Genomic DNA, 110,992 nt, shown 5'->3' on the forward strand with positions numbered 1-110,992 from the left:
CGTCACGCCACGGGCAGTGCTTGGCACGAAAGGCTGATGCGCCGCGTGGCGGACGAACAGATGCTGCTGGCGTCGTCGACCACGGAAGGCCAGAACGGCGGAAACATACGCTTCAGCTCGGCGGCGGTGGAGCGCGAAGGCGCAGAGATCTCGCTGCTCCGCGACGCAACGGTGATTTCCTACGGCGCCGAGGCGGACGGCATCGTCACCATCGCCCGCCGCGACGACGCCGCCGCCGGATCCGATCAGGTGATGCTGGCCATCACCCGGGACAATTATACGCTGGAGCCCACCGTCGCATGGGAGACGCTCGGCATGCGCGGAACCTGCAGCGCCGGCTTCAAGCTGGACTTCAAGGGCACCGCGGAGCAGATCTTCCCTGTGCCATACGATAAGATCCATGCGCAGACGATGACGCCCGTCGCTCACCTGTGCTGGTCGTCGGTCTGGGCAGGAATTGCAGCCGCTGCGGTGGACCGCGCACAGCTATTTATCCGCAAGGCCGCACGCGGGTCAGGCGGCAACATGCCCCCCGCAGCGTCACATTTTACGTCCGCCAAGATGACGCTGACCAAGCTGCGCGCCATCATCACGGCGAATGTCGACTCCTTTGCGGCCCGCGAACAGGACGAGCGCGCGCTGTCGTCGATCGACTTTCAGTCCTCGATCAACCTCCTCAAGGTGGAGGCGTCCGAGCTCGCTGTCACGGCCGTGCTGCACGCGATGCGCGCCTGCGGCTTGTCCGGCTACCGCAACGACACCGACGTCAGCGTTGGCCGTCACCTCCGCGACGTGCTCTCCGCTCCAATCATGATCAACAACGACCGCATCCTCGCCAGTATGGGTACCGCCACGCTGATGAGCGCCGTGCCGGCATCCCTGCGCGACTGATTTTATTCTCGAACGAATGGGTCTTGACATGAACGTGGCCATGTTTGCCGCCGCACCGGCAGAAGCCGCCGATCCCTTAGACCATCTCGCCGATGCATTGTTCTACCGGTTGGGCTCTCCGGGAGTGTATGGCCGCACGGCGCTCTACGAAGACGTCGTCGAGCGGCTTGCGGCGCTGATCACGCGGTATCGCGAACCGGACGCCGAGGTGATGCGCTTCCCTCCCGTCATGAACCGCGGCCAGCTTGAGCGGTCGGGCTATTTGAAGAGTTTCCCGAACCTCCTGGGCTGCGTCTGCGGTCTGCATGGCACGGAGAGCGAGATCGACCGAGCGGTCGACCGCTTCGATGCCGGGGGAGACTGGACCGCGTCGCTGTCGCCGGCCGACCTCGTGCTGTCGCCGGCGGCCTGCTATCCCGTCTATCCGATCGCGGCGAACCGCGGTCCGGTGCCGGCGGAAGGCTGGTGCTTCGACGTAGCCGCCGATTGCTTCCGTCGCGAGCCCTCGCGCCATCTCGACCGGCTGCAGTCCTTCAGGATGCGCGAATACGTCTGCATCGGCAGCCCCGATCACGTCTCGAACTTCCGCGAGCGCTGGATGATGCTTGCAAAGGAGATCGCCACCGATCTCGGGTTGACCTTCAGGATCGACTACGCAAGCGATCCGTTCTTCGGCCGGGTCGGGCGGATGAAGGCGGTTAGCCAGCAACAGCTGGCGCTGAAGTTCGAGCTGCTGGTGCCTCTGCGCTCCGATGAGCAACCGACCGCCTGCATGAGCTTCAATTACCACCGCGATCATTTCGGCACCACCTGGGGCATCGCCGATGCCTCCGGGGAGCCGGCGCATACCGCGTGCGTGGCCTTCGGCATGGATCGCCTCGCCGTCGCCATGTTCCACACCCACGGCAGCAACGTCGCCAGATGGCCGAACGCGGTGCGGGACCTGCTCGGCTTCCCGCGGACGGACCGCTAGACGAGTTCAGCGTTCGAGGAACTGCAATGCACCAGCGAACTCCCGAGGTAGCCCGCGCCCGAAGAGCCGAAGGGCCAACCTTGATGAAAAGAGAGACCCTCGCCGTCCACGGCGGCTTCGAAGACGATCCGACCACCAAGGCCGTCGCCGTGCCGATCTACCAGACGGCCTCGTACGCCTTCGACAGCGCCGACCATGGCGCCGCGCTCTTCAACCTCGAAGTGGATGGCTTCCGCTACACAAGGATCGGCAACCCGACCAACGCGGTGCTGGAGAAGCGCGTTGCCGCCATGGAAGGAGGCGTCGACGCGCTTAGCGTGGCGTGCGGTCAGGCCGCGGTGAACTATGCGGTGATCAACATCGCTGGGATGGGCACCAACATCGTGTCGGTCCCGCAACTCTACGGCACCACTTACACGCTATTCGCACACATCCTGCCGCAGCAGGGCATCACGGTCCGGTTCTCGGAAGACGACCGTCCAGCGAGTGTGGAAAAATTGATCGACGACGACACGAGGGCGGTGTTCTGCGAAAGCGTCGGAAATCCGGCCGGAAATATCTGCGACATCGAAGCAATGGCAGACGTCGCCCATAGGCACGGCGTGCCGCTGATCGTCGACAACACGGTGGCTACCCCGATCCTGCTAAGACCGATCGAATACGGCGCTGATGTCGTGGTGGAGTCGCTGACAAAGTTCATGGGTGGGCACGGCACCACGCTTGGTGGAATCATCGTCGACGGCGGCAAATTCCCGTGGACAGAGCATGGCCGGCGCTTTGCTATGATGAATGAGCCGGAGAAATCGTATCACGGGCTGGTCTTCACCGAACGCTACGGGGCCGCCGCCTACATCGCGCGCTGCCGCGCCGTCTCCATGAGAAACACTGGCTCCATTCTGGCGCCGATGAACGCCTTCCTGCTGCTCCAGGGCATCGAGACCGTCGCGGTGCGGATCGAGCGGCACGTCGAGAATGCCGAGGAGGTCGCGCGGTTTTTGCGCAACGACCGCCGCGTCGGATGGGTGAACTATGCGGGCTTCCAAGACAGCCCCTATTATGCGCTGACACAAAAATATCTGGGCGGCCGGGCTTGCTCGCTGCTGACCTTCGGCGTGGCCGGAGGGTTCGAGGCCGGCAAGCGGTTCTATGACGCGCTGAAGCTGGTCAAGCGGCTGGTCAACATTGGCGATGCGAAATCGCTCGCCTGCCACCCCGCATCGACCACGCACCGGCAAATGTCGCCCGAAGAGCAGGAGAAGGCCGGCGTGCGGCCCGAGATGATCAGGCTGAGCGTAGGAATCGAACACGTCGACGACATCATCGCCGACCTCGATCAGGCGCTACATGCCGCAGATTGATTTCAAGTCAACCATGAAGGCATTCCGATGCCTGTGCTAATCGACATAGACTCTCACGAACACCATCTCTTCTCGAGAGCGCCGAACGGAGGCACCGCCGCGATGGCGTCGCCGGGAAGCCGCGTGGAGTGCCTTGATATCGGGCTGATCAACAACATGCCCGACGCCGCCCTGATGTCCACTGAGCGCCAGCTGTTTGATCTGGTCGGCGCGGCGGCCGAAAGGCTCGTCGTCAGACTGCACTTCTACACGATGGCGACGACGCCCCGTTCGGAATGGGGGCACGACTACGTGCGTCGATACTACCGCAGCACCGACGATCTGCTGAACGGAGGCCTGGACGGCGTGATCGTGACCGGCACCGAGCCGAGAGCCGCCAACCTGACGGAAGAGCCATACTGGAACTCTTTCGTCCAGCTCGTCGACTGGGCCAGGGAGAATACCCTGTCGTCGGTGTATTCCTGTCTGGCCGTCCATGGCGCCGTCCTGCACATGGACGGCGTGGAGCGCCACAAGCTGCCTGCCAAATGCATCGGTGTATTTGCTCAAACGAAGACGACAAGGCATCCCCTGATGCACAACGTTCCCGCGACCTTCAGAATACCGCATGCCCGTTGGAACGAGGTAACGGAGCGAGAGCTCGCGAGCTGCGGATACTCCGTTCTCACCACGTCGCCGCAGTCTGGCGTCGACTGTTTCGTCAAACAGCAGAAGAAGAGCCTTTTCGTCCATTTCCAGGGCCACCCGGAATACGAGACCCAGACCCTGCTGGGCGAATACAGAAGGGACATGGGCCGGTTCCTGCGCGGAGAGAACGAAGTCTGTCCGACCATACCGAGAGGCTATTTTGGCATGGAGGCGGAAGAGCTCCTGACCGCGTACCGGCGAAAAGCCCTGTCCGACAGATGTCCGGAGTTCTTCGCCGATTTCCCGGCCGATCGCCTGGCGAGAGATCTGAGAAACGCCTGGCATCGGCCGGCGAGGCACATCTACCGCAACTGGCTTCTGTACATGGCATCGCAGCGAGCCGCACGCTCGAGGCCGCCGCCTCTTAGCGGAAGGAATCGAACGAGGCCGGATTCGCACCGCGGCGGAGACCGTGCATTCGGCCACCATGGGTAACGGGAAGAGACGAGTTCGGACGCAATCCAATGCCACGACATAGGATGGCCGATCTTGATACCATCGCCCATCTTCTGATGCGCGGCTTTGTGTGCCGCTCGCGCGGCTATCGATAGATGGGCTCCGGCATTTCTGCGCGCGAGTAATCGAGGAAGAACACAGTGGAACAACAACATTCTGGAACTATCGCTGCCAGGGCCACGAGAGCGGAGCAGTTTCGGATTCCTCCGGGGCCAACCGAGCGATACAATTCAGCGGAAGATCTCTTTTGCTGGATAAATGAAAATTTTGATCTCTATGGAGACATCTACAGGGCTTCAGTTGTAGGAACCGAGGTGTACGTAGTCAGTACCCCGGAATATTGCGAGCGGATTCTCCGTTTGAATTGGCAAAATTATGCGAGAAAGGGTCAAGTCGTTAAGCGCATTGCACTGCTGCTCGGTAACGGACTTATCGCAAGCAACGGCGAGTTCTGGGCAAACCAGCGGCGCATGATGCAGCCGACCTTCTCCAAAAGCTCGATTAGCGGCATGGTCGGGATGATTGCCAGTATCAACAACGAGCTGCTGGATAAATGGAGGCAAGCCGCCAAACGCCACGAAGCGGTTAACGTCACGCATGACGTGAGTTCAATGGTCCTGAAGATCACGTTGGTTGCGATTTTTGGCGATGACTACAACATGGTTGCGCCCCATTTCAGTGTGCTCGTCGAAGAAGCTGCGCGCGACCTGGACTTTGCGCGATCATTTAGCCCCTTGAGAAAAATCATCCTCGAAGTCATTGCACAAAGACGACGAGACAATAGAGCGGCGGCGACAGATATTCTCGGCAAGCTAATGCAGGCGCGCGATCGGGAAAGCGGGCAGCCGATGCCGGACGCACAGCTATCCAAAGAGGTGATGACGCTAGTGGTCGCCGGCCACGAGACTACTGCCGGCCTGCTAAACTGGCTCTGGTATCTGCTGTCTCAACACCCCGAGGCGCGAATCAAGCTTTCCGCCGAACTGGATCGCTTGCCTTGGCAGACTGTTCCCACCATGGATTCCTTTCCGAACTACGCTTACACCCGGAAAGTTATCGATGAGGCCCTTCGCCTTTATCCTCCGCTTTGGCTTATGACACGCAAAGCAATCAACGATGATTATCTGGGCGACTTTTTTGTGCCTGCAGGAACGGAAATCTATATCTCGCCTTACCTCATTCAGCGCAGCCCGCAGCTCTGGGAGGATCCAGACAACTTTGATCCGGATCGCATGAGTTCGAGTGGCAGCCACAATCGGCACGAATTGGCGATGTGCCCGTTTGGCGCCGGCCCGCGCAACTGCATAGGTGAGCAATTCGCCCGGCTTGAGCTTCAGGTCCATCTCATGATGTTCGCCAAGGAGCTGGTGCTGCGTTACGACAATCAGAAACTGCCGGAAATCTCCACCGGCATGAATTTGCTCAGCAAGCACGATATTGTCATGCACCCGGAGATCAGAGGACAATACACATTGTTCTAAGATGTGCCGGCTTCGCCGGAACGGAAAGATGAAAGCTGCCGGTAAGGGACAAAGCCCTCAGACGCCGATGCCGAACAGCGATATCTCCGTATAGGCTAGATCTCCCAACCGTGGCCGATCCGATCCGAAGAAATATCTATTAGCTTTTCCTGCGAAGTATTTGCCAATCAGTCCCTGAACTGGGCCGTTCGCATCGAGCACCACCAAACAACGTCCCGAATGCCGGGCAAGAAATATACCTATCGGCCGCGCAAAGCGGACAAAGTCGTCCACATTGCGGCAATAGACAAGTTGCTGCGCACATGGAACGTTCTTGACCCGTCGGCCTCGAAATACAAATGGATATGCGCCTTGACGCGTAATGCACCACAGACTCGTGCATCCGCAATCTGCGTGCTCAAGCAATAGATCGCGATCGTGTGGATCCACTGGAATATCGAGTTTGGTATGCACATCGACGACGCTGACAGGCATATCCGGAGCGCGGCTGAACAAGGGGATCGAAACGAAGATTCCATTGCAATATCTGACGTACCTCAAAGCTTCGATTATGCGAAATGTATCCTCGGCTGGCGTAAGGTTAAGTACCGTGGCGTCCTTGCAATTGGAGGCTTTTCTAATTAGCAGTGGCGCGCACGACCTGAATGCCGGATCAACATACAAGCCGGATCCACCGCAACGGATTTTGGCTTTGCCATCTTCCCAAATTCTCGAAAATATCAAGAGCAGAATACCAACAAGCTCTCCTTCACTGTCGATGACGTATCCATATCGTGGCAGTTCTCCTGCGGGCAGCGGTCGATTGCTCAAACAGGAGAAAATGTTTTCCCAGAAACTGCGAGGACGGAAGTCGGGCGTGCCTGGCCCATACCCGCGCGTCAGCAGATCGATGGCCGCCGGGATGTCGGCGTCAGTTATGAGTCGGACTTTGATGCTGGGCACAAACAACACCGAACGGATCAGCTGTGATGTCAGCTATCGGGGCGTTCGTCTGACATTGCGACGGAACGGGCCGAATTGGGATGAAGATCTTTGCCGTCAGCACTCCGGCGAGTGAGAAAATGCTCATGACCATCTGATTTCAATTGTCGGATTCAAGAGCACGGGCGCACTCGAATTCCAAAACGCCAGGACCCCACAAGCACTTCCAACGAATCTTGCCAGCACTCTTTCGCCAGTAGATGCGGAAATGGACGCTGGCCGGAGGAAACAGGAAAGATCGACAAATTCCGCCTTCTTGATCTGGCACAACTAACTTTCTTTCGGAAGAACTAGCCATTGGTCATCCCTCGACCAAGCGAGTCGGCTGCGAACCACAACCAGGCAGAGCAGAAGAGTAAAACCTCGAATTGGCATCGAAATGTCAGGAAACTGGCATCGTGTCTTGATCTGACAAACCAACTACTCAGTTTGCAAGCGAGCCATGTCCTGAACGGACTTGGGCTAATTCTGCTCCTCCGATCTCCGTTGCCACAGTTTACCTGATCACCGCTTGTGTCCTAGCTGCACTTCGGAGGTACCTCGCTCGGAAGCGCGGACCTTCCGACATCCACCTTTGCGCCTCCGACGACGCAGGACAGTCGGTTAGATTGCAGCCATCGAATGCGCGCCGCATCTAGACGCCGGTTCGGGTCGCACGCAAATACTTCAAGGGTCCGCAGCGCCCCGGCTCGCCGATCTGTCGGATACCGAGCTGGCGATCTATGGACCGTAACTCAGTCGCCGATATGGAGGAGCGTCATGATTCCGAACAGCAAGCCCGTCAGCCATTCGCGGACATGGACGTTCTTCAAGGGCCAGTGGCACGAGGGCAATGTGCCGATCATGGGGCCACGCACCCATGGGCTCTGGCTCGGCTCGACCGTGTTCGACGGTGGACGCGCCTTCGAAGGCGTTACGCCCGACCTCGATCGTCATTGCGCGCGCGTCAATGAATCCGCGGTCAAGTTCGGGCTCAACCCGATCGTCGATCTCGACACCTGGCTGGGTCTGGCGCACGAAGGCATCGCCCGCTTCCCGGCCAATGCCGAGCTCTACATCCGCCCGATGTATTGGCCGCAGAATGGTGTCGGTGGCGGCGTGCTGTTCGATCCGGAAACGACGGACTGGTGTCTTTGCATCTATGAGGCGCCGATCCCGAAGCCTGCCGGCATCGCGATCACGCTGTCGCCGTTCCGCAGACCGAGCGCCGAATGCGCGCCGGTTGGCGCCAAGGCTTCCTGTCTCTACCCGAACTGTTCGCGGGCGCTGATCGAGGCGGCCTCGCGCGGCTTCCAGAACTGCCTGATGCTGGACATGCTCGGCAACGTCGCGGAGTTCGGCAATGCCAACGTGTTCATGGCGAAAGATGGCGCAGTCTATACGCCGGCGCCGAACGGCACCTTCCTGAACGGCATTACCCGGCAGCGGGTGATGGAACTTTTGCGCGGCGAAGGCGTCACGGTGATAGAGGCCACGCTGCAATATGCCGATTTCCTCGCGGCAGACGAGATCTTTTCGACCGGCAATTTCGCCAAGGTTATGCCGGTGATCCGGATCGACGACCGTCAGCTCGCGCCCGGCCCCTTCTACGCCCGTGCGCGCAAGCTGTATTGGGATTTCGCGCATGCGGTAAAACTAGCGGCGTGAGACGGGTTGATGCGCGATCTTGTCGATCAGGCTGTGGTGGTTTCTAACTAAGATGGTGTGGCATGGCTTTCCGGGTTGCCGATCTAATCGTTGATATTCTGATCGCGCATGGCGTCGACCGGGCATTTGGCGTACCCGGCGAAAGCTTTCTTGCGCTCCTTGACGCTCTGTACGAACGAGACGAGATCGATCTCGTGACTTGCCGCCACGAGGGAAGCGCCAGTCTTGCCGCAGTCGCCGACGCCAAGCTCACCGGTCGCGCCGGTGTCGTGATGGCAAGCCGCGGGCCGGGCGCATCCAACGCAGCAATTGGCCTCCATGTCGCTTCACAGGAGGCCATACCTCTCGTACTGCTGATTGGTCAGGTCGAAACGCCGAACCTGAATCGTGACGCGGTGCAGGAGATCGACACCGCGCGCGCGTTCAATGGCCTCACCAAATGGTCCACTAGAATCGATTCAGCGGCTCAGGCGCCCGAGATGATGGCGCGGGCATTTTCCATAGCGCTTGGCGGCACACCCGGACCAGTTGTGATCGAGCTTCCTGCAGACGTCCTCGAGATGGAGGCCGGTCTGCTCTCCGCCAGGGTTCACGGCGTCGCACGGGCCGAGCCCAGTCGAGCCGCCGTGGAACAGGCGGCCACCTTGCTTGACGACGCGGAACGACCGATTCTGCTGGTCGGAGGAGAGTGTCGCACCGCGGAATTTCGCGAGGATCTGGTCGCGCTGAGCGAGCACTGGAATGTGCCGGTCGCCGTCACTACCAAGATGCAGGATCAATATCCGAACGATCACCGGCTCTGGGTTGGGCACCTTGGCTTCTTCATGTCGCCGGCTCATGTCGGGCTTTTTGAGCGAGCGGATCTGATCGTTGCCATCGGAACTCGGCTCGGCGACTTGTCGTCCCTGGGATTTCGGTTTCCACGACAATCTCCGACGTCTCAGCCTCTGGTCCACGTCTACCCCGATCCGAATGCGATCGGGACTCACTTTCATACGGATCTCCCGATCGTGGCGTCGGCGCACCCCTTCGTAAGATCCTGCCTCGAATTACCTGTCGTCACGCGCGAGCGCGGTGAGTGGATCCAAGCCGTGGCGAAAGTCCGGGAAGCGGTGCATGGATGGCCTGAGCGGCGCATCCCCAGCGCTGATGTCCTGGGCCATGCGGTTGCGGCCGTCGCCAAGCTTTCCAGACCAGATGCTATTGTGACGACCGATTCCGGCAACTTCGCCGCCTGGGTACACCGGATTTTCCGTTTCAAGCCGTCAGCCCGGCTGCTCGGCTCCGCCTGCGGCGCGATGGGCAGTGGGATCCCTTCTGCATTGAGTGCGGGCCTTCGATATCCGAATCGCCAGGTGATCGCGTTCTGCGGCGACGGCGGTTTCCTGATGACCGGGAATGAATTGGCAACTGCGGTTGCTCGCCGGGCCAACATCAAGATCGTCATTTCCAACAACCAGTCGTACGGCACCATCCGTACGCATCAGGAGAGAGCATTTCCGAAGCGTCCTTGGGGTACGGACCTCTCCAACCCCGACTTTGCGGCCCTTGCCCGCGCATTTGGCGCGCAGGGCTATACGATCACGAACGCAGCGGAAGTGGCCGAGGTCGTCTCGGAAGCAATGTCGGCGAACGGCCCCGTTGTGATCGAAGTTCGATCCGATGTACGTCAAACAATCGACCGGTCCCTCGCTGCAGTGTCGGCTGACGTACACAGTGTTCCGGTGGCCTGAAATTCAAGGCGAAGCTACGAAGACAACGGCGCTGCCTAGCTCGCATTTCATCTTGAGTTTCGACGCAGCCCGAGGTGCCTCGTTAGAGGTAACCCACGTTGAGCGATACCCGTTGAGCGGAGCACCCAACCAATTTTCGGCAAATTGGCCTCCTCATTCTTTTTAGGATAATCTGATCGCATCAGTCCCGGACGATTTAGCAATCTGCAACTAGCATCACCGGGACGCTGCTAAGCCGTGCATGCTTGTTCAATCCACGGAGATCATCGATGCCGTTTGCCCTTGTTGAAACCGGCCATTGCAATGTAGAGCTCAAGCCGTCGCCGATCGAGCCATCCTGGATCCTTGACGGCAATCCGGAAGCCCGCTCGCACGTGCTGTCGACCAGCGCATGCGGCACTACCACGACCCTGATCTGGTCCTGCACCGAGGGCAAGTTCAACTGGTACTACGATGTCGACGAGACCATCATGATCCTCGAAGGGTCGATCGTGCTCGAGAGCAAGGGCATGCCGCCGAGGCGTTATGGCGTGGGTGACGTGATACTGTTTCGCGAAGGCGCGCACGTCAAATGGCATGTCGAAGGACATGTCAGGAAGATCGCCTTCTTCCGCCAGACCCTTCCGTTCGGAATCGGCTACGCCGTTCGTGCCATGAACAAGCTCAAGCGGATGTTCTTCGTGCCCGGCCGGCGTCTCTCAGCGCCACAACAAGACCCTGCCCCACTCTATGGTTTAACAGGCAAGTCTCCTAGCGAATCCGCTCCGGCCCACTCTTCGTGGCGGCGCAAAGCACCCGCCCTTGTTCCCGCGCTCTTCCTTGACGACGTGAACCTGGCGGCGCTTGATGGCTTGATGTTTCTTGTACAAACAACGTGAACTGATGTTGCTATGAATTGCCGTCCGATTTGGGAGCCATGCCCGAATGTCCGCTTCCAGCACCAAGATCGCGCTCCTCATCGATGGCGCCAATCTTTATTCGACCAGCAAGATGCTTGGCTTCGATGTGGATTACAAGCGACTGCTCACTGAATTCCAAAGTCGCGGCACGCTGGTTCGCGCATTTTACTACACTGCGGTCATCGAGGATCAGGAGTATTCGTCGATCCGGCCCCTGATCGATTGGCTCGACTACAACGGCTATACCGTGGCCACAAGACCGATGAGGGAGTTCACCGACGCCAGCGGCCATCGCAGGGCGAAGGGCAGCATGGACATCAAACTCGCTGTTGATGCCATGGAGCTTGCCGAGCATATCGATCAGATGGTTCTGTTCTCAGGTGACGGCGACTTCCGCCCATTGGTGGAGGCGATCCAACGTCGAGGCGTTCGCGTCACCGTCGTCTCGACCATTGCCACCCATCCTCCGATGATTGCCGATGAGCTTCGGCGGCAGGCCGACGCTTTCATCGACCTCGTGGATTTGAAGCCCAAGCTTGGCCGCGACCCGTCCGAGCGGCCGGCTGCGCGCGAGGCGCGCCATCACACATTATCCTTGCACCGCCACGACAGCTGACGACGACCTTCAATGATCAAGCAACGCTCCACGCGCGATGCGTGGTCTTGCTCTTTCTTTATTGCAGCCGCGCAGACTAGCGTGATGACTTTCTTCGAATCGTCATCCCGCTCTATCTCTTTGATTTGAGCATGATCTCCGCGCAAACGCGTTCCGCGTTTGTCGCGAGGGAAAACCGGTACCCACTTTTTCCGGATCATGCTCTAGTCCTGGAGTGAAAAGACCGCAGGCATTTTCGCTCTGCGGCTCACCGGGCTCAAATGTATCCGTATGAAAAACGCTCGATCCGCCACCCCGGCTCTTCGAACACACTGACCCGAATATCTTCGAGTGTGGAGTCGCAAATGCTGTTCCCAGGCGAGGAACACATCGGATGTTGCGCAAGGGAGACAGGGTTGATACGACCGCCTGCTCTGCAGCTTCGTCGCTGATACTCGCGATCCTACGCTGCTTTGAAGCTTCGGCTTGGCGGGCCAATGGCGCTTACCGTCACGGCAATTCCCGCCCTCACCCCTCCCGATACCAGCTCCCAAGCTGCCAGAGATCGGCGTCCCAGCCCGAGATATGCGCGGTCAGCTTGCCGCCGAGCGCCGCGACCCGGGTGCGGGAGACGATGGGCTGGATGTAATTGTCCGTTACGACGAGATCGTTGAGCTTGACGAACAGTGCTGCGCGCTTCACCGCGTCGAGCTCCTGTTCGACCTGCTTGTAGGTCTCGTCATATTCCTTGCTTTGCCAGCGCGAGACATTTCGCCCCTGCCACTTGTTTTCCTTGTTCGCCACCTGCCACGACACGTATTGGTTCATGAAGAACTGCGGATCGGCCTGCGGCATGGTGGTGTTGTACATCTGCGCATCGCAATAGAAATGCGTGTAGGTGTCGGGATTGGCGGTATCGGAGGAGAAGAATACCGATCCCACCACCGACTTCAGCTCGACGTCGATGCCTGCCTTCTGGCACGCCTGCTTGACGATGGCCTGGGTCTTCTGCCTCGGCGCATTGATCGAGGTCTGGAATACGAATTTCAGCGGCTTGCCGTCCTTGGCCCTGATGCCGTCGCTGCCCTTTTTCCAGCCGGCGGCCTCGAGGATCTGGTTGGCCTTCTCGATGTTGAATTCGAACTTCGTGTTTTTCGACCGGAAGCGTTCCGGGTTGTTGAGGAAGTTAGCGGTGGCCCGCGCCGTGCGGCCATAGATGAATTTCTCGATCGAGGCGCGATCGATCAGGAGATTGATGGCCTGGCGCACGGCCGGATCGCTGAACAGCGGATGTTTGGTCTTGATGCTGGCGCGCTCGCCATCGACCTCGACCGCGGGATCGGTCGAGTTGAGTTGCATGAATTCGACGTTGCCTGACGTCGTGATGCTCAACTTGCCCTTTCCGACGGCTTCCAGCTTCGTCAGGATCTCCTCTTCGACCTGCATGTTCCATGCATAATCATATTCGCCGGTTTGCAGCACCGCGCGCGCCGCCGACACCGCGTCGCCGCCGCCCTTGACCTCCACCTCGTCGAAATGCGGCCGGTTGGCGACATGGTAGTTGGGATTGATTTTGGCGCGGAGCATGTCGCCCGGTTTGAAATCCACGAACTGATAGGGACCGGTGCCGACCGGTTTCAGATTGTGCGGCGCCTCGCGCGATTTGGCGCCGACGTAATCCTTGAACAGGTGTTTTGGGATGATCATGCCGTAATTGCCGACAAAGGCATCGGCCCAGAACGGCGTCGGCTTGGCAAAGGTGAGGCGGACGGTGAAGTCGTCGATCTTCTCGACCGTGATGTCCTTGTAGCTGCCGATCGAAACCGCCGCGGTCTCCGGTGTTTTGGCATACTCCCAGTTGAAGACGACGTCGTCGGCCGTGAACGGCATGCCGTCATGCCATTTGACGCCACGTTTCAGCTTCCAGATCACCGAGCGGCCGTCCTCGGCCAATCCGTCATTCTCCTTGCTCGGAATTTCGGCCGCGAGGATCGGAACCAGGTTGCCGTCGCCATCCCATCCCGCCAACGGCTCGTAAAAGATCCGGGAGCCTTCCTGATCCTTGGTGCCGACGGCAAAATGCGGATTGAGCAGGGTCACGGCCTGCCAATACATCAGTTTCAGCACGCCGCCGCCGCCGGCCTTGGTCGGCTTGTAGGGAAGCGCGGTCTGGGCCATCGCGACCCCGCACTGGCTCAGCATCATCCCGGCCATCGGCGCCGAAAGGCCAATGGCGATCATTTGCTGGACAAAGGCCCGCCGCGACAACTGGCCGGTCTTGACGTCTGCGATCAGGTCTCGAATTTCCTGTTCTTTCATGAGACCAACTCCTCAACTGGTGCTGAATGCCTCGTCACGCGCGATACTGGAAATGGATCAGGTCAGCGCGAAGCTGTCAAAGCAGGATCTGCGCCATCACGCCAAGCCGATCCGAGGCAAGATGACGCGGCGTCAGTCGGCAATGGGAATGACGGCGGCCGTGCCACTTAATTGACACATCGCGCCTCAATGGCATCGCCTGCGACTTAAGCGTGACGCTGCTCGTCGCCGACCACGCGAAGGTCGATCCTGCCGATCAGGTCCGAACGAAGCGCCTCAGCGTCGCTCATGGCGGCCATGGTCTGTCGCAAAGTGCTGGCGTTCGAGCCGAGCGACACGATGCCGCCCAGCACCGCCGCAATCGAGCCGATGGCGGCGACCTGATTGGATCCGAGCAGACCGAGGACGGTGACCAGCATCAATCCGGCCCCGGCGGCGATCACCGATTTCGAGACCAGCGTGATCTTGCGGCACCGTTCGGCGGTCTCGGCCAGCTCCTCGAGCCGCGCTTCGATCCGCGTAATCTCCTCGATCGGGTCGTCCTCGTCCATCGGTCCAAAAAGCCCCATTCCGCAAGGTTCGTTTCAGGTTTCGCCGGCAGCCAGGCCTTTTACTGCAATGACACGCCGATGCCCATCGATCTCACCGCTCCCGACGATCATCCATTTGCGGCCGTCCGGTCCAAGCCCGATTGAGCCATTGGGTAGCCATGTCGAGCCCGGGCTTTCCTTGCAGCCGCGCCTGGGCTTCGTGGTAGGGCCCGGCGTAGCGGAGGCGGACCGGTAGATAGGGATATACGCGGCCGATCCACCTCAGCGCTCGATCTGCGGCTCTCCGGTCGCGTTGGTCAAGATCGAGGCCGAAGCCTGTGCGCACCCGCTCGGGCAACATCTGCGCGGTCAGGGCCAGATACCATCGCGGCGGCCGCAGCCACGGCCGCGCGCCAGAGAAGATCTGTTGGGCCACGTCGCGCGCCGCGGGGCTGACGGACAGGGTGTCGGATTGCGCCATCGCGGCGGTGTAATCCGCGAAGGATGACCAGTCCGCCGGCAAATCCTCGGGCTTCAGCCCGAACAATGACCCGAACAGCCGGCTTTCGGTCCAGTACCGCTCGCGCTCTTCCGCCGAGAGCGGTGGCAGAACAAGGTCGTGCGCCATGGCGGCGGTCTCGACCAGGGTGGCGTGAACCCAGCGCAGCGCGGCGACATCGTTGGCGCTGTAGAGTGAGCCTTTGGCAAAGCAGCCGATGGCCTCGGGCAAATTGCCGGAGATGCCGGCGTGCCGCCGGTGCAGGCGCCGGGCGGCGGCGGTTGCACTGTCGAGTGAACCGAACACCATCGTGAACATCACTTCGAAGGTACGGTGAAAGCGGCCGATCGGATCGGCAAAGGTGCGCGAGTGCTCGGCGATGGCGGCCGCAACCCAGGGATGCGCCAGTTGAAGCAGCAAGGCGCGTCCGGCGCCGAGAAAGACGACGGCTTCCCGGTCGATCCGCCACGTCACCGACGCAGGACCAAAAATGCCCTCGTTCGGGCCGGCGGCGCCGGCCCTGACGACTTCGAGCGCAGACTCAAGATCACTTTCCGAGACCAATTGGCAAACCTTCGAACGATCGACTTGCTTTTCGCGAGGCAGATTCTACCGCAACTCAGCGGGCGCGGGCAGACGTATCTTGCGCATCGGTAAAGCCAAACCAGGCGAGCGGCAATGCGAGCGCGCAGAGAACTGCCATCGCAACGAACGCCCCTCCCCCATAATTCGCGTAGAAAAAACCCGAGAACAGCGTCAGCGCAGCCGTCACCGCGCCTGAACCGAACGCGTAGGCGGCTTGGGCGGTCGCGGCCATGCGGGTCGGAATAAGAACCGCCATCATCCGCATGCAGGCGAGATGCAGCAGGGCAAATGTCAGTCCGTGCAGCGGCTGTACCACCGCGAGCGCCACGACTGAGGTCGTTGTCCCCGCGACCGACCAGCGGATGATTCCGGCCGCGGCCGCCAGCACCGCCGCGCCACGCGCGCCGAACCGGTTGAGCAATGCCGGGCCGACCAGGAAGAACACGATGACTTCCGCGGCGACGGCTTCCGACCACAGGATGCTGATCACGGAGGTGTCTATGCCGGCATTGCTCCACCGGATCACGGCAAAGGCATCATGCATGGCGTGGCTGCCGTAGATCAGAGTCGAGACGAGGATCAGGATTCGAAACCGCGCAATCCTGAGCAGCCCGCGGATTTCGCGCGCAAGCTTCGATGCGCTGATATGCGGCGCAGTTGGAGTAGAAGCCCTGGGGACCAGCACAGTAGCGCCAGTGGCCGCGATCAGCAGGGCCGCGTTCAGCCAGATAACACGCGTGAGGTCGCTGGAAGTAATGAGCTGTCCGATGATCAGCGTGCCGCAGACGAAAGCCGCGGACGCGGCACCGCGGATCCAGCCGTATTCGAACGGCCTTCCCGCCATCTGAGGCCTGGCGGCGTTGACCGACAGCGCGTCGGCGATCGACGTCGTCGGAGCCAAAGCCGCTGCTTGCACCAACGCAACAAGCAACAATAACCAGAAGCCATCCGCGCGTAGCAGTGCCACGGCCGCTGCAGCCGCCAGGACCGTGCAGAATGCGAGCACGAGGCGCAACGATTGCAGGAAGTCGGCGAACATCCCCACGAGTGGTCCTGCGACAAGGCGCACCAATAACGCCGCCGCCAGTATCAGTCCGATCTGCTCGGGCGTGAGCGATCTGGTTTCGAAATACTTTGGCCAGAATGGCGACGCCACGCCGAACGCCGCGTACAGCGTGGCGTAAAGCGCGATGTAGGCGAGCGGTCCGCTGACGCGCATGTTCCAAAGTTCCACTCGGTAAAATTACGGGCGATAAGAACACTGCTCTGCCGCAGTTCGCCCGCGAAATTTCCACATCCAAATTCTAACCGACCGCCTTCACACACCATGGATGGAAAATTGATGCGATATGTTTTCGCCGCCGTGATTGCTGTGTTTGTGATCGCGGTGGATCTTGAAAGTTCCGGCAATGGATCAATATGGACCGAACCATCTTTCGTCGTTGCCGAAGCGCAATCGGAACCCGCTGCGGGAACAAATTCTCAGCCGGGAACAGCGACCGCATCGGCGGAGTCTTCGCAACAACTGGACGCGACGAACGTCGTTTCTGCGCCAGACGAGAAGACAACGGCAGCCGATGCCGATGCTCATGCAGCCGCCTCGATCAACGAGGAGCCCTCATCAGCGGATGTGATCTGCGAAGCGGTCAAGACGGCCGCCGAGGACAACGATATTCCGATCGGATTCTTCGTGCGTTTGCTCTGGCAGGAAAGCAGGTTTAAAGCGACGGAAGTCAGTTCCGCAGGCGCGCGAGGCATCGCGCAGTTCATGCCGCAGACGGCAGTCGAGATGGGCTTGAAAAACCCGTTCGATCCGCTGCAGGCGATCCCGGCGTCGGCAAAATTCCTTCGCAAGCTGCATAATCAGTTCGGCAATCTCGGGCTTGCGGCGGCTGCGTATAACGCAGGCGGCGGCCGGATCGAGAAGTGGCTATCGCGACGTGGTGGCTTGCCGAAGGAAACGCGCGCTTACGTCAAGATCATCACGGGTCACAAGGCCGAGGCCTGGATCGACGAGGAAAACACCGTCCACATGCCGACCGATCTGCCGCACAAGGCGCCATGCGAGGGCGTCGGCGGCTTGTCGCGGCAAGACCAGGTCGCCACTGTCAATGTCGACCTGACGCCTGCGGCCAGCGCGATGGTGCGCAAGGCGGAAGCCGGTGAGGTCGAGGAGAAGAACGCGACCGTCAGGAAGCTGCGCGTTGCGGCGAGTTCGGTAGCCCGACGCGTCCGTGCGGCGGCGAGCAAGGCCAAGGCACGCGTTGTGCTGCTGGCAGCGCGGAAATCAGGGAAGAAATCCGCCGTGCGCCTCGCATCGGAATCTTCCGGCCGAAAGTCATCGAGGGCGGCGCGAGAGTTGTAACGCTGTCCTCAGACGAAAAAAGCCCGCGAGGATCGCGGGCTTTTATCTCGTGAGTCTGCTTTACCAGCCGCTGCCGAAGCTGAAGGTTACGCCGGGGCCGCCGTAGTGGCGGTGACCATAGTAGCGGGGACCGTAATAGCCGTACGCGCGCGGCGAGTAGTAGTTATAGCTCCTGTAATAGGGCCGGTAGTGATGATGGCGCCAGTGGTGGTGATGACGCCAGTGGCGGTGCTGGGCGCTGAAATCGGTGGAAGTCTGGGCGGCATTCGTCGCGCTCTTTGCCTTCACCGCATTGTCGGCGGCGTTGGCTGCGGAACCTCCCATCAGCGCAGCAGCACCAACGGCGAATACGATAGCTAGCTTCTTCATCATCGAACTCCAGTAAACGTGTCTGGGGCTAACCAGCCGGCGCGCCTGACGTTCCGGTGTGCGACATAACGCTCCTTGAACAAATATTCACGAAGATGAACGCGAAGTTCCTGCGACAAGCGTAGCGTTGTCCGACGATGAGTCGCGGCGTAATGATTCGTTGTGATCGAAAAGCAGCGACAGTGCCGATGTGGCGCGATCTACCATCGCACCGAAGCGATAGCGCCCTCGCGCGAGATCGACAGTTTTGAATGCACGGCGTGCGGCGCCACGCTCGAAACATGGGACTGCGCGTGGGTGCCGATCTATCGGCTGATCAGCAGCCCGACAGTCAAGTCAACCGACAACGACGGCGCGCACGAATCGGACGCCGCCTGCAAGGCTATTCCACCGCAGCAAACGTAACGGCGATCGTATCCGGGGAAACGCCGCTCACCTGCAGCACCACCGGGCTCGCGTCGAGATCGAGCCGCACGCTCTTGCGCACGCCCGGGCAATCGCCGCGGCCGGTGCTTCCGACGGAGCGGGCGGAGTGGGCGTAGCGGCCGTTCTGGATCACATCGATCCAGGCATCCTCCGACAAGGTGATCTGGTAAATGCCGGGCTTTGATAGCGCTGGCAGGCGAACCATGCCGCCGTGCCATGGCTCGGTTCGTGGCTTGCGCTCCGGCGGCACGGCGAAGGAAGCCTGCGCTCCCGGCTGCAGGCGGATCAGGAGCGCGCCTGATGGCAGCGCCGCCAGGGTCTCGCCCGCGGCAATCGCGGGGTTGTCCGCCGCCGCAAACGCTGCGCGTTCGCTTGCCAAGGACCATGCGAATTTTTCGCAGCCGTCATCAGCCGCGACCGGTTCGAGCAAGGCAATCAGCGCGACGGCGACGAGGAAGGAGCGAAGCATCGAAAGTCTCCTACTTCGGCAGAGCCGGCGCCGCAAAGCCGTGCTTTGCCAGCATGCGCTGGCCATCCGCCGACAGGATGAACAGCGCGAATTTGTACGCCGGTGCCGAGGCGCCGTTCAGCACGGTCAGGCCGTAATCGGCGCCGACCGCGAGCGCATCGGGCAGTTGCACGATCTGCTGCGCCGGATTCTCGCGCTGCGCGGCGAGCGCGTTGGTGCAATAGGTCAGAAAGATATCGGCGGCGTTTTGCGCGATGAGCTCGCCATAGATCGAGCGGCCGTGCGGCGCGGGCGGGCTCGTGGGACCGCCGGTGAGCTGCAGCACTTTGTTCTCCAGCGTCGCTAATGCGCCGGGTTCTGATCCTCTCGGCTTTACCAAAAACCTCCCAGGCGCAATCGCCCGACGGATCGGCCTTTGGCGTCGAGGTGCCGAGCTTCACTTGCGGGTCGAGCATGCGGTCCATGAGCGTGGCCGGCGCGACGTCGAGACCGGGCCGCACCAGCGCGCACAGCCGGCTGCGCGCGAACAGCACCACCGCCCCGCTGCGGTTCTCCTGCGCGAGCGCCTGCGGGTGCTCCATGTTGGCGGAGGCAAACACCTCCGCCTTGGCACCCGCCGCGATCTCGTCCTTCAGCAAACCGGAGGCGCCGAATTTTGCCTGCACCTTGCCGAGGTTTGCGGCTTCAAACGCCTTTGCCACCTCGCTCAATGCGGCGCGCAAGCTGCCGGCGGCGTGAGCAACACCGTTTCCTCTGCCATCGCCGGCGCCATCGTGACCAGGAGAACCGCGAACGCCGCCGAAAACCGGCCTGCATCACGCGCCGGAATCGCTGGCGTTGGGATAGAACAACTGCTCGCCGTTGATCTTGTAATCGGCGATCGCCTTCTGGCCCTCGGATGATACCAGCCAGTCGATCAACTGCTGGCCGAGATCTTTCTTGACGCTCGAATGCTTCTCCGGACTAACCAGCATGACGCCGTACTGGTTGAACAGCCGCTTGTCGCCTTCGACGGCAACGACGAGATCGCCGCGATTCTTGAACGACAGCCAGGTGCCGCGATCGGCGAGCACATAGGCGTTCGAGGCGGACGCGGTGTTGAGCGCCGCGCCCATGCCCTGCCCGATCTCCTTGTACCAGGGACCCTTGTCTCTCGCGATATCGACCCCGGCAACTTTCCAGAGGTTCACTTCCGCCTGATGGGTGCCAGACTTGTCGCCGCGGGAAATAAAATCGGAACGCTTGGCCTTGATCGCGGAAAGCGCCGCGACGATGTCCTTCGAGCCCTTGATGCCGGCCGGATCGCTCTTCGGGCCGACCAGGATGAAGTCGTTGTACATCACGGGATAACGCTTGACGCCAAAGCCTTCGGAAACGAATTTTTCTTCCGCAGCTTTGGCGTGGACAAACACGACGTCGGCATCGCCCCGGCGTGCGGTATCGAGCGCCTGTCCGGTGCCTTGCGCCACCACCTTCACGTCGATGCCGGTCTTGGCCTTGAACATCGGCAGGATGTGGCCGAACAGGCCGGAATCCTGCGTCGAGGTGGTCGAGGCGACCACGATCGATTTGTCCTGCGCGACGGCGTGACCTGCGAAAACCAGACTGGCAATCGCTGCAATCAGCAAACGGGTGAGCGCGTTCATTCGTTTCTCCTTAAATCAATAGTTCACCGGCGAGGAACGCCCTCGCCTCGAGAGTTCGCGGCGCGTCGAAGAACGACGCGGCCGCGCCGGTCTCTACGATGCGGCCGCGGTGGAGCATCACGACCTCGCCGGCGAGCCTGCGCGCCTCGCCGAAATCGTGGGTCGCCATCACGACCTTGATGTTGCGTTCGCTGACCGCGCGGATGATGTCTTCCACCGCCTTCGTCGCGACCGGATCGAGGCTCGCGGTTGGCTCGTCCAGGAACAGCACTGCGGGATCGCGCGCCAGCGCGCGAGCCAGCGCCAGCCGCTGCTGCTCGCCGCCGGAGAGCCGACGCGCGGCGCGGCCGGCGAGCCCGTGCAAGCCGACCAGTTCGAGCAGTTCATCGGTGCGGCGCGTATGCTCCGCCCGTGGGATGCCGGCAGCGCGCAGCGCAAACCGGATGTTGGCGGCAGCGCTGCGCCGAAGCATAGCCGGGCGTTGAAACACGATCGCGCGCTTGAGCGGCGGGACGTTTTGCAGCCCGCCCCAGGTGATGCGCCCGCGGGACGGCGCGAGCAGTCCCATCGCCACGCGCAGCAGCGTCGATTTGCCCGAGCCGTTCGGGCCGATCAGCACCGTCGGCGCACCCGGCTTCAGCGCGAGCGCGATATCGTCGAGGATCGTGACGCCGCCGGCCGCAACCGTGACGCCATCGAATTCAATCGGCAGTTCGCTTGACGGCGCGCGCATGGTCACCCCGCCAGTCGCTCTCCGGCGCGGCGTACGCTCCAGGCCAGCGCGTTGACGGCGATCACGATCGAAATCAGCACCAGCCCGAGGCCGACCGCGAGCGGCAGGTCGCCCTTGGACGTCTCCAGCGCAATCGCCGTCGTCATCGTGCGGGTAAAGCCTTCGATGTTGCCGCCGACGATGATGATGGCGCCGACTTCCGCCGCGGCGCGACCGAAGCCGGCGAGCAGCGCGGTGACGAGGCTGAAGCGCGCATCCCAGATCAGCGCCGCGACGCGACCGATCGGGCCGAGATTCATCGCGGTCAGTTCGTCGCGGTATTCGATCCAGAGATCCTCGATGGTCTGGCGCGTCAGCGCGGCGATGATCGGCATGACCAGCACGGTCTGCGCGATGATCATGGCGCCTGCCGTGAACAGCAGGCCGAACGAACCCAGCGGCCCGGAGCGCGACAGCGCGAGGTACACCGCGAGACCGACGACGACGGGCGGCAGGCCCATCAAGGCGTTGAGCAGGACGATGACGCCCTGGCGGCCGCGGAAATTCGTCAGCGCGATCCAGGCGCCGAGGGGAATACCGATCAGCGCGGCCAGCGCCACCGCGGACAGGCTGACATAGAGCGACAGCCGCACGATGGCGAACAGCGCGGGATCGCCGGAGAGCACGAGTTGAAGGGCTGATACGTCGCTGGCCATGGGAATTTCCGTTCGGCAGACATCTTGCGCAGATGGTACCGGCATGGTCAATTTGCGGAAATGCTGCATCCAGGTGCATATTAATGCCTATGCGAGAACTTCTGACGACCGACGAGGCTGCCGACTATTTGCGGCTGTCCGAACGCAAGCTTTACGAACTGGTGGCAGACCGCGCGGTGCCCTGCAGCAAGGTGACCGGGCGCTGGCTGTTTTCGCGCGCCGCGCTGGACCGCTGGGTCTCCGCCGGCTTGATCGCGCCGGCCGGCCTGGCGCAGGTGTCGGCGCCCTCCATCGTCGGCGGCAGCCACGATCCGCTGCTGGAATGGGGCTTGCGCGAAAGCAATTCGGGGCTGGCCAGCCTGCCCGAGGGCAGCGAGGAAGGCCTGCGGCGGCTGACGCGTGGCGAGGTGATGATCGCGGCGATCCATTTACATCGGCTGGACGGCGACGATGAGCGAGCCAATGTCGAGGCGGTCGCCGATGCGCCGGGATTGCACGATGCCGTCGTGCTCGGCTTTGCCCGGCGCGAGCAGGGCATTCTGGTTGCCGCAGGCAATCCGCTTGATCTGAGCGACATGGCCTCGATCGCCACCTCGCGCGCCCGTATGGCGCAGCGTCCAGCGGGCGCCGGCGCGCAATTGCTGCTGCTGGCGCTGCTCGCGCGCGCCGGCATCGCGCTCGACGATCTGAAACTGGCGAAGCCAGCGTTTCCGACCGGCCCCGATATCGCGCAGGCCATCCGCGCGGGCCGGATCGATTGCGGCATCGCTACCAGAAGCGTGGCGAAATCGGCGGGGCTCGATTTCCTGCCGCTCGTCTGGGAGCGCTTCGATCTCGTCATGCGGCAGCGCGACTATTTCATGAAGGGGCCGCAGGCGCTGTTCGACTTCATGCGCGGGGTGGGCTTTCGCGATCGGGCCGCCGAGCTTGGCGGTTATGATGTGAGCGAGGCTGGCGCGGTGAGGCTGGTGAACTAGGGCGCACACGAGTTGAGCGCGCTGCGAGCGGCACCGATGTCCGCCTTAAGGGATGAACCCGACATGGCGGTTTGACGGTCCAAATGCCGTCTTTGACCCGGAGCGGTCCTCGTTCGGAAAGGTTACTCCCAATGCCCGTCTCCGATCCGGCTTACAGCTTACAGGCGATAGCGGAAATCGGTATCATTCACATCAGAAAGCAATGGGAGGAAACAATGAACCTGCGGTACGCACATCTGACTCTCACTGCCTGTACGATGGCTTGGACTGCCACGGCCTACGCTCAGAGCAGCCAACCCGTTGTCAAATTGCCAACTGAAATCGAGTTCAAGGCACCGCTAGGGCCGGGATCGCAATCCGCAGTCTTGTACGGCGACCCAACAAAGCCGGGTGTCTATGTTCAGCGAACCAAATTTCCACCAGGCACTAAGGTCATGCCGCATTGGCACCCAGACGAGTGGCGCACCGCGGTGGTCTTGTCCGGAACGCTGTACTTCGGTGTCGGCGAACAATGGGACGAAAGCAAATTGAAGGCCTATCCCGCGGGCACGTTCTATTCAGAACCGCCGAAGACGCCACACTACGTCTGGGCGAAAGATGGTGAGGTCATCATCCAAACCACGGGCATGGGGCCGACGGGCACGACGCCTATTCCTCAAAAACAATAAAAGTCGACAGTGGCCCGGCAAGACAGTCGTTGCGTTTGCCAGCTGATCTTGGAATCGCGGCTGCCGCTGTACTCGGCCTGCCGCCGATTCTGCTCGCCCGGCTCTGACGACGTGGACGAGCGCGCGTGACTCATGGTTGCAGTTCGGCCCTTCTCCGACCGCGCTCAGAATCCAGCTTGAGTCCGGAATACGCACCAAACGAACGCTGCTGGCGACTTTGAGTCATGGATTCACGCCCCAACTTTCTTGCCTTACAATTTCCTTGCGCGAACCGGTGCCGATCCCCGAACCAAGTTCAGGGACATATTCCGGTCGAAAACGCTGCGCCTACCTCCGCCCCGGCAGCCACGCGACAAACCCGGCCTCACCGAGCCGCTTCATCACGTCCTCCAGATGCGCGCGATCCCGCGTTTCGATTACGACTTCGAGCAACGTGCCTTTGGCGGGCAGATCGGAGAACGTGCGCTGGTGCGAGACCTCGATGATGTTGGCGCCGGCCTCCGCCAGCAGTGCCGAGACGGCGGCGAGCTGGCCGGGCCGGTCGACGATGTCGATGGCGATCTGTGTCAACCTTCCCTCGCGCGCGAGCTCGCGGGTCAGGACGGACGCGATCAGCCGCGTATCGATGTTGCCGCCGGTGAGGACAAGCCCGACATTGCGCCCGGCAAAGCGCTCCGGCGCCGCCAGCACAGCGGCAAGGCCCACAGCGCCTGCGCCCTCGACCACGGTCTTTTCGATCGCGATCAGCATCGACACCGCGCGCTCGATCTGGTCTTCGGTGACGAGAACGATGTCGTCGACGAGACCGCGGATGATTTCGGTGGTGATCCGTCCCGGCACCTTCACCGCGATGCCTTCGGCGAGCGTATCGCCGCGCATCGGCAATTTCTCGCCGCGGATAGCGTTGTACATCGACGGATAGAGTTGCGCCTGCACACCGACGATGCGCAATTCCGGCTTCAGCGATTTGGCCGCGATCGCCATGCCGGAGATCAGCCCGCCGCCGCCGATCGGCACCACCAGCGTATCGAGATCAGGCGCGGCCTTGAGCATTTCGAGCGCGATGGTGCCCTGCCCTGCGATGATCAGCGGATCGTCGTAAGGGTGGATCATGATGAGGTTGTTCGCCTCGCCATGCTTGCGCGCGAACTCGCCGGCCTGCTCCAGCGTCTTGCCCGAAATGATCGTATTCGCGCCATGCCGTCGCGTGTTCTCGATCTTCACCATCGGCGTGCCGACCGGCATCACGATGGTGGCGGGAATACCAAGCCGGTTGGCATGATAGGCCACGCCCTGCGCGTGGTTGCCAGCCGACATCGCGATCACGCCGCGCCGGCGCTCGTCCGGCGAGAGCGCCTGCAACCGGTTGAGCGCGCCGCGTTCCTTAAATGTCGAGGTGAACTGCAGATTCTCGAATTTGAGCCAGACGTTGCAGCCGCAGATCTCACTCAGCGTCCGGCTCTGGTCGCATTCGGTGACGGCGACGGAGCCGGCAATGGACGCGGCCGCGGCCGTGATATCATCTGATGTGACGGGAGGGCGGCCGGCCTTGGAAGCAGGCTGGTTCGCCGGCACGTCTTTGGGGGCATTCGACATCGGGATCACCTCGTTGCGAGGCAACCGTATAAGCCTATTTCGCCTGATACGCCCCCTCCGAATCTCGTAAAAGTCCCGCCCCATGAACATGGGTGTCGCAAAAAACCGCTGCGGCGTTACACTTAGCCGGGCTGCGGGGACAGCGGCCGGAGTTTTCAGATGAATTCATTGAGCGAGGGGCCGAAAGCCGAGGCCATCACGGTCGTGCTGCTCGAGGACGATGCACCGACGCTTTGGCGGCTGCAGGACGCGCTGACCAAGGCCGGCTATCAGGTCAAGGCTGCGGGCACGCTGGCGGAAGCCCGCGCCTGTTTGGCGCAAGCTGCGCCAAAGGTGCTGCTGACCGACCTTCAACTGCCCGACGGCCATGGCGTCGACCTGATCAGGGAAACCCGGCGGCGCTTTCCCGATACCGAGATCATGGTGATCTCGATCCTCGGCGACGAGGAAAGCGTGATTTCGGCGATCACCGTCGGCGCAACAGGCTATCTGCTCAAGGACGCTTTCCCGACCGATATCGCCGCCACCGTGCGCGATCTCGTCGCCGGGCATTCGCCGATCTCGGCCTCGATCGCGCGCTTCATCGTGCGCCGAACCCAGAGCACGCCGGAGCCGCCGCCAGGCCCTGCCCTCAACACCACCAAGCTGACGCCGCGCGAGATCGACATTCTCTGGGGCATTGCGAAAGGTTTCAGCTACGCCGAGATCGCCAGCCATCTCGGCCTGTCACGGCAGACTGTGCCCGGTCACATCAAGAACATCTATCGCAAGCTCGAGGTCCACACCCGCGGCGAGGCAGTTTTCGAGGCGGTTCAGCAGGGCTTGATCAAGCTGTGAACGATCACGCCGACGACGCGCAACCGGATTTGCCCGGCCGCGAGCGGCGGCGGCTGCAATCGTCACGTCTGATCCAGTATCTGCTGCTGCAGGCGGTGATCGCCGGCGCCTGCGTCGTGGCGCTGCTGCAGTCGCTGCCGGGACCTCCCGCGCAGTATCAGATGACGGCGTTTCAGCTCACTGACGCCGGCTTCGAGCGAGCCGTGACGCTGCCGTACTTCTCGCCGCGCCGGGATGCGATGAACGATCCGCCGTGCTTCAGCGGGCAATTCGTCCGCCCGGCCGGCGAGGCCACGCGCCCCTGGTCGGTGTTTCTGCCGCGCTTCACCAACGGCGTCGAGGTCACGGTCAACGATGTCGTGATCCTCGACAGCCGGCGCGATCCTGCCGCCAACCGGCCCGACCGCAACACGCCGGCGATTGCGGTGATTCCCGCATCGGTATTGCGCGACGGCGACAACGTCATCTCGATCCGGCTGTTCATCTGGGGCCCGATCACGGGCTTCCTCGATCGCATCTGGGTCGGCCCGGATGAGCTGTTGCGCCCGAGCTATGATCTGAGAACTTTGGTCTTCGTTACCCTTCCGGTGGTGTTCTCGTCCTGGCAGGCGATCCTGGCGGTGATCCTCGGCATCATGTGGGTGATGCGGCGCCATGAGCCGGCCTATGGCGTGCTCGCGGCTGCGATGGCGGTTGGGGTCGGGCAGGCCTTCCTGCAAACACCGATGGGCGAGACGCCGTTCTCCAAGCTCAACGTGATCCTGATCTCCTCTGCGCCGATCGAAAGCGCGCTGGTGCTGACCTTCGCGTTGTTGTTCTCGGGCTGGAAATGGCAGCGCTATGGCTGGATCCTTTTCATTCCCGGCGTGCTGCTGGCGCTGGCCGGCCTGTTCGGTAATCAGGCGATGGTGCGCGCGCTGTTCCTGATTCTTGCCGTTCCAATGGTCGGGATCTCGCTGGTCATCATGGCTATTGTGACCGCCCGCTCGGCGCTGAAACGGCAAAACGTAGCGGGCCTCCTGCTCGGCTGCGCGGTCACGATCATGCTGACCTGCTGGATCGCGGACCTGCTCTCGGTGTTCCAGATGACGCCTAACCGCATCTTCACGGCGCGGCTGTCGTATTCGGCGATGCTGGTCGCGATCGGCGCCGGGCTGACCTGGCGGTTTGCGCGGGCACTGAATCAGGTCGATGGCTTTGCCGGCCGTCTCGTTACGCAAGTGCGCGAGGCGGAGGAGAAGCTGAAGGCGAGTTTCGCCCGCGAGGAGGAGCGCGCCCGGGCGGCTGCATTGGCGCGGGAGCGCACCCGGCTGATGCGCGACCTCCATGACGGCCTCGGCGGCCAGCTCGTCAGCATCGTGGCCTTGAGCGAACGCGGTAACGGCAGCGCGGGTATAGGTGATGCGGCGCGTGCGGCGCTGAAGGATCTGCGCCTCGTCATCGATTCGATGGACGACATCGGCGGCGATCTGATGCTGGCGCTCGGCTCGTGGCGCGAACGCGCCATGGCGCAGTTGCGCCCGCACGACATCGCGCTCGACTGGCGCGCCGTGACGCCGCAGGGCCTGCCGGTTCACCCCGAGCTGCGGCCGTGGCATGTGATCCAGATCGTGCGGTTGCTGGATGAGGCCGTCACCAATGCGGTGAAGCATGCCAATGCGAAGCGTATCACGGTGAGGATAGAGACGCTGGCAGGCGCCGATGGTCTCGAGCGCGGCTGCATCACCGTCGAGGATGACGGCAAGGGGTTTGAGATTACGTCGGATGGCGCAGCGGCAGGCGCGATAAAGGCGGCGCGCGGCTTGCGCAACATGCGAAGCCGCGCTGCGCGCTGTGGCGCGGAGCTTGTACTGAGCTCCTGCGCTCAAGGGGCTGATCAAGGCACGCGCGTGAAACTGACTTTGCCCCACCGCTTTCCCGACAGCGAGGGCGCGGCCGGTTAGCTTACGTATTTTGCCTCAGCGGCGGCCGACGCGGTTGACCGGACCGCCGCGGTTCATGGGCGTGCCGGGACGAACGCCGACGCCGGCAGCACCGACGCCGACAGCGCCAACGCCGACGAGGGGTGTAGCAACCACCGCTCTCGCGACCGGGGTCGGCCGCGCCACGCAGCCCTTCGGTACGCCGACCGTCTTGCAATAAACCACCGCGGCCTGGGCCGAAGTTGCGCCTCCCAGCGCGAACGAAGCGACCGCCGAGAACGCCGCAAGCGTCAGACCAGCGCTCAGCCAACCTGTCTTCTTCACCATGTGTCATCTCCCGAATAGGGCGTGCAGCTCTTTCACGGTGTGCCGATCGCTCACCGCAGCCGACGCGGGATGTACATGGTCCATCGGAGCGCGCGGCAACATCCCATGAAAATGGTGTGGGGCTAGCGCGGGCGGCTTGCGCGCGATTTACGACGCCCATGAACATGGCATGGACCGGCGGCGCAACCTCGACGAATTTTCGCGCGCTTTCAAATCCCTCCATTCTCGTCGAAAAGGTGATCCATGATGAAATCAATCCATGTCGCGGCCGCAGCCCTGGTCATGTCGCTCGCTGCCGGCTCGCTGGCGCAGGCGCAATCTGGACCCACCGCGCAGGAGCAGATGGCCTGCCGGTCCGATGCCGGAAAATTCTGTGCCGAGCATATCGGCAAGCCGCCGCAGATGAACGCCTGCCTGAACGCGAACAAGGCGAATCTCTCGGAAGCCTGCCGCAAGGTGGTGGAATCGCGCGGCGGTTAAACGCCTGATCCGAAAGGCAGCCACCGCTTCTCTCGGACCGACGCGAAGCGTTCACCAGGCGATTACGCGCAAACAAAAGGAGCGCGATGACGTCTAAGTCAATCACGCTCCGACATTTGCGGTCGCCGCAAAAGATCAATCATTCTGATCGAACAGCCGGATCCGCGGCAGCTCGCTTCTCGCCGGCTCGGCGAAGATGTCCCTTCTGCCAGGCTCGCCAAAGAAGCCCCTTGGCTCACCTTCTTCGCGGATCCTGATCCGTCGCGGCTCGGTTTCTATCCGTCGCGGCTCAGTCTCTTCCCGAACCCTTTCCTCAACCGTATCCAATTCCTGCTCGCGCGGCTGGCGATAGCGCCGCTTGTCGGCCCAGCGCTGCCGGCGCTCGGCGCGCCGCTGTTCGGCAGCTGTACGCTTGAGGTCGGCGTCACGCGCCTTGGCGAAGGCATCCTGCGTCTGCGGCGCGGTAGTCCTGTCAGCAGCCTGTTCGGCAGGCTTCGAAGGTTGCTCGGCAGGCTTCGACGGTTGCGGCGCCGGCTGTACGGGCTGCACCGCCGCTACGTTGTTGTTCGCTACGTTTTTGTTGGTCGTCTTCTCTTCGGCGGGAGCATTATTGACAGGCGGCGGTGCCGCAGCGGTTTGCGGCTGTGGCTGCGTCTGAGGTTGTGGTTGCGTCTGGGGCTGTGGTTGCGTTTGCGCCTGCTCCTGTACCGGCGCGGGAGAGGGAGCAGGAGCGGGATTAGCAGCGGCTGCAGTCGCCGCAGCTTGGGGCACCGGCTCGGCCGGCGCCGTGGCGACGGGAATCGGCTCCGCCGACATTCTGCGTTCCAGCTTGGAAACCGTCTGCGTCGGTGGGCTCACGACATTCGCGGCAAAATACCCACCGCCGAGACCGGCGGCGACCGCCACGACCACGGTTCCTACCCCGGCAAAAAAGGCGGTTGCAGTACGCATCGTCAGTCTCCCTCATCCTCGCGGGCAACGCGTGGGGAAGGACGATGTTCCTGTGCAATGTGTGCGTAGGACGTCTGGAACCAGCGGCTGATGCAGTCGCCGCTCAGATCATCGCGGCGACTTTTTCCAGGCCGATGATGCGGGCGAGCGAGCGGACTTCGCTCTTCTGGTCTTCACGCAGTTGGAACAGCAGCGGCATCGCCGCGGATTTCAACTGCTGGACTTCCGCGGAGTCGGGATCGATCGGCACGCCCGTCGCGTTCGGATTGGCTTGCCGGCCCGCATGAATCTTGCGAGCGACGGCGCGCAGCGCGGTCTCCACCGGCGGCCAGTAGGACTCCTGCGAAGCTGATAGTTTCAGGCGCTCCTTGATGCCGGCGATCTGGACGTCGCTGAGCAGTGCGTAGCTTTTCTGCGGCGGCTTGGCAGCGGCCTTGGGCTCTACGGTCTTGGGCTCTACGGTCTTGGGCTTGGCAGGCGCCGTAGTCGCGCTCGGCGCGATAGCCTGTGTCGTGGACGGAGCGGCGGGAGCCGCGATCTCCTTGGGCATGCCGAGATCGGCTGGCGACGTCGAGGCATAGGCCCGGCGCAGCGATTCGTTCAGCGCGGGATCCATCGGCTGGGGTTCAAGCGCAGCGGTGGCGTAGCTGACGACCGCAAGACGATCCTTCTTGCTTTCTTTGTTCGAGACCGGCGCCTGGACGGTGGAAGCCGACGCCAGCTCGAACCGCGCGGCAGGTACGCTGTCGCGGCCAACAATGGCAGTGACGGCGGCGCCGACCACGAGAAAACCGAGCAGCGCGACGATCGTCATGGTTTTGGTCAAAAAGGTCTCCATTCCCGCCGACGTTTGGCCCTTTTGCCAAAAACTGGATGACAATTGAGGCTTTACGATGCCGGCGGGCACGCCGAAGTGATCGAAAAGCTGGGGATATCGCCCAGAATCAGCCTCGAATCAGGCCGCAGCAGCCAATTCGTAGGCCTCCTGAATGTCGGCAACGATATCGGACGCCTCCCACAGGGCGTCGGGAGCGACCGCCTGCAGGGTCACGGTCCAGTTGCTCTTGCGGTTGCGGGGCATGCTGACGACGTCGAATTCGATCCCGCGGCACAGCGGATGCCGATCGAGCGCAAACATCACCCGCAGCCTGAGTTCCTCGAGGGTGGCCAGTGATTTGGCGGCAAGATAGCGATCGAAATCCATTCCGTGCCCCTTCGATTTGCCGACCGGCCGGCCATGGCGGCCGACCGTCCTCTGGGGCTATTGTTGGCGCCGATATGGTTAACGGCGCGTTAAGCCTCGGAATGGCACGGGGCTGGACCGGAGCAACGGAAGCGGAACAGCCCGGGCATGACTGAAGCGATATCCCAGACGACGGCTACGCCCGGACCGTCGGTTCGCGCCGCGCTGGCGGCGGCGGTCGCGATTTCAGCCTTCACGCTGTCGATCGCGATCTTCGAACTGTCGATGGCGGACTGGCCGTCCGGCTTCGTCCTGCTCGTCATCGTACCGCTGGTGGCGCTATTGTTCTTCGGCTGCATCGTGTGGTCGGCGACGCTGCTCGTGAAGATCCGGACCAGCGGAGCGAAGTTCGCCCTCCCCTTCCTGATCTGCGCCCTGACGCTCGCCGTCCTCGCCTACGCACCGCTGCACCAGATCGCGCTGCAGCAGAATTTCTACTGGCACCGGGAAAACCGCGAGCGGATCGTGGCCCGCGTCGAAGCCGGCGAACTGAAGCCCAACGTCTCCTACAACAAGAGCCTGATCGCGCTCGGCGACCGCGGTCCCAACGTGTCGGTCGGCAACGACATCGTCGTCGACGAGACGGATCAGGGCATCTATGTGCTGTTTCTGACCTCGCGCGGCCTGAAGCACTATTTCACCGGCTTCCTGCATGTGCCGCCGGGCGGAGATCCCAAGAACTTCTTCGAGTTCGAGGACAAGCCGCCGAGCCGGCTCGTCCGCTACGGCGAGAACTGGTACTTCGTGGCGAACTAGACCGTCTTTTCGCGAAGCGAGCCGCCCGCGACGGTGCCTAACGCAATGCCGCCGATGATCAGGCCCATCGCCAGAAACAGCGAAGGCTCCAGTGGTTCGCTCAGGATCGCGGTGGCGCTGACGATCCCGAGCAGCGGTGTCGCCAGCAGGCACAGCGAGGTGGTGACGGCCGGCAGGCTGCGGTTCACCATGGTCATCGCCCAGTTGGCGAATGCCGTGCAGACGATGCCGCTATAGAGCATCAGCGCGGCAAGACGCGCCGTCCATGCGATATGCGGCGGGCCTTCCGCGAGCCATGCGATGAGCGACAGCAACGCCGCCGCCAGCAGCACCTGCCAGAACACGAGTTGAAAGGGCGTCGAGATCCATTGGTGCGCCCGGACGTAAACGATGTTGCCGGCCCAGCAGAACGCGGCGAGCAGGATCAGGCCGCTGCCGAACAGCGCCTGACGGTCGCTCCAGTCCAGCGTCTGCGGATTGAAGATAACGGCAAGCCCTGCCAGGCCGAACACGATCCCGAGCGCGCGCTGACGCGTGATAGGTTCGGACAGCAACAGGCCTGCTCCGATCGCGACCCAGATCGGCGTCGTATAGCCGAGCACGATCGCCCTGCCCGCGGGCACGAATTGCAGTCCGGCCGCGACCAGCGCCGAAAACGCCACCAGATGCAGGATCGAAGTGCAAAACACCACCGGCAGGTCGCCGCGCTTCGGCACGATGAACGCCCCTTGCGCCCACAACATCGGCGCCAGCGTGGCCCCCGCAATCATGCAGCGGAACGCCGTCGCCCATAGCGGGGGCACGTCGTGCACGATCAGCTTTGTCACCGGCCAGTTGGTCCCCCATGCCAGCACGACGCCGGCAAGCAGCACCGCCGCGTTGCGGGTTGAAAGTCCACTGGTCATCTTGCGCATACGTCCCGTCTTCAGCGATCTGCATTGCGTAGCGTTTCAACTGGCTCTAATAAAAGAGCCAGTCTTTGCGATTTGTTGGGGCCAGTTATGGACGAGCTGCTGCCCGGAATGCTGCACCTGGCGCGCGACGGCGGCGAGACGCTGACACGCCAGCTCACCGACCAGTTGCGAGGTCTGATCACGGGCGGACACCTTGCGCCCGGCCAGCGCCTGCCGTCGAGCCGGCAGCTTGCGAAATCGCTCGCGCTTTCGCGCAACACCGTCACGTTTGCGATCGAGCAATTAGCCGCGGAAGGCTATCTCTCGTCTTCCGCCGGACGCCGTCCGATCGTCGTCGAAGGCCTGTCGCTCGATCGCCGCAAGGCTTTGCCGCGGAGCAATCGCGCCGGCGGCGGGCGGATCGAACTGTCGTCCTGGGCACGCAGCCTGCAAAGAGCGAACTGGCCGCCGGTTCATGACGGACGGCCGCGGCCGTTTCAGCCGGGACTGGCTGACGAGCGCGAATTTCCGCACGATGCGTGGAGCTGCTGCCTGCGACGCGCGGCGCGAAATGCACCGCTGCGCCGCGACCGGCCCATCAACCATCCGCCGCTGCAGGAGGCCCTGCTGAGGCATCTCGTGGTTCATCGCGGGATCAAGGCAAAGCCCGACCAGATCCTGATCGTGCCGACCGCGCAAGCCGGCCTGACCCTCGTTGCCAACGCGCTGCTCGAACGGGGCGATCATGCCTGGATCGAAAGTCCAGGCTATGGTGGCGCCAACGTCGCATTAGCTGCAGCCGGCGCCACCGTCTCGGCGATACCGCTCGACGCGCAAGGCATGGCCATCGCCGCGCCCGAGGATACGCCGCGACTGATCTTCGTCACGCCGTCGCACCAGTACCCGACCGGGCGGCTGATGCCGATCGGCCGCCGCCTCGAACTGCTTCGCTACGCCGAGGCTGCCGGTGCCTGCATCATCGAGGACGATTATGACGGAGAATTTCACTACGAAGCACGCCCGGTGGCCGCACTGCAGGGCCTCGCGCCGTCGCCGCGCGTGTTCTACCTCGGCACCTTCTCGAAAGCGACCTATGCCGACATCCGCTTCGGCTATGTCGTCGTGCCCGAGGCGCACATCGAAACGTTCGAGCGCGCGCAGCGCCACATGGGAATGCTGACATCGATCACCATGCAGGATGCGCTGGCTGAGTTCATCGCATCCGGCGCCTATCTCGGCCACATCAGGAGGATGACGCGCCTCTATAAGGGCCGACGCGACCGCATGCTGCAGGCGCTGGCCGCCGAGGCCGGCGACCGTCTTGCCATCGAAGTCCCGGCCGGCGGCATGCAATTACTGGCAAGGTGTCATCCGCGCACCGACGACCAAAAATTATCGGCGTGGCTAAACGAAGCCGGCGTCGTCAGCCGACCGCTGTCAAGCATGCTGTATCACCGGTCAGGCGAGCAGGGCCTGTTTCTCGGCTTCGCCGCCTGGAACGAGAGGGAGATCGATCACGCCGCGCGAATTCTGGGACGGATCGTTCGCTAAGGACGACCGACGGCAGTTCGCCCGCGAACTAGCCCGCCGCGCGCCGGGGCATCGCATCCGAGGCGATTTCGCCAGACGCGGGCACCTGCATCAGAATGGTCTGGCCGCCTGGCGCGATTTCGACGCCACGTTCCTGGAAGCGCCGCTTCATGCGGCGGTTGAATTCGCGCTGCACCGGCCAGCGGCCGGCGTCGGTACAGCGAATCTGGCCGACGATCGAGGCCATCGAGCCGTCGACCTTGTCGACGCCCCACAATTCGAGATCGCCGCGGATCAAATGGCGGTATTCAGGCTCATTGCGCATTTCCGCGACGATGTCCTTGAGGATCTCGCCGGCGCGGTCGGTGTCTTCCTTGTAGGACACGTTGACGCTGACCGCCGCATTGCCGGCGCCGCGGCTTGAATTGGTGATCGTCGTCACCGCGCTGAAGGGCACGATATGCACCGAGCCGTCGCCGGCGCGCAGACGCAGGGTGCGGATCGAAACGTTTTCCACCACCCCCGACAGGCCCGAGAGCGTGACGTTGTCGCCGACCTGCACGGTGTTCTCGAGCAGCAAAAACAGCCCGGTGATGAGATCCTGCACCAGTTTCTGCGAGCCGAAGCCGATGGCGATGCCGACGATGCCGGCGCCGGCGAGCAACGGCGCGACATTGACGCCGATTTCGCTGAGCGCAGTCAGGCCGACCACGGTAACGATCAGGCATAACAGCGCCGTTCGCAGCATCGGCTGGAAGGTGCGCAAGCGCGCCGCGCGCACGTAATGGCCGTCGCGCGACAGCGCACTGATCTTGCGATCCATCAGCGCATTGCTGATCTCCCAGATCGCCGCCGCTGCAAGGGCAGCGATGCCGATCGTCACCACCGCCGACAACAGCCGGCTGCCGATCTGGCCGCCATAGAACCAGACGATGGCGTCGACGCCCCAGACTTCCAGCAGGGCTACAAGGCCGATGAAGGCAATCGCCGCCGAAATGATGTTGCGCAACAAAGGCAGATAGCGGTTGGCGCGGGTCTCCAGGCCCGGGAATCGATGCAGCAGATCCGGGCTGATGCGAAAACCGCGATCGATCAGGCTCAGCACCAGCATGGTGGCGAGACGCACGATCAGCGCGACCGCGATGGTGCCGACGAAATACTGCAGCAGCAGTGCATAGCCGTTGCGGATGTTGAGCGCCCAAACCGCCCACAAAGCGAGATCGAGCGCGATCGCAAGATAGTGCCACAGGCCGGCGACGCGGTTGCGCACCCTCGCCGCGGCGCCCTCGCGCCCCGCCGGCGCACGAATGGCGTCCGCGACAGGCCGCCGGCATTGCAGGATAATGACGACGATAAAGAGATGCACGACCAGCATCACCAGGCGCAGCAGCGCGGCGTAGCCGGCGCGGTGCAAGCCCAGCAGCAGTGCCACATTGGCGAATGCGATGCCGGAGACGCCGACGGCGACAATGCGTCGTGCCCAGATCTCGATATAGACGGCGGTCTCGGCGCGAACGCGAAACAGGCCGAACGGTCCGGCCAGCCCCCGCACCACACAAATCAGCACACGCGACAGCGCATAGGCATTGACCACCGCAAGGATCACCAGGCGAGGGGTCGGGAGATCGCCGATCTCCGTGCCCAGGAGCATCGTGGCGATGCCGAGAAAGACGAGCACCGGCAGCAGTTCGAGCAGAAGACGCCCCAGCACGAAGGGCAGCCTGACCAGCGACTGCCAGGCGCGCGCCAGGCCGAGACGCCGCCGCTGCAGCTCGGGCGCGGCAGTGACGTCGGCTACGGACGAAGGCGGATCGGCGACCGCCAGCGTCTGCGCCGGCGCCCGCGCCGCTTGCGGCAGCCGCGCTTCCAGAAGCGCCACCGGCCGCTTGATCAGGCGGAAAGCCAGCCATTCGGCGGCGAAGGCGCAGAGGAACACCAGCGCCAGCTTCCACGCGATATCGAACAATTGATGATAGGCTGACGGATCTTGGGCGGTGCGCAGGAACCACCAGTAGAACGCGCGATAGTGCGTCAGCGTGCGCGCTATGTCGGCGACCTCGCGCGAGATCTCGCGAACCTGTTCGGACACCATCAGCAGGAGCTGCGCGCCAAGACTGTCCGCCTCCAGCGGAACGGCGGATTTGTTTTCGGACGCGGCTTGCTGCTGCTGCGGGGCATTGGCGACCGCGCGCAGCGTCTCGATCATCTCCGCGCGCTTCTTGTCGTCGGAAAGCGTTTCGAGCGCGCGCTTCGCCTGCTCGGGCGTCAGCGCGCCGGCTTTGTCAGCGGCAGAGGAAGCCGGTGGAGCCGCGGGCTGAGCGACGGCCGGGAGTGAAAGCAGCGCGCAGGCGAGGAGGATCGACGGCAGGAGCTTGTGCGACACGAAGACCTCTTTGAAAAAATGCGCCCGACGGCGAAACCGGAACCGGCCTCGCCTTCGCGCGCGCGTCATGTCGGATCGTCCGTTTTCGCCGTGATCTTGTGTCGGAAGTTTGCCACTGCGGCGGTTTTCTCTTGGCATTTATTCTTGGTATCGCGCTTGATCGCCAGAGTTCCGCAATTGCTGCGAATTGATTGAAAGGCGCGAGCCTCTCGCCCTAGCCAAGCCGCACGTGGGCCGCAGCTTCGCGATACTCCGCGACCGTGCGAGCGATCATCTCGTCGGCAGAGAGCAATTCGCTCACGCCCGACACGGAATGCCCTGCGCTCCAGATGTCCTTCCAGCGCTTCGGGCGATTTTCGCGCGCGCCGATGTCGATGTCCTTGCCGATATCGATCGCGCCACGCTGCGGCAGATCATCGGGATCGAGGCCGGCGGCCTCGATCGACGGGCGCAGCATGTTGGTCTGCAATCCCGTGAACGCCGTGGTCAGCAGCACGTCGTCGGCGCTGCAGGTGACGAGCATGTGCTTGTATCTCTCATCCGCCATGCTCTCGCGGGTGGCGATGAACTTGGTGCCCATATAGGCGAGGTCGCAACCAAGCGCCTCGGCGGCGCGCAGGGCGTGGCCATCGGCGATGCCGCCTGCCAGCACCAGCGGTCCATCGAAGAAGGCGCGCACTGCGCGTACGAACACGAAGGGATTGAGCCAGCCGGTCTGCCCGCCGGCGCCTGCCGTCAGCAGCACCAGTCCGTCCGCGCCGGCGGCGACCGCGCGCTCGGCGTGACGGATGGAGGCGACATCGGCAAACACCAGCGCGCCGGCCTCATGCAGCGGCTTGATCACCGGCGCCGGCGAGCCGACCGAGGTGATCACTATTTCCGGCCGGTGCCGCAGCAGCACCTCAAGATCCTGCTCCAGCCGCGCATTGGAGCGGTGCACGATCAAATTCGCACAGACCGGCGCGGCTGGCTTGCCGCTGGCATCCTCATGCGTCCTCAGCCGGCCATCGATATCCGTCAGCCATTCATCGAGCTGTTCGGAGCTGCGGCAGTTCACCGTCGGAAACGCGCCGATCACGCCGTTGCGGCAGGCGGCTACCACCAGCTCGACACCAGAGACGAGAAACATCGGCGCCGCGATCAGCGGCAGGCTGAGGCGGTCGCGAAAGCGCGAAAGCAAATCGGCGGATGGCAAGGCGTTTCTTCCCGGCTTGAGCAGCGCATCTGTTGTGCTAGCGTTGTCTCCAACATTGGCACGGCAAAAGCCAAAGACAAAGCAGCGGGAGGAATAAAGATGGGCAATCCGCTCTATGCGTTTCCGGCGGCGTGCGAGCAAACATTGCGGGCGCTGGCGCGCTACCCCGAGCGGACCGCGTTCGCCTGGCCGGGCGGATCTATCACCTATCGTGGTGCGACCGACATGATCGGGCGCATGCAGGCCGTGTTCATGCAGCTAGGCTTTGCGCCCGGCACCCGCGTCGCCTTTCTCACCGCCAACCGCGCCGACATCTGGTGCGCCGGCTGCGCCGCGCAATTGTCGCGGTTCGCGATCACCTGGCTGCATCCGCTGGGCTCGCTGGACGACCAGCTGTTTCAACTGGAAGATTCCGAGGCGCAGATGCTGGTGGTGGATGGCATAACGTTCCGCGATCGCGGCGGCGAGCTCGCCGCCAGGGCGTCGGGCCTGAAGACCGTGTTCACGCTCGGCCCTGCAAGCTACGGCGCCGACCTCTTGCAGGCGATCGAGGTCGCCGGCAGCGCCACGGCGCAGAGTTTTGCCCGTACCGACGACATCGCGACCCTCAACTATACCGGCGGCACCACCGGCAAATCCAAGGGCGCGCTGCGCTATCATCGCGAGTACGGCGGTTGGGCCAATGCGATCCTCGCCGATTTCGAAATCCCTGATACTCCGCGCTATCTCACTGTCGCGCCGATCAGCCATGTCGCGGGCACAAAGGTGCTGCCGACACTGATGCGCGGCGGCACCGTGCACATGCTGAAAGGCTTCGATCCCGAGGCGGTGTTCAAGACCATCGAGCGCGAGAAGATCAATTTCACGCTGTTCGTGCCGACGATGATCTACGTCATGCTGGATCATCCCGCGCTCGACAGGACCGAACTCTCCTCGCTCGAACTGCTGCTGTATGGCGCGTCTGCGATGTCGCCGAGCCGGCTGGTCGAGGGCATCGAGCGGATCGGGCCGGTGTTCTCGCAGCTCTACGGCCAGACCGAATGCTATCCGGTGTCGGTGCTGCGCAAAAAAGACCACGATCCCAGGACGCCGGAGTTATTCCTGTCCTGCGGATTCCCGATCGCGGCATGTCAGGTGAAGATCCTCGACCATGACGATCAGGAAGTCCCCACCGGCGAAGCCGGCGAGATCTGCGTGCGCGGCACGCATGTGATGGCCGAATATTGGAAGCGGCCGGAGACGACCGCGGACACGCTGAAGAACGGCTGGTTGCACACCGGCGATATCGCGCGCGTCGATGAACGCGGCTACATGTTCATCCTCGACCGCAAGAAGGACATGATCGTCTCCGGCGGCTTCAACATCTTTCCGCGCGAAGTCGAGGATGTGCTGTCGCAGCACGCCGACGTCGCCATGGTCGCCGTCGTCGGCGTGCCCGACGACAAATGGGGCGAGGCCGTCACCGCCGTGATCGTCGCCCGCGAGGGCACGCGGCCGAATGCGGACGAGTTGATCAACCTCGTCAAGGCGAAGAAAGGCCCGGCGCACGCGCCCAAACACATCAAGTTCGTTAGCGAGCTGCCGATGACCGGCGTCGGCAAGGTCGACAAGAAGGTGCTGAAGGCCAGCTTCTGGACCGGCCGCGAGCGGATGGTGGGATAGCGGTCGCTCAGCGAAGCGATCGTGTCCCGGACGCGGTGCAGCGTTCTTCACGCTGCTCCGCAGAGCCGGGACCTATAGTTGCAGCGTACCGTGGTGCTGGGCCCCGGATCACCGGCGCACCACGTCGCGTTGACGTTCAGCCGGCCATGCGCCTTTCAGCAATCGCTTTCGACTTGTCGAAATTGTTTGGCACTTCGATGTCGACTTCCAGCGTCGAGACGGTCTTGCCCCGCTCCAGCTTGACGAGCACCTTGTCCGGATCGAGCGCCACGTGCTTCGACACGACGGCGAGAATTTCCTCACGCAGCGTAACCAGAAGGTCCGACTGGCCGAGCAGCCCTCGTTCGTGCGCCAGCAAGATCTGCAACCGCTCCCGCGCAACCGGGGCAGTTGCTTCGCGGCCGCCGAACAGCCGCAGCAGCCTCATGCTCATGCAGCCCTCCGTCCCAGCAGCCGATCCATGAAGCCCTTGCGTTCGACGGGCACGACCATGGCGACCTGCTCGCCCATCAGGCGGCGTGAGGCATCGATATAGGCGCGGGCCGGCGCGCTGTCCGCGTTGTTGAGCGTCACCGGTGTGCCGACGTTGGACGCCTTCAGGACGTCCTGGCTCTCGGGGATGATGCCGAGCAAGGGCGTCGCAAGGATTTCCAGGATGTCGTCGATATTGAGCATCTCGCCGCGCGCGGCGCGCGCCGGGTCATAGCGGGTGATCAGCACGTGCTTCTCCACCCGCTCGCCGCGCTCCGCCCTCACCGTTTTCGAATCGAGCATGCCGATGATGCGGTCGGAATCGCGCACCGAGGAAACCTCGGGATTGGTGACGATGACGGCTTCGTCGGCATAGCGCATGGCGAGCGTCGCGCCGCGCTCGATGCCGGCCGGGCTGTCGCACAGGATCCAGTCGAACCGGCTCTTGAGCTCTCCGATGACGCGACCGACGCCCTCGTCGGTCAGCGCGTCCTTGTCGCGGGTCTGGGAAGCCGGCAGCAGCCAGAGATTTTCCAGCCGCTTGTCGCGGATCAAGGCCTGCGGCAGCTTGGCAACGCCCTGCACCACGTTGATGAGGTCGAACACCACGCGGCGCTCGGCGCCCATCACCAGATCGAGGTTGCGCAGGCCGACGTCGAAATCCACCACCACGACGCTTTGTCCGCCTTGCGCAAGCGCCGCGCCGAGCGCGGCGGTCGAGGTGGTTTTTCCAACGCCTCCCTTGCCTGAGGTAACGACCAGGACCTTGGCCATACTTGATCTCCTTAGAGCCGGTTAATTCAGCGGGGTAATTTTCATGGTGTCGCCTTCCAGCCAGGCCTGCGCCGGGCGGTTGCGAAGCGAGTCGTCGATTTCTTCTGCAGTCTGGTAGTAGCCGTCGATGGCCAGCAGTTCAGCCTCGATCCTCTGGCAGTAGATCCGCGCGTTGGAATTGCCGTTGACGCCCGCCATCGCGCGACCGCGGAGCGTACCGTAGACGTGGATCGATCCGCCGGCGACGATCTCGGCGCCCGACCCGACCGAACCCAACACCGTTACGTCGCCCTCCATGAAGACGATGGACTGGCCGGAGCGCACCGGGGTTTCGAGCAAGAGCGAGGTCGGCTTCGGCTTCTCGGGCTCCGACTTCTGCGCCGGCTCGTTTCGCGTGATCACGCAGGCGCGGCCGCCGGTCAGCAAGGGCGGCATGTTCGCTGCCAGCCGCTCTTCCTCCACGCCCTCGATGCCGAGAACACGGATGTTGCGCTCGCCGAGGCTGCCGAGCAGATGGCTGATGGCGGCGCTACTGAGATCGACGGCGGAGAGATCGAGCACGATCGGCTTGCCGACGAAGTAGCCGGGCGAGCGCGCCAGCGTGGCGTCGATCTCGGCGAGCCATTCCACGATCGGCACGACGGGGCTGAATACGAAAGCGACATACGAACGGCCGCGCAGCCGGACCAGTTGACGCGTGGTATCCGCTCGGACGTCCATGTGTTCGACTCGCCTTTCTTAGTGAATGGTTAAGAATGCGGCGAACTTGGTTAACGAGTAATTAATGCGAAAACCCGCGCTGCGCGCAGAAAACGGCGAAACGATCGACGAATCCGGCGCATTTGTGGCCGGTTCTTGCTTCCGGACACGCGGGGCCGATGCCAAAAGCCTTTGAAAACAGGGGTCCTGTGAGTTGTAGTTAACGGGAGCTCAACTTACTTTCGTCACGTTTCCGACCTAAATTAGTCCTCGCGCGGTTCCAACAAACTTAAACAAACTTACGTGTGGTGGCGGAATCTTGGTATCCGGCAGTTCCATTCCGTCGGGCAGACGGACATTTGCCGGCAGGGGACGAGGCTGTGGAAGCCGTGAGCAGGGTGTGGCCGCGAGACGTGATCTCGCAGACAAGTGGCGTCGAACAGAAGGACGACGCCTCGCACCCTGATTCCGATCTTCCAACCGAGCTCGGGAGCGGACAGGAAGCGGACGTGGATGATCCCGCGCGCCTCTTCCGTGACCTGGAACTCCTGTCCGACACGTCCGCCGCCGTTTCGCCGCCGGACAATCCGCCGGGTCACCCGCCAAGCGTCATGAGGAGTGAGCGTATGAGTAGTGTGAGTGAGCAGGACCACATCAATCCCCGCGATCCCCTGTACTACGCACCGCGCTCGCTACGTGAGCGGTCGGCGGCGCGCGCGGCAAACCCCGATACACCGTTCTCTCCGGCGTCGTTCGATACCCAGCTCGAGAGCGCCGTATCCGATGCGCTGCGCCACCCCCTCGATCCCGAGATCATGCGCGAACCCGGCCTTGAATCGAAGAAGGCATTGTGGAGCGTTGCGGCACGCTTCGCTGGCGCCATCGGCGTCGCAGCGCTCGTGGCGCTGTTCTTCGTCGGCGCCGTGCCGGGATCGCGGCAAAGCGACGGTGAGCCGTCGACGTCCACCGGCATCGTACAGTCGATCAAGGCTGCCCTGTTCCAGTCAGGCGAGACCTCGCCAAAACCTGCGATCAGCGAATTCCAGGCCCTTCTAGCCTCCACGCCGCCGAGCGCTCCGGCATCGTCGGATCAGCCGCAATTGCTCAAGCAGTTCATGCAGTGGCGTGAACAGCCGGACCAGGCCACGCCACAACGCACCACCCCATGATCCAGACGGCGGGCCGATAATGCCCGGCTTTCTGTGATCTTGTTCTCAAGGAGTTTGCCATGACCTCGCATCGGATCACTTTATTGGTCGGTGCCGTGCTCCTCGGCATCGCAGGCAGCGCCCAGGCAGCCGGCGAAATCGCGATCGTGCGCGATCTTGCAGGCCGCGTCGGCCCCGTGATCGGCTCGGCCCAGGCCTGCCGCGACATTGCGCGTCCCCGCATCCAGACCATCGTCGACAAGTTTTCGCAGGTGATCCGGGAGGCCTCGTCGAACGAGGCCGAGCGTTCCGATCTCACCCAGGTGTTCGATCGCAGCGTCGCCGACGGCCGCACCGCCGTTACCTCGGGCAAGATCGATTGCGTCCGGGCCGACCGTCAGCTCGCCGATCTCGAGCGCTCGATCTCGGGACCGAGCCTCTCCAGCGTCATCGGCCCCTCGCCTGCCGCGGCGGCAACGGCTGCGAATGCGGCGACCGCGCCGACCGCCAACGTGCCGGCCGGGCCGCTGCCGCGCGGCATCGGCGAAAAGGAAATTCGCTTCGGCATCGCAGCCCCCTTCTCCGGCTCGGCCCGCGAGCTGGGACGTCAGATGAAGCTCGGCATCGAAACCGCCTTCAACCGGATCAACGATGCCGGCGGCGTCGACGGGCGGATGCTCAAACTGTTTGCCGCAGACGACGGCTACGAGCCCTCGCGCACTGCCGAGGCCATGAAGCAGCTTTATGAAAAGGACCAGGTGTTTGGCATCGTCGGCAATGTCGGCACGCCGACCGCCGCGGTCGCGATTCCCTACGCGCTCGAACGCCGGATGCTGTTCTTCGGGGCGTTCACCGGCGCCAACATCCTGCGCAACGATCCGCCGGATCGCTACGTCTTCAACTATCGCGCCAGCTACGTTCAGGAAACCGACGCTGTCGTTCGCTACCTCGTCAAGATCCGCCGGCTGCAGCCGCGGCAGATCGCAGTGTTTGCGCAGCAGGATTCCTACGGCGATGCCGGATTTCAGGGGGTCGCCAAGGCGTTCCGCGCGATGGGGGCAAACGACGGCGCCATCCTGCGGCTCAACTATGCGCGGAACACCGTCGACGTGGACGAGGCGATCAACCAGTTGAAGGTTGCGAAGCCGCCGATCAAGGCCGTCGTCATGGTCGCCACCTATCGGGCCGCGGCGCGGTTCATCGAGAAGACGCGCGATGTCTATCCCGGCTTGATCTACTCCAACGTCTCGTTCGTCGGTTCCACCGCGCTGGCCGAAGAACTGAAGCTGTTGGGACCGCGCTACACCAACGGCGTGATCGTGACGCAGGTGGTGCCGGCGGTGTCGGGCTATTCGTCAGCCGTGCTCGAATACAAGAACGCGCTCGCCAAATATTTCCCCGGCGAAGCGCCCGACTACGTTTCGTTCGAGGGCTATGTCGCCGCCAACGTCCTGATCGCGGGCATTAAGCGAACCGGCCCGCAGCTCGATACGGAGAAGCTGATCGACACGTTGGAGACCATGCGCAATCTCGACCTCGGTCTCGGGACCCAGCTGAGCTTCGGCCGCTCCGAGCACCAGGCCTCGAACAAGGTGTGGGGTACGGCCCTCGACGAAAGCGGACGTTACCAGCCGCTCGACCTCGAATGATCAAGACACGAGCCTCGGTGTACAACTCGGCTTCGGCCGCTCCGATCACACGGCCTCGCACAAGATCTGGGGCACGGCGCTCGACGAGAGCGGTCGTTTTCAGCCGGTCGATCTTGAATAGCCAAGTTCGCCCGCGATCGAAAAGGTAGCGGTACGCAGGGTCAGCGCCTTTCGATGACGAGGCTCTGGATGGCGCGGCCGAAATAGCCGCGCGCGTCGGCGAGCCGCGCCATTGCGAGCCCCGCGCCATCGGGGCCGATCCAGGATTCGGCATCGAGCAGTATCCAGTCCCCCTCCGGCTCCCGCGAAAAATTCACCGTCAGGTCGGCATTGAGAAAGGTCCACGCGCGAAAATCCAACACGGCCGAGGTGCCGTTGCAAAAATCCGCCGCCGCCATCGCCCGCATCGCCTGCGATACCGGCGAGCCCTCCACGATCGGCCGATCGACGCGGTACCAGATCGCGCCTGGGCCCGGCGCGCCGAACCGGCCGCGGGCAGCGCGCAGCGACATGCCGGTCACGAAGGGCGAAGAAGAAAAATCCGCAGGCTCGACGCGCGATTGATCCGGCCCTGGCAGTTCGATCGGCTCGATCGCGGCCTCTGGCGGGAAAGCATGAGTCTGCACCTTGATCTTCAGCACGGTCGCGCCAACCACGATCACGCCATTAGCCAACAGCCTGACGGCGCAGAGCTGAATCTTGCGCCCCTCGCGCAGCACTTCGGTCTCGATGGTCAGCGCCGCCACAGGCACGGGGCGCATCAGGTCGACGGTCACGCGCGCGATACGCATGGCGACCGGCGTCGGAATCCGCTCGGCCGCCCACACCACCAGCGCCGCCGGCGGCGAGCCGTGCTGCATGCTCGGGTCCCATGGCCCTGCGGCAAAAGGGCTGGTGACGACGTCGTTGCCGTCAACGCGAAAGATGGCATCCATTGCGTGAGAGGTCCTGTCGATCAAGGGAACAGCTTCTGCCTGCTTCGTCGGAACGAGTCGAGGCTGCAGCGGGCAGGACGGTGTGCATCATCTGTGGGAGGTGAAGAGCAAGACAGCGAGTCAAATGAACGCCATGCCGCCATTGAGGACGATGGTCTGTCCGGTCATGTAGCTGTTGCCGAGCACCATCGCGACGGCTTGTGCCACTTCGTCGGCCTGCCCCATGCGCCCGAGCGGGATGTTGCGCGCGAGGTCGGTCCGGCCGCCCATCATATCGGTCTCGATCAGCGACGGCGCCACCGCGTTGACGGTGATGCCTTCCTTGACCAGCCGCGCCGCATAGCCGCGCGTAAGACCCTCCATGCCGGCCTTGGAGGCGTTGTAGTGCACACCTATGGCGCCGGCGCCGCGCGCCGCACCTGACGAGATGTTGACGATGCGGCCCCATTTGCGCGCCCGCATCGCCGGCAGCACGGCCTGCGTGCACAGGAAGGCGGATTTCAGATTCACCGTGATGGTGCGGTCGAAATCATCTTCGGTGAGGTCGTCGACGCCACGCACCATCGCGACGCCCGCATTGTTGACGAGAATGTCGATCGGGCGGAGCGCGGAAGTGATCTGCTCGACCATGCCGGCAACGGCCGCCGCCTGCGAGACGTCAGCCGCAACGGCGATAGCGCGGCCGCCGCTTGCCTTGATGTCAGCAACGACCGCATCGGCATCAGCGGCGCGCTCGCGGTAATTGACCGCAACCGCGGCGCCGGCTTGCGCAAGCGTCCGTGCAATCGCCGCGCCGATGCCGCGGGATGCGCCCGTCACCAGCGCGACATGCGCGCTGAGATCCTGTTTGGCTGTCATCGCTTTCTCCGTCGTGTTCACGACAGGGCGCGCGCCCGCAAGACGCGTTACAGCGCGGGATCGACCGCCTCGTCATATTCCTTCTTGAAGCGCGCGATCAGTTCGGCCGCCGGCACCACCTTGCCGATGCCGCCGATACCCTGGCCCGAGCCCCAAATCTCCTTCCATGCCTTCGGCTTGGTGCGCTCGCCGGAGGCGTCGGTGCCGAAGCTCATCTTGGAGGGATCGGAGGTCGGCAGATCGTCGGGATTGAGACCGGCCTTGACGATCGACGGCTTGAGGTAGTTGCCGTGTACGCCGGTGAACAGGTTCGAATAGACGATATCTTCCGCCGACGAGGACGTAATCATCTCCTTGTAGGCCTCGACCGCGTTGGCTTCCTGGGTCGCGATGAAGGCGGAGCCGATATAGGCGAAGTCGGCGCCGAGAATACGCGCTGCGCGGATGGCGCGGCCATTGGCGATCGCGCCCGACAGCGCGATCGGTCCGTCGAACCAGAAGCGCGTCTCCTCGACGAAGGCGAGCGGCGAGATCGTGCCGGCATGGCCGCCGGCGCCGGCGGCCACCAGGACCAGGCCGTCGGCGCCCTTCTCGACCGCCTTGTGCGCGAATTTCTGGTTGATCACGTCGTGGAAGACGATGCCGCCCCAATTGTGCGCGGCCTTGTTGAGCTCCTCGCGCGCGCCGAGCGAGGTGATCAGCATCGGCACCTTGTACTTCTCGCAGGCCGCAAGGTCGTGATCGAGCCGGTTGTTGGATTTGTGAACGATCTGGTTCACCGCGAACGGCGCCGAGGGCCGCTCCGGATGCGCCTTGTCGTACGCCGCGAGTTCTTCCGTGATCCGCGCCAGCCACTCGTCGAGCAGAGAGGCGGGGCGCGCATTCAGCGCCGGAAACGATCCGACGACGCCGGCCTTGCACTGGGCGATCACGAGATCGGGCACGGAGATGATGAACAGCGGCGACCCGATCACGGGTATCGACAGGCGGCCCTTGAACAGCGCGGGCATGGACATACGAAGCGATCCTTCAGGTTCATTCGAGCGGGTGAGGCATCGCCGTAGAGATGCCGGGCATCATACCAACAAGGCAATCTTTCCAGTGTCAAGTATTGCGTTTTCGCGCTGCCGCATTGAGTTTTATGCAACCCGGTCTTCCCGCGCTAACGTCTTGTTTGCTCACGATCTTCTTTCCCGCGTCATGAGCCAAGCGGGGCTTTCGGGATCGTAGGCTACTGGCACAGCGCCCGCGTCACGTAATTTTCGGTCTTGCAGTCGCCGGCCTGGCGCTTGTAGCCCGGCAGGTACACTTTCGGCGAGCATTTCTCGGCGGCATCGGTGTCGAGACTCTTGCCTTCCTTGTAGCCCTTGCTCTGGCACAGCCGGTCGGCGCCAGCCTTGCAGTCCGGCGCGCCGTTGGCTGCCACCAGACACGCCGCCCGCCCGCTCACCATGATCGAGGGCCTGGCCAAGTTCGAAAGGCTGTCGCCGGCACCTTTGTTGCCCGCGTCGTCCATGGTTTCGCCCGGGCTCCTCAGCGGCGGCAGCAGCGATTTGGATTTCTCGAACAGTTTTCCGATTTCGTTGATCAGGCCCGGGTTTTCGTCGCGCGGGGACGGCGGCGGCTCGATCTGCTGCGGCTCGGGCCGGGCCGGCACCGATTGCTGGGCGGGCGATTGCAGGCCGAGCGAGGGCTGTGGAGTGCCCTGCGGCCAGCCGGCTTCGGGAGCGATCGTCAGCATGGGTGCAACGAGGCCCGCGGTCGCCAGTTGCGTCCCGCATAACCTGATCAAACGGCCGATTGAACCGGGCATAGGACCGAACGTAACCTGAAGCCGGGATGCCGGCAAAGCACTAGACCAGCTTGAAGGCGATGTAGAAGCCGAGCACCAGGACGACGGCGCCGATGGCCACCCACGTGCCGAGGCGCTTTTCCAGCTCCGCCCGAATCAGGTCGCCATAGCGGTTGAGCAGGACTGCGACCACGAAGAACCGCCCGCCGCGCGCCACGATCGAGCACAGGATGAACAGCCAGATGTTGTAGCCGGCAAATCCCGAGGTGATGGTCACGAGCTTGTAGGGGATCGGCGTCAGCCCCTTCAGCAGGATGATCACCGCGCCCCATTCGGCATAGGACGCGCGGAAGGTTTCGACCTTGTCGCTGAGACCGTAGACGGTGATCAGCCAGTGCCCGACCGAATCGTAGAGCAGCGCGCCGATCGCGTATCCAACCACGCCGCCGGCGACGGACGCGATCGTGCAAACGGTCGCGAACCACCAAGCCTTCTTCGGCCTGGCCAGCGACATCGGCAGCAGCATGATGTCGGGCGGGATCGGGAAGAACGAGCTTTCCGCAAAGGATACGGCCGCCATGATCCAGAGCGCATAGGGCTTGTCGGCGGCGTCGATGCACCAGTCGTAGGTCCGTTTCAGCATGCGCGCATGAACCATCCTGCGGCGGATTTGTCCATGCCGGAATAATAGGGATTTCGAGCGGAATTAATGCCGTTTACGGAGCCCGCGGCCTTCCAACGCGACAATTCGCCGCCGGACCGCGGGGGACGCCGTCGCTTTGGGCAGTGTCTCGTTGGGCAGTGTCTTGGGCAACGGCTTAGGCGACGCCTTGCCGACCACTGCGTTGCCCGCAACGGCCTTGGGCATTTTTGCCTTCGGCAGCTTCTCGGCGATGCCAAGCAGATCCTCGCGCCGCTCCATTTCGCTCCAGACGTCCTCGGGCTTCACACCGGCCGATGCCCAGAGAACGGTGAGGTTGTAGAGCAGATCTGCGCTCTCCCGGATCACCGCGTCGGTCTTGCCGTTGACGGCGTCGATCACGACTTCAATGGCTTCCTCGGCGAGCTTCTTGGCCATCTTGGAGGGGCCGCGCTGAAACAGCCGGGCCGTGCGCGACGTTGCCGGATCGAGATCCCGGGCCGCGATGACAGCCTGATAAAGCCGCTCCAGCGAATCACTCATTCTTCGAACCTAATGCAATACCGTGGCCGGCGTGTTAACGGCCGGGCCTACAACCACAAAAAAAATCCACCGGCTGTCCGGCCGGTGGATTCATCTTTAACGGTCGGTGGAAGTCGCGGTTTACCAACCGCCATAATAGGGGCCGCCGCCGTAGTAGCGGGGCCCGTAATAATGCGGGTTACCGTAATAGACCGGGCCACCGCCATAGTAGCCGTAGTTGTCATAGTAGTAGTTGCGGCGGTTCTGGGTGGCCGCGATCGCAAGCCCGGTGCCGACGATGCCGGCGAAGGCCGCCGCTGCCGCAGCTCCGCCGCCACCACCGCGATAATACCTGCGGCGTGCACTGATGTCGGTCGCGTCGCTGGTCCCGGTCGAGGCCGTGACGCCCTTGCTCGATGGCGCCGAGCCGGCGAACGTCGTGGTCGGCGCGACTGCCGTCAACGCCACCGCTACAACCGTCGCTACCGCGCCGGCGCGGCCGATCGATGAAAACACACCTTTTCGCGCAAACATCTCAACATCCTCCGTGGGAGCTGTGGCCTGACAGGCCCTCGATAGCTAACCCACTGGATGCATATTAGGTTCCCCAACCCCAACGGCAGCTGAACGATCTCGGGCAAAATCATGGCAGTCATCGACCGTTCAGGTTAGATGCTGCACACTGGTTCGCCCAAGGGCGATTCATGCCGTGAGCGACGTCATCAAACAGACATCGCCGGCGCGGCAACTTGTCCCACCTCGTGCTGATGTAATCTCGATGCGTGCGATCAGGACCAACGCCATCCGCGCTCGTCTGAGCGTTCTCCTGGCTTACCTTGCCGGCCTGTGTGCCGTCGTGGGGTTTGCGGCGAACAGCGCCCGCGCCGCGGACGAACCCCGGCCTCCGCTCCAGATCCAGTTCTCGCTCGACCGGCCGATCGATGCCGCGGCGGCGCCGTTCGTGATGGCGGCCAATGGCGGCCTGTTCAGCGCCGAGGCACTTGCGGTCACGACCAATATTGCCAGCGGATCATCGGACGCGATCGCGCGCGTCGCGGCAGGCACCAGCGATTTCGCGATGGTCGACATCAACGCATTGATGCGGTTTCGCGACAAGGACAAGCAGGGCGGCCCCCGGATCAAAGCGGTGTTCGTGCTGTTCAACAAGGCGCCCTATGCGATCATCGCCCGCAAGAGCCGCGGCGTCCGCATGCTGTCGGACATCGACGGCAAGTCCCTCGGCGTCGCCGAAGGCGACCTGTCCGTCCGGTTGTGGCCGGCGGTGGCACAACAGAACGGCATCAAGATCAAGCACGTGAAGCAGAGCAGCATCAGCGCCGCGGTGCGCGAGCCGATGCTGTCGGCGGGCCAGATCGATGCCGTGACCGGGTTCTCCTACCTGTCGGCGATCAATCTGAAAGACCGCGGCGTGCCGGCCGACGATCTGGCGGTGCTGAAATTCGCCGACTATGGCTGCGAGGCCTATGGCTTCGCCATTATCGTCAATCCGGCCCTGGCGGCCGCCAAGCCCGAGGCGGTGAAAGGCTTTGTGCGAGCTGTGATCGGCGGCCTGAATCTCACGGTCAAGGACCCCGCAGCCGCCGCGACGGAGGTCGCCAACCGCATGGACGGCGGCGCGAAGGACCTTGAGCTCGAGCGCCTGCAAACCATCCTGCGCGACAACATCCTGACCAGCGAAGTGAAACGCAACGGCATCGGCGCGATCGATCCGGCGCGCTTCGAACGCGCGATCGATCAGGTCGCGGAGGATTTCAAGTTTCAGAAGCGGCCGCAGGCGTCGGATATCTTCGACGACCAGTTTCTGCCGCCGCTCAACGGGCGGCTGATTAATTGACTAAAACTGGTCCGTCATGGTGAGGAGGCGCAAAGCGTCTCCGGACGACGCTGCGCATCGCCGGGCGAACCATGAGGCCCCAACAGCACCCGTGGCCCATTCTTCGAGACACCGCTTCGCGGCTTCTCAGGATGAGGCTGGTGGGCGTGTCCGCAGCGACCGGAACAAAATTCATCCCGCTCTGGTTCTCTACCGCGATCCCTGATTAGTATGGTGGCCGCTGATCGCTTCCATTGAGTCTTTCCCCTGATGTCCATGCTGCGCCTTTACACCCGCGTCCTCGAGCTGCTCGGCAAGGAGGCGCGGCTGGGCTGGATTCTCGCCGTCGCCAACCTGCTACTGGCCGGCGCGCAATTCGCCGAGCCGGTGCTGTTCGGCAAGATCGTCGACGTGCTTTCGGGCAAGCCGCAGACCGGGCCGCTGGCAACGAATTCGGCATGGCCGCTGCTGGCGGCGTGGGTGGCGTTCGGCCTGTTCACCATCGCGTGCAGCGCGCTGGTCGCGCTCCATGCCGACAAGCTGGCGCACCGGCAGCGCCAGGCGGTGCTGACCGATTATTTCGAGCACATCATGCAGTTGCCGCTGACCTTCCACACCGGCACCCATTCCGGCCGGCTGATGAAGGTGATGCTGAACGGCACCGACGCGCTGTGGCGGCTCTGGCTCGGATTCTTCCGCGAGCATTTTGCGGCGATCCTGTCGCTGGTGGTGCTGCTGCCGCTCGCGCTCTACATCAACTGGCGGCTGGCGATCCTGCTGTTCGTGCTGTGCGTCGTATTCACCGTGCTGACCACGCTGGTGGTGCGCAAGACTTACGGCATGCAGAGCGAGGTCGAGGCGCAGTACAGCGACCTCTCCGCGCGCGCGTCCGACGCGCTCGGCAACGTCGCGCTGGTGCAGAGCTTTGTGCGGATCGACGCGGAAGTTCAGGGCCTGCGCTTCGTCGCCGACAAACTGCTCGCCGCACAGATGCCGGTATTGGGCTGGTGGGCGCTGGTCACCGTCATCACCCGCGCTTCCACCACCATCACCGTGCTCGCCATCTTTACCGTCGGTATCTACCTGCACGCGCAGGGACAGACGACGGTCGGCGAGATCGTGATGTTCGTGAGCTTTGCGACGATGCTGATCCAGAAGCTCGAACAGGTGGTGAGCTTCATCAACAGCGTGTTCATGGAGGCGCCACGCCTGCAGGAATTCTTCGACGTGCTGGACGCAGTGCCGGCGGTGCGCGACCGGCCCGGCGCTGTCGATACCGGACGACTCTCCGGCCTCGTCGAATTCCACGACGTCTCGTTTTCCTACGACGGCAAGCGGCCCGCGGTCGAAGACGTTTCGTTCACGGCACTGCCCGGCCAGACCATCGCGCTGGTCGGCTCGACCGGCGCCGGCAAATCGACCGCGATCGCGCTTCTGCATCGCGCCTTCGATCCGCAATCCGGCATCATCAAGATCGACGGCATGGATGTCCGCGCCCTGAAACTGACCGCGCTGCGGCGGAACATCGGCGTGGTGTTCCAGGAGGCGCTGCTGTTCAACCGCTCGCTCGCCGACAATCTGCTCGTCGGCAAGCCCGATGCGACCGAGGAGGAAATGCGCCTCGCCGCAACCCGCGCGCAGGCCCTCGACTTCATCGAGCGCAGCGAAAAGAAGTTCGACACTCATGCCGGCGAGCGCGGCCGCATGCTGTCCGGCGGCGAGCGCCAGCGCCTGTCGATCGCCCGCGCGCTGTTGAAGGACCCGCCGATCCTGATCCTGGATGAGGCCACCAGCGCGCTCGACGCCGTGACCGAGGCCAAGGTCAACGCTGCCCTCGACGAGGTGATGAAGGGCCGCACCACCTTCGTGATTGCGCACCGGCTTTCGACCATCCGCAATGCCACCAGGATCCTGATGTTCGACAATGGCCGGGTGATCGAAAGCGGAACTTTCGACGAACTGGTGGCCAAGGGCGGTCGTTTTGCGGAACTCGCAAGGGCCCAGTTCATGGTGCAGGAGAGTGCCCGCGCCGGAATCGAGGTCAAATAAGACTGGGGTGAGCCAGGAACCTGCGTGAGCGCCGTCACGGTCAAATACCGCCGAATTTGCCACGATTTCGTCCACGATTTAATTGCCCGGCCCCTGTTCTGAATAGCCAAGCCGGTATAGGTTTGCATCGCCGCAGAGCAACGGCGCCGGACACGCTTGAAACCCGAACACTAGATCTCAAGGACCTCCTTTTCGAAGGCGGGTCTCAAAGGACCGGAACGGAAAAGTGCATTTTCTTCGCCCGCTGCTTTGCAGCCCGTCGCTCACCTGGATTCTTGTTGCGGCGGCGTTCGCCGTCGTGACGCCGCGCGCCGCGCACGCCGAAGCGCTGCTGGTCGTCGAGGCCGACACCGGCAAGGTGCTGCAGGCTGACAACGCGACGATGCCCTGGTATCCGGCTTCCGTCACCAAGATCATGACCGCCTACGTCACGCTGAAGGCGGTGAAGGAAGGACGCCTCTCGCTCGACACGCTGCTCACGGTGTCGCCGGTCGCCGCCTCGCAGTCGCCTTCCAAGATGGGTTTTCCTGCGGGCACCCAGGTCACCGTCGACAACGCGCTGAAGATGATGATGGTGAAGTCGGCCAACGACATGGCCGTGGTGCTCGCCGAGGGCGTCGGCGGGTCGGTCGACGGTTTCTCTGGTATGATGAACCAGACCGCCCAAAGGCTCGGCATGACGCAGACGAGCTACGTCAACCCGAACGGGCTGCCGGCAGACGGACAGGTCACGTCGGCGCGCGATCTTGCGATGCTGGCGCGCGCCGTTATCCGCGACCTGCCCGAATACGAATACTTTATGCATATCCCCTCGATCCGTTACGGCCGCAGGGTGACGCAGAATTTCAACAAGCTGATCGGACGCTATCCCGGCGCCGACGGTTTCAAGACCGGCTTCATCTGCGCTTCCGGCTACAATCTGGTCGCCTCCGCGACGCGCAATGGCAAGCGGCTGATAGCTGTGGTGCTCGGCTCCTCTTCGGGACACCAGCGGGCGGTGCGCGCGGCGCAATTGCTGGAGCGCGGCTTCGGCGGCGGGCTTGGCTGGCTGAAGCCCGCGCTCGGCACCGTCGACAATCTGGTCCCCGTCGATGCGACGCCGCCGAACCTGCGCGAGGAGATGTGCAACGGCAAGCGCAAGCGGCCGGCGACCGACGAGGACGCGGACGTTGTCGCTTCCAACGGCAACGCCTCGGCCGGTGAAACGGCGGTGGCGTTCTTCACCGCCGGGCTGCAACCGCCGACGGGCAAGCCGTCCGAGTTGCTGGCGGCCGCGGCCGAGCCGTCCGAGCCCATTCCGGTCTATACCGGCCCGACCAAGACCGGCGCCGCCTTGATCGCAGCCGTTGCGGCGGAGGCCGAGAAGCAGGCGTCGTCGGCAAAGCGCGGCAAGAAATCGAAGATCGCGGCGAAGAAGCCTGACGCCGCGGCGCCAAAGGCCGAAGCCAGCGCGAAGCCGGCCGCCAAGCCTGCTGCGGTCAGGCATGCGAACGCCAAGCCGGAGGTTGCCGCCAAGCCGACCCCGGCCGCCGCATCGGCCGAAAAAAAGCCAGCCGCCAAACCCGCGGCCGCCAAGCCCGTAGCCGACAAGCCCGTAGCCGCCAAGCCTGCAGCCGTGGGGGACAAGCCGGCGCCGAAGCCGGCCAAGCCGAACGCCGCCGCTAAACCCAAGGGTGAAACCAAGCCGGCTGGTTAACGACCTGCAAACCCGCGCAATTAGGCAGTTTTGCTGCCGTTCGGCCGAACTATTCCAGCTCGCCGCAATGCGTCGATAGCGCGCAGACGCTTGCCATCGGCGGCGGCATTCACAATACTGCCCAAAACAAGGTGCGCCCGGCCGAGAAACAGGGCGCCATAGCGTTTTCGAGCGAAGCGGCTACCGCCTCGCACGAGGAAAACGCGCCAAAACAAAGTTTGAGAGCACGAATCTGAAGCCATCAGAGCGGGCTCGGAACCAGAGGGGAAATACCATGGAGCGGATCTGGCTCAAGCAATATCCGGCCGGCGTGCCAGCCGATATCGACGTCAACCAGTACTCGTCGCTCGTTGAGCTATTGGAAGAGAGCTTCAAGAAATTCGCCGATCGCAAGGCGTTCATCTGCATGGACAAGTCGATCAGCTACCGCGATCTCGATGAGATGTCCGCAGCCCTCGGCGCCTACCTGCAGAGCAAGGGCCTGCAAAAAGGCGCCCGCGTCGCGCTGATGATGCCGAACGTGCTGCAATACCCGGTCTCGACCGCCGCCGTGCTGCGCGCCGGCTATGCTGTCGTGAACGTCAATCCGCTCTACACCCCGCGCGAGCTCGAGCATCAGCTCAAGGATTCCGGCGCCGAAGCCATCATCGTGCTGGAGAACTTTGCCACCACGGTGCAGCAGGTGATCGCCAAGACGTCCGTCAAGCACGTGATCGTCGGCAGCATGGGCGACCTGCTCGGCTTCAAGGGCGTGATCGTCAACCTCGTGGTGCGCAAGGTGAAGAAGATGGTGCCGGCCTGGTCGATCCCGGGCGCCGTGCCGTTCAACGAGGCGCTCGGCGCCGGCCGCAGTCTGAAACTCAGCAAACCGCAGCTTAACCGCGACGATGTCGCCTTCCTGCAATATACTGGCGGCACCACCGGCGTCTCCAAGGGCGCGACCCTGCTGCACAGGAACATTCTCGCCAACGTGCTGCAGAACGACGCCTGGTTGCAGCCGGCGCTGAAGAAGCCGCCGCATGTCGAGCAGCTCTTCATCGTCTGCGCGCTGCCGCTCTATCACATCTTCGCGCTGACCGCGTGCTTCCTGCTCGCGATGCGGGCCGGCGGCGTCAACCTCCTGATCCCGAACCCGCGTGACATACCGGGCTTCATCAAGGAGCTGCAGAAGTACCAGGTCAACAGCTTCCCGGCGGTCAACACGCTCTACAACGCCCTGCTCAACGCGCCTGGCTTCGACAAGCTCGACTTCTCCAAGCTGAAGACCTCGTTCGGCGGCGGCATGGCGACACAGAAGCCGGTCGCCGAGAAATGGCTGAAGGTGACGGGCTGCGCGCTGTCCGAAGGCTACGGCCTGTCCGAGACCTCGCCGACGCTGACCTGCAACCCCGCGGACACCGACCAGTTCTCCGGCTCGATCGGCATCCCCGTGCCCTCGACCTATATCTCGATCCGCGACGATGACGGCAAGGAAGTGCCGCTCGGCGAAGCCGGCGAGATCTGCGCCAAGGGCCCGCAGGTGATGGCCGGCTACTGGAACCGGCCGGAAGAAACCGCGAATGTGATGACTGCGGACGGCTTCTTCCGTACCGGCGACATCGGCGTGATGGACGAGCGCGGCTACACCAAGATCGTCGACCGCAAGAAGGACATGATCCTGGTCTCGGGCTTCAACGTCTATCCGAACGAGATCGAGGAAGTGATCGCGAGCCATCCGGGCGTGCTGGAATGCGCCGTGATCGGCGTTGCGGATGCGAAGTCCGGCGAGGCGGTGAAGGCCTTCATCGTCAAGAAGGACCAGAACCTCTCGGCCGATGACGTCATCAAGTTCTGCACCACGCAGCTCACCGCCTACAAGGTGCCCAAGCAGATCGAGTTCAGGACCGACCTGCCCAAGACCAATGTCGGCAAGATCCTGCGCCGCGAACTACGCGACGAGAAGAAAGCCGCGGCCTGAGCAGCCTCGGGCGCTCGATATGACGGTGACTGACGTCGCGCCAGCCGACATTCTGGCCTTCTGGCGCGATGCCGGCCCGGATCGCTGGTACACCCGCGACGACGCTTTCGATGCGGAGGTGCGCCGGCGCTATCTCTGCCTTTGGCAGAGAGCGGCAGCCGGCGAATTATCGTCATGGGAAACGAGCGATGACGGCGCGCTGGCGCTCGTCATCGTGCTCGACCAGTTTCCCCGCAACATGTTCCGTGGCGACATCAGGACCTATGCCAGCGACGCGCTGGCGCGCGAGGTGGCACACCGCGCCATCGATCGCGGCGTGGACGTGCGGATCGATCCTGCCTTGCGCGAATTCCTCTATCTGCCTTTCATGCACTCGGAGCACCTGGAGGACCAGTTGCGCTGCATTGAGCTGTCGCGCGCGGCCGGCCACACCGAAAGCCTGAAATGGGCCGAGCACCACGCAGATATCATCCGGCGGTACGGCCGCTTTCCCCACCGCAACCAGATTTTGGGCCGCTCCAACACGCCCGAGGAGCAGGCATTCCTCAATGAAGGCGGCTTTTCGCCGTGATGACGCAAGCGTGAACAGTCTCGACCGTTGCCGTTTCGAGCCTGACGAATATTGTGCCGGCTACCTGCCCGGTCTAAGAAACACCCGCTCATTGAGGGAGAATTGACGATGACGATCCAAGTTGGCGACAAGCTGCCGGAAGCCAAGTTTCGCGTGATGACGGCGGAAGGCCCGCAGGTCAAAACCACCGACGATATTTTCAAGGGCAAGAAGGTGGCGCTGTTTGCGGTGCCCGGCGCCTATACCGGCACCTGCCACAAGATGCACCTGCCGAGCATCTTCCTCAACGCCTATGCCATCAAGGACAAGGGCGTGAACACCATTGCCATCGTCTCCGTCAACGACGCCTTCGTGATGAACGCCTGGAAGCGCGACACCGATCAGCGCGACGAGGCCGTGTTCCTCGCCGACGGCAATGCCGACTTCACCAAGGCGATCGGCATGGAGCTCGACGCCTCCGGCAACGGCCTGGGCATCCGCTCCAAGCGCTATTCGATGCTGGTCGACGACGGCGTGGTGAAGAAGCTCAACCTCGAGCCGGCGCCCGGCAAGGTGGAGGTTTCCGGCGGCGATACGCTGCTGGGGCAGCTGTAAGCTGCGGCACCCTCGCCGCAAACCACACTGTCGTCGCCCGGCTTGACCGGGCGGTCCAGTACTCCGCGGCTTCTCGTATCGATCACTGATGTCTCTGGAATACTGGATCACCCGCCTTCGCGGGTGATGACGGCTGTTGGGCGTGGCTGACCGCCCAGCCTACTTCCCCACTCTCTCCTGCAACCTCGCCATCGCCACGCCTTCACGCGCCAACTCATCGGCGCGTTCGTTTTCGGCGTGGCCGGCGTGGCCCTTGATCCAGTGCCAGCGCACCTGGTGCGGTTTCAGCGCGGCGTCGAGCCGCTGCCATAGTTCGACATTCTTGACCGGCTTCTTGTCCGCGGTGCGCCAGCCGTTCCGCTTCCAGCCATGGATCCAGCCGGTGATGCCCTGGCGCACATACTGGCTGTCGGTGGTGAGATCGACCACGCAGGGCTTTTTCAGCGCCTCCAGCGCCGAGATCGCCGCCATCAACTCCATGCGATTGTTGGTGGTGTGCGGCTCGCCGCCCTTCAATTCCTTTTCGGTCTCTCCGAACCGCAGGATCGCGCCCCAACCGCCGGGGCCGGGATTGCCCGAGCAGGCGCCGTCGGTGAAAACGGTGACGTGAGGCAATTCGCTCAAGCGACGCATCCCGGCTGAATCAGTCCGTAGTCGCGCACGCTGGAAACGCTCTGGTGGAAGCGCAGCTTGCGGACGTATTCGAGCGGGTCCTTCGGCTTCACCAGCGCGCCCGGCGGCACGTTGAGAAAGTCGACGAGCCGCGTCAGCAAAAAGCGCAGCGCCGCGCCGCGCGCCAAAAGCGGCAGCGCCTCCTGCTCGGTATCAGACAATTGCCGCTCGCGGCCGTAAGAATTGAGCAGCGCGCGCGCCTTGGTGACGTTGAAGGAATGATCCGGCTCGAAGCACCACGCGTTCAGACAGATCGCGACGTCGTAGGCCAAAATGTCGTTGCAGGAAAACGGGAAGTCGATCAGGCCGGACAGTCTGTCGCCGAGGAAGAAGACGTTGTCGGGAAACAGGTCGGCGTGGATGACGCCGAGCGGCAGATCTTTCGGCCAACACGCTTCGAGGTGATCGAGTTCGCGCGCGATAAAGTCCTGCAGGCCCGGTGCGACGCTGTCGGCGCGCGATGCGGCGAGATCGAACAGCGGCCGCCAGCCCTCGACCGACAACGGGTTCTTGCGGAACATCGGAAAGTCGTGGCCGGCCAGATGCATTTTCGCCAGCGCCTCGCCGACGCCGGCGCAATGCGTGGCGTTGGGCCGCCGCGGCCACATGCCTTCAAGGAAGTTGATGATCGCCGCGGGACGCCCGGCCAACTCGCTGTAGACCTCGCCCTTGCGATTCCTCGCCGGCTGCGGACAACGCACGCCGCGCTCGGCCAGATGCGCCATCAGCGACAGGAAATACGGCAGATCGTCCACCGCCACGCGCTTTTCATAGAGCGTGAGGATGAACGCGCCCTTGCTGGTATGCACCAGGAAGTTGGAATTCTCGACGCCCTCGGCGATGCCCTTGTAGGAGAGCAATTCGCCGATGTCGTAGCCTTTCATGAACTCCGCGAGGTCTTCGGCGGCGACGTCGGTGTAAACCGCCATGAGAAACCTCAGGCGGCGTCGGGTCGCAGCGAGCGCGGCAGCGGGAAGAACTCGTTCTCTTCCGCAGCCGAAACCGTCTCCACATGCAGTTCATAACGCTCGGCGAAAGCGCCCATGATCTCCTCGACGATCACTTCCGGCGCGGAAGCGCCTGCGGTAATGCCGAGGCTCTTGATGCCTTCGAAGCGCGACCAGTCGAGATCCGAGGCGCGCTGCGCCAGCACCGAAACAGGGCAGCCCTCGCGCTCGGCGACTTCGCGCAAGCGCTGCGAGTTCGACGAGTTCGGCGCGCCGACCACGATCAGCGCATCGACCACCGGCGCCACCTTCTTGACCGCGAGCTGGCGGTTGGTGGTGGCGTAGCAGATGTCTTCCTTGTGCGGCCCGTTGATGTTCGGGAAACGCTCCTTGAGCAGCGCGACGATCTCAGCGGTGTCGTCAATCGACAGCGTCGTCTGCGTCACGAAGGCGAGGTTGTTCGGATCCTTCGGCGTGAAGGTCTTGGCGTCGTCGGCGGTCTCGATCAACGTCACCGCGCCCGGCGGCAACTGGCCGAGTGTGCCGACCACCTCGGGGTGGTGCGAATGCCCGATCAGCAGGATTTCACGGCCGCGCTTGAAATGGATCGCAGCCTCGCGGTGCACCTTGGTGACCAGCGGGCAGGTCGCATCCAGCGAGAAGAAATTCCGGGCCCGGGCGTCGGCCGGAACCGATTTGGGAACCCCATGGGCCGAGAACACCACCGGGGCGTTGGTATTGTCGGGTATTTCGGCGAGTTCCTCGACGAAGATCGCGCCCTTGGTTTTCAGGCTGTCGACCACGTAGCGATTATGCACGATTTCGTGACGGACATAGACGGGGGCGCCGTAGATGGCGAGAGCCCGTTCGACGGTATCGATGGCCCGTACCACCCCGGCGCAGAAGCCGCGGGGAGAACAAAGCACGATTCTGAGGTCTGGTTTCGCTGACGTTGACACAGAAGGCATTGGGGCTATCTCGGGGACCGAATCACCCCTAGCCGGCGGGCTGGGAACGGCCAATTCGCATAAGGACTTGGGACTGCTTTCGCCCTCTGTCAAGGCACTTTAGCAGACCATTGCGCCAAAGGGGCTGGAAGGCGTATATAGCGCCCTAATTCCCGTCATCCCCGATGACCATAGGCTTCGCCTCCAAAAAGAGGTGGGCGAGGCACAAAGGAGATTTGCCATGAGCAATGCACCGCTGATGCCCAAGGCGACGGCCGTGTGGCTGGTCGATAATACGGCGTTAACCTTCGACCAAGTGGCCGATTTCACCAAGATGCACCCGCTCGAAGTCCGCGCCATCGCCGACGGCGACGCCGCCCAGGGCATCAAGGGCATGGACCCGATTTCGACGGGCCAATTGACCCGCGACGAGATCGAAAAGGGCGAAAAGGACCCGAATTACCGCCTCAAGCTCGGCGAGAGCAAGGTCGTGCTGCCGCCGGCTGCCAAGAAGAAGGGCCCGCGCTACACCCCAGTGTCGCGCCGCCACGAGCGCCCGAGCGCGATCCTCTGGCTGGTGCGCAACCACCCCGAATTGAAGGACGCGCAGATCATGCGTCTGGTCGGCACCACCAAGACCACGATTGCCAGCGTCCGCGACCGCACCCACTGGAATGCCTCGACGCTGACCCCGATGGACCCGGTGACGCTCGGCCTGTGCTCGCAGATCGAGCTCGATTTCGAGGTGCAGCGCGCGGCGAAGGAAAAGCCGGTGCCCGCGGCCTACGGCGGCGCCACGCTCCTTCCGGCCTCCGAGACCACGAAGAAGGAGCCGGAATTCGAGCCGAGCGAAAAGAAACAGGACGACCTCAACCTCGACGCCGTGTTCGCCAAGCTGAAGACGATCGGCGGCAAGAAGCAGGACGACGACGAGTAAGGTTGTCAGCTGCGGCCGATGCCGAACGCGGCGGGGCAACCTGCCGCGTTTTTTGTTGTGAGGGCGCGATCACCGCGTGGTCGGGTTGGCCGGACCAGCGGCAGCCTGTTCACGTGAGAGCCGCGCAATGTGCTGCAGAAGCTCGTCGGCCAGGAACGGCTTGAGTAGTACTAAAATGCCCTGCGCGATAATCGGCTCCACGATTTCCGACCGGATGTCTCCGGTCATGACAATAGCCGGGACGTTTCGGCCGAGAGCCGCTCGCAAATCACCGATTGTCGTCACGCCGTTTGTCGAGCCCTGAAGATTGTAGTCGCATAGCAGCACATCGGGGCGGATTTCCTGACGGCGGACGCGCGCCAGTGCCTCGTCTGCGGTTGCGACCACGATCGCCTCTATGCCGCGCTCTTTCAGCAGGCGGCTGATCGATGCGCGCACGCTCGCCTCGTCCTCGACGACAAGAATAGTCCCGCGGAAGTCGCCCTTCTCATATCGCGGCTTCTGCGTCCGTTCGCGCCTGTCGCCATTCCCGTCGCCGCGCGGGACCTCGATCGTAATGACGGTGCCTTTGCCAGGCGTGGAATGCGCACCGATCGGATGATCCAGCATCTCCCCCAGACGCCTGACGATCGCCAGGCCCAATCCGAGGCCGCCACGTTCTGCTTCTGGCGAGCCCTGATAGTATTCCTGAAAGATATGCGGGAGCTGATCCTGCGTAATGCCAATGCCGCTGTCCCAGACTTCGATCCGGACCTTGTTGCCCACCCGCCGGCAACCCAGCAGAATCCTTCCCCGATCGGTGTATCGCAGCGCGTTCGAAAGCAAATTTCGTATCATCGTTTCGAGCATGCGCTTGTCGCTGGGGACCAGCAGTCCCGAACGCACCATGCGCCACCGCAAGCCTCTGTCGGTGATGGCACCGGAGAAGTCGGCCGCCAGGGAATCAAATATCTCCTTGATCGCGAAGTCGCTCTTCGACGGACGAAGACTTCCCGCCTCGAGACGATTCACATCAAGCAGGCTCGACAGAATGCTGGACATGGTGTCGAGAGATCGCGCCATCCCGTCGACAAGTTCGCGCCCCTCGCCGCCCGTGAGGTGCAGCCCAAGCGAACCTTGCAGAAATCTCAGCGTCTGCAGGGGCTGTCGCAAATCATGACTGGCAGCGGACAGGAAGCTGGATTTTGCGCGATCTGCCAATGCGGCTGATTTCCAGGCGCGAGAAATCTCTCCCTCAAACCGTTTTCGTTCCGTGATGTCGGTCGTCAGGCCGCTGATGCGTATCGGTTTCCCGGTCGAGTCGACGCTGGTGATGGCGACCTGCTCCAGCCAAACTTCGCCGCGCCCATCCGGTCGCATGAATCGGAACGCCATCGAGTGTGAGGGGTCGTCCGGGCGGACCGCGCCCAAGCGAGCCGTGACGGACGGGCGGTCATCGGGATGGACTTGCCTTATCCAGTTCGCACCGTCGATAAATTGTTGTGGACCAAGACCTAGGATTTCAGCGGCATTCCGGCTCACCTCGATCAGACCAGTCTGCAGATTCCAGTCGAAGGTGATCACACCGCCGGCCCGAAGCGCCTCTTCAAGCCGACGCTCCCGTTCGAGAATCGCAGTTTCGTGTTGCCGACGCTCGCTGAACAGCGCCGCAAGAACCAGCGCGCCGAACGACGTGGCCAGAATAGTGGCTTGAGCGGACAGGATACGTTCCTCGATCGGCGACCGCGGGTCGCCGAAAAGACCGACGGCGAATATCGTCGTCCATACGATCGTGATCGCGCACAGGAACGTTGCGATCGCCGTAAAGGCCGGGCGAACGCGGGCAGCGATCCACACGAAGAGCGGGGCGAGCGAGGCAATCGCCAGTTCGAGGGTCCACGGCTTGTTGGGCAGAATGACGAGGAGGACACACAGGGTGGCCACGATCGCAAGCGCGAAAGCCCCCTCCGCAATTTCGCGCTTCGGCGGCGCTTTGCGCAGGAACGATGCGAGGCCGACCACAAGAGGCGCAACGGCGATGGTACCCACCGTGTCGGAAACGAGCCAATGACTCCATACCGCCACAGGCGATGCGGCCGGGGCATGGAACAACACAAACCCGAGCATGCCGACCAAACCATCGACCATGGCGGCAACGATCGTGGCGGCGAATAATCCAAGGACACAACGCAGTTCATCGAGTTCGAATGGAGCGCCGCAAAATCGCTGGATCAGCCCTGAGACGATAAGGGGACCGCTGGCATTCGCCACCGCGAAAAACGTGGTGCTGGCAAGATTGCGATCGCCGAGCAGATTGGCCGCAAAAGTGGCAGCGACCACCGCGACGACGACCGGCCACCGCACCGCCGGACCGAACGCCACCAGAATCCCGGTGGCCACGCCCGCGGCCGGCCAGAACACGGCAACGCCATCAGACTTTTCGAGCAGAGCGAGGCTGAGACGCGCGGCGAGGAAAAAGACGATTGCAACGAGAATTGAAACAGTCCACGGCGGCCACGCTGCGGACGATGGCGCTGGAGGTGCGTTAGTTGTAGCCGCCTCCAAGCTCATCGGACACATCCGCTTGGCTACGCAACTCGGCTAAATTCAGACCGCCCGCACCACTGCGTCGGCCGATTGCTGCAATGAAAGAACTCGCCCGCTCAGTATTTAATGCCAAAAGTAGCCTGACAAGTGCCATTCCGTGCATTTCATGTGTGAGCGTCCGGGAGCTTGGTGCGCTCCGCTCGTTAAGCCTCGCTCGTCTGGCCCCCACAGGAACGGCAAGATCGTACCACTAGCCCAGCTCTATCTCGTCGTTGATCTCATGCGAGAGGCTGATACTGCCGATCGTCAAAACCATCTTCGCCGGTAGCTTCTCGTGGCCCTTCAGCTTGCCGGCGTCGAGCGCGTCGCGCACGGCCTTTTCGATCTCGCGTTGCGAGGTGACGCCGACTTGCTTCAGAAACTTGCGCAGGCTGGCGTTGAAGACATCTTCGTTCATGAGAGCCTCCTGATCACGGCCGGACCGGGTTGTTCAGCATCTGCTCGGCCATATTGCGCTGGGCGCGGTCAGCACGGGCGTTGGCATTGCCACGCTGCACGTCGCGGTTCTTGCGGCAATTGACGTATTCGTTCGAGCCCACCGCGACATTGTTGGCACGGCAGAATGCATCGTCGTCCGCGCTGGTATCGACCATGGTCGGCTGGCCGCGTTCCAGGCAGCCGGCGAGCAAGGGGGCGGCAATGATGAGGGCGGCGAATTGCCTTGCGAGTCCATACTGCATGCGCAGGCTCCGTTTCTTTCTCGTCATTGCCGGGCTTGACCCGGCAATCCATCGAAATAATGGCAGCTTGCTTTGAAGAGGATGGATGCCCGGGTCAAGCCCGGGCATGACAAGGAACCCGTCATTACCGAACGGCCCGAAGGACCAGCCCGGAACCTCGAGGTTCTCGGGGCGCCAGGAGCGCCCCATAGTTCGATGCTTCGCATCGGCCCGGAATGACGGCAACAAAAATTACACCCTGCCCTTCAGCGCGTCGCCGATTTCGTCCAGCACCTTCGGGTCCTCGATGGTCGCCGGCATGGTCCAGCTCTCGCCGTCGGCGATCTTTTTGATGGTGCCGCGAAGGATCTTTCCGGAGCGCGTCTTCGGCAGGCGACCAACCGTGATCGCGAGCTTGAAGGCCGCGACGGGGCCGAGCTTGTCGCGCACCAGCGCCACGATCTCCTTCTCGATCTCGGCGGGCGCTCGCGCGATGCCGGCCTTCAGCACCAGGAAGCCGCAAGGCACTTCGCCCTTGATTGCGTCCTTGATGCCGAGGACGGCGCATTCAGCGACATCGGGATGGGACGCCAGAATTTCCTCCATGCCGCCGGTGGAGAGGCGATGACCGGCAACATTGATGATGTCGTCGGTGCGGCCCATTACCCAGACATAGCCGTCCTCGTCCTTGTAACCGGCGTCCGAGGTCTTGTAGCAGCCGGGGAACTCCGTCAGGTAGGCCTCCCTGAAGCGCGCGTCCTGCTCCCACAGCGTCGGCAGGCAGGCGGGCGGCATCGGCAGCTTGATCACGATCGAGCCCATGGTGCCCGCGGGCACCGGCTTGGATGCCTCGTCGACCACGTCGACCTGATAGCCCGGCATCGGCACCGTCGGCGAGCCGTGCTTGACCGGCAGCATGCCGAGACCCACCGGATTGCCGGCGATGCACCAGCCGGTTTCGGTCTGCCACCAGTGATCGATGACCGGCACCTTCAACTGCGCTTCCGCCCACTCCACCGTCGGCGGATCGGCGCGCTCGCCGGCCAGGAACAGCGTGCGGAATTTCGACAGATCGTATTTCCGGATGAACGCGCCGTCCGGGTCTTCCTTGCGTATGGCGCGGAAGGCGGTCGGCGCGGTGAACAGCGCGACCGCCTGGTGTTCGGAAATGACGCGCCAGAACGCACCGGCATCCGGCGTGCCGACCGGCTTGCCCTCATACATGATCGAGGTCGCGCCATGAACCAGCGGGCCATAGACGATGTAGCTGTGGCCGACCACCCAACCGATATCGGAGCCGCACCACCAGACCTCGCCCGGCTTGACGCCGTAAAGATTGAACATCGACCATTTCAGCGCAACCAGATGCCCGCCATTGTCGCGCACGACGCCCTTCGGGATTCCCGTGGTACCGGAGGTGTAGAGAATATAAAGCGGATCGGTCGCGAGCACCGGCGTGCAGGGCGCGGCCTTGCCGGCATCGAGCGCGGCGTCGCGGAGCGCTGCCCAGTCGTGATCGCGGCCCGCTGTGAGTTCGCAAGGGTGCTGCGGCCGTTGCAGGATGACGCAAGCCTGTGGCTTTGCGCTTGAAAGCTTGACCGCCTCGTCGAGCAGCGGCTTGTATTGCACGATGCGGCCCGGCTCAATGCCGCAGCTTGCCGAGAAGATCAGTTTCGGCTTGGCGTCGTCGATACGGCTGGCGAGCTCCTTTGCAGCAAAGCCGCCGAACACTACCGAATGCACCGCCCCGATCCGCGCGCAGGCCAGCATCGCAAACACCGCTTCCGGCACCAGCGGCATATAGAGGATGACGCGGTCGCCCTTGGCGACGCCGAAATCGGCCATCACGGCGGCGAGCGTCTGCACCTCCTTGAGCATCTCGGCATAGGTGAATTTCGAGATCGAGTTGGTGAGCGGCGAATCGTGGATCAGCGCCACCTGGTCGGCGCGCCCGCCCGCGACATGGCGGTCGAGCGCGTTGTAGCAGGTGTTGACCAAGGCGCCGGCGAACCAGCGGCCATAGGCACCCATCGAGGGATCGAAGATCTTTTTGGCCGGCTCGATCCAGTCGATCTCACGCGCGGCCTCGGCCCAGAATCCTTCCGGATCAGCCAGCGAGCGGGCATGGACCTCGTGGTAGCGGCTGTTGTCCTGGATGTTCATGGCGTCGCTTCCCGTGCAATGATGACCAGTTATCGGTTCTTCTTCCCGTTCAGGGATATGCCCACCTTAATCTGGATCAAGAAAAAAGAAGGGATTTTCTGCAGCGAGCCTCGTCGCGTTCCGGCCGATCAACATGGCTCCGGTTGCCAAAATTTTAACGATGACGAAAGCGATTTTACCGCCTGCAGCGAGGGCCGCACAGGGCGAGCACTCCCAGGTAGTATAAATTGGCTTCATCAACACGTTCGCAAGGATTCCGATGCCGCAGCCCCAATTCCTGATCGAAGCATTCGACCGGGAGCGATGGTGTCCCGTTTTGCAGGCGATGTTTTCTGTCGACGATCCGGAAGCGCTCCGCGCAATTCTGGCTGGAACGGCCGACGACGACCCTGAGCTGGAAAAAACTTACTTTCTGAACGATGCGGATCTCGCAGCCATCGTTACGACATTCAATGTCAGCTTCGATGCAGCGCAATTGGACTGCAAAGATCTGGCGATCAACCTGTCCCGGTTGCGGTCATCCGGTCGGATGCCATACCTAAGCCACACGCGGTACGAACTGCCGCTGCTGCTGGAGGGCCGAAAGAAACTGGCGCGCATGTCGGATCTGTACCCGCCGATGACATTCGAGGGCGAGGACCGGTTTGAGCATTGGGTGGCCAAGGGCATGCTCCACCGAGAGGAGGTCAATGAACCGTTCGATAAGCCGATTCAGAGCCGCGGTCAGACCTATCTTGGGCACCGGACCGTCTACTACACGCCGAAGGGCGAAGAATGGCGGATCCCGGCGAGCAGACTGATCTGGGATGCCTCGGGCAAATCCGGTGGCTGGAATGAATATTTCGAACGGCTCGAGGGCATGCTGTTCGGTTATGAGGATTGGCAGAACGACTGGTGGATCAAGAGAGGGGTAACGGGCGGCTTCGGTGGCCTGTCATGCTGCTGCACAGTGACCACGGCTGGGCTGGCATGGATCGAAGCGGCTGGATTCCGTGCATTGCCGCCCATTGATCGTCCGATGCTGACCATCATGACGCACGACTGGAAGAACGAGGCCGATCAATACGCTGCGATGCTGGAAGAGCCCGACAGCGTTGCTGTCGCGCGCTTCAACATGCTTGGGCACGACTTCATGAAATTCTGGGAATCGCAACGCGGCAGTCCGTGGGACCTGCCGGCCGGGCGGATTGCCGAATTCAACCGCTTCCTCCGGGGATCAGTCGAGATTGTCGCTCGGCGCGACGCTTCCCCAGAGATCAAGTCTAAATAAGTTGCCCGTTCGGCCAAAACCCCTATTGCCCGGCGATCGTGTTGAGCTTCTCCAGCCGGTCCTCCATCGCCTGACGGAGGTCATAGCCGCGCTTGCCGAACGAAGCGTTGCGCTTGTCGATGAAGTTGCGCTGCTGCCGGGTCAGCGCCAGCGCGGCGCGATGGCTGTCGGATTCCGCGCTCGCAATCGCCCGCAGGAACACGTCGTTGATATTGCGGTCGAGCTGGGCGAGACTAGCGTCGGCGCAGATCGCCTTTTCGACCTGGCGTTTCGCCGTGGCGCAATTGAAGCTCGGCAGGTTCTTCTGGTAGCTCAGCGAACCCAGCCGTTCGATCTCCTGCGTAATCTCCTTGTGATTGGCGGCGGCGGTACTGTCCGCGGGATTGAGGCGGACGGCTTCCGCATAATCCTTCAGTGCACGGCTGCGATCGCCCTTCTTGACCCAGGCCGCACCGCGATTGTTGTAGGCGCGCTGGAATTTCGGATCGAGCTTCAACGCCGCATCGTAATCCGCAATCGCACGGTCGTAATCCTTCCGCGCCTGATGAGCATCGCCGCGGTTGGTCAGGAATTTTGCCTCGGGGCGCAGCTTGATCGCTTCATCATAGTCGGCGATCGCGCGCGCATAGTCGGCGTTACCGGCGAGATCGAGGCCGCGATTGTCGAAAAATTCCGGCTGTGTCGGATCGATCCGGATTGCCGTGGTCACGTCCTCGATCGCTTTTTCAGTTCGGCCGAGCTTGCGGTAGGCCGCGGAACGGTTGCTGTAGGTGCGGGCACGGTGCGGCTCGAGGCGAAGCGCTTCATCGTAATCGGCGATTGCCTTCTGATACTCGCCCCTGAAATACCAGGCGGCGCCGCGGTCCGAGAAGGCTTGCGCGAAATCCGGCTTCAGCCGCAGCGCCTCGTTGTAGTCCTCGATGGCACGGTCGTACTTCCTCGCGTTGTTGAAAGCATTGGCGCGGTTTGCGTAACCGGTGGCATTGTCCGGCTCGAGCCGGATCGCCTGGTTCAGCGCCTCGAACGCGGCCTCCATTCTGCCGGTCTGGCGCAGGATTTCACCGCGGGCACGAAAGGCGCGGGCCCGGTTGGGGTCCCGAGAGATCACGGTATCGATTTCGGCCAGCGCCTTGCCGGTCTGGTCGCTGTTATGCAGCGCGACGGCGCGGGTAATCGTGGCGTCGAGCCGGTCTCCCTCCAGCGTCGCCGGATTATCGATCAGCGCGGTACAAGTCTCAATCAGCTCAGCGGGCTCGGCAGCCGAAAGCGCCGTGCAGATGACCGGCTGCTCGGCTGCTGTTTCGGCGCTGGCGCCGCTGGAAGTCAGGATCGCAATGGCAACCGCCGCGCTGGCGGCAAAAGGCGAAATGAATGATCGCATGATCGGGCTCGTCAAATGACTGAAGTACGCGCGGCAATGCCGCGCCCGATCACTGGGTCGTCACTGATCTCTCTGAGGTTCGAAAGCCTCCGGGCAACTCCACCAATCGGGCCGAAAACGACCTAGTATCCATCGATCCCGTTAATCTGTTGCAGGCGGTCGCGCATCGCTTTTTTCAGGTCGTAGCCGGGCCGGCCGTATTCCGCATTGCGGCGGGCGATGTATTCCGCCTGCTCTCGCCGCAGCTGCGCGCCTGCTGTGGGGTCATCTTCTCAGCGGCCGCCCTGACATACGAGCCTTCGACCTCGCGATCGAGATCGGCGAGTTCGGGATTGGCGCAGATCGCCTTTTCAACCTTCCGGCGGGCGGTGGCGCAATTGAAGCTCGGCTTCCCGGCGACCGCCTTCAGCGCGCCCAGCCGCTCCAGCTCCAGCGCCAGCGCCCGGTGGTTGGTTCTGGCCGCAACGTGGTTCGGGTTCAGCTTGATCGCCGCGGCAAAATCGGCCACCGCCTTGGGCAGGTCGCCCTTCTTGCGCCAGAGCTCGCCGCGCGCGTTGTGGATATCGGCGAGTGAGGGATCGAGCCGCAGCACGCCGTCGTAGTCGGCGATGGCGCGGTCGGCCATGTCCTTGCGCTCATAGGCGGCGCCACGCGCGATCAGCGCCTTGATGCGGTCGGCCTTTTCGGTCTTTGCGTTGTCTATCAGCGCGCCGCAGGCCGCGATCGTCTTGTCGTCGTCACGCGCGAGCGCGGCGGCGAGGCAGAGCGCCGGGTCAACGCGCAAGTCCTTGGCCGGCTCGACGGTGGTCGCCGATACGCCCTGCGCAAGCGCGATCCATAGCAAGGAAGCCGCGACCAGCCCGCGGATGTCGGAATAGAATCGCATCAATTGACCCGGGAAGCCTTGTATCCAGGAAGTCTTGGAGTGGCGCGCGATCCTAGCAAGCTGTCCGCTTTTTCGACAACGGGCGCGTGTGCGTATCCGCTTTCGTACGGGGACAGATTTTGGCCGAAACGTGACATGCGCGAAAACACCGTCGTCCGCACGCGAATGGATATGCCTGTCACGAAATTTGGCCTGAACCTTTTGCAGGTCTTGCAGACTCAACAACCATGACCACTTTAACCGACCTCAATTCGCCGCGTGCCATCGCGCAATCCCGGACGGGCTACTTTTACTTCTACATGGCGCTGGCCTGCATGGCCGTTGCCTTTCTCGGCTTTGCGCCGACCTATTGGCTGCCGCTGGCAAAGCGATCGTTTTCGGCCTCGCCGGTCGTCCATTTCCACGGCCTGCTGTTCTTCGCCTGGTCGCTTTATTTCGCATTCCAGAGCTGGCTCGCCGCATCAGGCAAGGTCGCCCGGCATCGCACCATCGGCATGATCGGCGTATCGCTGGCGACCGCGATGACGATCTTCGGCTTCCTGGTCGCGGTCAACGCGATGAAGCGGTCGGCTGCTGCTGGAATGACCGAAGACGGAATCGCATTCGCGATTGTCCCGCTCAGCGGAATTCTGTTCTTTGCGGTGGCGTTCACGCTGGCAATCGCCGCCATCCGTCAGCCGGAAACGCACAAGCGGCTGATGCTGCTGGCCAGCATTTCGCTATTGGACGCCGCGGTCGCGCGCTGGTTTCTCACCTTCCTCGCGCCTCCCGGCCCGCTCGGCCCGCCCCCGGTGCCGGTGACCATCCCGCCCGCCATCGTCGCTTATCTGCTGCTGGTGGTCGCCATGGTTTTCGACTGGCGCACGCGCGGCCGGCCGCATCCGGTCTATGTCTATGGCGGCCTTGCCCTGATCGCCGTGAAATTCCTGAACTGGCCGATCAGCGTCATGCCGCTTTGGCATTCCTTCGCGGGCGGCATCCTGGCGATGGCGCAGTAGCGTACGGGAGGAATACCTTCTTGCCGGTTAGTGCTAGATTGATGGCGACATCGATCTCGACCGGCAGGGAATCCCAAATTTGCTAGCATTCGAATGGATTATCGGGCTGCTGCTTGGCGCGGTGATGCTGTCCGCACTGGCGCGGCGGCTCAAGGTACCCTATCCGACATTTCTTGCGATCGGCGGCATGCTGCTGGCCTTCGCGCCCGGGAGCCCGTCGTGGACGCTGCAGCCTGAGCTGGCGCTGGCGCTGTTCGTGGCGCCGGTGCTGCTGGATGCGGCTTTCGATACCTCGCTGCGCGACCTCAGGAACAACTGGCTGCCGGTCTCGACACTGGTGCTGGTTGCGGTCGGGGTCACGACCGCCGCCGTAGCTGTGGTCGCGCACTGGCTTCGCCCGGACATGCCGTGGGCGGTCGCGATCGCGCTCGGCGCCATCGTGGCGCCGCCCGACGCCGCGGCGGCCACCGCGATCCTGCGCCAAGTCAACCTGCCTTACCGCATCCAGAAGATCCTCGAGGGCGAAAGCCTGCTCAACGATGCCAGCGCGCTCCTGATCTACCGCGTCGCGGTCGGCCTGGTTGCCGCCGAGCACATGAAGGTGCACGACTTCGTGCCCTCAGTTGCGCTGGCGCTGTTCGGAAGCCTCATTGCCGGCTTCCTGTTCGCGCGGGTCTGGACGCAGATCACACGCCGCATCACCGAGGCGCCGAGCGCAATCATCACGCAATTCGCCGGCACCTTCATGGTGTGGATCGTCGCCGAGCATATCGGGCTGTCCGGCATTCTCACCATCGTCGCCTATGCGATCACGATCGCGCGCACCGCGCCCGAGCGTACCCCGGCGCGGCTGCGCGTGGCCTCTTACGCGGTGTGGGAAACCGTCGTGTTCGTGCTCAATGTGCTGGCGTTCATGCTGATCGGCATGCAGCTCAACCCGATCTGGTCCGGGCTCGACGACGAGGTGCGGTTCAAGTATTGCAGCTTTGCCGCCGCGATCCTTGCCGTCGTGATCCTCACCCGCATCGCCTGGGTGATGCCATATGGCGCATTGCTGCGCGCCTTGAACGCCCACGGCCTGCTTCCTGCGCACGTGTCTCCCGCGGTGCCGACGGTTGAACGCGGCATCATCGTGTCCTGGTGCGGGATGCGCGGCATCGTCACGCTGGCGGCCGCCTTCGCGTTGCCCGAGAACTTTCCGTATCGCGATCTTATCCTGCTGACGGCTTTTGCCGTGGTGCTGGGAACGCTCGTGATCCAGGGCGTGACGCTGCGGCCGTTGATCCTCGCGCTGAAATTTGAGGAGGACGATCCGGTCGCGCGCGAGGCCGCTCAAGCCCGCTGCGCCGCCTATCGCGCCGCGCTCGAGGCGATCGAAGCCGATCCGTCCGAGGAGGCCGAGATCCTGCGGCTCGAATACCGCGCCGTGCTGCTGCGGGCCGAAGCCGAACCCGAAATCGGCATCGCGACCCGCGAGCTGCCGGCCGATCCGCTGCGCCGCCGCGCCATCGGCGCGGCACGAGCGGCGCTATTGAGGATGCGCCAGTTCGAGGAGATCGGCGACGACGCCTTCCACCAGGTGGAAGAAGAGCTCGATCGCGCCGAATTGAGCGCACAGGCATAACGGAGCGATCGCGCGTCAGGCGCCCGACTTGCTCGTGATCCCGCCGTCGACCACCAATTCGATTCCCGTGACGTAGCGGGATTCGTCGGAAGCCAGAAACAGCGCGGCATTGGCGACGTCCCAGGCGTCACCCATGTGCCCCATCGGCACCTGCGCATCGCGCGCCCGCCACATCGCCTCGACGTCGCCGGCCGAATAGCTGGCCGCCAGTCCCGCCGAATGCTCGACCATCGGTGTCTTCATCAGCCCGGGCAGGATGCAGTTGACGCGGACATGGTCTTTCGCAAACTGCACGGCAGTCGTGCGCGTCATCTGGTTCATCGCCGCTTTGGAGGCGCCGTAGGTGACGTAGGAAATGCCGAGGTGGCGGATCGAGGCGATCGAGGAGATGTTGATGATCGAGCCGCCGCCCTGCTTCTGCATCACGGGGATGACGTGCTTCATGGCGAAATAGGCGCTCTTGAGATTGACCGCGAAGACGTGGTCCCAGCTCGCTTCGTTCACCTCGACGACGTTACCCATCTCGGCGATGCCAACATTGTTGTCGAGCACGTCGATGCGACCGTAAGCCTTGAGGCACGCCGCGACCATCGCCTCGACCTCGGCTTCGCGGGAGACGTCGGCGGTGAAGGCGACAGCTTGGCCCCCCTCGCCCGTGATGATGTCGACGGTCTCCTTAGCTGCGGCCGCATTGCGGTCAACGCAAAACACCTGCGCGCCCTCGCGCGCAAACGTCGCGGCGGTCGCCTTGCCGTTGCCCCAGCCGGGCCCGATCGAGCCCGCGCCCACCACCATCGCCACCTTGCCTTTGAGCCGTTCCATCGACTTTCTTCTCCCTGTTAGGTACTCATTTTCTTGTAGCCCGAGTGAAGCCAAGCGCAACCCGGGATTCTCTTTTGGCAGTTGCCCCGGATTGCGCTTCGCTGCATCCGGGCTAGAGATCGGCCACGTGCCGGGTCAAGCCGTCCGATAAGCGAAAGAAATCGCCCCGATATACGCCAACAAGGCCCTTGCCACGGTTACCCAAATTGGACTGAATGCGCCCGCGAACGACCCGCGGAAGCCGGGTCTTGAGAATTAACGGGTCCCCGGGGAATGCATGGCAGCAGACAAGACAACGCCGCCCAATGATGAGGTCGTCGCGGTATCCGACGAAGCGCTGCACAAGGCAGAAGCCTACATCGAGGCGGAAGAAGGCGCGGCCAACCGCCTGATGGGTTGGGCAGGCAGGATATCGACCACGATTGCCGTGGTCATGAGCCTGTTCCACCTCTACGCTGCCTACGCCATCGTTCCGACCCAGGAGCTCCGCTACACCCACGTCGCCTTCACGCTGGTGCTGAGTTTCCTGCTGTTTCCGCTGGCGACGCGCTTCCGCAACCGCGTGCGCTGGTGGGATGTCGTCCCCGGGATCGTCGCGGTTGCCACCATCGTCTACGCGCTGTGGGGCGGCGAGGATTTTACCGACCGCGCCACCACGCCCGACCGCTGGGATGTGATCGTCGGCATCGTCTTCATCGTGCTGCTGCTGGAGGCGACGCGGCGCACCACCGGCGCGATCATGCCGGTCGTATCGCTGTTCTTCATCGCCTATGCGATGTTGGGTCCGTATCTACCGGCACCATGGACGCATCGCGGCTATGATCTGGCCCGCCTGGTCGGTCATCTCTTCATTACGCTGGAGGGCATCTTCGGCGTCGCAGTCGACGTGTCGGCTACGCTGATCATCCTGTTCACCATCTACGGCGCATTCCTGCAGCATTCCGGCGCCGGCAAGTTCTTCATCGATTTCTCGCTGGCGCTGATGGGCGGCAAGCCGAACAGCGCCGGCCGCACCGTGGTGCTGTCGTCGTTCCTGCTCGGCGGCCCCTCCGGATCGGGCGTCGCCACCACCGTGATGATCGGCACCGTGGCCTATCCGATGATGGCGAAGGCGGGCTTCGAGAGGAATGCCGCGGGCGGACTACTCGCCGCCGGCGGGTTGGGCGCGATCCTGTCGCCGCCGGTGCTGGGCGCCGCCGCGTTCCTGATCGCCGAGTTTCTCAAGATCAGCTATCTCGACGTGATCTGGATGGCGACCATCCCGACCTGTCTCTACTACATGTCGCTGCTGTTCATGGTCGAACTGGACGCCAAGAAATTCCACGCCAAAAACGTGGCCTTCACGCCCGAGATGTCGCTCGGTCAGATGACCATGCGGTATGGCTTCCACTTCATCTCGCTGCTGGCCGTTGTCTTTTTCATGGTCATCGGCTACTCGCCGTCGCTATCGGTGTTCTACGCCATCGTAGTTACCTTTGCGCTGAGCTTCCTGCGCCGGGAGACCGCGCTGGTGCCGAGCAAACTGGTGAAGGCACTGGCCGACGGCTCGATCGGCGCGCTCAATGCCGCGACCACCTGCGCCTGCGCGGGCATTGTCGTCGGCATCGTGACACTGACGGGTCTTGGCCTCAAGTTCTCGTCGATCGTCATCGCCTATGCCGGCGGTAGCCTGCTGCTGACCGCGATCTACACCTCGCTGATCGTCTGGATCATCGGCCTCGCGGTGCCGGTAACGGCGTCCTACATCATCTGCGCGGTCATCGCGGCGCCCGCGCTGATCAAGCTCGGCGTGCCCGATTACGCTGCGCACATGTTCATCTTCTACTATGCCGTCTTGTCCGAGGTTTCGCCGCCGACGGCGCTCTCGCCGTTCGCGGCGGCCGCCATCACCGGCGGCGATCCCTACAGGACCACCCTGCAATCCTGGAAATACACGCTGCCGGCGTTTCTGGTGCCGTTCGTGTTTGTGCTCGACCCGCAGGGCGCGGGGCTGCTGATGTCGATTCCCAAGGGCGGATCGTGGGTCGACATCATCGAAATCACGATCAAGACGAGCCTGGGCCTGCTGGCGCTGGCTGCATTTGCCCAGAACTGGGCGCTGCGACAAAATACAGCGGTCGAGCGCGGCCTGCTTCTGCTATCCGGATTGCTGCTGGTGTTCCCGAGCCTGATTGAGGCAATCGTCGAATGGATCACCGGACGCGATATCAGCTACACCTATGTGCCGGGCCTGATCATCGGTTTCGGCGTATTGCTGTGGCAGGCCAGAACGCGGTCGCCAGAGCGACCCGCGCTCACAACATAGAAAAGCGATTGAGGAGACAAAAATGAAAAAGACCACAGCGATATTGGCGATGACGCTGGGGCTCGCCTTTGCCGGCGCAGCTCATGCGCAGCAGAAAACCATGTCGATCGGCACCGGCGGCACCGGCGGCGTCTATTATCCGCTCGGCGGCGCGGTTGCCAACGTGCTGTCGAAGAACCTTCCCAACGTGCAGGCCACCGCCGAGGTCACCGGCGGCTCGGTCGACAATCTCAAGCTGATCGGCGCCGGCAAGAGCGAGATGGCCTTCACCATGGCCGACGCCGCGCTCGATGCGCTGAAGGGAGAGGACAAGTTCAAGAGCGGCAAGGTGCCGCTGCAGGCGCTGCTCGTGGTCTATCCGAACCGCATGCACGTGGTGACGGTGGAAGGCACCGGTATCAACACTATGGCAGACTTGAAGGGCAAGCGCGTTTCGACGGGATCGCCCGGCAGCGCCACGGAAGTGATGGCGTTCCGCGTCATCGAGGCCGCCGGCCTCGACAAGGACAAGGACATGAAGCGCGAGCGGCTCGGCGTCGCCGAATCCGTCAATGCGGTCAAGGACCGCAAGATCGACGCGTTCTTCTGGGTTGGCGGCATCCCGACTGCCGCGGTAACCGATCTCGCGGCGACGCCCGGCCTGAAGATAAAGCTGATCGACCATGGCGATCTGGCCGAGAAGATGAACGCGAAATACGGCAAGCTCTATTCTTCCAGCAAGATCAAGGCAGGCTCGTATCCGGGCTACGACAAGGACAATTCCATCACCGAGGTCTGGAACCTGATCGTCACCGGCGACAAGATGAGCAACGAGGACGCCTACACCATCGTCAAGACGCTGGTGGAGAAGAAGGCCGACATCGTCGCCGTGCACAAGGAGGCCGAGAGCTTCACGCTCGACAACCAGGTGCAGGAACGTTCGCCGATCCCGTTCCACCCCGGCGCGCTGAAATACTTCAAGGAGAAGGGCGTCGGCGGCTAGGGCCTCGATATTCGCCATCCGAATGAAGCGGAAGCGACATTCGGACAGAAGGTACAGTGACCGCGGTCTGTCAGGGACCGCGGTCATTTTTTTGCCGAGCAAAGGTTTGTGTGCGTCGCGGCATGGCTGCTCCCGCGAAAGCTTTTTTGCAAGCCACGACCATCGCAGCGCCGGCGCGCGACCACAAGCGTTAACACGCGAGGCTGAACAGATATTGCCCAAGCCGGACATCAACGCATTGAAGTCTGCCAATTCGGCAGGATGGACTGCCCGCGCGCCTATTGGCGCCGTCGCGGCCGGCAATTCCTCTAAAATTTTATTCTTGTCAGCGGCTTTAACCCTACTGAAGTAATCATGTGACCTTCCGCAAAATTCCATTATTGCGACCTCAACGCGGATGTACCAATGGCGCCGGGGTATTTGTCGGGAGGGCGGCATGGAGCAGATCAACTTCAGCGAGCATTCGCGCGCAGTTCACTTCGGACACCGAAAGCTGACGCCGAGGGCCTGCGTCATCGACAGCAAAAAACACCTCCGGCTGTTCCTTTCCGATGCTCTCGAGGATCTTGGGTTCGTGACCTGCGAATGCGGTCAGGCCGGGGACCTGGCCGGCGTGCTGCAGGCGGAGCAGCCGGATTTGATCGTGCTCAGCGTGTGCGTCGACGGGATCAATGTCGGCGAAATTCTCGAGGCCATCGTCCGAAAAAATTTCGGCGGCAAGGTTCTCGTGATCGGTCAACCCGACTCGATTATGGTTAAGGCCGTCCGGCAAATTGGCGAAGAATACGGCATTGCCATGCTGCCTTCCCTGCCGACGCCGTTCGGTGCGGCGAGCCTGCGCGCCACCGTCGCGGAGCTTTTGCCGGCCGAGCCGGCGCCAAGCCCCGCCGTCGACGTCGCCGAGGCGTTGAAGGCCGGCTGGCTCGAATTGTGGTATCAGCAGAAGATCAACACCCGCACGCTGATGCCGAGCGGCGCGGAGGCGCTGGTCCGGATGCGGCATCCGGCCTGGGGCGTGGTCCCGCCGGCCTACTTCATTCCCGACGACAACGATCCGCATTTTCGCAGTCTCTCCGAATTCGTGGTCGGCCGCGCCATCGAGGATTGGCGCTATCTGCTGGAGAGCCAGGGTCCGGTCGACCTCTCGGTCAACCTGCCGGTATCGTTCTTCGGCAATGCGGCGGCGGTGCGCGATCTGTGCAGCGCCATGCCCGCCCACCCCGCGTTCGGCGGGCTGCTCATCGAAATCAACTGCAGCGAGGTGGTCGAGCATCCGAATCTCGCGGTAGACGCCGCCAGACGGCTGCGCCTGCACAATATCGCCATCGCTATCGACAATGTCGGCGCGGAATGGCCCTCGCTCCTGGAGCTTCGGAGCTTCCCCTTCGCCGAGCTGAAGGTCGATCAGCAATATATCAATGGCTGCGCGGACAACCGGTTGAAGCAGACGGTATGCCGGCGGATCGTCGAACTGGCCCGGGACAACGGCGCCCGTGCCACCGCGCTGGGCATCGAAAGCCGCGCCGATTACCTCGCCGCGCACGACATGGGCTTCGATCTGGTCCAGGGCCACCTGTTCGGCAAGCCGGTGGGCGTGCGGAAATTCGCGCGGTCTCGCCCTCAACTCGCTGCCGGCGCCGAGAAAGTTCTCTGAACCAGGCTCACTCGAACTTCATGTCGATGCATTTCGAGATGTCGGAGCCAAGGCCGGATGAGATGATGATGCAGCCGCGCACTTTCAGCGCATTGTTGTCGCTGGCCCACACCGCGTAGCCGCCGGGACCGAAGAACGAATTGGTGTTTGGCCCCTCGGTTTCGGTGGCATCGAACGAATAGTTCCCGTCGGTATCGAAGATGCGCGGCCTCTTGGCGCAGCCGCCGTCGGCCTGCACATTGATGACTTCCTTGTTGTCGCGCGTCAGGGCCAGTGAGACCTGGCAGCGGAAATATTCCGACGTTTTGGTGTTGAACACGTATGCATAGGATTTGCAGGTCGAAGTGTTGAGCTTGCCTGCGCTCAATCCCCGGCTGCAGGCGATCCTCTGGTTTTGGGAGAGCTTGAAGTCGTTGGCCTCTGCCGCTTGAGCCAGCGTCATGATCGACAGCGCAACACCGAGACCGATCTTCATGACGACGTTCATCCTGACCATCCCTATGACGTTCTTCGCAATGCATGCTTGTAGCCGGAAACGCGAACATAGTCGCGAAGTCGAACGCGGGAAATCACAAAGTCTCAAGTGCGGTGTGATGCGTCGAAGGTGCAGATTGACGGCATCACATCGTTCGTGATTTGTTCAAAACGTGGGACGGGAAGCCGAATGACTTGCGGGGAGGATGGATGATGACGAGAGTTTCGACAAAAACTGTTTTGGTGGCTGCCGTACTGACGGGGCTGGCGACATCGGCATTCGCACAAGCTGCGGCACCCACGCCTTGGGAGCTGAAGTCGGATATGGGCTATGCCTATGGCAGGGACGGCAAGACCGTGTCCTACAAGATGGGCACCAATAATGCCGGCCTTCTGCTCAAGGGCGCCAAGAAGGTGCCGAAGGGCACGCTGTTCTTCGTTGGCGAGAATGGCCAGCTTTACATGCGGACCGGCCCCTATCTCGAGGGCGATGGCAGATTCATGTTCGGATCGAATTGAGGAGGACTCTTCCCTTCTCCCCTTGTGGGAGAAGGTGGCGCGGACGCAGTCCGCGTCGGATGAGAGGTCTGTGTCCGCGGAGAGAACCCCCCTCATCCGCCTCCGCTTCGCTCCGGCACCTTCTCCCACAAGGGGAGAAGGGACGAAGCATATCAAAACGCCCCGGCCAGTTCCTTCGCGCCGGGCTTGCTGCTGTTGAAATCCATCCGCTCGTCGGTCACCGCCAGCAGCTTCGCCACCGTGTTGTGGCGGATCGCGACCGGGTTGCGTTCGTAGCCGCCGCGCTGGAAGAAGTTTGAAGTCGGCACCCGCTCGCGCATCGCGTGCGGCATTGTCACCATGTCGAGGCCGGTGCCATCGCCGGTCAGGTTCATCATTTCGAGTTCGGCGGCCGTCAGCGGCCGGTTATAGCCCTTGGCGCGCGCGAAATGGACCGAGGTCAACAGCTTGTGGGTCTGCAGCATCGGCCCGACGTCGACATCGAGCACCATGGCGTGCACCGCCCAGCCTTGCGGCGTATTGGCAAGCTTCTCATGCTCGGACCAAGTGTCCGGCACTGTGCGCGTGAACGCCACCATCTTTTTCAACACGGCAAGCTTGTGATCCATCGCCTTGCGCGGCACGCCCGACAGCGTCGCGGCCCTTGCCGTCAGTTCCTTGATGAGCTCGTGACCCTGCTCGGCCAGCAGTTCGACGCTGTTGGTGGTGAGCAACTGATTGTAGCCAATCGCGGTCGAGATCGCGCGCGAGCCCGGCCTCGACGGATTCAGCCCCGACTGCATGTCGTAATTGCCGTTGCCGCCGGTCTCGAACGAGTAGACCCGTATTGCCTGTTCGCGTGTCAGGCCTGCCGCCAGTGCGTAACGGGCATAGGCGCGCTTGAACTCGAGCTCGGATGAGGGCCGTTGCGGCGTGAACTGAAACTGCTCGGCGGCGGCTTTCAGGAAATCGGCGACCACCGGCAGCGGCTTGCGCTCGCGCGGCGGCTTCTCTTCCTCCGGCTCCGGGCTGACCGGTCGCTTCGGACCGCTGTAGACCGGCGGCTGCGTCAGCACGTAATCGTCGAGCGTGATGGTCTGGCGTTCCCGGCGCTTGGCATTGCGGCCCTTCCGCTTCTCCGAGATCGAAGCCCAGTAGGCGCCCGCCTCCTCTTCGAACGCGGCGCGCGCTTCCTGATACTCTCTAAGCTTGCGGCGATATTCGGCCATCGCCTGCGGCGAGGCGGCTTGCGCCATCGCATCGGCGGTTGAGGAAGGGAGCGGCTCGATCGCCACGGCAGGCGGCACACTCGCAAGCAGCGCGAGCGCGACACATCCGGAACCCATGCGAATCAATGGCAGGCGCATGGCTCGGTTGTAACAAGCATACCCGCGAAGTCAGCCCCGAAACGGCGCGACATTAGGCGGCACTGCCTTACTTGCCTTCTCCCACAAGGGGAGAAGGGAAGAATTCTCGGCTACTCCTGTTCAACACCACTGGCCTTGACGAGTTGCGACCACTTCCTCTCGTCCTTGTCGATGAAGAGAGCATAGTCTTCCGGCGTGCCGGGCGTGATCTCGGTGCCGTCATTGCCGAGCTGCTTCTTCACCTCTTCAGAGGCGAGCGCGTCGCGCAGCGCCTTGTTGAGCCTGTCGACGATCGGCCGCGGTGTGCCGGCGGGAGCCACGAGGCCGTAATAGAGCGAAGCGTCGAAAGCGGCGAGCCCCGCCTCCATCATGGTCGGCACGTCAGGCAGCAGGCTCGATCGCGTGGTGCTGGTCACCGCCAGCGCACGCAGCTTGCCGGCGGCGACGTTGGCATGCGAGGCCGGGATCGGCGCGAATGCCATCGGGATGTGGCCACCCAACAGGTCTGTCAACGCGGGGCCGGTGCCTTTGTAGGGGATGTGCACCAGCCTGATCCCTGCCGCGCGGGCAAAATATTCGCCGGTGATATGGCTGGCGGTACCGGCGCCGGCCGAGCCGAAATTGACCTTGTCGGGATTGGCCTTGGCATAGGCGATCAGTTCGGCGACGCTTTTCGCGGGGAATGACGGATGCACGACCAGTGAATTCGGCGCGTTGCCGATCATGCCGATCGGCGCAAAATCCTTGCGCGGATCGTAGCCGGGATTTTTGTAGAGCGAGGGACCGATCGCCAGCGTGCCGGTGTAGCCGAGCAGCAGGGTGTAGCCGTCGGGATCGCTTTTGGCGACCGCCTTGGTGCCGACCGTGCCGCCGGCGCCGGGACGATTATCGACCACGACCTTCTCGCCGAGCAGCTCACTCATCTTGTCGGCAATCGCGCGCCCGACGATCGAGGTGCTGCCGCCCGGCGCGAACGGAATGACGAGCGTGATGGCGCGCGCGGGATAATTTTGGGCGTACGCGCCGGTGAATGCCGCCGCCAGCGCGATCATCGCGGTGGCTGCGCAAGCCAATACTTTCCGAGTGGCCATATTGAGCGTGCTCCCAAGACTGTTTTTCTTGTTGGTCCGGTATCGTTGCTGAAACGCTGTCTGTTCGCAAGCGGAACACGCATGCCGTCATTGCCTGCGACAAACGCGGAGCGTTTGCGCAAGGGAGCGAAGCGACGAAGCTATCCACGCCTCCGCTGGCTGCGAGATGGATTGCTTCGCGGAGCCTGTCATCGGGCGCGCATTCGCGCGACCCGTTGGCTCGCAATGACGGCCCTACCGCCAGGCGAACACCGGTTGCTCCAACTCGGCGACGCGGGTGCTTCTTCCCGCCAGCACTTCGGCAAACTGATAGATCAGCGCCGCCGTCGGCGCGTGGATGTGCTGGCCGGCATGGCGGAAGCGGATCACGCGCCGCGTGCTTTCGGGAATCGTGGTGAAGCTGAACGCGTCCGCGCGCTCGATGTCGTCGAGCGCGACGCGATGCACCGAGGCGACCTCGGCCGGATTGGGAACGATATCGGCACTGGTGCTCACCCAGACCACCACGGGCGTGATCAGATAGCCTGAGCGCGTCGGGTAGTCGTCGAGCAGGCCGAGCACATCGCCCTCCCCCAGCGCGACGCCGAGTTCTTCGTGCAATTCGCGCAGCGCCGCCTGCGCCTGCGTCTCGCCCTGGTCGCAACGGCCACCCGGCAGCGCCCATTGGGCAGCGTGCGAACGCAAGGTCGCGGCGCGGCGGGTCAGGAGAAATGTCGTTCCTCCGCCGCCCTCGGCTTCCGTCAGCGCAATGGCTACTGCGGCGCGCTTCAGCTCCGACCCTGCGCCATCTGAGGGCGCCCGCGTGAAGGCCGCGCAGAGGCTTGCGATATTCCGCCGTGTGGTATCGTCAAATGACCGGCCCATCCCGCTTGACTACAACACAAGTGCAGCCGATGAAATGACCCGAACCGCATGACAACCCGCAGGAAACGGAACGCACGACATGACGACCAAGGCCGCGGACAAACTCAAATCCGACGGCTGGAAGATCGTCGAAACCACCGGCTTCCTGCACCTGATCGGCCCGTTGTGGCAACGCGTCGTCGACGGCAGCCACGAATACGCGCTTGCTACCGAGGACAAGCACCACAATCGCCGCGGCCTGGTGCAGGGCGGCGTCATCATGACCTTCGCCGACCGCACCTGCGGGATGACCGCCCGCTTCGTTTCCGGCAAGCCGACGCTGGCGACCGTGCAGCTCGATACGCATTTTGTCGAAGCCGGCAAGATCGGCGAGATCCTGGTGTCGAAACCGCATGTGGTGCGCTCGACCCGCAGCCTGATTTTCATCACGACGGAGGTGACCGTCGACAAGCGCTGTATCGCGATGGCGAGCGGTGTGTTCAAGATATTGAAGAGCGAGAGCTGAGAGTTGCTGTCATTCCGGGGCGATGCGCAGCATCGAACCCGGAATCTCGAGATTCCGGGTCTGGTCCTTCGGACCATCCCGGAATGACGGCCCAGAATAGAGGACCCATCCCATGCAATACCGCCAACTCGGCCGCAGCGGCCTCAAGATTTCGCCGATCTGTCTGGGCACCATGATGTTCGGCGGCCCGACCGACGAGGCCACGTCGTCGCGCATCATTGCGAAAGCCCGCGAGGCCGGCATCAATTTCATCGACAGCGCGGACGCCTACAATGGCGGCCAGTCCGAACAGGTAGTCGGCCGCGCGATTTCAAACAATCGCACGAACTGGATTCTGGCGACCAAGCTCGCCAACCAGATCGGCGACGATCCCAATCGCGGCGGGCTATCGCGGCGCTGGGTGATGCAGGCGGCGGAAGAGAGCCTGAAGCGGCTTGGCACCGATTTCATCGACATCTACTATTTGCACAAGGAGGATCATGCGACGCCGCTGGAGGAGACGGTGCGCGCCATCGGCGATTTGATGCGCCAGGGCAAGATCCGCTATTTCGGCGTCTCGAACTACCGCGCCTGGCGCGTCGCCGAAATCTGCAACATCTGCGACAACAACGGCATCGACCGCCCGATCGTCAGCCAGCCCTATTACAACGCCATGAACCGCATGCCCGAGGTCGAGCATTTTCCGGCCTGCGGCTATTACGGCCTCGGCATCGTGCCTTATAGCCCGTTGGCACGCGGCGTGCTGACCGGCAAGTACAGGCCTGACGCGGCGCCCGACAAGGAGACGCGCGCCGGCCGCGCCGACAAGCGCATGATGCAGACCGAATGGCGGCCGGAGTCGCTGCAGCTCGCGCAGGAGATCAAGCGCCACGCCGAGGCGCGCGGCATCAGCGCCGGACAGTTCGCGGTATCTTGGGTACTGAACTCATCTTTCGTGAGCGGGGTGATCGCGGGCCCCCGCACGGAAGCGCAGTGGGACGATTACGTGAAGGCGCTCGACTATCGCTTCACGGCGGAAGACGAGGCGCTGATCGACCGCCTGGTGGTCAGCGGCCATCCCTCGACGCCGGGGTTCAATGATCCGGCCTACCCGATCGAGGGGCGGCGGGCGCGGACGGATAGCGATACCCGATAACGGATCGGCCGGCTCGGCGATTGCCAGCCACCTTTAGTTGCACTGGAGCTGCAATGCTCAGTAACGGGATAGTAACCTCGCCCGTGGGAAATTCCCTGTTCAGGTGGAGGTCCATGTGGTGGACGAGCACAGAACAGCACCACGGCGGCGCCTGCTGAAGGCGGGCAGGATTTCGTTTGGCGGCGGCACTATCGACTGCACCGTTCGCAATCTCTCCGAAACCGGCGCCGCCCTCGAGGTGAGTTCCCCCGTCGGCATTCCCGAACGCTTCACGCTGGTGATCGAACCTGATCACGTCCATGTGCCGTGTCATGTCGTTTGGCGCAAGGAGACGCGGATCGGGGTTCATTTCGAAGCCTGACCGGCGCAGCCGGCGTCGCGCGCGGCACGCGGCCGCGCACGACAAATCGCGTGGCTAAGAGAGCGAGTTCTCGCAACGAACGGTCAGTGCCTGGATTCGAGGTTGACGATCACGCCTGTGGGCTCCGGCTCGTGAGGCGATAGCTTCGTCAGCGTCTCATCGCTCCAATAGGCAAGGTTCACGATCATGCCGATCGGCGATTCCGGCTCGGAGGCCTCGGTCGGCTCCAGCACGTTGAGTCCGCCGCTGTCGATGAAGAATGTGTGATCGCCAAACATGCTGGCCAATTGCGGGACCACCGGATGATCATCGGGAAGCGCCTGGGCTTCGAATTGCGACAATGCGCGTTCGACCTGTGCCGAGTTCAATTTCATGCACGACTCCTTACCTGGCTTCTGGTTGGTGAGAACCGCGTGATGGCCTTGACCACACGCGGCTCCTGCGGAGGAAATGACGTCAGGCGTATCGAACCTGAACGTTCGTCCCCACCGGCGCCGCACGCCGGTCCGCAGGTTCGCTTTCAATTCCGCAAACAAGCCGAATTGAATTCGGGACAGTGGTGCCTCTTTGCGGCGGTTCAAGCCGGCAACGGAATTAAATTCGCAAAGTTCCGCAGAAAGACAGGTTTTGAAATTTTGCACATCTGCTGGAACGGGGGGAACCAAGCGGAACGTTCCATCCGCACCAATCTATCTTCCGTCAGGAATGGGATGCCGCCTTGCCAGTTCGTCGAGCGTGAGATGCGCCTCCTCGTCGCTCAGCGCGAAACGGACGATGACATCCTGACGGCCGATCTGCCCCCAAAGCCCCTCCGACGACCATTTCTGCGGCGCCGGCCCGCGCAGGCCTTCGACCCAGACAAAATACCATTCCGTCATCGCAGCACCTCAGGAGCCTCCGATCAGGTTTTGGACCGGAACCGGGTTGTGGCGTCGATGCAATGATATCGCAGACCTCGCACGCGAAACAGGCCGGCGGCCCGTGGCCGCTGCGCCCAACCGCGCCAGAATGAGGCGCAGCGGGCTTCGCTTGAACCTTTTCAGGCACGGTGGCGACAATCCGGGTGATTGCCCAGAGGATTGCCGGTCATGAATTCGCCAGCGCCAGTTGCCCAACCCGCATCGAACAGCCCTGCCCGCCGCATCGCCGTGGCGCTGATCCTGGGCGGCTTGGTCTTTACGGTGCTGTGGATCATGGTGTTCAACATGGTCATCTCGCTGCTGATCGGCGCCGGCTGCTGCGTTGTGATCGTTGCGGCAAGCTCCGCGTCGGACGTGGTCGAAATGATCCTCGATGCGGTGGCCTCCGTCATCTTCGGCGTCGTGGCCGTGATCGCGGCGATCTTCGGCGCGATTTTCAGCGTGTTCGGGTTTTAGCTGCGCGGCTTCACAGGTCATAAATTCCTTCTAATTACGCCAGACGTGCAGCATGAATTGGCGACCGCGGCCGGGATCACGTTCTTCAGCCAACAACGGGCATTCACCCCCTGGATGCCGGGCCTGACGAATGTCCAGGCGCGGCATCCGCTGTCCGCGTTGCAAAGTCTCTGGCAATCTCTTGCATTGCCCCTTAGTGGGACGGTGCGGAAATCGTTGCCGGGTCGATCGATGTTCCGGGAGAAGTTTTCCCCTTGCGCCAGAGCGGTGCCGGCGATTCCAGAAAATGTAATAACGAATGCGGATGCGAATATCAGACTACGGAGATACATAACAACCTCCTGTGGCAATCTCCTGAATTCGCTATTTAGGCGCTTTCCGATCGCAACCCGATATGAACTGCCTCACATGCTTGCCGCCATTTATGAGATCGGGATTGCGGTGGCAGCGCAATGCCGATCTCGGCACCTGATGAGCGCTACGCCACGGCCTGCCGTTCGCTCTCGGCGAGGCCTTGCAGCAATAGTTCGCCGAGCGGCACGGGTTTGCTGAAGAAATAGCCCTGCCCCAGGGCAATCCCGAGCGAGCGGATCTTTTCGACCTGTTCGTATGTCTCGACGCCCTCGGCGACGATCGAGAGGTTCAATGTCTTCGCAAGCTGGACGATCGATCCAAGGACGGCGACGGTCTCGGAGCGGCCGATCCTGTCGATGAAAGACTTGTCGATCTTGACCTTGTTGAACGGAAACGCGGTCAGATAGGACAGTGACGAATAGCCGACGCCGAAATCGTCGAGCGCAATCGAAACGCCGAGCCGCTTCAGGCGTTCGAGCGTCTTGAGATTTTCCTGGCTGTCGGCCAGGAAAACGCTCTCGGTGATCTCGAGCTCCAGCCGCGTTTCGGCAAGCCCGCTGTCCGCCAGCGCGTACATCACGGAATCGACAAGGCTGCCGCTGGCGAATTGCAGGGCGGACAGGTTGACCGCAACCTTGATATCATCCGGCATCATCATGGCATGGCGGCACGACTTGGCGAGCACCAGATTGCCGAGCTCGACGATCAGCCCGCACTTACGGTTTCGCTCGGGCTCAATGTTTTCGTTAAAACCCCCGTAGGAACACGGAGATACCTGCGATCCCAGCCGCGTGGCTGGCTCGAACAGCGAGCACGTATACGTCCGCATTCTCGCGGCGTAGGGGCCCGAGCTTTGCTTGGAACTTCCGCCCTCAAAAAAGCCAAGGGCGCAGGGAAAGCCGGGTGCACGCTGCACCCGCGGTCTCGCGTGCTTTTGCGCATAAGGAAACGCACACGAGCATACAGGGCAGCGGAGGCATCCCGGCTTTCCCTGAGCGATGGTTTACGGCTTACTTCGTGCTCTTCCCGGAGAACGGCTTTCTTGCCTCCGTCACCCCTGAGAAGCTTCGCTTCTCAAGAATTTAACGCCAGCACCGCGGCGCCAGAACCACACGACTTCGCCGTCCGCTTCAGGCGCTTAACGTCAGCTAGCGCTATCAGCGTCCACCGCATCTCACCGCGCGTTCGTGACGTGGCCAACGCCCCTTGGGTAGGTGAGACGCGCGGAGTTATGGCGTTGATTTGGGTCGCGCGTGAAGCGGAATATTTTTGCGACAAGGACTGGACAGGTTTTACTGATTTGCCCGTCGTGCCAATTGGTCGCACCTCGCGGGCGACAATCTGCGCTTGCATTGAAGGGCAAATCAGCGGCAGCGCGTAGCCCGCATCTCAGCCCGCGTCCACATCTACCAGCCGCGTCTTTGAACGGAACAGAATGGGAGGCCATATCGTTGCCCGTCATGAGCGAGACGCTGGCAAACCTTGTCGCAGACTCCTTTCAGATCGCCTGGGACTACCTTGAGGCAACCGGCGAGCTGGGCAGCCCGGACATTGCGGCCAATCATCTGCTCGATACGATTGAAATGATGATCAAGTGTGGAGAGCGGCGACGCCTGCTGCTCTCGAACAATGCCATCAGCGCCTACCAGCGCTTCAGGGCGGAGCAACTGATATCCCTGGCCTCGTAGGAACAGGCCATTTCCAAGCGCGTTTGCTCTTCGGAGGTGTGCAATGGACAATCTCACGAAGAGAAACCAGCCCGACCGCAGCAAGATCAACATGCACGAAGACTACGAGGTCAAGCACTGGACCAAGGCGCTCGGCGTGACGAGGGAAAAGCTGCAGAAGGCAGTCGACAAGGTCGGGAATTCAGCCGCTGCCGTTCGCAAGGAGCTTGGCCTGTTGGGTACGTCTCATTCGTGATCGCCCCAAAATGTCCTGTGTTTCGGCCTGGGATGGGTTTGCGAGAACCACCCCACGCGCGCATGGAGCGAAGAGACCGGCTGTCAGTGCTGACAGCGCCATGCCTTGCGCATGCCAGCAGGCCAACTGGGTTGAACAGCCGCACATCTCAAAGGCAGCGGAAGAGGATTGAGGCCGGTCCCCATCAGGGAACCTTGGCTGCCTGGTGCGTTGAAACCTTGGTTGCCTTGGTGCGTTGAAACCTTGGTTGCCTTGGTGCGTTGATATGCATGCACCCTTTTGAACAACGAGAAAAGCCCTCGGCTTCAGCCGAAGAGCGTGCGGCGAAAGCAGAGCAGCGCCGCTGGGACGTCGAGCAGGCGCTCCGCGAACGCAAAGCGGCTGACGACGCTTTCCGCGTCAACTTCGAGCGACTGAAAGCCGAACGCCTCGCTCGCGAGGCAGCGAAGTCATAGCGCACCGCTGCGCTTCCCAGTGGTATCGATGAGGGATGTAGCCCTCATTGAGGTGAAGGCCCATGGCGTTTCGCGCCAGGGGCCTTTTGCTTTTCGGCGGGTGCCCGCATGAGCCACGGGTCGCGCGCCCGCGACGAGCGTAATTGCGCTCGCGCAGAGATGACAGGCTTCGCGATATGCGGGATCGGCACAACCGCTGCCTCCTTCACTCGGTGAACTACGGCGGACAAGCGCTCATCCGGGCTACTTTGCTCATGTTGATCCCAACGCGGCGCGAAAAGGGACTGTTGAGACGTCTGGTCGAAGCAAATTAAAAATCTGGCGATAAGCGTGCTTATTTTGGCAGGAACCATTTCCAGTATGCTTAGATCGTCGCCAGCAGAGCAGATGCGGTCAGCGAATGCAGTGGTACGTGATCCTGGTTTCGGTCGCCACGATCGGCGCATTTGGGTGGTTTGCGCTCGAACTCATTGGTCGGCCTATTCGAAATTTCTTCGATCTACGACGGACTGTGCGCCATCAAATGCCTTTTCTAGCGAACGTCGCAGCGCCACAACCTCGCGAGACCTGCGTCACTTCCGAGCAGATACGACAATACGATACAGACTTGAAAAATGCGCGCGAGGCACAACGTGTCTTACGTGATTTGGCCTCTCAAATGCTGGCGTTCGCCGAGAGCGAAAGGCCGGCTTGTATCGCAATCAGGCCGTTTGGTTTTGATCCCTCGTCGGCTGGCAGCGGCCTGATCGGACTTTCGAACACGCTCGACCGCCATGGGACCGACCGCGACAGCTTTCGCAAAAATGTCGAACGGGCACTGCGGTTTGGCTAGGCTGCTTGTTCATAGATGCATGGGGAAGCTGTGGTGAGGTATGATGCACTTCTACAGACAGCGCCCAAGGAGTTCGGCACGCAATGGGTGTCATGAAGTGCAAAACCCACGGACGGGTCAATTTCGTGGAAACCTGCTCGCACATCGCGAAGCAGATAGGCGGCCAACACCCCCCACGCGGGCGGCGTCTCACGATTATGGGACACTTGTTTGTTTGCGAGGCCTGTTTCGTATCTCACGGATTTGATCGCTTCAACGACTTGGACGGTCTTCCTCCGGAAGCGTTGGCTGACGTCGATGACCTTCATTGGAAAGCGTTTGAAGCGGCTTACAATGCTCTCGAAGGACGGCAAGCATTCTGCTTGCAGTGCGTGGCGGAGCTTGAACGTCAAAACTCGTCCGTCTGAACGGGCCCGCCTAGCAATGAGCAAGTAGCTCGCATGAGCCAGCGGGTCACGCCCGCGACGAGCGCAACTGCGCTCGCGCAGAGATGACAGGCTCCGCGATATGGGGGTCGGTACGAACCAAAGTCCGGATGTCGCTTCCTCTTTCGCTCGCTGAGCTACCGCAGACAAGTCGCTCATCCGGACTACCCTTGCTAGACCCGCGCTTTAGGAGTTGTATACCGCCGATCAACATGCGCCGTGCAATGCGCGAACAGCGATTTGAAGGCCGACAAGCATTCTTTCCCACCACTCCCTGGGGAGGAAAACACTTTGCTTGGGGTCCCGCTGGTTGGCACCCGGGGTCGGGCATGAGAGGTTGGAGCGCGAGTGTCGTCGCACTATTCCTGGTGAGTTCTCCCGGGCTCGCAGGTGCGCAGGTGAACTGCGAGGCGATACCTCGCGGACCGGCGCGCACCGATTGTTACCTCGGCCTCGCTCAGTACTATCGGGCACACTCGGATCTTGCCGCAGCCAAAGCGCTGCAGCAATCAGACGCCGCGTGGTATCGAGCGATTACTGGGGCCGACCCTGCAAAGTATAGACCGCCCCGGCGACGATAAAGGTTTGGACAGTGTTTGCACGAAGACGAGGAAGCCTACCATGCGGTTGTCTCAAGTCGCTGCTTTCGCGCTGATCGCTGGAGCAGCAAGCACAATGTCGATGTGTCCAGCGTTTGCCGCGCCTGACTGTCCAAAGTTGATAGGACTTATAGATTGGGGCGAGAATTCAACCGGCGACATCAGCGTCGCACCGGGGGCGAGTTGCCAGTTTCCGATCCCGATGCGCGGCACGGTAAGCAGTTCTGACATTCTGCAAAAGCCGAAATACGGCAAGCTGAAAAAGCTCAACCCGACGACTTACGAATACAAGGCGAAGAAAAAGTACACGGGAAGCGATACGTTTGCCATCAAGGCGACGGGACAGGGGCCGTCGGCCTCAGGCACGTCGGTCATTACCGTAAATGCGACGATCAAATAGCGTTCCTTGTGTCCATCGCGCGGCGGGCGAAAAATGCGCCCTTCTCGGGAGGTTCGAACATGGCACGGCAGCTTTGTTTGCGATCATCCTCATAGGCGCAGGCGCGCTCCTCAACTCACCGGCAGTCGCGCAGGAATGGCGATGTGAGGACAGGGCCGCGAATTGCCTGGGCAGGTGCACCGACAGGGCGGCAGGGATAAGCGACTGGGGAAGTCAGGGAAAATGTTGGCGCTGCGACCGGCAACTGATCAAATGCGTGAGCAACGCGAACATGCGGCGGCAGCGTCTTTATTGAACTCGATGGCATGCCGGTGCCGTTCAAAGACTTTCGAAATCTGCAAGCACGGTTCGGCCGCGACACCACCAGCGGTGTGAAGAGCGATGATTTTGGTACAATGGCTTAAGGGCTACACACAGGCTGAGCTTGATAGCGCCCAACGTCGATTTGGTTTGGAGTTTCCTCCGGACTTGATTGCCTTGTTAAGGGACAAACGTCCGGCAAATGGACACGATTGGACGAACGATGCTGACATAAGGCGAGCGCTGGCTTGGCCGTTTGAAGGACTTCTGTTCGACGTGGAACAGAATCATCTGTGGTGGCCAGAATGGGGAACGAGGCCAACCAAAGTAGATGCCCGCAAGGAGATTTTGCGATCAGTCGTCTCGCGTGCGCCGAAGTTGATACCGTTAATCGGGCACCGATATTTGCCGGAAGAACCCCGCGAGCAAGGCAACCCCGTATTCTCCGTCTATCAGGCCGACGTGATTTACTACGGAGCCAATTTGACGGACTATTTTGAGCGAGAGTTTCTTGGGTTCAATCATCGTCCCTGGAGCCAACCAACCAAGCACATCCCATTTTGGCCCGACCTTGTGGAGCGGAACGGCGACCCAAGTTTCGTCGCGACCGAACTATAACTCTCTTGCCAGCAAGTAGCCCGCATGAGCCGGGGCGGGCCGAAGATCCGGCCCGCCCGCGCCCACCTCAAGCGGTCACGAGGAAGTTCGAGGCGGCCAACTCGTTCGGAAGCAGACCCACGAACAGCACCTGATCGCCCCCGCCGAGATTAAGGGTGGTACCCGAAGTTCCCGCGGTCAGATTGTCCAGTGGGTCGAAGTCGGCTCCAAAGCCTTCCAACACCGCGACGTCCTGCGTTACGTCGAAGTCGTTAATGATAATCATTGCCTCCTTCAGACTCGCGAAAGACGAACTGATCGGCCCCACCGAAACCGGCGAGGGTGTCGTCGTCGGCGCCGCCTTCGATCGTGTCAGCAGCATTGCCGCCGATGATGGTGTCATTCCCGCGGTCTCCGAACAGTCGGTCAGGCGCGTGATCCGCCAATGACTGGGTGGCGACCGCCCGGATGAGGTCGTTACCGTTACCACCAAAGATCGTGTCGGCGGCAACGTCGCCGCCTCGCAGCGTGTCATTCCCGGCGTCTCCAAACACGACATCGCCCGTAGGGTCGTTCCAGACGATCGAGTCATCTCCGGCACCGCACAACCTTGGAACCATCAGCAGGTAGCCGCATGAGCGAAGCGACATGCGGGAACAGGAATGGGATATCAACGGAAACGCCCGGATATCGCGGAGCCTGTCATCGGGCGCGCATTCGCGCGACCCGTTGGCTCGTCCGGGCTTGCTGTATCTGCTTCGCGCCTTCTCTGGCGGAAGTGTTCCAGGTCGTTCGCCGGTGGCGGCCGCGAAATCCCATGGCTAAAGAAAGCCAGGTAAGTTGTCGGCAGCCGCGCCGGTCGTTCGTCCTCCAGATGCAAAGCGCGAGAACCGGATACCGAACCATGGGAAAGATCGCAATCACCCACATCACTTTCGAGAGCGTCATGCAATCACCCGGAGCCCACAATGATTCCCACCATCACAGCCTTTGAACGGTCGCCCGACCGCGGTGAGGGACAGGCACGTGACATGCGTGTTCGTTGGGCGCTCGAAGAAGTAGGTCAACCGTACGACGTTCGTCTTGTTTCGTTCAGTGATATGAAGGAACCCGCGCATCGTGCGCTTCATCCATTCGGGCAGATTCCGACATATGAAGAAGGCAATCTCTCCCTGTTCGAGTCGGGAGCGATCGTGTTCCATATCGCGGAGCGCCATAGTGGCCTGCTGCCGGACGATGCGAATGCCCGGGCGCGCGCGATCACATGGATGTTTGCCGCGCTTAACACGGTGGAGCCGCCGATTGTTGATCGCGAAATGGCCACGCTCGTGGAGCGCGACAAGACCTGGTACGAGCAGCGCCTGCCTATCCTCGAGGATCGCGTCCGTGGCCGGCTGGACGAACTTTCCCGTCGGCTTGGCGATGCCGACTGGCTCGATGGCGCGTTCAGCGCCGGTGACCTACTAATGGTGACGGTGCTGCGCAGGTTGAACGGATCGGGCCTACTGGACAAATATCCGAACCTCTCCGCCTATGTCGCCCGCGGCGAAGCACGGCCGGCCTTCAAGCGTGCTTTCGACGCTCAATTGGCGGTTTTCACCGCCGCATCCTCTGGCTGATAAAGATTTGCCCTGGGCGCAATTCAGCCGTTAGGCATGCTTGGCATCGGTGCCTGCTTGATGGTGCCCAGGGGCGGGATCGAACCACCGACACTGCGATTTTCAGTCGCATGCTCTACCAACTGAGCTACCTGGGCATCTCGAAGGCCCAAAGGCCGCACCGAGCGGGCGGTTTATAGAGAGGTCGGAAGCGCCTGTCCACCCGCCTTCGCCGAAGGCTTCGGCGTGGCAAGCCCGGCTGGCGCCCCATCCCCAAGTTATTGGGGAATATCCCTTATTCGGCGTCTTCGGGGTCGGTGGGGCGGCCGGGGATGACGTAGGTGTCGGAGAGCCAGCGGTTCAGGTCAACGTCGCGGCAGCGGCTGGAACAGAACGGCAGTTTGGCAGGGTCGGCCGGCTTGCCGCAGACCGGGCAAGGCTTTGGCGGCGGCTTGGGTCCGCCGGCCTCCTTGGGGCCGTCAACTGGCATTGAGCCAGCCGAACCGGATCGGGAAGCCCTCGCCGCCCATCAGCGTGACCGATTCGTAGAGCGGCAGGCCGACCACGTTGGTGTAGGAGCCGACCATCTTGACCACGAACGAGCCGGCAATGCCCTGCACGGCATAGCCGCCGGCTTTGCCGCGCCATTCGCCGGAGCCGATATAGGCCTGGATGTCGTCCTCGCTGAGCCGCTTGAAACGCACCCTGGTCTCGATCAGGCGCTGGCGGAACGCCTCCTTCGGCGTCACCAGGCAGATCGCGGTGTAGACGCGGTGGTTGCGGCCCGACAACAGCCGCAGGCACTGCGCGGCTTCATCGACCAGATTGGCCTTGGGCAGGATGCGGCGGCCGACCGCGACCACGGTATCGGCGGCGAGGATGAAGGCGCCGCGCAGCTCGTCGTCGAGCTGGACCGATTTCAGCGCCGCGTCGGCCTTGGCACGGGCGAGGCGGTTGGCGCAGGCGCGCGGCAGCTCGCCCCGCTTCGGCGTTTCGTCGACATCGGCCGGGCGTAGCGCGTCGGGCTCGATGCCGGCCTGGTTGAGCAGGCTGAGCCGCCGCGGCGAACCGGAAGCAAGAACGAGTTTGGGACGGCCAAGCATGCTTGATGTGTCGGGATTTTGGGATTCGGATGGACGCGCGCGCGGAACCTATCGGAAGGCACTCCTTTCCACAACCGGGGAACAAGTGATTGTTGCGACTGCGAATCTCTCCGTCGTCCCTGCCTAGTGCGCAATTGCGCACGGGGCGCAGGGACCCATAACCACAGGCGGTTGTCATGGGGATGACAGTGGGTGGCTGGCACTTTCTCGACTTACCCGACCGCAGGGCCGCGATGAGCGCAAGTGCGCTCACGCTCGGGGTTCCTGCTTTCGCAGGAACGACGGAAAGAGCTTTACCCGCTCGCGGCCCCGACCTTGGCAAAGCGGCGGCGGATGCGCATCAACAGGCCGTCGCAGACCTCACGATAGGCGGCGAGTTTTTGGTCACGGCTGCCCTCGGTGCCGGTCGGGTCCGGCGTCGGCCAGTATTCGACATCGGCGGCCATGGTGCGCGTCAGCTCCAGCGCCTTGTGATGGGCCTCCGGCGACAGCGTGATGATGAGATCGAAATTGAGCCCTTCCCAGTCCTCGAGCTCCTCGAACGTCATCGGCTTGTGGCCGGAAATATCCTGGCCGAGTTCGGCCATCACGGCGACCGCGAACGGATCGAGCTCGCCCTTCCTGGCGCCGGCGGATTTCACGTAGAGCGCCTGCGGGAACATCTGCTTGAGCAGGCTTTCCGCCATCGGCGAACGCACGCTGTTCAGCCCGCATGCGAACAGCACGGCCTGCGGGTTGCGCGCGCCGGGCGCATCCATGCGTTACGAGATCCGGCTGCGCGACATCATGCGTTCATTTTTACGCATGATCTTATCCGAAAACCGCTGCGCACTTTTCGGGATCATGCGTCCTGCCCTTTCCAGTGCAGCACGCAGATCAGCGTGAACAGGCGGCGCGCGGTTTCGAAATCGATTCTTACCTTGCCCTTTAGCCGCTCCTGCAGCGTGCGCGAGCCTTCGTCATGGATGCCGCGGCGGCCCATGTCGATCGCCTCGATCTTGTCGGGCGTAGCTGTCCGGATCGCCTGGTAGTAGCTGTCGCAGATCATGAAATAGTCCTTCACGATTCTGCGGAACGGCGTCAGCGACAACAGATGCGCCACCACGGGCGTGCCGTTCTCGTGGCGGATGTCGAACATCAGGCGGTTGCCGGTAATTGCAATGTGCAGCGTGAACGGCCCCTGCTCCGCACCATCAGGCGCGAACAAATTCTGCTCGATCAGATCGTAGATCGCGATTGCGCGCTCGTGCTCGATATCGGGACCGGAACGCCCGATCGATTCCTCGTCGAGCGTCACCGCGACGATGCGGTTGTGCTGATCATCGTCTGGTGGCGGTTTGTTCATGGCAAATTGAGGCGCAATCCGACGGAGCGTGAATGGGCATCCAGACCCTCGGCCTTGCCCAAGGTCATCGCGGCGGGCCCCAGCGCGCGCAACTGGTCCGGCCCGCATTTGAGAATCGAGGTGCGCTTCATGAAGTCTAGCACGCCGAGCCCGGACGAAAACCGCGCCGAGCGCGCGGTGGGCAGGACATGGTTGGAGCCGCCGACATAATCGCCGATCGCTTCGGGCGTATGGGGCCCGAGGAAAATCGCGCCGGCATTGCGGACTTTTGCCGACAGCGCTTCCGCATCCGCTGTCATGATTTCCAGATGCTCGGCAGCGATGGCATTCGCGAGCTCGACCGCCTCGTCGAGCTTTTTCACCATGATGACGGCGCCGAAATCGTTCCACGAGGCCCGCGCGATGTCGGCGCGAGGGAGCGTCGCAAGCTGGGACTCCACCGCACGCTCGACCTCGGCCGCGAGGGCCGCACTGTCGGTGATCAGGATCGACTGCGCGCTGGCGTCGTGCTCGGCCTGCGCCAGCAGATCGGCGGCGATCCAGCCGGCGTTACCCGTGTCGTCTGATATGACGAGCACTTCCGAGGGGCCGGCGATCATGTCGATGCCGACCTTGCCGAACACCAGCCGCTTGGCGGCGGCGACATAGGCATTCCCCGGGCCGACGATCTTGGCGACCGGCGCGATCGTCGCCGTGCCGTAGGCCAAAGCCGCCACTGCCTGCGCGCCGCCGACGCGATAGATCTCGGAGACTCCGCCGAGATAGGCCGCAGCCAGCACCAGCGGATTGAGCTTGCCGTCGGGCGAGGGCACCACCATCACCACGCGCGACACGCCGGCGACGCTCGCCGGCACCGCATTCATCAGCACCGAGGACGGATAGGCCGCGGTGCCGCCGGGCACGTAGAGGCCGACCGCATCGACCGCGCTCCAGCGCCAGCCGAGTTCGACGCCCAGCGCATCGGTAAAGCGCTCGTCCTTCGGCAGTTGCCTCCGGTGGAAGGCCTCGATCCGGTCGCGGGCGAATTTCAGCGCATCGACGGTTTTGGGATTGCAGGCCTTCACCGCGGCATCGATTTCGGCCGCGGTCACGCGCAGGCCGGCGGCGTCGACCTCGAGCCGGTCGAATTTTTTCGTCGCCTCGATCAGGGCGGCGTCGCCGCGCGCGGCCACGTCGTCGACGATGGCCCTGGTGGCGCGCTCGACATCGGCCGAAACCTCGCGTTTGGCGGCGAGGAATTCCTTGAATTTGGGCTCGAAATCGGCGCTGCTGGTATCCAGGCGAACGGGCATGGCGGCTTTCTGGGCGAGATCGAAAGGTCCATGCTCAATGGCGCGGCGGCCAAGGGCCGTCAACCCTGTGGGACCGTCATTCCGGGATGGTCCGCAAGGACCAGACCCGGAATCTCGAGATTCCGGGTTCGCTTCGCGCCCCGGAATGACTTCCCCTCACCTCACCCCTCCGGCCCCAGGGGCGCGATGGCGAGGTCGCTGGTGCCGATATCGTCGGTGCCGAGGTCGGTCAGCTCGCATTCCAGACATTCGACGTCGAGCCGCAGCGCCCCGCCATGGCTGAACAGCAGCAGCGCGCTGCCGCCCGGGGGCTCGGCGGGGTGGAATTCGATCCCGACCAGTTCCAGCACCGCATCCGGCTGGTCCAGATCGATATTGCGGGACTTGCAGGCCAGGACGCGGTCGAAGCGCAGTGCCGCGATCGAGCGGCGCGGTTCGGTTCCGCCCGACAGTGTCTGCTCCCAGTCCAGCCGGTTCATGCCGACCACCAGCCGCTTTTCGTCCTGCCGCCAGACGATGTCGGCGGCGAGCACGCGGGCGTCCTGCACATGGGCGGAGATCACCGCGAGATCGTCGGCGTCGAGCGCAATCAGTTTGAGCAGGTCCGCCGGCATTCCCAAAAAGTCCTTCGCTAATGTTTGGGCATGATCTTTTTCGGAAAACCGGTTCCCGCTTTTCCGGATCATGCTCTAGTCGCTGATGCGCTCGATCGACGCGCCGCAGGCCGAAAGTTTTTCCTCCAGCCGCTCGAAACCGCGATCCAGATGATAGATCCGGTTGACCATGGTTTCACCTTCGGCGGCAAGGCCCGCGATGACCAGCGAGACCGATGCCCGCAGATCGGTGGCCATCACAGGCGCGCCGCGCAATTTGGCCGTGCCGTCGATGGTCGCGGTCTCGCCATCCAGCGATATACGCGCACCGAACCGCGCCAGTTCCTGCACATGCATGAAACGATTCTCGAAAATCGTCTCGGTGATCTGCGAGGAACCGCCGGCGCAGGCCATCAACGCCATCAATTGCGCCTGCAGATCGGTCGGAAAGCCCGGGAATGGCGCGGTCGATACCGTCACCGGGCGGATGCCGGCGCCATTACGCGCGACCCGGATACCGTCATTGTTGACGGTGATAACGGCGCCGGCCTGCGTCAGCACATCGAGCGCCGACTGCAATAGTTCGGGACGGGCACCGGAAAGCTGTACGTCGCCGCCGGTCATCGCGACCGCCATCGCATAGGTGCCGGCCTCGATCCGGTCGGGCAGCACGGTATGCCGCGCGCCGTGCAGCTTTTCGACGCCCTCGACCACGATCCGCGGCGTGCCGGCGCCGGTGATGCGCGCGCCCATCTTGTTCAGGCAGTCGGCGACGTCTGTGATTTCCGGTTCGCAGGCGGCGTTGGTGATGATTGTGCTGCCCTTGGCGAGTGTCGCCGCCATCAGCGCCACATGCGTTCCGCTCACCGTCACCTTGGGAAAATCGATCGCAGCCCCGCGCAGGCCGCCCGGCGCCTTCGCCACCACATAGCCACCGTCGATGGTGAGCTCGGCGCCGAGCTTTTCCAGCGCCATGATCAAAAGATCGACCGGGCGCGTGCCGATGGCGCAGCCGCCCGGCAGCGAAACTTTCGCCTCATGCATCCGCGCCACGAGCGGCGCGATCACCCAGAAGCTGGCGCGCATCCGTGACACCAGCTCATAGGGCGCCGTGGTGTCGATGATATTGGCGGCCGAGATGTGTAGGGTCTGGCCCTGATAGGCGCGGTCGCCCGGCCGCTTGCCGGCCGACATGATGTCGACGCCGTGGTTCCCGAGGATGCGCTGCAACTGCGCGACATCGGCCAGCCGCGGCACGTTGTCGAGGATCAGGGTTTCCTCGGTGAGCAGGCCTGCGATCATCAGCGGCAGGGCGGCGTTCTTGGCGCCCGAGATCGCAATGGTGCCGTTGAGCTTGCTGCCGCCGACGATACGAATGCGGTCCATGCCATCCCCCTTTCGACGCACAAATTATGAGCGCGTGCGTCCACGGCAGAAGCGGCGATCTTTGCGGCGATTTGATGGGGTGGGCTCGAAGCCAACGGCAGTCGTTCCGGGGCGCTCACGACGTGAGCGAACCATGGGGCGCGCCCCTTGCGCCCCTGAGAACCTTGAGATTCCGGATTCAGCCCTGTGGGCTGCTCCGGAATGACATCCAGCTAAATCGAATTAATATCCGCGCTCTCCAGGATCGGCGTCGGATAGCCGTCGCGCGCCACCTTGATCATGGCGCGGCCGAGCTGTTCGCTTGTCGTCATGTGGTTCGGCGTGGCTCGCACCATCCAGGACAGCAAGGGCGCGGTGACGGCATAGACTGCATTCACCCACGCCGTCTTCGACCTGACGCCATGCAGCGGCTGGATGCCGGACGGCCGGAACATGTAGGCCGCCTTGAACGGCAGCTTGAGCAGATCGTTCTCGGTCTTGCCCTTGACCCGCGCCCGTCGGAGCGGGCCCTGCTCGGTTGAATCAGTGCCTTTGCCGGTGACGTAGGTGAACACCATGCCGGGGTTAAGCCGCGCCAGCGTGGTCGCCGCCGCCATGGTGACGTCGTAGGTCAGATGCCGGTAGCGCTCGGCATCCATGCCGATCGAGGAGACGCCGAGGCAGAAGAAGCAGGCGTCGTATCCGGTAAGCTCGGATTCGATCTTCGAGAAATCCGTGAAATCGTCGTGCAGGATTTCACGCAGCTTGGCGTGCTGCACCCCGGCCGGGCTGCGGGAGACCGCCAGCACGCTTTCAACATTGGAATCGACCAGGCATTCGCGCAGAACGCCCTGCCCGACCATGCCGGTGGCGCCGAACAGGATCGCTTTCATGTCAGGCTCCGCTCATCCCTTGATGAACGCCAGCAAATCGGCATTGATGGTGGGAGCTTCGGTGGTCGGCATGCCGTGCGGAAAGCCCTTGTAGGTCTTCAGCGTGCCGTTCTTCAGAAGTTTTGCCGACAACGGTGCGGAGTCCTCATAAGGCACGATCTGGTCGTCGTCGCCATGCATCACCAGCACCGGCACGGTGATCTTCTTGAGGTCCTCGGTGAAATCGGTCTGCGAGAAGGCGACGATGCCGTCGTAATGCGCCTTTGCGCCGCCCATCATGCCCTGACGCCACCAGTTCTGGATCACCGCCTCCGACGGCTTGGCGCCCGGCCGGTTGTAGCCGTAGAACGGACCGGCCGCGACGTCGCGATAGAACTGCGAGCGATTGGCCGCCACCTGCGCCTGGAAATCGTCGAACACCTGTTTGGGCAGGCCGCCGGGATTGGCCGCCGTCTGCACCATCAAGGGCGGCACCGCGGCGATGATCGCAGCCTTCGCCACCCGGCTCTCGCCATGGCGGGCGATGTAATGCACCACCTCGCCGCCGCCGGTGGAATGGCCGACGTGAACGGCACCCTTGAGATCGAGATGCGCCGTCAGCGCCGCGAGGTCGTCGGCATAATGGTCCATGTCGTGGCCGTCGGCGACCTGGCTGGAGCGGCCATGGCCGCGGCGGTCATGGGCGATGACGCGAAAACCGTTGTTCAGGAAGAACAGCATCTGCGCGTCCCAGTCGTCGGCCGACAGCGGCCAGCCATGGCTGAACACGATCGGCTGGCCCTTGCCCCAATCCTTGTAGAAGATCTCGACGCCGTCTTTGGTTGATATGGTGGGCATTACGAATTCTCCTCTTGTGATGCGGTCATTCCGGGACACGCGTTATCGCGCGGATGCGAAATCCGGATGAGATGGAGATTCCAGGTTCGCGCTGACGCGCGCCCCGGAATGACGAAATCGGGTCAGACGTAGGCCGGCGCCGGGCGGAATCGCCTGAGCACACCGATGATCACGACGACGAAGAACACCAGCACGATGCCCTGGACGACGGCGAACGGCGGCTCGGCCGGCGGCACGCTCGGCGCCAGCGCGTGGAGCGCCGGCACTTTCAGGAACGACTGAACCACCAGCACGAAGACGTTGAGATAGAGCGAGACCAGGGCGGTCAGCGCGTAGATCCAGCGCCAGGCGCCGCTAAGCTTCATGGCGTAGAGCGCAAAACAGGCGATCGCCAGCAGCACCAGCGAGACAATGCCGAAAAGATGCGACGGCAGCAGCTTCTCGGACAGCAGCGGCGGAATCAGAAACCCTGAAACGCTGGTCAGGATCGTGAACAGAAGGAAGATCGCGGTTAGGCCCGGCATCCGCTTCGAGCCGAGCATCCCGAACATCACGACAAGGCCCGCAACGATGGCGATCAGGCTGATGACCACATGCACGAGAACGAATGTCGCCAAGCTCATACCTAAAATCATGTGCGCCCCCGCCATTGGAAATGTTCCAGAGGTTACGATGCATCATCGAAAATTTCCACACGCATCGCGTGCAGCTTCGTCAGGGCAGGCATGTGCGTGAATAAATGACGCATCAACGAAAGTAGTATGATGCACGAAATCTTTGCACCGCTGTCATAAACCGGGCAGCGCCAGCGCTGAAGAGTTAGATCTAGAGTGTACTCATGAATTCGGCTCTTACGCCCCGAAAAGCGACATCAGTCAGACGCGCGTTAGCATGTCCGCCGGGGGCCAGATGCGGTAGTCGGTTGGCTCTGGTAGAGTTGACTCCTGCCGCCGTCATCGCGGACGCTCCAAGTGCCCGAGGGATTTTCGGATGGGGGAAGCGAAACGGCCGTTGCGACTATTCCATAGAGTCGTCTCTTTGTCCGCTATGGGTGAGACTCGGAAGTATCTGGCCGCGAGAACTCTTGTCCGCTTCTCTCAAGGAGCTGATTAGCCACCGCTTTGAAGATCGGCGGCTTAGGGCCAGGAGCTGCCGGAACGAGTTACGTGGCGTAGTTCGTGGTCGGTTGGTGTTCTAGCCATCACGCTAACAGCTTGTGTAAAAAGAGGCCGCTGATTTGCCCGAGCATCATACCAATAGCCATGATTGCCAGTGCGCCAAGGGAGCGCAGTTGACGGGCAAGCCAACCAAGGTCCGGGTTTCGTAGCGAAAAGAGTTGGTAGCCAACCGCAAAGCCACTAAATCCGCCAATCAGCCCGCCAACGACTTGAAGGATTGGAAAGGGACCCATCATCACGGCCGATATCCTAGCTTCGCGCTACAGGCTATCGCCGCCACTGGGTTGCTCTCTATCGGGCTTTATCAGTACACGCCCTAATAATAGCGGGGGATCGGACCGTTATGCGGCGTCTTGCGGCGCGACAGATCGAACAGCACTTCGTCGACATAGCACCAGCCCCAGCCTTCCGGCGGATCGTAGCCTTCGATCACGGGATGGCCGGTGGCATGAAAATGCGCTGACGCGTGCTTGTTGGGCGAATCGTCGCAGCAGCCGACATGGCCGCAGGTGCGGCAGATCCGCAAATGCAGCCACTGGCTTCCGCTTTTCAGGCACTCCTCGCAGCCGAGCGCGCTCGGCGTCACCGTTTGAATGCCGGCGATATGGCTGCAGCCCTTTTTGGTCACCGCTTCACTCCTCACGCGTCTCGATGAAGTTAGAGCGCCGGCTTCATGGCATCAGCGAGAAAGCCGTGCAGCGCCGCCACCACCTGCGCGCCCTCGCCGATCGCGCCGCCGACGCGCTTGACCGAGCCGGAGCGCACGTCGCCGACGGCGAACACGCCGGGCACCGAGGTTTCCAGCGGCGAGGCGGACCGCCCGTCCTTCTGGGTGCATTGCGTGCCGGTCACCACGAAGCCGCCGCGATCGACCATGACGCCGCATCCTTCGAGCCATGTCGTTGCCGGATCGGCGCCGACGAACAGAAACAGGTTACGGATATCGAGCGTGTGTTCTTCCGGGGCGAGGCGGCTGCGCCAGCGCAGGCGCGTCAGCGCCGCTTCGGCGTCGCCTTCGAGGCCGACCACTTCGGTATTGAACATCAATTCGATGTTGGGGGTCGCCTCGATGCGCTCGATCAGATAGCGCGACATGCTGGCGCCGAGCCCGCCGCCGCGGATGATCATGTAGACCTTGCGCGCGTGGGCAGACAGGAACACCGCGGCTTGCCCTGCGGAATTGCCGCCGCCGACCAGCACGACATCCTGATCGACGCACAGCTTGGCCTCGATCGGCGAGGCCCAGTACCAGACGCCGCGGCCTTCGAACTTCGCGAGGTTCTCGATCTCCGGCCGGCGATAGCGCGCGCCGCTCGCCACCACGACGGATTTGGCGCGCATCGTTTTCCCGCAATCGGTCGCCAGCGCAAAGACGCCATCGGGGCGGCTGCAATCGAGCGAATTGATCGAGACCGGGATCAGCATGTCGGCGCCGAATTTCTGCGCCTGGGTGAAGGCGCGCCCGGTCAGTGCCTGGCCGGTGATGCCGGTCGGGAAGCCAAGATAGTTTTCGATCCTGGCGCTGGCGCCGGCCTGGCCGCCGAACGCCCGCGAGTCGAACACCGCGACCGACAATCCTTCGGAAGCCGCATAGACGGCGGTGGCAAGGCCCGCCGGGCCGCTGCCGACGACCGCTACGTCGTAAAGCTTTTCATGATTGTGGTCACCGATCATGCCGATCGCGTAGGCGATCGCCGGCTCCGACGGATTGCGCAGCACCCGCCCGTCGGCAATCACGACCAGCGGCAGCTCGGCGCGCGAGCTGGCATAGCGCGCGACGAGGTCGGCGGCGTCCTTGTCGGTGGCGGGATCGAGAACGTGGTAGGGCTGGCCGTTACGCCCCAGAAAATTCTGCAGCCGCGCCATGTCGCCGAGCGAAGGCGGTCCGATCAATACCGGGCCGCCGGCGCCGCCCTGGATCAGGCTGACCCGGCGCAGGATCAGCGCCCGCATGATCCGCTCGCCAAGTTCGGCTTCCGCGACCAGCAGCGCCCGCAATTGATCCGGCGGGATCAACAGCGTCTCGACATCGCCTTCGGCATGGCCGTCGACCAGTGCGGGACGGCCCGAAAGCTGGCCAATCTCGGCCAAAAATTGCCCCGGCCCCTGATCGATGATGGGCGTGACATGACCGAGGCCGTCGCGCTGGGTGATCGCGACATCGCCTGACAGCACAACGAACATGCCGGGCCCCTGCTTGCCGGTCTCGAACAGGGCTTCGCCGTCCTTGTAGCTGCGCAGCTCGCCGAACCGGCGCATGCGCTCGATTTCGGGAGGCGTCAGCGCCGGAAATGTCTGCTCGTAACGTGGAAACGCGTTGGTCGCCGCGCCGGTCGCCGGACCAGCCGTGGTGTCTGCACTCATGATCGCCACCCAAAGTAACAAGGTCTGTGCGATGAGCCGTCAGGCCGCCCGGCGAGCGATCGGGGAATTCCCCTCTCCACTACTGGCCCGTCTTTTCTTCGCTGGCGTCATCTAGGGAGGCATTGGGGCTTTCGGAAGATGCGCCGCCATCGCTACGCCCGCGCGCCTGCGACTTCCGCCGCTTGAGATTTTCGCGCAGCGCCAGCTTCAGCCGGTCGCGTCGTGAATCCTTCACATCCGCAGCCGTCTTGCCCGCGCCCTTGCCTTGATCGCCCGTCATCGCCAATCCGTCGAATATCCTTGCTCGAAACAGAGGCAGCCCAACCCACCGCCCGCTGCCGCCGGAACATAGTGCGTTTCGCTGTCCCTCGCCTCAACCACCGTATACCTGCCGATAGACAATTGCAGACGCGACCATGATTCGACGCTCCGGGGAACCGGACTGGCCGGAAGTTGATCGTTTTGAAGGGGTTCGCCGGCCACCACGGCAATTTTTGACGATTTTGGGCCCTTCCCGGCCTGCCCGCGTGCTTGCGCCAGAGGGGTCCTTGTGGCAAGAACCGGCCGCCTAGTGGGAGGCCGTTTGGGCCGATTCCCAGAGATACCGGGCATGCTGCCGTAGCTCAGTGGTAGAGCACTCCATTGGTAATGGAGAGGTCGACAGTTCAATCCTGTCTGGCAGCACCATTCCTTCCAGTGATAACCGAGGTCTTATTACTGTTCTCAGCCGTCCGCGCCTACCGGCCAAAGGTGCGTCGCATATCCTGCTCGAATCTTTCCTGCCGCTCCCTGGCCTCGGCTTCCAGCTTCTTGCTTTCCTCCTTCTGCCGTTTGACCGTCTCCGCCCAGTATTTCTGTTGCTCGCGCGCTTTTGCGCTTTTTTCTGCGCGGGCCTGACGCTCCTGCGCCTGCCCCGGCATCTGCCACAGCCCGGTGAGATTGGTCAGCACGACGGCGATGCCGATCAGCAGGGCAGTGATCTTGACGGTGTCCCAGCGCGAGATGGCCCTTGGGTTTTCTCCCATCGCCACAACGTCCGGCTTCGGCGCGGTGGGAGCCATGATGGCCTTCGCAACATTTTGAGTGCCCGGCGATGCCGTCGCACTTGACCCGACACTTGACACCACACTTGGCACGCTCGTTCTTGCCGGCTCGGCGGCCGGCGTATCGCGAAAGGCAAGCCAGCGCGCCTCGACCGCTTCGCGGAGCGCCTTTGGCTCGACCGACACGAGCTCGTGGTGCAAGGCCATCTGGACCTGCGAGCCCTTGGGGATGAAGTTGGCGCTCCAGCCGGGGCCGCGCAGGATGGGCGAGTCGACGAAGATCCGCTGGTCGTAAAATGACTTCGAAAGCAGAACCACGGTGACGTCGCGCAGGACCAATAGATGGCGTGTCGCGGCGTACCCAAATTGGAAGAACGACCAGTACGTCGCTTCAACATCGATCGTGCCTATAGCCTGAATTTCGCGCCAGGGGATCAGGACCTCCTTGACGAAAGGGATCCGGTAGTGGATGCCCGCGGGCGAAAGCGTAAATAATGGCTTGCCGGGATTCGAGCGTCGCCAGAGCGTAACAGCAACCAAGCCAGCGCCGAGCACCCAGCAGAGGACGATTCCGACGATCATCCACGGCTCGCGGTCGAGATCGACCAGCGCATATATCAGGAGACCCAGAAAGATCAGCAGGAGACCGGTCGGCAGCAGCCTGACGATGGCCGTGGTTGACCTGAATTCCAGCGTTTGATGGATATCCTGACCGCTGACATTCATGGCTTCGGCTCTCCACCGCGGGAATGATAGCGAGCAGCTAACCCGCTCAACACGGACTGCGACGGTCCGGTGCGGAGCAGCGAGGCGCCATGCGCTTATCTGTGGCGAAGAATTGGTCGGGCCGGCGTAGATCGTGGTTCAGCCGCAATCAGGAAAATCAGCGCGGCTTGTGCTCCCGCTGGCTTATTCCGAGCCCAGCGCGACGTTGCGGAACGCCTTGACCAGCGATCCCTCCAGCTTGCCATCCATGCCGCAGAGGATCTGGTAGGCATCGGGCCGCGGCATCGGCGGCCGGTAGGGCCGCGACTCGATGAGGGCGGCGAAGATGTCAGAGATCGTCAGCAACCGGACGAGATCGGAAATCTCCGAGCCTTTCAGCCCATCCGGATAGCCGGAACCATCAAGATATTCGTGATGGTGCCGCACACCGTCCAGAATCTCCGGAGTGATGCCGGCTACGCCCTTCAAGAGATCATATCCGATCACGGGGTGCCGCCGGATGATCTCCTCCTCCTCAGGGTCGAGGCGGCCCGGCTTGTCGAGGATCGCCAGCGGAATGCGCGCCTTGCCGATGTCATGCAGGGTCGCCGCCAGCCCGAGCCGCGATACGTCGGCGCCGGAGAAGCCGATATCGAGGGCGAAGCCGACCGCAACGCCGGTGACGAGCAGGCAATGCTGAAACGTGCCCTCGTGATAGCGGCGCACCTCGTCGAGCCATGTCGACAATCCGTCCCGCCCGACGCGGTTGATGATCTTCGACGTCGCACGCTTCGCATCGGCGACTTGCACCGGCTTGCCGAGACGCACATTCGAAAACATCGAGGCGAAGGCTGCCACGCCTTCGTCCATATCCAATCCCGGAGCCGCGGCGTTGTCCGCCGCGGCTTCCGCCGCTTCGATCTGCGCAACCTTGAGAATGGCTTCCTTGGGGCGCGAAATGACCGAGGTCGCGCCGAGCGCATGAGCCTGCGCCACCATCGAACGGGAGAGATTGTGAACGACGAACAGCTTCTCAGGGATCCCGGCGAGGTCCCGCAGAATGAACCTGAGTTGGTCGACGCGCGGCATCTGCCGCAGGTCGACGTCGACCATCAGCACGCCGTGCGACCGGATCCGAGTGCCGTCACCGCCCAGCAGCCAGGGGACGACGGCATGCTGCGGCTCGAGCATGGCTCGAATCGCAGGCAACTTCGTCGGTTCGTCTGTGACAAAATAGACGAGCATCTCGAGAAAGGTCCGTACGTACGAATATTAAAGAAATCGTCCCTCGACGCTGAAGAACAGAAAAGAAAAATTGAACAATCTTGCCGGTGTTTCGGAACGCCGAGCCCACACTCGGCGCCATCAGCATCAGGTAGTTTTAACGTATCTCATTGTTGGACATCGGGGCTACCTTGCCGTTAAGCGGCTACCTCGTATAACTACGTACCCCAACTGAGGGACGCGGTTCGGCCTCAAAAGACAGAAATCGAGGACATCGTCAGTGAGTGATCTGTCGTCTCGAAACAATTCGGGAACCGAAAGATCGACGCTGTATGCTTTGCTCTCGGTCGGCTGCCTGTTTGCCGCCGGCCCGGCATCCGCGCAGGCCGATCTCGCCGGCGCGACCACGAAACTCACGCTGCAGGTCGCAACCGCCATCCTCGGCGAAAAATGCCGTCGCGTCGAGGCGCCGAACGCCGCCTCCTTCGCATCGGTAGCACTGCACCGGACCTTTCACGACGATTTCGACGCGCATCCGTTAACGGACGGTAGATGGGCGTCTTACTACGCCGGCGGCGCTGCCTGGCCGGAAGCGCGTTATTGGGGTGGCGAGGGGTCCGATTTCAGGCGCAAGACCAGCTATAATGGCGAACAGCAGATCTATGTCGATCCGCGTTATGGCGGACGCGAAACGACGCCGCTCGGCCTCGATCCGTTCAAGGTCAGCGACGGCATTCTCTCGATCACAGCCAGCCGCACCCCGCCGTCGCTGAAGGCCGTGCTGTTCAACAATGAATATATCTCGGGCATCCTGACGACCCAGAGCCGGTTTGCCCAGAAGTACGGCTACTTCGAAATCCGCGCCAAGGTACCGGTCGGCACCGGCGTGTGGCCGGCGTTCTGGATGCTGGCCGATGACGGCGGCTGGCCGCCCGAAGTCGACATCATGGAGGGCCGCGGGCAGCGGCCGGGCGACATCGTGATGACGACGCATTGGCGGATACCGGAGACGCAGCGCGTGGAACGCTGCGGGTTTGACTTCATTGTGCCCGACGCCCCGACCGCGTTCCACGACTACGGCGTGCTGTGGCAGCCGGATCGCATCACCTATTTCATCGACCGACAGCCGGTCTCCGAGATCAAGGTCCCGGTCGGCTTCCACGAACCCATGTACATGATCGTGAACCTTGCAATGGGCTCGAAGACTCTCGAGGGCGTGGGCTTCGTCGACGGCGAATCTCCCAATATTGTCGCATTCGAGATCGACAGGATATCCGCCTACCAGATCGACGAACGCTGACCGGAGACCATGATGTTCGGAAAATTCTCGCGCCGGCATTTTGCAAAGCTGGCGGGCCTGTCCGCCCTTGGCATGGCGGCGCGTCCGGCTGAAGCCGCCGCGCAAGCAGCAGCCGACCGGCCCGCGCCGGCGAGCTTTCCGAAAGACTTCGTGTGGGGCACCGCCACCTCGTCCTATCAGATCGAGGGCGCCGTCAATGAAGACGGCCGCGGCCGCTCGATCTGGGACACCTTTTCCCACACGCCGGGCAAGATCGAGGACGGCACCACCGGCGACCGCGCCAACGAGCATTATCACCGCTACAAGGAAGACATCGGCCTGATCAGGGAAGTGGGCGCAAAAGCCTACCGGTTTTCGATCGCGTGGCCGCGGGTGTTTCCCGAAGGCACCGGCAAGCCGAACGACAAGGGCCTCGACTTCTACGACCGCCTCATCGACGAACTGCTCAGGCAGGGCATCGAGCCCTACGCGACGCTCTATCATTGGGACCTGCCGCAGGCGCTCGAGGACAAGTTCGGCGGCTGGCGGTCCAGCGAAACGTCAAAGGCATTCGGCGATTACGCCGGCGTTGTGGCGGCGCGTATCAGTGATCGCGTCAGATCGATCTTCACGATCAACGAGGCCGGAAGGTTCGTGAATTTCGGCTACGGCTGGGGCGTCGATGCCCCCGGACTCAAGCTGCCGGACGCTGATGTCAATCAGGTCCGCCACCATGTGGCGCTGGCGCATGGCCTTGCCGTGCAGGCGATCCGCGCCCATGGGCGCAAAGGCACCAAGGTGGGGCCGGCCGAAAACATCGCGGCCTGCGTGCCGGCGTTCGACACGCCGGAAAACGTCCGCGCCGCAGAGATCGCGACGCGCGAATTGAATTCAGGCTTCCTCGGCGTCATCCTGGAAGGCAAGTACACCGACGGCTTCCTGCAGTTCGCCGGCAAGAACGCACCGAAATTCACCGATGCCGAATTGAAGATCATCTCGCAGCCGAACGATTTCGTCGGCCTCAACATCTACGCGCCGCAATTCTATATCGCCGCTTCTGACAAGGCGCCGGGCTGGAGCGTGCTGCCCTTCCCCGCCTCATTCCCGCACATGAATTCGGAATGGCTGCGCGTCGGCCCGGAGACGATCTACTGGGCGCCGCGGCTGGCGGCAAAGGTCTGGAATATCGAGACGATCTATATCAGCGAGAACGGCACCTCGTCGGAAGACAAGCTTCGCGCCGACGGCCAGGTCTACGACCTCGATCGCATCATGTACTTGCGCAACTACTTGCGGCAATTGCAGCGCGCGACGTCGGAGGGCGTGCCGGTGCGCGGCTATTTCCTCTGGAGCCTGATGGACAATTTCGAATGGATCTTCGGCTACGAGAAGCGCTTCGGGCTCTATCACGTCGACTTCGAGACGCAGCGGCGGACGCCGAAACTCAGCGTCGCCTTCTATCGCGACGTGGTGGCGCGGAACGCGATCGGCGTCTGAACGCTGTCAATACCGCGCGGCTTGCCGCAGCGGCGCCGAGCCTTCGGAGATCGAGCGCTGCTCGACGTCGGTTGCCACAGTCGTGACGGGTTGCTGCGCGACTTTGCGCGAAGATTCGTGACCGAGAAACATGCCTGCAGCCGTGAACATCAGCACGACATAAAGAGCGAACATGCCGCCGACCAATTTCCAATAAATCTCGCGGGCCTCGGGTGTAAGGCTTTCAAGTAATCGGCGCATGGTTACCCTCCTCATCAGGAAACCTAATAGGCTGCGTATAGACCCCACGCCTGATCTGGTATGTGACGCACTTCACAGAGGTCGATTTGTAATGGAGAAGC

At 62.7% G+C, this 110,992-nt stretch carries 113 protein-coding genes, 2 tRNA genes and 2 pseudogenes (1 of these 117 running past the window's edge); 49 read left to right on the plus strand and 68 right to left on the minus strand.

The window, feature by feature from the left end:
• The 5 genes from AC0QUY_RS20350 to AC0QUY_RS20370 form a co-directional block, all read left to right on the plus strand.
• Window positions 1-891 carry the 3' portion of an acyl-CoA dehydrogenase family protein gene (locus AC0QUY_RS20350; RefSeq protein WP_475388113.1) on the plus strand. The gene continues 336 nt to the left of window position 1, outside the view, so only the last 891 of its 1,227 coding nucleotides appear in the window; its start codon lies off the left edge, out of view; the stop codon is at window positions 889-891.
• A 28-nt stretch (window positions 892-919) separates the two neighbouring features.
• A complete protein-coding gene (locus AC0QUY_RS20355; protein WP_475388114.1) occupies window positions 920-1,864 on the plus strand; it encodes an amino acid--[acyl-carrier-protein] ligase in 945 nt (314 codons plus the stop codon).
• An 83-nt stretch (window positions 1,865-1,947) separates the two neighbouring features.
• Window positions 1,948-3,222, plus strand: a complete 1,275-nt coding sequence (locus AC0QUY_RS20360; protein WP_475388115.1) for an O-acetylhomoserine aminocarboxypropyltransferase/cysteine synthase family protein — start codon at window positions 1,948-1,950, stop codon at window positions 3,220-3,222.
• 27 nt (window positions 3,223-3,249) lie between these two features.
• Entirely contained in the window at window positions 3,250-4,344 is a 1,095-nt protein-coding gene (metA, locus tag AC0QUY_RS20365) for a homoserine O-succinyltransferase MetA (RefSeq protein WP_475388116.1), read from the plus strand.
• Between the two features lie 161 nt (window positions 4,345-4,505).
• A complete protein-coding gene (locus AC0QUY_RS20370; protein WP_475388117.1) occupies window positions 4,506-5,846 on the plus strand; it encodes a cytochrome P450 in 1,341 nt (446 codons plus the stop codon).
• 57 nt (window positions 5,847-5,903) lie between these two features.
• Here the strand turns inward: AC0QUY_RS20370 and AC0QUY_RS20375 are convergent, their stop codons facing one another.
• A complete protein-coding gene (locus tag AC0QUY_RS20375) occupies window positions 5,904-6,797 on the minus strand; it encodes an acyl-CoA acyltransferase (RefSeq protein ID WP_475388118.1) in 894 nt (297 codons plus the stop codon).
• 789 nt (window positions 6,798-7,586) lie between these two features.
• Here AC0QUY_RS20375 and AC0QUY_RS20380 point away from each other — a divergent pair.
• The 4 genes and pseudogenes from AC0QUY_RS20380 to AC0QUY_RS20395 all read left to right on the plus strand — a co-directional run bounded on the left by AC0QUY_RS20380 (window position 7,587) and on the right by AC0QUY_RS20395 (window position 11,722).
• Window positions 7,587-8,474, plus strand: a complete 888-nt coding sequence (locus AC0QUY_RS20380) for a branched-chain amino acid aminotransferase (RefSeq protein ID WP_475388119.1) — start codon at window positions 7,587-7,589, stop codon at window positions 8,472-8,474.
• Window positions 8,475-8,536: 62 nt separating this feature from the next.
• On the plus strand, window positions 8,537-10,207 hold the full coding sequence (locus AC0QUY_RS20385; protein ID WP_475388120.1) for a thiamine pyrophosphate-dependent enzyme: 1,671 nt from the start codon (window positions 8,537-8,539) through the stop codon (window positions 10,205-10,207).
• Between the two features lie 269 nt (window positions 10,208-10,476).
• A pseudogene (locus AC0QUY_RS20390) lies at window positions 10,477-10,908 on the plus strand (cupin domain-containing protein); the annotation flags it as partial.
• A gap of 223 nt (window positions 10,909-11,131) precedes the next feature.
• On the plus strand, window positions 11,132-11,722 hold the full coding sequence (locus tag AC0QUY_RS20395; protein ID WP_475388121.1) for a LabA-like NYN domain-containing protein: 591 nt from the start codon (window positions 11,132-11,134) through the stop codon (window positions 11,720-11,722).
• A 507-nt stretch (window positions 11,723-12,229) separates the two neighbouring features.
• On the opposite strand, the gene AC0QUY_RS20400 is transcribed toward AC0QUY_RS20395, so the two are convergent.
• The 4 genes from AC0QUY_RS20400 to AC0QUY_RS20415 form a co-directional block, all read right to left on the minus strand.
• Entirely contained in the window at window positions 12,230-14,020 is a 1,791-nt protein-coding gene (locus tag AC0QUY_RS20400) for a peptide ABC transporter substrate-binding protein (protein WP_475388122.1), read from the minus strand.
• Between the two features lie 206 nt (window positions 14,021-14,226).
• The gene (locus AC0QUY_RS20405; RefSeq protein WP_161856245.1) at window positions 14,227-14,571 is read right to left on the minus strand and encodes a hypothetical protein; all 345 of its coding nucleotides are present in this window, start codon (window positions 14,569-14,571) and stop codon (window positions 14,227-14,229) included.
• Between the two features lie 91 nt (window positions 14,572-14,662).
• Window positions 14,663-15,613 carry an oxygenase MpaB family protein gene (locus AC0QUY_RS20410; protein WP_475388123.1) on the minus strand — a complete coding sequence of 317 codons (951 nt, stop codon included), beginning with the start codon at window positions 15,611-15,613 and terminating at the stop codon, window positions 14,663-14,665.
• Between the two features lie 55 nt (window positions 15,614-15,668).
• The gene (locus AC0QUY_RS20415) at window positions 15,669-16,853 is read right to left on the minus strand and encodes an MFS transporter (RefSeq protein WP_475388124.1); all 1,185 of its coding nucleotides are present in this window, start codon (window positions 16,851-16,853) and stop codon (window positions 15,669-15,671) included.
• A gap of 123 nt (window positions 16,854-16,976) precedes the next feature.
• Between AC0QUY_RS20415 and AC0QUY_RS20420 the strand changes: the two genes are divergently transcribed.
• Window positions 16,977-17,999, plus strand: a complete 1,023-nt coding sequence (locus AC0QUY_RS20420; RefSeq protein ID WP_475388125.1) for a lytic transglycosylase domain-containing protein — start codon at window positions 16,977-16,979, stop codon at window positions 17,997-17,999.
• 60 nt (window positions 18,000-18,059) lie between these two features.
• Here the strand turns inward: AC0QUY_RS20420 and AC0QUY_RS20425 are convergent, their stop codons facing one another.
• Window positions 18,060-18,368, minus strand: a complete 309-nt coding sequence (locus AC0QUY_RS20425) for a hypothetical protein (RefSeq protein ID WP_475388126.1) — start codon at window positions 18,366-18,368, stop codon at window positions 18,060-18,062.
• Window positions 18,369-18,530: 162 nt separating this feature from the next.
• On the opposite strand from AC0QUY_RS20425, the gene AC0QUY_RS20430 reads away from it, so the two are divergent.
• A complete protein-coding gene (locus AC0QUY_RS20430; RefSeq protein ID WP_475388127.1) occupies window positions 18,531-18,773 on the plus strand; it encodes a hypothetical protein in 243 nt (80 codons plus the stop codon).
• On the opposite strand, the gene AC0QUY_RS20435 is transcribed toward AC0QUY_RS20430, so the two are convergent.
• The 5 genes and pseudogenes from AC0QUY_RS20435 to AC0QUY_RS20455 form a co-directional block, all read right to left on the minus strand.
• Window positions 18,751-19,263 carry a hypothetical protein gene (locus AC0QUY_RS20435; protein ID WP_475388128.1) on the minus strand — a complete coding sequence of 171 codons (513 nt, stop codon included), beginning with the start codon at window positions 19,261-19,263 and terminating at the stop codon, window positions 18,751-18,753. The two genes, AC0QUY_RS20430 and AC0QUY_RS20435, sit on opposite strands and share 23 nt — an antisense overlap.
• Before the next feature lie 10 nt (window positions 19,264-19,273).
• Window positions 19,274-19,964, minus strand: a pseudogene (locus AC0QUY_RS20440) (molybdate ABC transporter substrate-binding protein).
• Between the two features lie 114 nt (window positions 19,965-20,078).
• Complete coding sequence (locus tag AC0QUY_RS20445; protein WP_475388129.1) at window positions 20,079-20,909, minus strand: ABC transporter substrate-binding protein; 831 nt, start codon at window positions 20,907-20,909, stop codon at window positions 20,079-20,081.
• Between the two features lie 10 nt (window positions 20,910-20,919).
• Window positions 20,920-21,642, minus strand: a complete 723-nt coding sequence (locus tag AC0QUY_RS20450) for an energy-coupling factor ABC transporter ATP-binding protein (protein WP_475388130.1) — start codon at window positions 21,640-21,642, stop codon at window positions 20,920-20,922.
• Window positions 21,643-21,644: 2 nt separating this feature from the next.
• Window positions 21,645-22,337, minus strand: a complete 693-nt coding sequence (locus tag AC0QUY_RS20455; RefSeq protein ID WP_475388131.1) for an ABC transporter permease — start codon at window positions 22,335-22,337, stop codon at window positions 21,645-21,647.
• Between the two features lie 83 nt (window positions 22,338-22,420).
• Here AC0QUY_RS20455 and AC0QUY_RS20460 point away from each other — a divergent pair, with 83 nt between their 5' ends.
• Together AC0QUY_RS20460 and AC0QUY_RS20465 are read left to right on the plus strand one after the other, a co-directional pair.
• Window positions 22,421-23,314: a substrate-binding domain-containing protein gene (locus AC0QUY_RS20460; RefSeq protein WP_475388132.1), complete on the plus strand. Its 894-nt coding sequence runs from the start codon at window positions 22,421-22,423 to the stop codon at window positions 23,312-23,314.
• A 131-nt stretch (window positions 23,315-23,445) separates the two neighbouring features.
• Window positions 23,446-23,982: a cupin domain-containing protein gene (locus AC0QUY_RS20465; protein WP_475388133.1), complete on the plus strand. Its 537-nt coding sequence runs from the start codon at window positions 23,446-23,448 to the stop codon at window positions 23,980-23,982.
• Between the two features lie 327 nt (window positions 23,983-24,309).
• On the opposite strand, the gene AC0QUY_RS20470 is transcribed toward AC0QUY_RS20465, so the two are convergent.
• Entirely contained in the window at window positions 24,310-25,578 is a 1,269-nt protein-coding gene (locus tag AC0QUY_RS20470) for a threonine ammonia-lyase (protein WP_475388134.1), read from the minus strand.
• Between the two features lie 159 nt (window positions 25,579-25,737).
• Here AC0QUY_RS20470 and AC0QUY_RS20475 point away from each other — a divergent pair, with 159 nt between their 5' ends.
• The gene (locus tag AC0QUY_RS20475; protein WP_475388135.1) at window positions 25,738-26,415 is read left to right on the plus strand and encodes a response regulator; all 678 of its coding nucleotides are present in this window, start codon (window positions 25,738-25,740) and stop codon (window positions 26,413-26,415) included.
• A complete protein-coding gene (locus tag AC0QUY_RS20480; RefSeq protein WP_475388136.1) occupies window positions 26,412-28,358 on the plus strand; it encodes a sensor histidine kinase in 1,947 nt (648 codons plus the stop codon). Before AC0QUY_RS20475 ends, AC0QUY_RS20480 begins: the two co-directional genes overlap by 4 nt.
• A gap of 15 nt (window positions 28,359-28,373) precedes the next feature.
• Here AC0QUY_RS20480 and AC0QUY_RS20485 read toward each other — a convergent pair whose 3' ends face one another.
• The gene (locus AC0QUY_RS20485; protein WP_475388137.1) at window positions 28,374-28,664 is read right to left on the minus strand and encodes a hypothetical protein; all 291 of its coding nucleotides are present in this window, start codon (window positions 28,662-28,664) and stop codon (window positions 28,374-28,376) included.
• 246 nt (window positions 28,665-28,910) lie between these two features.
• On the opposite strand from AC0QUY_RS20485, the gene AC0QUY_RS20490 reads away from it, so the two are divergent.
• Window positions 28,911-29,144 carry a hypothetical protein gene (locus AC0QUY_RS20490; RefSeq protein ID WP_475388138.1) on the plus strand — a complete coding sequence of 78 codons (234 nt, stop codon included), beginning with the start codon at window positions 28,911-28,913 and terminating at the stop codon, window positions 29,142-29,144.
• Window positions 29,145-29,279: 135 nt separating this feature from the next.
• Here AC0QUY_RS20490 and AC0QUY_RS20495 read toward each other — a convergent pair whose 3' ends face one another.
• The 3 genes from AC0QUY_RS20495 to AC0QUY_RS20505 form a co-directional block, all read right to left on the minus strand.
• The gene (locus AC0QUY_RS20495; protein WP_475388139.1) at window positions 29,280-30,095 is read right to left on the minus strand and encodes a hypothetical protein; all 816 of its coding nucleotides are present in this window, start codon (window positions 30,093-30,095) and stop codon (window positions 29,280-29,282) included.
• 103 nt (window positions 30,096-30,198) lie between these two features.
• A complete protein-coding gene (locus AC0QUY_RS20500) occupies window positions 30,199-30,921 on the minus strand; it encodes a hypothetical protein (protein ID WP_475388140.1) in 723 nt (240 codons plus the stop codon).
• Between the two features lie 129 nt (window positions 30,922-31,050).
• Entirely contained in the window at window positions 31,051-31,299 is a 249-nt protein-coding gene (locus AC0QUY_RS20505; RefSeq protein ID WP_161850339.1) for a hypothetical protein, read from the minus strand.
• A 147-nt stretch (window positions 31,300-31,446) separates the two neighbouring features.
• Here AC0QUY_RS20505 and AC0QUY_RS20510 point away from each other — a divergent pair, with 147 nt between their 5' ends.
• Window positions 31,447-32,094: a hypothetical protein gene (locus AC0QUY_RS20510; RefSeq protein ID WP_475388141.1), complete on the plus strand. Its 648-nt coding sequence runs from the start codon at window positions 31,447-31,449 to the stop codon at window positions 32,092-32,094.
• On the opposite strand, the gene AC0QUY_RS20515 is transcribed toward AC0QUY_RS20510, so the two are convergent.
• On the minus strand, window positions 32,091-33,008 hold the full coding sequence (locus AC0QUY_RS20515) for a DMT family transporter (RefSeq protein WP_161850341.1): 918 nt from the start codon (window positions 33,006-33,008) through the stop codon (window positions 32,091-32,093). The two genes, AC0QUY_RS20510 and AC0QUY_RS20515, sit on opposite strands and share 4 nt — an antisense overlap.
• 87 nt (window positions 33,009-33,095) lie before the next feature.
• Between AC0QUY_RS20515 and pdxR the strand changes: the two genes are divergently transcribed.
• On the plus strand, window positions 33,096-34,538 hold the full coding sequence (gene pdxR, locus AC0QUY_RS20520) for a MocR-like pyridoxine biosynthesis transcription factor PdxR (RefSeq protein WP_475388142.1): 1,443 nt from the start codon (window positions 33,096-33,098) through the stop codon (window positions 34,536-34,538).
• A gap of 28 nt (window positions 34,539-34,566) precedes the next feature.
• On the opposite strand, the gene AC0QUY_RS20525 is transcribed toward pdxR, so the two are convergent.
• A complete protein-coding gene (locus AC0QUY_RS20525; RefSeq protein ID WP_475388143.1) occupies window positions 34,567-36,900 on the minus strand; it encodes a mechanosensitive ion channel domain-containing protein in 2,334 nt (777 codons plus the stop codon).
• 214 nt (window positions 36,901-37,114) lie between these two features.
• The gene (locus AC0QUY_RS20530) at window positions 37,115-38,095 is read right to left on the minus strand and encodes an NAD(P)H-dependent flavin oxidoreductase (RefSeq protein WP_475388144.1); all 981 of its coding nucleotides are present in this window, start codon (window positions 38,093-38,095) and stop codon (window positions 37,115-37,117) included.
• A 99-nt stretch (window positions 38,096-38,194) separates the two neighbouring features.
• On the opposite strand from AC0QUY_RS20530, the gene AC0QUY_RS20535 reads away from it, so the two are divergent.
• Window positions 38,195-39,757: an AMP-binding protein gene (locus tag AC0QUY_RS20535; protein ID WP_475388145.1), complete on the plus strand. Its 1,563-nt coding sequence runs from the start codon at window positions 38,195-38,197 to the stop codon at window positions 39,755-39,757.
• 136 nt (window positions 39,758-39,893) lie between these two features.
• Here AC0QUY_RS20535 and minE read toward each other — a convergent pair whose 3' ends face one another.
• Genes minE through minC form a run of 3 tightly spaced genes read right to left on the minus strand, consistent with a single transcriptional unit; the run spans window position 39,894 to window position 41,722 of the window.
• Window positions 39,894-40,190, minus strand: coding sequence for a cell division topological specificity factor MinE (gene minE, locus AC0QUY_RS20540; RefSeq protein WP_202639186.1), 297 nt, complete (start codon window positions 40,188-40,190; stop codon window positions 39,894-39,896).
• A complete protein-coding gene (gene minD / locus AC0QUY_RS20545; protein WP_161850346.1) occupies window positions 40,187-41,002 on the minus strand; it encodes a septum site-determining protein MinD in 816 nt (271 codons plus the stop codon). Before minD ends, minE begins: the two co-directional genes overlap by 4 nt.
• A 21-nt stretch (window positions 41,003-41,023) precedes the next feature.
• Window positions 41,024-41,722 carry a septum site-determining protein MinC gene (minC, locus tag AC0QUY_RS20550; protein WP_475388146.1) on the minus strand — a complete coding sequence of 233 codons (699 nt, stop codon included), beginning with the start codon at window positions 41,720-41,722 and terminating at the stop codon, window positions 41,024-41,026.
• A 605-nt stretch (window positions 41,723-42,327) separates the two neighbouring features.
• Between minC and AC0QUY_RS20555 the strand changes: the two genes are divergently transcribed.
• Window positions 42,328-42,870, plus strand: coding sequence for a hypothetical protein (locus AC0QUY_RS20555; RefSeq protein WP_161850348.1), 543 nt, complete (start codon window positions 42,328-42,330; stop codon window positions 42,868-42,870).
• 59 nt (window positions 42,871-42,929) lie between these two features.
• The gene (locus AC0QUY_RS20560) at window positions 42,930-44,498 is read left to right on the plus strand and encodes an ABC transporter substrate-binding protein (RefSeq protein WP_202639187.1); all 1,569 of its coding nucleotides are present in this window, start codon (window positions 42,930-42,932) and stop codon (window positions 44,496-44,498) included.
• Between the two features lie 161 nt (window positions 44,499-44,659).
• On the opposite strand, the gene AC0QUY_RS20565 is transcribed toward AC0QUY_RS20560, so the two are convergent.
• The 7 genes from AC0QUY_RS20565 to AC0QUY_RS20595 form a co-directional block, all read right to left on the minus strand.
• Window positions 44,660-45,433: a thioesterase family protein gene (locus AC0QUY_RS20565; protein WP_161850349.1), complete on the minus strand. Its 774-nt coding sequence runs from the start codon at window positions 45,431-45,433 to the stop codon at window positions 44,660-44,662.
• Between the two features lie 120 nt (window positions 45,434-45,553).
• Window positions 45,554-46,291 (minus strand): SDR family NAD(P)-dependent oxidoreductase, encoded by a 738-nt coding sequence (locus AC0QUY_RS20570; protein ID WP_161850350.1) that lies wholly within the window; start codon window positions 46,289-46,291, stop codon window positions 45,554-45,556.
• Window positions 46,292-46,338: 47 nt separating this feature from the next.
• Entirely contained in the window at window positions 46,339-47,307 is a 969-nt protein-coding gene (locus tag AC0QUY_RS20575; RefSeq protein WP_161850351.1) for an NAD(P)H-dependent flavin oxidoreductase, read from the minus strand.
• A 215-nt stretch (window positions 47,308-47,522) separates the two neighbouring features.
• Entirely contained in the window at window positions 47,523-48,032 is a 510-nt protein-coding gene (locus tag AC0QUY_RS20580; protein WP_246738460.1) for a hypothetical protein, read from the minus strand.
• Window positions 48,033-48,144: 112 nt separating this feature from the next.
• Window positions 48,145-48,726, minus strand: coding sequence for a YqaA family protein (locus tag AC0QUY_RS20585; RefSeq protein ID WP_161850353.1), 582 nt, complete (start codon window positions 48,724-48,726; stop codon window positions 48,145-48,147).
• A 63-nt stretch (window positions 48,727-48,789) separates the two neighbouring features.
• On the minus strand, window positions 48,790-49,266 hold the full coding sequence (gene hisE / locus AC0QUY_RS20590) for a phosphoribosyl-ATP diphosphatase (RefSeq protein WP_161850354.1): 477 nt from the start codon (window positions 49,264-49,266) through the stop codon (window positions 48,790-48,792).
• A 120-nt stretch (window positions 49,267-49,386) separates the two neighbouring features.
• On the minus strand, window positions 49,387-49,779 hold the full coding sequence (locus AC0QUY_RS20595; protein WP_161850355.1) for a hypothetical protein: 393 nt from the start codon (window positions 49,777-49,779) through the stop codon (window positions 49,387-49,389).
• Window positions 49,780-50,023: 244 nt separating this feature from the next.
• On the opposite strand from AC0QUY_RS20595, the gene AC0QUY_RS20600 reads away from it, so the two are divergent.
• The 6 genes from AC0QUY_RS20600 (at window position 50,024) to AC0QUY_RS20625 (ending at window position 57,946) form a co-directional block, all read left to right on the plus strand.
• A complete protein-coding gene (locus AC0QUY_RS20600; protein WP_475388147.1) occupies window positions 50,024-51,100 on the plus strand; it encodes an ABC transporter substrate-binding protein in 1,077 nt (358 codons plus the stop codon).
• A 249-nt stretch (window positions 51,101-51,349) separates the two neighbouring features.
• On the plus strand, window positions 51,350-53,128 hold the full coding sequence (locus AC0QUY_RS20605) for a glucan ABC transporter ATP-binding protein/ permease (RefSeq protein ID WP_475388148.1): 1,779 nt from the start codon (window positions 51,350-51,352) through the stop codon (window positions 53,126-53,128).
• A 226-nt stretch (window positions 53,129-53,354) separates the two neighbouring features.
• Window positions 53,355-54,824 (plus strand): D-alanyl-D-alanine carboxypeptidase family protein, encoded by a 1,470-nt coding sequence (locus tag AC0QUY_RS20610; protein ID WP_161850358.1) that lies wholly within the window; start codon window positions 53,355-53,357, stop codon window positions 54,822-54,824.
• A 274-nt stretch (window positions 54,825-55,098) separates the two neighbouring features.
• Complete coding sequence (locus AC0QUY_RS20615; protein ID WP_161850359.1) at window positions 55,099-56,781, plus strand: long-chain fatty acid--CoA ligase; 1,683 nt, start codon at window positions 55,099-55,101, stop codon at window positions 56,779-56,781.
• A 19-nt stretch (window positions 56,782-56,800) separates the two neighbouring features.
• Entirely contained in the window at window positions 56,801-57,352 is a 552-nt protein-coding gene (locus tag AC0QUY_RS20620; protein ID WP_475388149.1) for a DUF924 family protein, read from the plus strand.
• A gap of 108 nt (window positions 57,353-57,460) precedes the next feature.
• A complete protein-coding gene (locus AC0QUY_RS20625; RefSeq protein WP_057854710.1) occupies window positions 57,461-57,946 on the plus strand; it encodes a peroxiredoxin in 486 nt (161 codons plus the stop codon).
• 159 nt (window positions 57,947-58,105) lie between these two features.
• On the opposite strand, the gene rnhA is transcribed toward AC0QUY_RS20625, so the two are convergent.
• The 3 genes from rnhA to ispH are packed head-to-tail and all read right to left on the minus strand — an operon-like array spanning window position 58,106 to window position 60,533.
• Window positions 58,106-58,579 carry a ribonuclease HI gene (gene rnhA / locus AC0QUY_RS20630; RefSeq protein WP_202639188.1) on the minus strand — a complete coding sequence of 158 codons (474 nt, stop codon included), beginning with the start codon at window positions 58,577-58,579 and terminating at the stop codon, window positions 58,106-58,108.
• Entirely contained in the window at window positions 58,567-59,547 is a 981-nt protein-coding gene (locus tag AC0QUY_RS20635) for a homoserine kinase (RefSeq protein ID WP_475388150.1), read from the minus strand. The genes rnhA and AC0QUY_RS20635 overlap by 13 nt, the downstream gene beginning before the upstream one ends.
• An 8-nt stretch (window positions 59,548-59,555) precedes the next feature.
• The gene (gene ispH, locus AC0QUY_RS20640) at window positions 59,556-60,533 is read right to left on the minus strand and encodes a 4-hydroxy-3-methylbut-2-enyl diphosphate reductase (protein ID WP_161850364.1); all 978 of its coding nucleotides are present in this window, start codon (window positions 60,531-60,533) and stop codon (window positions 59,556-59,558) included.
• Between the two features lie 220 nt (window positions 60,534-60,753).
• Here ispH and AC0QUY_RS20645 point away from each other — a divergent pair, with 220 nt between their 5' ends.
• A complete protein-coding gene (locus AC0QUY_RS20645) occupies window positions 60,754-61,449 on the plus strand; it encodes a DUF1013 domain-containing protein (protein ID WP_475388151.1) in 696 nt (231 codons plus the stop codon).
• Window positions 61,450-61,518: 69 nt separating this feature from the next.
• Here the strand turns inward: AC0QUY_RS20645 and AC0QUY_RS20650 are convergent, their stop codons facing one another.
• From AC0QUY_RS20650 to AC0QUY_RS20665, 4 genes are all read right to left on the minus strand, one after another.
• Window positions 61,519-64,008, minus strand: coding sequence for an MASE1 domain-containing protein (locus AC0QUY_RS20650; protein WP_475388152.1), 2,490 nt, complete (start codon window positions 64,006-64,008; stop codon window positions 61,519-61,521).
• Window positions 64,009-64,225: 217 nt separating this feature from the next.
• Window positions 64,226-64,432, minus strand: a complete 207-nt coding sequence (locus tag AC0QUY_RS20655) for a DUF6494 family protein (RefSeq protein WP_161850367.1) — start codon at window positions 64,430-64,432, stop codon at window positions 64,226-64,228.
• Window positions 64,433-64,445: 13 nt separating this feature from the next.
• Entirely contained in the window at window positions 64,446-64,904 is a 459-nt protein-coding gene (locus AC0QUY_RS20660; protein ID WP_475388153.1) for a hypothetical protein, read from the minus strand.
• 42 nt (window positions 64,905-64,946) lie between these two features.
• The gene (locus AC0QUY_RS20665; protein WP_475388154.1) at window positions 64,947-66,857 is read right to left on the minus strand and encodes a propionyl-CoA synthetase; all 1,911 of its coding nucleotides are present in this window, start codon (window positions 66,855-66,857) and stop codon (window positions 64,947-64,949) included.
• 316 nt (window positions 66,858-67,173) lie between these two features.
• Between AC0QUY_RS20665 and AC0QUY_RS20670 the strand changes: the two genes are divergently transcribed.
• Window positions 67,174-68,127 carry a hypothetical protein gene (locus AC0QUY_RS20670; RefSeq protein ID WP_475388155.1) on the plus strand — a complete coding sequence of 318 codons (954 nt, stop codon included), beginning with the start codon at window positions 67,174-67,176 and terminating at the stop codon, window positions 68,125-68,127.
• A 22-nt stretch (window positions 68,128-68,149) separates the two neighbouring features.
• Here AC0QUY_RS20670 and AC0QUY_RS20675 read toward each other — a convergent pair whose 3' ends face one another.
• Together AC0QUY_RS20675 and AC0QUY_RS20680 are read right to left on the minus strand one after the other, a co-directional pair.
• A complete protein-coding gene (locus AC0QUY_RS20675) occupies window positions 68,150-69,508 on the minus strand; it encodes a tetratricopeptide repeat protein (RefSeq protein ID WP_475388156.1) in 1,359 nt (452 codons plus the stop codon).
• Window positions 69,509-69,683: 175 nt separating this feature from the next.
• Complete coding sequence (locus AC0QUY_RS20680; protein ID WP_475388157.1) at window positions 69,684-70,394, minus strand: tetratricopeptide repeat protein; 711 nt, start codon at window positions 70,392-70,394, stop codon at window positions 69,684-69,686.
• 227 nt (window positions 70,395-70,621) lie between these two features.
• Between AC0QUY_RS20680 and AC0QUY_RS20685 the strand changes: the two genes are divergently transcribed.
• Entirely contained in the window at window positions 70,622-71,392 is a 771-nt protein-coding gene (locus AC0QUY_RS20685; protein WP_475388158.1) for a hypothetical protein, read from the plus strand.
• Window positions 71,393-71,471: 79 nt separating this feature from the next.
• Window positions 71,472-73,016 (plus strand): cation:proton antiporter, encoded by a 1,545-nt coding sequence (locus AC0QUY_RS20690; protein WP_475388159.1) that lies wholly within the window; start codon window positions 71,472-71,474, stop codon window positions 73,014-73,016.
• Between the two features lie 15 nt (window positions 73,017-73,031).
• Here AC0QUY_RS20690 and AC0QUY_RS20695 read toward each other — a convergent pair whose 3' ends face one another.
• Window positions 73,032-73,838, minus strand: coding sequence for an SDR family NAD(P)-dependent oxidoreductase (locus AC0QUY_RS20695; protein WP_475388160.1), 807 nt, complete (start codon window positions 73,836-73,838; stop codon window positions 73,032-73,034).
• A gap of 277 nt (window positions 73,839-74,115) precedes the next feature.
• Here AC0QUY_RS20695 and AC0QUY_RS20700 point away from each other — a divergent pair, with 277 nt between their 5' ends.
• The 3 genes from AC0QUY_RS20700 to AC0QUY_RS20710 all read left to right on the plus strand — a co-directional run bounded on the left by AC0QUY_RS20700 (window position 74,116) and on the right by AC0QUY_RS20710 (window position 78,779).
• Window positions 74,116-76,143, plus strand: coding sequence for a TRAP transporter permease (locus tag AC0QUY_RS20700; protein ID WP_161850375.1), 2,028 nt, complete (start codon window positions 74,116-74,118; stop codon window positions 76,141-76,143).
• 22 nt (window positions 76,144-76,165) lie between these two features.
• A complete protein-coding gene (locus AC0QUY_RS20705; protein WP_161850376.1) occupies window positions 76,166-77,125 on the plus strand; it encodes a TAXI family TRAP transporter solute-binding subunit in 960 nt (319 codons plus the stop codon).
• Between the two features lie 436 nt (window positions 77,126-77,561).
• The gene (locus AC0QUY_RS20710) at window positions 77,562-78,779 is read left to right on the plus strand and encodes an EAL domain-containing response regulator (RefSeq protein ID WP_475388161.1); all 1,218 of its coding nucleotides are present in this window, start codon (window positions 77,562-77,564) and stop codon (window positions 78,777-78,779) included.
• Between the two features lie 7 nt (window positions 78,780-78,786).
• On the opposite strand, the gene AC0QUY_RS20715 is transcribed toward AC0QUY_RS20710, so the two are convergent.
• Complete coding sequence (locus AC0QUY_RS20715) at window positions 78,787-79,266, minus strand: hypothetical protein (RefSeq protein ID WP_161850379.1); 480 nt, start codon at window positions 79,264-79,266, stop codon at window positions 78,787-78,789.
• A 200-nt stretch (window positions 79,267-79,466) separates the two neighbouring features.
• On the opposite strand from AC0QUY_RS20715, the gene AC0QUY_RS20720 reads away from it, so the two are divergent.
• The gene (locus AC0QUY_RS20720) at window positions 79,467-79,772 is read left to right on the plus strand and encodes a hypothetical protein (RefSeq protein WP_161850380.1); all 306 of its coding nucleotides are present in this window, start codon (window positions 79,467-79,469) and stop codon (window positions 79,770-79,772) included.
• A gap of 152 nt (window positions 79,773-79,924) precedes the next feature.
• On the opposite strand, the gene AC0QUY_RS20725 is transcribed toward AC0QUY_RS20720, so the two are convergent.
• The 3 genes from AC0QUY_RS20725 to AC0QUY_RS20735 form a co-directional block, all read right to left on the minus strand.
• Window positions 79,925-81,118, minus strand: a complete 1,194-nt coding sequence (locus AC0QUY_RS20725) for a hypothetical protein (protein ID WP_475388162.1) — start codon at window positions 81,116-81,118, stop codon at window positions 79,925-79,927.
• Window positions 81,119-81,228: 110 nt separating this feature from the next.
• A complete protein-coding gene (locus AC0QUY_RS20730) occupies window positions 81,229-82,209 on the minus strand; it encodes a Bug family tripartite tricarboxylate transporter substrate binding protein (protein ID WP_475388163.1) in 981 nt (326 codons plus the stop codon).
• A 234-nt stretch (window positions 82,210-82,443) separates the two neighbouring features.
• Entirely contained in the window at window positions 82,444-83,073 is a 630-nt protein-coding gene (locus tag AC0QUY_RS20735) for an NUDIX hydrolase (RefSeq protein ID WP_475388164.1), read from the minus strand.
• A 79-nt stretch (window positions 83,074-83,152) separates the two neighbouring features.
• On the opposite strand from AC0QUY_RS20735, the gene AC0QUY_RS20740 reads away from it, so the two are divergent.
• From AC0QUY_RS20740 to AC0QUY_RS20750, 3 genes are all read left to right on the plus strand, one after another.
• On the plus strand, window positions 83,153-83,578 hold the full coding sequence (locus AC0QUY_RS20740; RefSeq protein WP_475388165.1) for a PaaI family thioesterase: 426 nt from the start codon (window positions 83,153-83,155) through the stop codon (window positions 83,576-83,578).
• 112 nt (window positions 83,579-83,690) lie between these two features.
• Window positions 83,691-84,713 carry an aldo/keto reductase gene (locus AC0QUY_RS20745; RefSeq protein WP_475388166.1) on the plus strand — a complete coding sequence of 341 codons (1,023 nt, stop codon included), beginning with the start codon at window positions 83,691-83,693 and terminating at the stop codon, window positions 84,711-84,713.
• A 118-nt stretch (window positions 84,714-84,831) separates the two neighbouring features.
• Window positions 84,832-85,074 carry a PilZ domain-containing protein gene (locus AC0QUY_RS20750; RefSeq protein ID WP_161850386.1) on the plus strand — a complete coding sequence of 81 codons (243 nt, stop codon included), beginning with the start codon at window positions 84,832-84,834 and terminating at the stop codon, window positions 85,072-85,074.
• Between the two features lie 83 nt (window positions 85,075-85,157).
• Here AC0QUY_RS20750 and AC0QUY_RS20755 read toward each other — a convergent pair whose 3' ends face one another.
• Both AC0QUY_RS20755 and AC0QUY_RS20760 read right to left on the minus strand, forming a co-directional pair.
• Window positions 85,158-85,739 carry a hypothetical protein gene (locus AC0QUY_RS20755; RefSeq protein WP_475388167.1) on the minus strand — a complete coding sequence of 194 codons (582 nt, stop codon included), beginning with the start codon at window positions 85,737-85,739 and terminating at the stop codon, window positions 85,158-85,160.
• A 24-nt stretch (window positions 85,740-85,763) separates the two neighbouring features.
• Complete coding sequence (locus AC0QUY_RS20760; protein ID WP_475388168.1) at window positions 85,764-85,952, minus strand: hypothetical protein; 189 nt, start codon at window positions 85,950-85,952, stop codon at window positions 85,764-85,766.
• 210 nt (window positions 85,953-86,162) lie between these two features.
• Here AC0QUY_RS20760 and AC0QUY_RS20765 point away from each other — a divergent pair, with 210 nt between their 5' ends.
• Window positions 86,163-86,450: a hypothetical protein gene (locus AC0QUY_RS20765; protein WP_475388169.1), complete on the plus strand. Its 288-nt coding sequence runs from the start codon at window positions 86,163-86,165 to the stop codon at window positions 86,448-86,450.
• Window positions 86,451-86,467: 17 nt separating this feature from the next.
• Here the strand turns inward: AC0QUY_RS20765 and AC0QUY_RS20770 are convergent, their stop codons facing one another.
• Both AC0QUY_RS20770 and AC0QUY_RS20775 read right to left on the minus strand, forming a co-directional pair.
• Complete coding sequence (locus tag AC0QUY_RS20770) at window positions 86,468-86,782, minus strand: PAN domain-containing protein (protein WP_475388170.1); 315 nt, start codon at window positions 86,780-86,782, stop codon at window positions 86,468-86,470.
• A gap of 146 nt (window positions 86,783-86,928) precedes the next feature.
• The gene (locus AC0QUY_RS20775) at window positions 86,929-87,633 is read right to left on the minus strand and encodes an EAL domain-containing protein (RefSeq protein ID WP_475388171.1); all 705 of its coding nucleotides are present in this window, start codon (window positions 87,631-87,633) and stop codon (window positions 86,929-86,931) included.
• Between the two features lie 631 nt (window positions 87,634-88,264).
• Between AC0QUY_RS20775 and AC0QUY_RS20780 the strand changes: the two genes are divergently transcribed.
• The 5 genes from AC0QUY_RS20780 (at window position 88,265) to AC0QUY_RS20800 (ending at window position 91,438) form a co-directional block, all read left to right on the plus strand.
• Window positions 88,265-88,492, plus strand: coding sequence for a hypothetical protein (locus AC0QUY_RS20780; protein WP_161850393.1), 228 nt, complete (start codon window positions 88,265-88,267; stop codon window positions 88,490-88,492).
• Between the two features lie 43 nt (window positions 88,493-88,535).
• On the plus strand, window positions 88,536-88,727 hold the full coding sequence (locus AC0QUY_RS20785) for a DUF3606 domain-containing protein (RefSeq protein ID WP_161850394.1): 192 nt from the start codon (window positions 88,536-88,538) through the stop codon (window positions 88,725-88,727).
• A gap of 855 nt (window positions 88,728-89,582) precedes the next feature.
• Window positions 89,583-90,014 (plus strand): hypothetical protein, encoded by a 432-nt coding sequence (locus AC0QUY_RS20790; RefSeq protein ID WP_475388172.1) that lies wholly within the window; start codon window positions 89,583-89,585, stop codon window positions 90,012-90,014.
• A gap of 83 nt (window positions 90,015-90,097) precedes the next feature.
• Window positions 90,098-90,421 carry a hypothetical protein gene (locus tag AC0QUY_RS20795; protein ID WP_475388173.1) on the plus strand — a complete coding sequence of 108 codons (324 nt, stop codon included), beginning with the start codon at window positions 90,098-90,100 and terminating at the stop codon, window positions 90,419-90,421.
• Window positions 90,422-91,060: 639 nt separating this feature from the next.
• Complete coding sequence (locus AC0QUY_RS20800; protein WP_475388174.1) at window positions 91,061-91,438, plus strand: hypothetical protein; 378 nt, start codon at window positions 91,061-91,063, stop codon at window positions 91,436-91,438.
• Between the two features lie 110 nt (window positions 91,439-91,548).
• Here the strand turns inward: AC0QUY_RS20800 and AC0QUY_RS20805 are convergent, their stop codons facing one another.
• A complete protein-coding gene (locus AC0QUY_RS20805; protein WP_161856252.1) occupies window positions 91,549-91,662 on the minus strand; it encodes an SWIM zinc finger family protein in 114 nt (37 codons plus the stop codon).
• Window positions 91,663-91,819: 157 nt separating this feature from the next.
• Here AC0QUY_RS20805 and AC0QUY_RS20810 point away from each other — a divergent pair, with 157 nt between their 5' ends.
• Window positions 91,820-92,356, plus strand: a complete 537-nt coding sequence (locus AC0QUY_RS20810; protein ID WP_475388175.1) for a hypothetical protein — start codon at window positions 91,820-91,822, stop codon at window positions 92,354-92,356.
• 67 nt (window positions 92,357-92,423) lie between these two features.
• Here AC0QUY_RS20810 and AC0QUY_RS20815 read toward each other — a convergent pair whose 3' ends face one another.
• Window positions 92,424-92,621 (minus strand): hypothetical protein, encoded by a 198-nt coding sequence (locus AC0QUY_RS20815; RefSeq protein ID WP_475388176.1) that lies wholly within the window; start codon window positions 92,619-92,621, stop codon window positions 92,424-92,426.
• Entirely contained in the window at window positions 92,608-92,985 is a 378-nt protein-coding gene (locus AC0QUY_RS20820; protein ID WP_475388177.1) for a calcium-binding protein, read from the minus strand. The genes AC0QUY_RS20815 and AC0QUY_RS20820 overlap by 14 nt, the downstream gene beginning before the upstream one ends.
• Window positions 92,986-93,303: 318 nt before the next feature.
• Here AC0QUY_RS20820 and AC0QUY_RS20825 point away from each other — a divergent pair, with 318 nt between their 5' ends.
• A complete protein-coding gene (locus AC0QUY_RS20825) occupies window positions 93,304-93,954 on the plus strand; it encodes a glutathione S-transferase family protein (RefSeq protein ID WP_475388178.1) in 651 nt (216 codons plus the stop codon).
• Between the two features lie 61 nt (window positions 93,955-94,015).
• Here the strand turns inward: AC0QUY_RS20825 and AC0QUY_RS20830 are convergent.
• The 15 genes from AC0QUY_RS20830 to AC0QUY_RS20900 all read right to left on the minus strand — a co-directional run bounded on the left by AC0QUY_RS20830 (window position 94,016) and on the right by AC0QUY_RS20900 (window position 105,183).
• Window positions 94,016-94,091, minus strand: a tRNA-Phe gene (locus AC0QUY_RS20830).
• Window positions 94,092-94,228: 137 nt separating this feature from the next.
• Window positions 94,229-94,423, minus strand: a complete 195-nt coding sequence (gene yacG / locus AC0QUY_RS20835; RefSeq protein ID WP_161850423.1) for a DNA gyrase inhibitor YacG — start codon at window positions 94,421-94,423, stop codon at window positions 94,229-94,231.
• Window positions 94,413-95,036 (minus strand): Maf-like protein, encoded by a 624-nt coding sequence (locus tag AC0QUY_RS20840; protein WP_025588490.1) that lies wholly within the window; start codon window positions 95,034-95,036, stop codon window positions 94,413-94,415. Before AC0QUY_RS20840 ends, yacG begins: the two co-directional genes overlap by 11 nt.
• 293 nt (window positions 95,037-95,329) lie before the next feature.
• Window positions 95,330-95,794 carry an arsenate-mycothiol transferase ArsC gene (locus tag AC0QUY_RS20845; RefSeq protein ID WP_161850424.1) on the minus strand — a complete coding sequence of 155 codons (465 nt, stop codon included), beginning with the start codon at window positions 95,792-95,794 and terminating at the stop codon, window positions 95,330-95,332.
• An 83-nt stretch (window positions 95,795-95,877) separates the two neighbouring features.
• Window positions 95,878-96,381, minus strand: a complete 504-nt coding sequence (locus tag AC0QUY_RS20850) for a UPF0262 family protein (RefSeq protein ID WP_161850425.1) — start codon at window positions 96,379-96,381, stop codon at window positions 95,878-95,880.
• A complete protein-coding gene (gene hisD / locus AC0QUY_RS20855) occupies window positions 96,378-97,673 on the minus strand; it encodes a histidinol dehydrogenase (protein WP_475388179.1) in 1,296 nt (431 codons plus the stop codon). The genes AC0QUY_RS20850 and hisD overlap by 4 nt, the downstream gene beginning before the upstream one ends.
• 161 nt (window positions 97,674-97,834) lie before the next feature.
• The gene (locus tag AC0QUY_RS20860) at window positions 97,835-98,287 is read right to left on the minus strand and encodes a DUF2948 family protein (RefSeq protein ID WP_475388208.1); all 453 of its coding nucleotides are present in this window, start codon (window positions 98,285-98,287) and stop codon (window positions 97,835-97,837) included.
• A 75-nt stretch (window positions 98,288-98,362) separates the two neighbouring features.
• Entirely contained in the window at window positions 98,363-99,652 is a 1,290-nt protein-coding gene (gene murA / locus AC0QUY_RS20865; protein WP_475388180.1) for a UDP-N-acetylglucosamine 1-carboxyvinyltransferase, read from the minus strand.
• Between the two features lie 212 nt (window positions 99,653-99,864).
• Complete coding sequence (locus AC0QUY_RS20870) at window positions 99,865-100,524, minus strand: NAD(P)H-binding protein (protein WP_475388181.1); 660 nt, start codon at window positions 100,522-100,524, stop codon at window positions 99,865-99,867.
• A gap of 12 nt (window positions 100,525-100,536) precedes the next feature.
• The gene (locus AC0QUY_RS20875) at window positions 100,537-101,361 is read right to left on the minus strand and encodes an alpha/beta fold hydrolase (RefSeq protein WP_475388182.1); all 825 of its coding nucleotides are present in this window, start codon (window positions 101,359-101,361) and stop codon (window positions 100,537-100,539) included.
• A gap of 122 nt (window positions 101,362-101,483) precedes the next feature.
• Complete coding sequence (locus AC0QUY_RS20880; RefSeq protein WP_475388183.1) at window positions 101,484-101,996, minus strand: hypothetical protein; 513 nt, start codon at window positions 101,994-101,996, stop codon at window positions 101,484-101,486.
• Window positions 101,997-102,562: 566 nt separating this feature from the next.
• Window positions 102,563-102,778, minus strand: coding sequence for a hypothetical protein (locus AC0QUY_RS20885; RefSeq protein ID WP_475388184.1), 216 nt, complete (start codon window positions 102,776-102,778; stop codon window positions 102,563-102,565).
• Window positions 102,779-102,855: 77 nt separating this feature from the next.
• A complete protein-coding gene (locus AC0QUY_RS20890; protein ID WP_475388185.1) occupies window positions 102,856-103,167 on the minus strand; it encodes a UBP-type zinc finger domain-containing protein in 312 nt (103 codons plus the stop codon).
• Between the two features lie 29 nt (window positions 103,168-103,196).
• On the minus strand, window positions 103,197-104,903 hold the full coding sequence (locus AC0QUY_RS20895) for an FAD-dependent oxidoreductase (protein ID WP_475388186.1): 1,707 nt from the start codon (window positions 104,901-104,903) through the stop codon (window positions 103,197-103,199).
• A gap of 79 nt (window positions 104,904-104,982) precedes the next feature.
• Window positions 104,983-105,183, minus strand: coding sequence for a hypothetical protein (locus AC0QUY_RS20900; protein WP_161850435.1), 201 nt, complete (start codon window positions 105,181-105,183; stop codon window positions 104,983-104,985).
• 332 nt (window positions 105,184-105,515) lie between these two features.
• On the opposite strand from AC0QUY_RS20900, the gene AC0QUY_RS20905 reads away from it, so the two are divergent.
• Window positions 105,516-105,590 (plus strand) — tRNA-Thr (locus AC0QUY_RS20905).
• Between the two features lie 50 nt (window positions 105,591-105,640).
• Here AC0QUY_RS20905 and AC0QUY_RS20910 read toward each other — a convergent pair.
• Window positions 105,641-106,528 (minus strand): hypothetical protein, encoded by an 888-nt coding sequence (locus tag AC0QUY_RS20910; protein WP_475388187.1) that lies wholly within the window; start codon window positions 106,526-106,528, stop codon window positions 105,641-105,643.
• Between the two features lie 327 nt (window positions 106,529-106,855).
• On the minus strand, window positions 106,856-107,842 hold the full coding sequence (locus AC0QUY_RS20915) for an HD-GYP domain-containing protein (RefSeq protein ID WP_475388188.1): 987 nt from the start codon (window positions 107,840-107,842) through the stop codon (window positions 106,856-106,858).
• Between the two features lie 313 nt (window positions 107,843-108,155).
• Between AC0QUY_RS20915 and AC0QUY_RS20920 the strand changes: the two genes are divergently transcribed.
• Complete coding sequence (locus AC0QUY_RS20920; protein WP_475388189.1) at window positions 108,156-109,175, plus strand: glycoside hydrolase family 16 protein; 1,020 nt, start codon at window positions 108,156-108,158, stop codon at window positions 109,173-109,175.
• 12 nt (window positions 109,176-109,187) lie between these two features.
• Window positions 109,188-110,651: a GH1 family beta-glucosidase gene (locus AC0QUY_RS20925; RefSeq protein ID WP_475388190.1), complete on the plus strand. Its 1,464-nt coding sequence runs from the start codon at window positions 109,188-109,190 to the stop codon at window positions 110,649-110,651.
• A 6-nt stretch (window positions 110,652-110,657) separates the two neighbouring features.
• Here AC0QUY_RS20925 and AC0QUY_RS20930 read toward each other — a convergent pair whose 3' ends face one another.
• Window positions 110,658-110,891 (minus strand): hypothetical protein, encoded by a 234-nt coding sequence (locus AC0QUY_RS20930; protein ID WP_475388191.1) that lies wholly within the window; start codon window positions 110,889-110,891, stop codon window positions 110,658-110,660.
• Between the last annotated feature and the right edge of the window lie 101 nt (window positions 110,892-110,992).

It is taken from the genome of Bradyrhizobium sp. WYCCWR15520 (genome assembly GCF_056174665.1).

Bases quoted from the DNA above. Each gene is read 5' to 3' on its own strand.
- AC0QUY_RS20355 (WP_475388114.1), top strand. From the start codon at position 920: ATGAACGTGGCCATGTTTGCCGCCGCACCGGCAGAAGCCGCCGATCCC.
- AC0QUY_RS20360 (WP_475388115.1), top strand. From the start codon at position 1,948: ATGAAAAGAGAGACCCTCGCCGTCCACGGCGGCTTCGAAGACGATCCG.
- metA (WP_475388116.1), top strand. From the start codon at position 3,250: ATGCCTGTGCTAATCGACATAGACTCTCACGAACACCATCTCTTCTCG.
- AC0QUY_RS20380 (WP_475388119.1), top strand. From the start codon at position 7,587: ATGATTCCGAACAGCAAGCCCGTCAGCCATTCGCGGACATGGACGTTC.
- AC0QUY_RS20385 (WP_475388120.1), top strand. From the start codon at position 8,537: ATGGCTTTCCGGGTTGCCGATCTAATCGTTGATATTCTGATCGCGCAT.
- AC0QUY_RS20395 (WP_475388121.1), top strand. From the start codon at position 11,132: ATGTCCGCTTCCAGCACCAAGATCGCGCTCCTCATCGATGGCGCCAAT.
- AC0QUY_RS20400 (WP_475388122.1), bottom strand. From the start codon at position 14,020: ATGAAAGAACAGGAAATTCGAGACCTGATCGCAGACGTCAAGACCGGC.
- AC0QUY_RS20405 (WP_161856245.1), bottom strand. From the start codon at position 14,571: ATGGACGAGGACGACCCGATCGAGGAGATTACGCGGATCGAAGCGCGG.
- AC0QUY_RS20415 (WP_475388124.1), bottom strand. From the start codon at position 16,853: ATGCGCGTCAGCGGACCGCTCGCCTACATCGCGCTTTACGCCACGCTG.
- AC0QUY_RS20420 (WP_475388125.1), top strand. From the start codon at position 16,977: ATGCGATATGTTTTCGCCGCCGTGATTGCTGTGTTTGTGATCGCGGTG.
- AC0QUY_RS20425 (WP_475388126.1), bottom strand. From the start codon at position 18,368: ATGAAGAAGCTAGCTATCGTATTCGCCGTTGGTGCTGCTGCGCTGATG.
- AC0QUY_RS20435 (WP_475388128.1), bottom strand. From the start codon at position 19,263: ATGCTTCGCTCCTTCCTCGTCGCCGTCGCGCTGATTGCCTTGCTCGAA.
- AC0QUY_RS20445 (WP_475388129.1), bottom strand. From the start codon at position 20,909: ATGAACGCGCTCACCCGTTTGCTGATTGCAGCGATTGCCAGTCTGGTT.
- AC0QUY_RS20450 (WP_475388130.1), bottom strand. From the start codon at position 21,642: ATGCGCGCGCCGTCAAGCGAACTGCCGATTGAATTCGATGGCGTCACG.
- AC0QUY_RS20455 (WP_475388131.1), bottom strand. From the start codon at position 22,337: ATGGCCAGCGACGTATCAGCCCTTCAACTCGTGCTCTCCGGCGATCCC.
- AC0QUY_RS20460 (WP_475388132.1), top strand. From the start codon at position 22,421: ATGCCTATGCGAGAACTTCTGACGACCGACGAGGCTGCCGACTATTTG.
- AC0QUY_RS20465 (WP_475388133.1), top strand. From the start codon at position 23,446: ATGCCCGTCTCCGATCCGGCTTACAGCTTACAGGCGATAGCGGAAATC.
- AC0QUY_RS20470 (WP_475388134.1), bottom strand. From the start codon at position 25,578: ATGTCGAATGCCCCCAAAGACGTGCCGGCGAACCAGCCTGCTTCCAAG.
- AC0QUY_RS20475 (WP_475388135.1), top strand. From the start codon at position 25,738: ATGAATTCATTGAGCGAGGGGCCGAAAGCCGAGGCCATCACGGTCGTG.
- AC0QUY_RS20485 (WP_475388137.1), bottom strand. From the start codon at position 28,664: ATGGTGAAGAAGACAGGTTGGCTGAGCGCTGGTCTGACGCTTGCGGCG.
- AC0QUY_RS20490 (WP_475388138.1), top strand. From the start codon at position 28,911: ATGAAATCAATCCATGTCGCGGCCGCAGCCCTGGTCATGTCGCTCGCT.
- AC0QUY_RS20495 (WP_475388139.1), bottom strand. From the start codon at position 30,095: ATGCGTACTGCAACCGCCTTTTTTGCCGGGGTAGGAACCGTGGTCGTG.
- AC0QUY_RS20505 (WP_161850339.1), bottom strand. From the start codon at position 31,299: ATGGATTTCGATCGCTATCTTGCCGCCAAATCACTGGCCACCCTCGAG.
- AC0QUY_RS20510 (WP_475388141.1), top strand. From the start codon at position 31,447: ATGACTGAAGCGATATCCCAGACGACGGCTACGCCCGGACCGTCGGTT.
- AC0QUY_RS20515 (WP_161850341.1), bottom strand. From the start codon at position 33,008: ATGCGCAAGATGACCAGTGGACTTTCAACCCGCAACGCGGCGGTGCTG.
- pdxR (WP_475388142.1), top strand. From the start codon at position 33,096: ATGGACGAGCTGCTGCCCGGAATGCTGCACCTGGCGCGCGACGGCGGC.
- AC0QUY_RS20535 (WP_475388145.1), top strand. From the start codon at position 38,195: ATGGGCAATCCGCTCTATGCGTTTCCGGCGGCGTGCGAGCAAACATTG.
- minE (WP_202639186.1), bottom strand. From the start codon at position 40,190: ATGAGCATGAGGCTGCTGCGGCTGTTCGGCGGCCGCGAAGCAACTGCC.
- minD (WP_161850346.1), bottom strand. From the start codon at position 41,002: ATGGCCAAGGTCCTGGTCGTTACCTCAGGCAAGGGAGGCGTTGGAAAA.
- minC (WP_475388146.1), bottom strand. From the start codon at position 41,722: ATGGACGTCCGAGCGGATACCACGCGTCAACTGGTCCGGCTGCGCGGC.
- AC0QUY_RS20555 (WP_161850348.1), top strand. From the start codon at position 42,328: ATGAGTAGTGTGAGTGAGCAGGACCACATCAATCCCCGCGATCCCCTG.
- AC0QUY_RS20560 (WP_202639187.1), top strand. From the start codon at position 42,930: ATGACCTCGCATCGGATCACTTTATTGGTCGGTGCCGTGCTCCTCGGC.
- AC0QUY_RS20565 (WP_161850349.1), bottom strand. From the start codon at position 45,433: ATGGATGCCATCTTTCGCGTTGACGGCAACGACGTCGTCACCAGCCCT.
- AC0QUY_RS20570 (WP_161850350.1), bottom strand. From the start codon at position 46,291: ATGACAGCCAAACAGGATCTCAGCGCGCATGTCGCGCTGGTGACGGGC.
- AC0QUY_RS20575 (WP_161850351.1), bottom strand. From the start codon at position 47,307: ATGTCCATGCCCGCGCTGTTCAAGGGCCGCCTGTCGATACCCGTGATC.
- AC0QUY_RS20580 (WP_246738460.1), bottom strand. From the start codon at position 48,032: ATGCTGACGATCGCTCCCGAAGCCGGCTGGCCGCAGGGCACTCCACAG.
- AC0QUY_RS20585 (WP_161850353.1), bottom strand. From the start codon at position 48,726: ATGCTGAAACGGACCTACGACTGGTGCATCGACGCCGCCGACAAGCCC.
- hisE (WP_161850354.1), bottom strand. From the start codon at position 49,266: ATGAGTGATTCGCTGGAGCGGCTTTATCAGGCTGTCATCGCGGCCCGG.
- AC0QUY_RS20595 (WP_161850355.1), bottom strand. From the start codon at position 49,779: ATGTTTGCGCGAAAAGGTGTGTTTTCATCGATCGGCCGCGCCGGCGCG.
- AC0QUY_RS20600 (WP_475388147.1), top strand. From the start codon at position 50,024: ATGCGTGCGATCAGGACCAACGCCATCCGCGCTCGTCTGAGCGTTCTC.
- AC0QUY_RS20605 (WP_475388148.1), top strand. From the start codon at position 51,350: ATGTCCATGCTGCGCCTTTACACCCGCGTCCTCGAGCTGCTCGGCAAG.
- AC0QUY_RS20615 (WP_161850359.1), top strand. From the start codon at position 55,099: ATGGAGCGGATCTGGCTCAAGCAATATCCGGCCGGCGTGCCAGCCGAT.
- AC0QUY_RS20620 (WP_475388149.1), top strand. From the start codon at position 56,801: ATGACGGTGACTGACGTCGCGCCAGCCGACATTCTGGCCTTCTGGCGC.
- AC0QUY_RS20625 (WP_057854710.1), top strand. From the start codon at position 57,461: ATGACGATCCAAGTTGGCGACAAGCTGCCGGAAGCCAAGTTTCGCGTG.
- rnhA (WP_202639188.1), bottom strand. From the start codon at position 58,579: ATGCGTCGCTTGAGCGAATTGCCTCACGTCACCGTTTTCACCGACGGC.
- AC0QUY_RS20635 (WP_475388150.1), bottom strand. From the start codon at position 59,547: ATGGCGGTTTACACCGACGTCGCCGCCGAAGACCTCGCGGAGTTCATG.
- ispH (WP_161850364.1), bottom strand. From the start codon at position 60,533: ATGCCTTCTGTGTCAACGTCAGCGAAACCAGACCTCAGAATCGTGCTT.
- AC0QUY_RS20645 (WP_475388151.1), top strand. From the start codon at position 60,754: ATGAGCAATGCACCGCTGATGCCCAAGGCGACGGCCGTGTGGCTGGTC.
- AC0QUY_RS20650 (WP_475388152.1), bottom strand. From the start codon at position 64,008: ATGTGTCCGATGAGCTTGGAGGCGGCTACAACTAACGCACCTCCAGCG.
- AC0QUY_RS20655 (WP_161850367.1), bottom strand. From the start codon at position 64,432: ATGAACGAAGATGTCTTCAACGCCAGCCTGCGCAAGTTTCTGAAGCAA.
- AC0QUY_RS20660 (WP_475388153.1), bottom strand. From the start codon at position 64,904: ATGGGGCGCTCCTGGCGCCCCGAGAACCTCGAGGTTCCGGGCTGGTCC.
- AC0QUY_RS20665 (WP_475388154.1), bottom strand. From the start codon at position 66,857: ATGAACATCCAGGACAACAGCCGCTACCACGAGGTCCATGCCCGCTCG.
- AC0QUY_RS20675 (WP_475388156.1), bottom strand. From the start codon at position 69,508: ATGCGATCATTCATTTCGCCTTTTGCCGCCAGCGCGGCGGTTGCCATT.
- AC0QUY_RS20680 (WP_475388157.1), bottom strand. From the start codon at position 70,394: ATGCGATTCTATTCCGACATCCGCGGGCTGGTCGCGGCTTCCTTGCTA.
- AC0QUY_RS20685 (WP_475388158.1), top strand. From the start codon at position 70,622: ATGACCACTTTAACCGACCTCAATTCGCCGCGTGCCATCGCGCAATCC.
- AC0QUY_RS20695 (WP_475388160.1), bottom strand. From the start codon at position 73,838: ATGGAACGGCTCAAAGGCAAGGTGGCGATGGTGGTGGGCGCGGGCTCG.
- AC0QUY_RS20700 (WP_161850375.1), top strand. From the start codon at position 74,116: ATGGCAGCAGACAAGACAACGCCGCCCAATGATGAGGTCGTCGCGGTA.
- AC0QUY_RS20705 (WP_161850376.1), top strand. From the start codon at position 76,166: ATGAAAAAGACCACAGCGATATTGGCGATGACGCTGGGGCTCGCCTTT.
- AC0QUY_RS20710 (WP_475388161.1), top strand. From the start codon at position 77,562: ATGGAGCAGATCAACTTCAGCGAGCATTCGCGCGCAGTTCACTTCGGA.
- AC0QUY_RS20715 (WP_161850379.1), bottom strand. From the start codon at position 79,266: ATGAACGTCGTCATGAAGATCGGTCTCGGTGTTGCGCTGTCGATCATG.
- AC0QUY_RS20720 (WP_161850380.1), top strand. From the start codon at position 79,467: ATGACGAGAGTTTCGACAAAAACTGTTTTGGTGGCTGCCGTACTGACG.
- AC0QUY_RS20725 (WP_475388162.1), bottom strand. From the start codon at position 81,118: ATGCGCCTGCCATTGATTCGCATGGGTTCCGGATGTGTCGCGCTCGCG.
- AC0QUY_RS20730 (WP_475388163.1), bottom strand. From the start codon at position 82,209: ATGGCCACTCGGAAAGTATTGGCTTGCGCAGCCACCGCGATGATCGCG.
- AC0QUY_RS20735 (WP_475388164.1), bottom strand. From the start codon at position 83,073: ATGGGCCGGTCATTTGACGATACCACACGGCGGAATATCGCAAGCCTC.
- AC0QUY_RS20740 (WP_475388165.1), top strand. From the start codon at position 83,153: ATGACGACCAAGGCCGCGGACAAACTCAAATCCGACGGCTGGAAGATC.
- AC0QUY_RS20745 (WP_475388166.1), top strand. From the start codon at position 83,691: ATGCAATACCGCCAACTCGGCCGCAGCGGCCTCAAGATTTCGCCGATC.
- AC0QUY_RS20760 (WP_475388168.1), bottom strand. From the start codon at position 85,952: ATGACGGAATGGTATTTTGTCTGGGTCGAAGGCCTGCGCGGGCCGGCG.
- AC0QUY_RS20765 (WP_475388169.1), top strand. From the start codon at position 86,163: ATGAATTCGCCAGCGCCAGTTGCCCAACCCGCATCGAACAGCCCTGCC.
- AC0QUY_RS20770 (WP_475388170.1), bottom strand. From the start codon at position 86,782: ATGTATCTCCGTAGTCTGATATTCGCATCCGCATTCGTTATTACATTT.
- AC0QUY_RS20775 (WP_475388171.1), bottom strand. From the start codon at position 87,633: ATGCGGACGTATACGTGCTCGCTGTTCGAGCCAGCCACGCGGCTGGGA.
- AC0QUY_RS20780 (WP_161850393.1), top strand. From the start codon at position 88,265: ATGAGCGAGACGCTGGCAAACCTTGTCGCAGACTCCTTTCAGATCGCC.
- AC0QUY_RS20785 (WP_161850394.1), top strand. From the start codon at position 88,536: ATGGACAATCTCACGAAGAGAAACCAGCCCGACCGCAGCAAGATCAAC.
- AC0QUY_RS20790 (WP_475388172.1), top strand. From the start codon at position 89,583: ATGCAGTGGTACGTGATCCTGGTTTCGGTCGCCACGATCGGCGCATTT.
- AC0QUY_RS20795 (WP_475388173.1), top strand. From the start codon at position 90,098: ATGGGTGTCATGAAGTGCAAAACCCACGGACGGGTCAATTTCGTGGAA.
- AC0QUY_RS20800 (WP_475388174.1), top strand. From the start codon at position 91,061: ATGCGGTTGTCTCAAGTCGCTGCTTTCGCGCTGATCGCTGGAGCAGCA.
- AC0QUY_RS20810 (WP_475388175.1), top strand. From the start codon at position 91,820: ATGATTTTGGTACAATGGCTTAAGGGCTACACACAGGCTGAGCTTGAT.
- AC0QUY_RS20815 (WP_475388176.1), bottom strand. From the start codon at position 92,621: ATGATTATCATTAACGACTTCGACGTAACGCAGGACGTCGCGGTGTTG.
- AC0QUY_RS20820 (WP_475388177.1), bottom strand. From the start codon at position 92,985: ATGTCGCTTCGCTCATGCGGCTACCTGCTGATGGTTCCAAGGTTGTGC.
- AC0QUY_RS20825 (WP_475388178.1), top strand. From the start codon at position 93,304: ATGATTCCCACCATCACAGCCTTTGAACGGTCGCCCGACCGCGGTGAG.
- yacG (WP_161850423.1), bottom strand. From the start codon at position 94,423: ATGCCAGTTGACGGCCCCAAGGAGGCCGGCGGACCCAAGCCGCCGCCA.
- AC0QUY_RS20840 (WP_025588490.1), bottom strand. From the start codon at position 95,036: ATGCTTGGCCGTCCCAAACTCGTTCTTGCTTCCGGTTCGCCGCGGCGG.
- AC0QUY_RS20845 (WP_161850424.1), bottom strand. From the start codon at position 95,794: ATGGATGCGCCCGGCGCGCGCAACCCGCAGGCCGTGCTGTTCGCATGC.
- AC0QUY_RS20850 (WP_161850425.1), bottom strand. From the start codon at position 96,381: ATGAACAAACCGCCACCAGACGATGATCAGCACAACCGCATCGTCGCG.
- hisD (WP_475388179.1), bottom strand. From the start codon at position 97,673: ATGCCCGTTCGCCTGGATACCAGCAGCGCCGATTTCGAGCCCAAATTC.
- AC0QUY_RS20860 (WP_475388208.1), bottom strand. From the start codon at position 98,287: ATGCCGGCGGACCTGCTCAAACTGATTGCGCTCGACGCCGACGATCTC.
- murA (WP_475388180.1), bottom strand. From the start codon at position 99,652: ATGGACCGCATTCGTATCGTCGGCGGCAGCAAGCTCAACGGCACCATT.
- AC0QUY_RS20870 (WP_475388181.1), bottom strand. From the start codon at position 100,524: ATGAAAGCGATCCTGTTCGGCGCCACCGGCATGGTCGGGCAGGGCGTT.
- AC0QUY_RS20875 (WP_475388182.1), bottom strand. From the start codon at position 101,361: ATGCCCACCATATCAACCAAAGACGGCGTCGAGATCTTCTACAAGGAT.
- AC0QUY_RS20880 (WP_475388183.1), bottom strand. From the start codon at position 101,996: ATGATTTTAGGTATGAGCTTGGCGACATTCGTTCTCGTGCATGTGGTC.
- AC0QUY_RS20895 (WP_475388186.1), bottom strand. From the start codon at position 104,903: ATGAGTGCAGACACCACGGCTGGTCCGGCGACCGGCGCGGCGACCAAC.
- AC0QUY_RS20900 (WP_161850435.1), bottom strand. From the start codon at position 105,183: ATGACGGGCGATCAAGGCAAGGGCGCGGGCAAGACGGCTGCGGATGTG.
- AC0QUY_RS20910 (WP_475388187.1), bottom strand. From the start codon at position 106,528: ATGATCGTCGGAATCGTCCTCTGCTGGGTGCTCGGCGCTGGCTTGGTT.
- AC0QUY_RS20915 (WP_475388188.1), bottom strand. From the start codon at position 107,842: ATGCTCGAGCCGCAGCATGCCGTCGTCCCCTGGCTGCTGGGCGGTGAC.
- AC0QUY_RS20925 (WP_475388190.1), top strand. From the start codon at position 109,188: ATGTTCGGAAAATTCTCGCGCCGGCATTTTGCAAAGCTGGCGGGCCTG.
- AC0QUY_RS20930 (WP_475388191.1), bottom strand. From the start codon at position 110,891: ATGCGCCGATTACTTGAAAGCCTTACACCCGAGGCCCGCGAGATTTAT.